The organism is Ichthyobacterium seriolicida (assembly GCF_002369955.1).
GTDB lineage: Bacteria > Bacteroidota > Bacteroidia > Flavobacteriales > Ichthyobacteriaceae > Ichthyobacterium > Ichthyobacterium seriolicida.
This window is the reverse complement of record NZ_AP014564.1, coordinates 1,703,883-1,819,225: the sequence shown is the minus strand read 5'-3', so window position 1 is coordinate 1,819,225 and position 115,343 is coordinate 1,703,883. Positions and strand designations below refer to the sequence as shown.

75 protein-coding genes, 2 tRNA genes, 3 rRNA genes and 2 pseudogenes (2 of these 82 cut by a window edge) are annotated in these 115,343 nt (G+C 33.7%); 38 read left to right on the top strand and 44 right to left on the bottom strand.

Annotation, left to right across the window (positions count from 1 at the left end; all coding sequences use genetic code 11):
- A protein-coding gene (locus JBKA6_RS06980; protein ID WP_096687163.1) for a SusC/RagA family TonB-linked outer membrane protein crosses the window boundary here: on the bottom strand, positions 1-1,999 show its 5' portion. The gene continues 911 nt to the left of window position 1, outside the view; only the first 1,999 of its 2,910 coding nucleotides appear in the window; it begins with the start codon at positions 1,997-1,999; its stop codon lies off the left edge, out of view.
- A gap of 337 nt (positions 2,000-2,336) precedes the next feature.
- Here JBKA6_RS06980 and JBKA6_RS06975 point away from each other — a divergent pair, with 337 nt between their 5' ends.
- From JBKA6_RS06975 to JBKA6_RS06965, 3 genes are all read left to right on the top strand, one after another.
- On the top strand, positions 2,337-2,984 hold the full coding sequence (locus JBKA6_RS06975; RefSeq protein WP_096687161.1) for a YceI family protein: 648 nt from the start codon (positions 2,337-2,339) through the stop codon (positions 2,982-2,984).
- Between the two features lie 28 nt (positions 2,985-3,012).
- Positions 3,013-3,930, top strand: coding sequence for a DUF5655 domain-containing protein (locus tag JBKA6_RS06970; protein ID WP_096687159.1), 918 nt, complete (start codon positions 3,013-3,015; stop codon positions 3,928-3,930).
- 1,064 nt (positions 3,931-4,994) lie between these two features.
- Positions 4,995-5,633 (top strand): hypothetical protein, encoded by a 639-nt coding sequence (locus JBKA6_RS06965; protein WP_096687157.1) that lies wholly within the window; start codon positions 4,995-4,997, stop codon positions 5,631-5,633.
- Positions 5,634-5,929: 296 nt separating this feature from the next.
- Here JBKA6_RS06965 and JBKA6_RS06960 read toward each other — a convergent pair whose 3' ends face one another.
- On the bottom strand, positions 5,930-6,112 hold the full coding sequence (locus tag JBKA6_RS06960; RefSeq protein ID WP_096687155.1) for a hypothetical protein: 183 nt from the start codon (positions 6,110-6,112) through the stop codon (positions 5,930-5,932).
- Between the two features lie 1,617 nt (positions 6,113-7,729).
- Complete coding sequence (locus JBKA6_RS06950; RefSeq protein ID WP_096687151.1) at positions 7,730-8,902, bottom strand: IS1380 family transposase; 1,173 nt, start codon at positions 8,900-8,902, stop codon at positions 7,730-7,732.
- A gap of 2,009 nt (positions 8,903-10,911) precedes the next feature.
- Between JBKA6_RS06950 and JBKA6_RS06925 the strand changes: the two genes are divergently transcribed.
- From JBKA6_RS06925 to tsf, 18 genes are all read left to right on the top strand, one after another.
- Complete coding sequence (locus JBKA6_RS06925) at positions 10,912-13,287, top strand: heavy metal translocating P-type ATPase (RefSeq protein WP_231952050.1); 2,376 nt, start codon at positions 10,912-10,914, stop codon at positions 13,285-13,287.
- Positions 13,288-13,404: 117 nt separating this feature from the next.
- Complete coding sequence (rpsO, locus tag JBKA6_RS06920) at positions 13,405-13,674, top strand: 30S ribosomal protein S15 (RefSeq protein WP_096687141.1); 270 nt, start codon at positions 13,405-13,407, stop codon at positions 13,672-13,674.
- A 172-nt stretch (positions 13,675-13,846) separates the two neighbouring features.
- A complete protein-coding gene (locus JBKA6_RS06915) occupies positions 13,847-15,979 on the top strand; it encodes a polyribonucleotide nucleotidyltransferase (protein WP_096687139.1) in 2,133 nt (710 codons plus the stop codon).
- A 23-nt stretch (positions 15,980-16,002) separates the two neighbouring features.
- Entirely contained in the window at positions 16,003-17,442 is a 1,440-nt protein-coding gene (asnS, locus tag JBKA6_RS06910) for an asparagine--tRNA ligase (protein ID WP_096687137.1), read from the top strand.
- Positions 17,443-17,456: 14 nt separating this feature from the next.
- Complete coding sequence (locus JBKA6_RS06905) at positions 17,457-18,008, top strand: NUDIX hydrolase (RefSeq protein WP_157776995.1); 552 nt, start codon at positions 17,457-17,459, stop codon at positions 18,006-18,008.
- Complete coding sequence (locus JBKA6_RS06900) at positions 18,005-20,845, top strand: PD-(D/E)XK nuclease family protein (protein ID WP_096687133.1); 2,841 nt, start codon at positions 18,005-18,007, stop codon at positions 20,843-20,845. The genes JBKA6_RS06905 and JBKA6_RS06900 overlap by 4 nt, the downstream gene beginning before the upstream one ends.
- A gap of 89 nt (positions 20,846-20,934) precedes the next feature.
- Entirely contained in the window at positions 20,935-21,495 is a 561-nt protein-coding gene (locus JBKA6_RS06895) for a nucleotide exchange factor GrpE (RefSeq protein ID WP_096687131.1), read from the top strand.
- A gap of 6 nt (positions 21,496-21,501) precedes the next feature.
- The gene (dnaJ, locus tag JBKA6_RS06890) at positions 21,502-22,602 is read left to right on the top strand and encodes a molecular chaperone DnaJ (RefSeq protein ID WP_096687129.1); all 1,101 of its coding nucleotides are present in this window, start codon (positions 21,502-21,504) and stop codon (positions 22,600-22,602) included.
- A gap of 302 nt (positions 22,603-22,904) precedes the next feature.
- Positions 22,905-24,433, top strand: a 16S ribosomal RNA gene (locus JBKA6_RS06885).
- 166 nt (positions 24,434-24,599) lie between these two features.
- Positions 24,600-24,673: transfer RNA gene (locus JBKA6_RS06880), tRNA-Ile, on the top strand.
- A 27-nt stretch (positions 24,674-24,700) separates the two neighbouring features.
- Positions 24,701-24,774, top strand: a tRNA-Ala gene (locus tag JBKA6_RS06875).
- 68 nt (positions 24,775-24,842) lie between these two features.
- Positions 24,843-27,742 (top strand): 23S ribosomal RNA (locus JBKA6_RS06870).
- A 99-nt stretch (positions 27,743-27,841) separates the two neighbouring features.
- Positions 27,842-27,951 (top strand): 5S ribosomal RNA (gene rrf, locus JBKA6_RS06865).
- Together the 16S, 23S and 5S rRNA genes with 2 tRNA genes alongside form the textbook arrangement of a ribosomal RNA operon.
- 545 nt (positions 27,952-28,496) lie before the next feature.
- Positions 28,497-29,522 (top strand): hypothetical protein, encoded by a 1,026-nt coding sequence (locus JBKA6_RS06860; RefSeq protein ID WP_096687127.1) that lies wholly within the window; start codon positions 28,497-28,499, stop codon positions 29,520-29,522.
- A gap of 133 nt (positions 29,523-29,655) precedes the next feature.
- Positions 29,656-30,111: a 50S ribosomal protein L13 gene (gene rplM / locus JBKA6_RS06855; RefSeq protein WP_096687125.1), complete on the top strand. Its 456-nt coding sequence runs from the start codon at positions 29,656-29,658 to the stop codon at positions 30,109-30,111.
- A 3-nt stretch (positions 30,112-30,114) separates the two neighbouring features.
- Entirely contained in the window at positions 30,115-30,501 is a 387-nt protein-coding gene (rpsI, locus tag JBKA6_RS06850; protein ID WP_096687123.1) for a 30S ribosomal protein S9, read from the top strand.
- Positions 30,502-30,598: 97 nt separating this feature from the next.
- Positions 30,599-31,468, top strand: coding sequence for a 30S ribosomal protein S2 (rpsB, locus tag JBKA6_RS06845; RefSeq protein ID WP_096687121.1), 870 nt, complete (start codon positions 30,599-30,601; stop codon positions 31,466-31,468).
- A gap of 15 nt (positions 31,469-31,483) precedes the next feature.
- Positions 31,484-32,317: a translation elongation factor Ts gene (gene tsf / locus JBKA6_RS06840; protein ID WP_096687119.1), complete on the top strand. Its 834-nt coding sequence runs from the start codon at positions 31,484-31,486 to the stop codon at positions 32,315-32,317.
- A 119-nt stretch (positions 32,318-32,436) separates the two neighbouring features.
- Here tsf and JBKA6_RS06835 read toward each other — a convergent pair whose 3' ends face one another.
- The 6 genes from JBKA6_RS06835 to JBKA6_RS06810 form a co-directional block, all read right to left on the bottom strand.
- Positions 32,437-33,447, bottom strand: coding sequence for an NAD(P)H-dependent flavin oxidoreductase (locus JBKA6_RS06835; RefSeq protein ID WP_096687117.1), 1,011 nt, complete (start codon positions 33,445-33,447; stop codon positions 32,437-32,439).
- A gap of 100 nt (positions 33,448-33,547) precedes the next feature.
- Positions 33,548-35,377 (bottom strand): 2-oxoacid:acceptor oxidoreductase subunit alpha, encoded by a 1,830-nt coding sequence (locus JBKA6_RS06830; RefSeq protein ID WP_096687115.1) that lies wholly within the window; start codon positions 35,375-35,377, stop codon positions 33,548-33,550.
- On the bottom strand, positions 35,378-35,617 hold the full coding sequence (locus JBKA6_RS06825; RefSeq protein ID WP_096687113.1) for a NifU family protein: 240 nt from the start codon (positions 35,615-35,617) through the stop codon (positions 35,378-35,380).
- Between the two features lie 16 nt (positions 35,618-35,633).
- Complete coding sequence (locus tag JBKA6_RS06820; RefSeq protein WP_096687111.1) at positions 35,634-36,743, bottom strand: Mrp/NBP35 family ATP-binding protein; 1,110 nt, start codon at positions 36,741-36,743, stop codon at positions 35,634-35,636.
- 66 nt (positions 36,744-36,809) lie between these two features.
- On the bottom strand, positions 36,810-37,691 hold the full coding sequence (gene fabD / locus JBKA6_RS06815; RefSeq protein WP_096687109.1) for an ACP S-malonyltransferase: 882 nt from the start codon (positions 37,689-37,691) through the stop codon (positions 36,810-36,812).
- Positions 37,692-37,703: 12 nt separating this feature from the next.
- On the bottom strand, positions 37,704-39,167 hold the full coding sequence (locus tag JBKA6_RS06810; protein WP_096687107.1) for an aminoacyl-histidine dipeptidase: 1,464 nt from the start codon (positions 39,165-39,167) through the stop codon (positions 37,704-37,706).
- Positions 39,168-39,472: 305 nt separating this feature from the next.
- Between JBKA6_RS06810 and JBKA6_RS06805 the strand changes: the two genes are divergently transcribed.
- The gene (locus tag JBKA6_RS06805) at positions 39,473-40,990 is read left to right on the top strand and encodes a cell envelope integrity protein TolA (protein WP_096687105.1); all 1,518 of its coding nucleotides are present in this window, start codon (positions 39,473-39,475) and stop codon (positions 40,988-40,990) included.
- An 18-nt stretch (positions 40,991-41,008) separates the two neighbouring features.
- On the opposite strand, the pseudogene JBKA6_RS06800 reads toward JBKA6_RS06805, so the two are convergent.
- The 7 genes and pseudogenes from JBKA6_RS06800 to JBKA6_RS07650 all read right to left on the bottom strand — a co-directional run.
- Positions 41,009-41,436: pseudogene (locus JBKA6_RS06800) on the bottom strand (transposase); the annotation flags it as partial.
- 320 nt (positions 41,437-41,756) lie between these two features.
- Positions 41,757-42,650 (bottom strand): IS982 family transposase, encoded by an 894-nt coding sequence (locus JBKA6_RS06795; RefSeq protein ID WP_096687103.1) that lies wholly within the window; start codon positions 42,648-42,650, stop codon positions 41,757-41,759.
- 652 nt (positions 42,651-43,302) lie between these two features.
- Positions 43,303-44,955, bottom strand: coding sequence for a BspA family leucine-rich repeat surface protein (locus JBKA6_RS06790; protein WP_096687101.1), 1,653 nt, complete (start codon positions 44,953-44,955; stop codon positions 43,303-43,305).
- A 331-nt stretch (positions 44,956-45,286) separates the two neighbouring features.
- Positions 45,287-47,089 carry a BspA family leucine-rich repeat surface protein gene (locus JBKA6_RS06785; protein ID WP_096687099.1) on the bottom strand — a complete coding sequence of 601 codons (1,803 nt, stop codon included), beginning with the start codon at positions 47,087-47,089 and terminating at the stop codon, positions 45,287-45,289.
- A 512-nt stretch (positions 47,090-47,601) separates the two neighbouring features.
- Positions 47,602-48,375 carry a transposase gene (locus tag JBKA6_RS06780; RefSeq protein ID WP_157776994.1) on the bottom strand — a complete coding sequence of 258 codons (774 nt, stop codon included), beginning with the start codon at positions 48,373-48,375 and terminating at the stop codon, positions 47,602-47,604.
- A complete protein-coding gene (locus JBKA6_RS06775) occupies positions 48,375-48,902 on the bottom strand; it encodes a transposase (protein ID WP_096684921.1) in 528 nt (175 codons plus the stop codon). Before JBKA6_RS06775 ends, JBKA6_RS06780 begins: the two co-directional genes overlap by 1 nt.
- An 81-nt stretch (positions 48,903-48,983) precedes the next feature.
- On the bottom strand, positions 48,984-49,148 hold the full coding sequence (locus tag JBKA6_RS07650) for a hypothetical protein (protein ID WP_157776993.1): 165 nt from the start codon (positions 49,146-49,148) through the stop codon (positions 48,984-48,986).
- A gap of 127 nt (positions 49,149-49,275) precedes the next feature.
- On the opposite strand from JBKA6_RS07650, the gene rseP reads away from it, so the two are divergent.
- From rseP to JBKA6_RS06725, 9 genes and pseudogenes are all read left to right on the top strand, one after another.
- Positions 49,276-50,601, top strand: a complete 1,326-nt coding sequence (rseP, locus tag JBKA6_RS06765) for an RIP metalloprotease RseP (protein ID WP_096687092.1) — start codon at positions 49,276-49,278, stop codon at positions 50,599-50,601.
- A 23-nt stretch (positions 50,602-50,624) separates the two neighbouring features.
- Entirely contained in the window at positions 50,625-51,452 is an 828-nt protein-coding gene (locus JBKA6_RS06760) for a DUF4292 domain-containing protein (protein WP_096687090.1), read from the top strand.
- Positions 51,415-52,632 (top strand): murein hydrolase activator EnvC family protein, encoded by a 1,218-nt coding sequence (locus JBKA6_RS06755; RefSeq protein ID WP_096687088.1) that lies wholly within the window; start codon positions 51,415-51,417, stop codon positions 52,630-52,632. The genes JBKA6_RS06760 and JBKA6_RS06755 overlap by 38 nt, the downstream gene beginning before the upstream one ends.
- A 3-nt stretch (positions 52,633-52,635) precedes the next feature.
- Positions 52,636-53,556 carry a ribosome small subunit-dependent GTPase A gene (gene rsgA, locus JBKA6_RS06750; protein WP_096687086.1) on the top strand — a complete coding sequence of 307 codons (921 nt, stop codon included), beginning with the start codon at positions 52,636-52,638 and terminating at the stop codon, positions 53,554-53,556.
- A gap of 865 nt (positions 53,557-54,421) precedes the next feature.
- A complete protein-coding gene (locus JBKA6_RS06745; RefSeq protein WP_394340178.1) occupies positions 54,422-54,646 on the top strand; it encodes a helix-turn-helix domain-containing protein in 225 nt (74 codons plus the stop codon).
- A 4-nt stretch (positions 54,647-54,650) separates the two neighbouring features.
- On the top strand, positions 54,651-56,366 hold the full coding sequence (locus tag JBKA6_RS06740; protein WP_096687084.1) for a type I restriction-modification system subunit M: 1,716 nt from the start codon (positions 54,651-54,653) through the stop codon (positions 56,364-56,366).
- Between the two features lie 2 nt (positions 56,367-56,368).
- Positions 56,369-57,739: a restriction endonuclease subunit S gene (locus JBKA6_RS06735; protein ID WP_096687081.1), complete on the top strand. Its 1,371-nt coding sequence runs from the start codon at positions 56,369-56,371 to the stop codon at positions 57,737-57,739.
- Positions 57,740-57,780: 41 nt separating this feature from the next.
- Positions 57,781-60,795 (top strand): type I restriction endonuclease subunit R, encoded by a 3,015-nt coding sequence (locus tag JBKA6_RS06730; protein ID WP_096687079.1) that lies wholly within the window; start codon positions 57,781-57,783, stop codon positions 60,793-60,795.
- 362 nt (positions 60,796-61,157) lie between these two features.
- Positions 61,158-61,422: pseudogene (locus JBKA6_RS06725) on the top strand (transposase); the annotation flags it as partial.
- A gap of 66 nt (positions 61,423-61,488) precedes the next feature.
- Here JBKA6_RS06725 and JBKA6_RS06720 read toward each other — a convergent pair.
- From JBKA6_RS06720 to JBKA6_RS06635, 17 genes are all read right to left on the bottom strand, one after another.
- A complete protein-coding gene (locus tag JBKA6_RS06720) occupies positions 61,489-61,932 on the bottom strand; it encodes an SPOR domain-containing protein (protein WP_157776992.1) in 444 nt (147 codons plus the stop codon).
- 13 nt (positions 61,933-61,945) lie between these two features.
- On the bottom strand, positions 61,946-63,211 hold the full coding sequence (locus JBKA6_RS06715) for a hemolysin family protein (RefSeq protein WP_096687075.1): 1,266 nt from the start codon (positions 63,209-63,211) through the stop codon (positions 61,946-61,948).
- A gap of 191 nt (positions 63,212-63,402) precedes the next feature.
- Positions 63,403-63,948, bottom strand: coding sequence for an LPS export ABC transporter periplasmic protein LptC (gene lptC, locus JBKA6_RS06710; RefSeq protein ID WP_096687073.1), 546 nt, complete (start codon positions 63,946-63,948; stop codon positions 63,403-63,405).
- Positions 63,949-65,343, bottom strand: coding sequence for a tetratricopeptide repeat protein (locus JBKA6_RS06705; protein WP_096687071.1), 1,395 nt, complete (start codon positions 65,341-65,343; stop codon positions 63,949-63,951). It abuts the gene before it with no gap.
- Positions 65,344-65,350: 7 nt separating this feature from the next.
- The gene (locus JBKA6_RS06700; RefSeq protein WP_096687068.1) at positions 65,351-66,559 is read right to left on the bottom strand and encodes a hypothetical protein; all 1,209 of its coding nucleotides are present in this window, start codon (positions 66,557-66,559) and stop codon (positions 65,351-65,353) included.
- A 63-nt stretch (positions 66,560-66,622) separates the two neighbouring features.
- Positions 66,623-67,375, bottom strand: coding sequence for a type III pantothenate kinase (locus JBKA6_RS06695; RefSeq protein ID WP_096687066.1), 753 nt, complete (start codon positions 67,373-67,375; stop codon positions 66,623-66,625).
- Positions 67,376-67,404: 29 nt separating this feature from the next.
- Positions 67,405-68,322, bottom strand: a complete 918-nt coding sequence (gene hemC / locus JBKA6_RS06690) for a hydroxymethylbilane synthase (protein WP_096687063.1) — start codon at positions 68,320-68,322, stop codon at positions 67,405-67,407.
- Between the two features lie 655 nt (positions 68,323-68,977).
- Positions 68,978-70,258, bottom strand: a complete 1,281-nt coding sequence (locus JBKA6_RS06685; RefSeq protein ID WP_096687061.1) for a hypothetical protein — start codon at positions 70,256-70,258, stop codon at positions 68,978-68,980.
- 177 nt (positions 70,259-70,435) lie between these two features.
- On the bottom strand, positions 70,436-73,324 hold the full coding sequence (locus JBKA6_RS07645; protein WP_157776991.1) for a hypothetical protein: 2,889 nt from the start codon (positions 73,322-73,324) through the stop codon (positions 70,436-70,438).
- Positions 73,325-73,502: 178 nt separating this feature from the next.
- Entirely contained in the window at positions 73,503-76,451 is a 2,949-nt protein-coding gene (locus JBKA6_RS07640) for a hypothetical protein (RefSeq protein WP_157776990.1), read from the bottom strand.
- Positions 76,452-76,633: 182 nt separating this feature from the next.
- Entirely contained in the window at positions 76,634-79,558 is a 2,925-nt protein-coding gene (locus tag JBKA6_RS07635; RefSeq protein ID WP_157776989.1) for a hypothetical protein, read from the bottom strand.
- Between the two features lie 180 nt (positions 79,559-79,738).
- Entirely contained in the window at positions 79,739-80,836 is a 1,098-nt protein-coding gene (locus tag JBKA6_RS07630) for a hypothetical protein (RefSeq protein WP_157776988.1), read from the bottom strand.
- On the bottom strand, positions 80,833-81,249 hold the full coding sequence (locus JBKA6_RS07625) for a hypothetical protein (protein WP_157776987.1): 417 nt from the start codon (positions 81,247-81,249) through the stop codon (positions 80,833-80,835). Before JBKA6_RS07625 ends, JBKA6_RS07630 begins: the two co-directional genes overlap by 4 nt.
- A 989-nt stretch (positions 81,250-82,238) precedes the next feature.
- On the bottom strand, positions 82,239-82,640 hold the full coding sequence (locus JBKA6_RS06660; protein WP_096687058.1) for a hypothetical protein: 402 nt from the start codon (positions 82,638-82,640) through the stop codon (positions 82,239-82,241).
- Positions 82,641-82,818: 178 nt separating this feature from the next.
- On the bottom strand, positions 82,819-85,740 hold the full coding sequence (locus JBKA6_RS07620; RefSeq protein WP_157776986.1) for a hypothetical protein: 2,922 nt from the start codon (positions 85,738-85,740) through the stop codon (positions 82,819-82,821).
- 180 nt (positions 85,741-85,920) lie between these two features.
- Entirely contained in the window at positions 85,921-89,247 is a 3,327-nt protein-coding gene (locus JBKA6_RS07615) for a hypothetical protein (protein ID WP_157776985.1), read from the bottom strand.
- Positions 89,248-89,426: 179 nt separating this feature from the next.
- Positions 89,427-91,898, bottom strand: a complete 2,472-nt coding sequence (locus tag JBKA6_RS06635; protein WP_096687056.1) for a hypothetical protein — start codon at positions 91,896-91,898, stop codon at positions 89,427-89,429.
- Between the two features lie 165 nt (positions 91,899-92,063).
- Between JBKA6_RS06635 and mutS the strand changes: the two genes are divergently transcribed.
- Positions 92,064-94,661 carry a DNA mismatch repair protein MutS gene (mutS, locus tag JBKA6_RS06630; RefSeq protein ID WP_231952049.1) on the top strand — a complete coding sequence of 866 codons (2,598 nt, stop codon included), beginning with the start codon at positions 92,064-92,066 and terminating at the stop codon, positions 94,659-94,661.
- A gap of 38 nt (positions 94,662-94,699) precedes the next feature.
- Complete coding sequence (locus JBKA6_RS06625; protein ID WP_096687054.1) at positions 94,700-95,242, top strand: DUF1599 domain-containing protein; 543 nt, start codon at positions 94,700-94,702, stop codon at positions 95,240-95,242.
- 49 nt (positions 95,243-95,291) lie between these two features.
- On the opposite strand, the gene gldD is transcribed toward JBKA6_RS06625, so the two are convergent.
- The 4 genes from gldD to JBKA6_RS06605 all read right to left on the bottom strand — a co-directional run bounded on the left by gldD (position 95,292) and on the right by JBKA6_RS06605 (position 99,232).
- Positions 95,292-95,852 (bottom strand): gliding motility lipoprotein GldD, encoded by a 561-nt coding sequence (gene gldD / locus JBKA6_RS06620; RefSeq protein WP_096687051.1) that lies wholly within the window; start codon positions 95,850-95,852, stop codon positions 95,292-95,294.
- Positions 95,849-97,135, bottom strand: a complete 1,287-nt coding sequence (gene gldE, locus JBKA6_RS06615) for a gliding motility-associated protein GldE (protein WP_231952048.1) — start codon at positions 97,133-97,135, stop codon at positions 95,849-95,851. Before gldE ends, gldD begins: the two co-directional genes overlap by 4 nt.
- 122 nt (positions 97,136-97,257) lie before the next feature.
- The gene (locus JBKA6_RS06610) at positions 97,258-98,223 is read right to left on the bottom strand and encodes a DUF4837 family protein (RefSeq protein WP_157776984.1); all 966 of its coding nucleotides are present in this window, start codon (positions 98,221-98,223) and stop codon (positions 97,258-97,260) included.
- Between the two features lie 4 nt (positions 98,224-98,227).
- Positions 98,228-99,232, bottom strand: a complete 1,005-nt coding sequence (locus JBKA6_RS06605; RefSeq protein WP_096687047.1) for a lysylphosphatidylglycerol synthase transmembrane domain-containing protein — start codon at positions 99,230-99,232, stop codon at positions 98,228-98,230.
- Between the two features lie 124 nt (positions 99,233-99,356).
- Here JBKA6_RS06605 and JBKA6_RS06600 point away from each other — a divergent pair, with 124 nt between their 5' ends.
- Positions 99,357-99,914, top strand: a complete 558-nt coding sequence (locus tag JBKA6_RS06600) for a 5-formyltetrahydrofolate cyclo-ligase (protein WP_096687045.1) — start codon at positions 99,357-99,359, stop codon at positions 99,912-99,914.
- Here the strand turns inward: JBKA6_RS06600 and JBKA6_RS06595 are convergent.
- The 5 genes from JBKA6_RS06595 to JBKA6_RS06575 form a co-directional block, all read right to left on the bottom strand.
- Entirely contained in the window at positions 99,911-100,708 is a 798-nt protein-coding gene (locus JBKA6_RS06595; RefSeq protein WP_096687043.1) for a hypothetical protein, read from the bottom strand. The genes JBKA6_RS06600 and JBKA6_RS06595 overlap by 4 nt on opposite strands.
- A 100-nt stretch (positions 100,709-100,808) precedes the next feature.
- Positions 100,809-102,098: an MFS transporter gene (locus JBKA6_RS06590; protein WP_096687041.1), complete on the bottom strand. Its 1,290-nt coding sequence runs from the start codon at positions 102,096-102,098 to the stop codon at positions 100,809-100,811.
- A 35-nt stretch (positions 102,099-102,133) separates the two neighbouring features.
- Complete coding sequence (locus tag JBKA6_RS06585) at positions 102,134-103,873, bottom strand: TonB-dependent receptor (RefSeq protein ID WP_172843116.1); 1,740 nt, start codon at positions 103,871-103,873, stop codon at positions 102,134-102,136.
- Positions 103,860-106,898, bottom strand: a complete 3,039-nt coding sequence (locus JBKA6_RS06580; protein ID WP_096687037.1) for a tetratricopeptide repeat protein — start codon at positions 106,896-106,898, stop codon at positions 103,860-103,862. Before JBKA6_RS06580 ends, JBKA6_RS06585 begins: the two co-directional genes overlap by 14 nt.
- A gap of 239 nt (positions 106,899-107,137) precedes the next feature.
- Entirely contained in the window at positions 107,138-108,586 is a 1,449-nt protein-coding gene (locus JBKA6_RS06575; protein ID WP_157776983.1) for a hypothetical protein, read from the bottom strand.
- Between the two features lie 242 nt (positions 108,587-108,828).
- On the opposite strand from JBKA6_RS06575, the gene JBKA6_RS06570 reads away from it, so the two are divergent.
- From JBKA6_RS06570 to JBKA6_RS06555, 4 genes are all read left to right on the top strand, one after another.
- Positions 108,829-109,251, top strand: coding sequence for a thiol-disulfide oxidoreductase DCC family protein (locus JBKA6_RS06570; protein WP_096687033.1), 423 nt, complete (start codon positions 108,829-108,831; stop codon positions 109,249-109,251).
- 119 nt (positions 109,252-109,370) lie between these two features.
- Positions 109,371-110,402, top strand: a complete 1,032-nt coding sequence (gene gmd, locus JBKA6_RS06565) for a GDP-mannose 4,6-dehydratase (RefSeq protein ID WP_096687404.1) — start codon at positions 109,371-109,373, stop codon at positions 110,400-110,402.
- A gap of 10 nt (positions 110,403-110,412) precedes the next feature.
- The gene (locus tag JBKA6_RS06560; RefSeq protein ID WP_096687031.1) at positions 110,413-111,462 is read left to right on the top strand and encodes a GDP-L-fucose synthase family protein; all 1,050 of its coding nucleotides are present in this window, start codon (positions 110,413-110,415) and stop codon (positions 111,460-111,462) included.
- Positions 111,444-112,799: a flippase gene (locus JBKA6_RS06555; protein WP_096687029.1), complete on the top strand. Its 1,356-nt coding sequence runs from the start codon at positions 111,444-111,446 to the stop codon at positions 112,797-112,799. Before JBKA6_RS06560 ends, JBKA6_RS06555 begins: the two co-directional genes overlap by 19 nt.
- A gap of 22 nt (positions 112,800-112,821) precedes the next feature.
- Here JBKA6_RS06555 and JBKA6_RS06550 read toward each other — a convergent pair whose 3' ends face one another.
- Together JBKA6_RS06550 and JBKA6_RS06545 are read right to left on the bottom strand one after the other, a co-directional pair.
- On the bottom strand, positions 112,822-114,585 hold the full coding sequence (locus JBKA6_RS06550) for an ABC transporter ATP-binding protein (RefSeq protein WP_096687027.1): 1,764 nt from the start codon (positions 114,583-114,585) through the stop codon (positions 112,822-112,824).
- 264 nt (positions 114,586-114,849) lie between these two features.
- Positions 114,850-115,343 carry the end of a hypothetical protein gene (locus tag JBKA6_RS06545; RefSeq protein WP_157776982.1) on the bottom strand. It continues 562 nt past the right edge of the window, so the window shows 494 of its 1,056 coding nt (coding positions 563-1,056); the start codon falls outside the window, past its right edge — the gene reads right to left on this strand; it ends in the stop codon at positions 114,850-114,852.

Sequence of the window (115,343 nt, the reverse complement as noted above, 5' to 3'; positions counted from 1 at the left end):
ATCCTATGTTGTATTCCTGTGTTTTTTCTAATTGTAAGTTAAAGACGAGGAGCTCTTTAAAAACCGATATTGGGGATTTATCTTCATCGTGATAACTAGAGAACAATTTGGTAAATGCATTTTCATAGGGAGAATTTCCAATTATTCCCCAACTAGTTCGCAATTTTAGATTAGATACAACAGAAGACATAGGCTCCATGAATTTTTCTCTAGAAATTATCCATCCAGATGATACCGAAAAAAAGGTGTTATGGTTATAACCGTTATCTAAATAAGAATCGCTATCTCCAGTTAGGCTCATCTTAATGAAATATTTATCACTTAGTATATAGTTCAGTCTTATGAAATAGGACAAATACGAAGAGTTAACAGAATATTTCAGTGCGTCGAATACATTTTTATTATCTGAGATGTTTATATCATCTTTTTTAGCCAAAACTTCTTTACTATTTTCAAGGGAACTGTCTATGTTATTCCTTCTAAAGGAAGTTCCAAACATTAGTTTTATCTTACCCACTACAGGAATTTCCTGTTTTATAGTAATGTAATTATTAGCACTATAACTAAATCTATTGTATTTATGTAAATATTTACTCATAAATGCACCATCTATGGAGTTGTATAAGTTGTATCCCAATTCTGATCTAAGGGTTAATTCAGGAAAAATAAAATAGTTTACAAACGTTTTCCCATATAGATTATAAGAGGTATTTCTATTATTAGGAATTTTGTCTTCTAATAAGAATTTGTTTTTCATATAAGTATTCTTATTAATTTCTCCATTTGTAAGATAGGATGGCGAAACGGGTATTTCCTTTAAAATATCTAGGGATTTGTTTAGATTCTTGTCAGCGCTTAAATAGTCGTAATTGTTATTGAAAGCATTTGATATGATTCCGAAATTAATTTTCTCATTTAGGTTGTATTTCATATTGAAAGAGAAAGTATACTTGGATAATTTATCGCCTACCAAGATGCCTTTTTTGTCATTGTATCCCAGAGACACATAACTCTTAAAAACTTCATTTCCCCCATAAAAAGAAAAATTAGCATCTCTTGTATACCCCATTTGAAAAGCTAAATCTTGCCAGTTGTTATCTATATTTTTCCATTGTCTATCCCCTTGATATAAACTCAAACTGTCGTTCATTATTTTTTCTGCTCCTAACTCGGAATACCCAGCATTTTTTAGTGATTCTAACAGTAGCTCTTTGTACTTAGGGCCATTCAAAAGATTTAATTTTCTAGTGGGAATAGATAACCCTTTATACAGACTGAGGGAAAATTTATTCTTATCACTTCCTCTTTTGGTATTTAAAATGACAACACCATTTGAACCTTTAACCCCATAAATAGCTTTTGAAGAAGCATCCTTTAACACTGTGATAGATTCTATATCATTTTGATTGATAAAGCTAAGAGGATCTACATTGTAATAAGTTGGCATCTCTATTCCATCTATCACATACATTGGTCTTAGAATATTTCTTGTAACAGAAGATAAACCTCTTACAGTTATATTTATATCGGAATCTACTATTTCGTTTTGTTGATTTACTAAGGCTCCTGGTATTTTCCCCATCAGTAGGTTCCCTAATGGGATGGGATATATTTCTTTAAGAGGCATTTTATCGATGGCATCAGATATGAATATTTCATCTTGTGTCCCATAACCTACATCTATTATTTTATCTCTGTCTACCTTATTTATTTCTAGATAAATATCTATTTCCTCTTTGCCTACTACCTTTTTTCTAACAGTTTGTAATCCTAGAAAACTGAATTTTAATACATCTCCAATATGTGCTTCTATGGAGTATTCCCCATCAAAATTTGTAGATGTGTTTTTATCTGTCCCTTCTATAGATATTTCTACCCCTGGTAATGGCAGTTCATCCTCTTTTGAAAGAACCGTTCCCGATAAACTGAACTGAGCAAAACAAAGATTTACGTGTAATGAGAGAAAAACTAATATCGTTTTACCTAAATCAATTCTCATTTTGATGATTTGTAAGATTAAAGTCGCACTTGCAAAAATACCTCTTTGTTCCGACACAACTCAAAACAGCACGAAAATACTTAAACTAAACAAAAGCGAAGGTCTATGATTAGAGTTTGATTAATAACTATTTAAAGCAAATAGCTCGGTAAGATATATACGATTATACAAGATAATTTCTATTGTGATTGTCTTTAAATTTGTTTATCTCAAAGGCTTTCAAGTGTCTTCATTGAGTGATTTATAATAGAATTTAGACTGAAATAATGAGTGTAAATGGAGAGTTGATCATTATAGTTTTTTATTAAATTTGGCCGTTTTTAATTTTAAAAAAAAGATGAAAAAAATATTATTATCACTTGCATTGGTGTCCTTAACAGTTGTTGTTCATGGATTTATATATGAAAGAGAGTTTGCTGACTCTTATGTTTCTACTGAAATTACAGATAGGGATGTAGCCATCCCCGATGGGGTAAAAAATGTTGATGTAGATAAAACTGAGTTGAAATGGCGTTGTGAAAAAATTTTAATACCAAATTATCATAGAGAGGGGCCTATCAAATTAAAATCTGGAGAGATGAATTTTTTAAACGGAAAATTACATTCTTCAGAATTTATAATCGATATGGCTTCGATAGAAGTTAGCAATGTGGAAGACTTAAAGAAAAGGACTAAGCTAGAGAAAAAACTTAGATCAGAAAAAGTTTTCTCAGCAGATGAGTTTCCCATATCTTCTTTTAAGAGTACCAGTGTAGTATTAAAATCTAAAGATTTATATGTGGTTTCAGGTAATTTAACTATAAAAGGTATTACTAAGCCTTATGAATTTGAGCTCAGTATAGTCGATGATAATACTGCAAAAGCTAAGTTAATTATAGATAGAACAGAGTTTTCAATCAATTATCGTGCGGAGAATTTGATTGAAGAGATAGGCGATAAAGTCATTTCAAATAAAATCACTTTAGAGGCAAAGCTTAAGTTTTAATATGCTGCTGTAAAAATAAAAATTCTACATGTCGATCTACATCAATGAGAATGGAATAATAAAACAGATAAAAGAAAAGCCTTTTAAACTGGAAAAGGAAATACATGAGTTATTTGAATCCAATCTAGGTTCTATTATGGGATTAGAGTTAGTGGCATCTGAATTTTCAATTCAAAATAAAAGGATTGACACCTTGGCATTTGATACTCAAACCAATGCTTTTATAATTATTGAGTATAAAAGAGACAAAAATATATCTGTAATAGATCAGGGTTTTGCTTATTTGGCTTTGATGACTCAAAATAAAGCAGATTTCATAGTAGAATACAACGAGTCACTAAAAAAGCATCTAAAAAGGAATGAGGTGGACTGGTCTCAGTCTAGAGTGATTTTTGTGTCCACTGGATTTACAGAAAATCAAAAATTGGCAAGCGATTTTAAAGATAGTGCCATTGAGCTATGGGAAATAAAAAGATTCGAGAATAATACTGTATCTATTACTCCAGTAAAAAAGTCTAGATCAGCAGAAAGTATCAAGCCACTTACACGGCAAAATAAGGAACTAAGGGCCGTACAAGATGAGATAAAAGTTTATACCGAAGAAGAGCATATTGCAAAATCAACAGAGGAAATCAAAGAACTTTATGAATTAGTGAGAAATAGAATCCTCACACTGGCTTATGATATTGAGGTAATGCCGTTAAAAGTATCCATTGCTTTTAGAAAGGACAAAAAGAACTTGTGTTCCCTGAAATTACAAACCGAAAACATTAAGATTTGGATTAATGCCAAATGGGGAGAAATTGATGATCCAAAGGGTGTTTCTCGTGATGTATCTAAAATTGGACACCACGGTTGTGGTGATTACGAAATTTGTATTAAAGACGATAGACAATTAGAATATATTCTCAGTTTGATAAAAGAAAAATTATCAGATAATGACTGAATTCTAATTTAACATACTTACATTCAATCTTTTATAAGAAAAGATCAAGGAGATAAGAGTAAATTTTTTAACCCTTTAGGTTGATTAGTAAATCTTCTTTTTTTTATTTGTTTGTAAAGTTTTAATTGATTAAAAAAATCTCTAAGATTTAACCTAGAATAACTTTACGCATTTTACGCGATAGTGTTCCAAAAATTAAAAAGAAGCTATCTCAAAACCGATGTAGCTTTTTTTTTGTTTTAAAGTGTAGTTTTTGCCTGTTAGTTTATCTCACTAACTGATTGATACTCAAATAGTATGAATACAAATTTCAGGGAGTACAATCAACGACAAAATTGGCTTTTCCCACCTAGTATCTAAGAATTGATTCCTTCAGATCATCCTGTGCGAGTTGTCAATCGTGTGATTGAACAGATAATGCTTAAAGTGATGATGTGCCTACATGGATAACACCTATTCTTTAGGAAAGATTGATAAGGCAATGCGTGAAAACATCATTTATGTGGCTTTCAGCTCAACAGTTAGCAGACAACAATACCATTGCTCGTTTTCGTAGCAAGAAACTCAAGACCATTTTTAAAGAATGTTTTCAAACAAGTGGTCTCTGTTATTGGCAGGTGAAGGCTTGTTAATACTCAAGGAAGTCTTTACAGATGGTACTAAAATTGAATCCCAAATATCTTAGTGCTGATGCTGTTTATGGGAATGGAGGATTACTATATGTCCTATGGGACAAAGAATGGAAAGGGTAGTATAAAAAAAACAGCTTCCTTTTAAAAGGAAAGTAAAATATAGCGTTACATACCAAAAATTAAAAAACTGCCTCATTTCATTAATGAGACGGCTTTATTGACATTAATTGATATTCTTTGTAGGTTTGGAAAAAAAGAATTGGCAACAGACGGGCTAACTCCCCAAGCTTCGGATTATGCGGAACAATTAAAACCAAAATAAAACAAAAAGTAAATACGAAGTACGGATATTGAACAGCGCAAAAAGTAATTAAGAACTTGGAAAAGTCTTAAAAAAAAGAAAAAAGATATTTCTCCTAAAAATTCTAAACTATGAAAAAAGGAATAAACAAATTTGCAAAAGGAATGTTTGCAACCTTTACAATTAAATTATTGTTCTTTAGTATCGTTTTTTTTAATCAATCTTGCCAAAACGATATTGTAACAATTGAAAACGAGCAACAGCAAATTACATTAGATAATTTCGAAGATTTAGCTAAAAAAACGGCTGTTAAATTTAATAATTTGGCATTAAAAAATGATTGCTTTTTAAGCGATAAACAAAAACAAACAGAACAAGAAGCAAAAAACATTATTCAACCATTAATTGATGGATCAAAAGAATTATTTTCTTTTTACGGTGTTAGTGAGTCAGATTTTCTAGAAAAATTAGACTCACAAGACCCGAGAATTGCCGTACTAGGGTTAGCTCTTCTGTCAGCAAAAAGAGAAAACAATAAAGTTGCAATGAATTTTTCCGAATTATCTGTAAGTAACCGACGTGCACAAAATGCTTATAATTGCGCACTTAGGGCACTTGGAATTGATGCAATGATCGAGATATTTATTACTCGTAAGGTCACTAAATTAATGGCAAAAGAAGCGATTAAAAAAATTGCAAAAAAGACTCTAGGTTGGGCAGGTGCAGCATTGGCAGCCTACGAGTTTGGCGACTGTATGGGTTGGTATTGAAAATAAATAAATTATGGAATATTTTAAAATTACAAAGCCTCGGTTTTTGTTGTACTTATTAGTATTTGTTGGATCAATATATTCTCTTTTTAATGGGAGATTTTTTGATATGATCATGCGTCATAAAATAGGTATAATTCTAATCTTACTATTTATTTTATATACGTTAATATCCTATTTTATTGATAATAAAGGCAATTAACATAAAAAACCATTTCTTTTTAAACTGGGTTTATTTATTCGAAAAGAAGCCCGATTTTCTTTGTATCTAGGTTGTAAGGTTGTAACCTTAACTTTTAAACTATTATTTCAATTCCGTTTTTATCTTTAAGATCGAAACTATTTATAAGGTTTCTTATTTCAGGATTTTTCAACTCAGCATGAACTAACTTAGTTGTGATAACATGCTCAAAAGAAACAGCATTAGAATCAACTGGGGTTTTACTTTCTCTTAAATATATCTGGTCTGATTTCCTCATTAATAGAAATTGTAGCCTTTGGGGCTAGAAGTAGTTTTATTTAATTTTGTGTTAAAAGGCACTGTTGCTTTAATAACGCTGTCTCCTTCAATGTTTCCTTTAATTTCTCCTTTTAATTCAACATATTTGTAATCAGGTGTTTTTTTTATAGTGTCTAATTGTGTCGAGTTTTTAACTTGAAAAAAGTTGATTATTCAAGTTACATATACGCGTACAGATGGGAATGAACTTGTTTAATATTTGATATTAATATAGTTTTTTAGGGTGTGCAATTCGTGTAGTTTTAGACATTAGATAATTTACTGATTATCATATAGTTATGTTATTTTTTTTGTATCTCTGATATGCAATAATTTTAATTTATTATTGACTTTGAACAGTTACACAATTTATGGGCATTGATATTGATTGATATTCTTTGTAGGTTTGGGAAAAAAGAATTGCTAACAGATGGGATAACTCACCAAGTTTCGGATCGTGTGAAACAATTGAAACCGAAATAAAACAAAAAGTAAATTCCAAGCGTGGATATCGAGCCGTACAAAAAGTAATTAAAAACTTGGAAAAGTCTTTTAAAAAAAGATATTTCTCCTAAAAACGACAAATTATGAAATATTTAAAAAAAATTACAAATTTTTGGCCTTTGTTTTGCTTATTAATATTTGTTGGATCAATATATTCTCTTTTTAGTGGTGGATTTTTTGATATGACTATTTATCAAAAATTATGTTCAATTCTAGTCCCACTAATCATGTTACTTGAATTAACATTATATTTTTTTTATGACTATGATGAAGATGATTAATATAAAAAACCATTTCTTTTTAAATCGGGTTTCTTTAGTCAAAAAGAAACCCGATTTTCTCTGTGTCTAGGTTGTAAGGTTATAATCTCAACTTTTAAACTATCATTTCGATTCCGTTTTTATCTTTAAGATTAAAAGTATTTATAGGGCTTCTTATATCAGGATTTTTCAACTCAGCATGAACTAATTTAGTTGTGATAACATGTTCAAAAGAAACAGGATTAGAATCAACTGAGGTTTTTACTTTCTCCTAAGTATATCTGGTCTGATTTTCTCATTAATAGAAATTGTAGTCTTTAGGGCTAAAGGAGTAGTTTTATTTAATTTTGTGTTAAAAGGCACTGTTGCTTTAATAATTCTATCTCCTTCAATGTTTCCTCTAATTTCTCCGTCTAATTCAACATATTTGTAATCAGGTGTCTTTTTTATAGTGTCAAATTGTGTTGAGTTTTTAACTTGAAAAAACTTGATTATTTAACCCGCATTATTCATAGTCATACTAAAATAGATTAGACGTGATATTTTTTCCTTAACTTTTTTACTAATCGAAGAGAACTCATCTTCTTTGTCGTTTTTTTGCACCTTTTTTTAGGATGACAATGCTCTTTTTTAGTGTTTTTACATGGTTTTTTAACGACAAGGCGTAACTATCCCAAGGTTGTTCATTTCACAAATAAACAACCGTTACTGGGTAATAATTTCCCGAAATAAACCCTTGTAAACAAAAGATTTAGATAGCTGATAATAGATTCGCCTTTTGGTAATTTTAATCGTTGCTCCTACCTTGAGAAGATAGGTTCTAATCGAACTGATTAACCCATTTTTTTTGCTACTTCAAATCTTGTTTTCTTTATCTTCTGTTTCAGTAATAAAAACATTTCATAGGCAAGACTACTCATCATAAGTCGAAAAAAATTAGCAAGAAAACTATGATTTGACAAACGATCAGAAAAACACATATTTTTAACTTCTTTTATTCTATTTTCACTTGAATCACCTCTTTTCACATAAAAGTCAAAGTAAATTTCTCTAGCATCCTTTTGGGGAAGATTACTAGAAAAATGCCTTATGTTCATCCCTAATCCTGTACTCTCAACTTTAGAATAGCACTGTTGAGGCTTGTGCCAACTCTTGGCTTTGTACGTAAAACTCATAAAATGTTGGTGCTTCTCTCCCTGATCTAAATACATTTTTTTTACAGCATTTTTTGACCAAGATACCTTTCTTTTTAAAACTTCATTGCTCGCTATGCCTGTCACATATAGTAAATCAAAATCATCTACTAATTGGTAAAAAGGAGCGCAACTAAAGCCGCTATCACTTCTAATAATTATTTCCATCTCTGGGTGTCTCTCACGTATTTTGATAATTATTCGCTTTAAAATACTCACATACCATTTATTAGAATGACTATTTCCTGGGCGGAGTACAGGAAGGATAATCTGTTCTGTATTTCCATCATGAAAAAATAGTTCATTGTACATGAATTGACCATAATAACCGTTAAACATTGACAATTGTTGACTGCCATGAGTTGGATCATCAGTTGAATCTACGTCAATAACTATTCTCTTGCGATCAGATAAACTTGAAACATATTTGTATAACCACGCATCACAAAACTTAAAGACAGCCTGTTTATCCAAGCTATTCTCAAATCTTGATATAGTGGGTTGAGAGGCCAAATTACCTTGAAGAACATCTTTGAATAAAGGATCATTCTGTAAATGATTAACATCATTGGCGTCTTGATAGCCTAACATGATCATATAAACCCTTTGCTTTAACTGATACCTTCTGCTATAAGTAATAAATCTAGAGTCTCGAGTATCAAGTAAAAACTTACTGTAATAATGAATCAATCTATGATCTGGTTCTAGTTTTTCAAGCATGATTAAAGATCCATCAGAACTAATTTCTGATGATGAAAAAGTTAATTCAACAGAAGTCTTCCCTCTATAAAATAATGTGTTTTTATTCCTCATTTTTGGGCCTTATATAAAGTCGTTGTTTTTTAGTTAACCCTACTAAAATTAACACTTTATACCCAATATTGAAATATAACCATGAATAATCCAGGTTAAGTTACATATACGCGTACAGATGAGAATGAACTTTTTTAATATTTGATATTAATATAGCTTTTTAGGGTGTGCAATTCGTGCAGTTTTAGGCGTTAAATAATTTACTGATTATCATATAGTTACGTTGTTTTTTTTGTATCTCTGATATGCAATAATTTTAATTTATTATTGACTTTGAACAGTTATACCATTTATGGGTATTGACATTAATTGATATTCTTTGTAGGTTTGGAAAAAAAGGAATTGGTAACAGACGGGCTAACCTCCCAAGCTTCGGATTATGTGAAACAATTGAAACCGAAATAAAACAAAAAGTAAATTCGAAGTGCGGATATCGAACCACACAAAAAATAATTAAAAACTTGGAAAAATCTTTAAAAAAGAAAAAAGATATTTCTCCTAAAAACCGCAAATTATGAAATATTTAAAAATAATAAAAACAAATCCTTGGTCTTTGGTATTATTAGTAATATTTGTTTATTCAATATATTCTCTTTTTAATAGGGGATTTTTTGGGACTATTGATCAAAAATTTTTTTCAATTCTAGCTCCACTAGCTATTTTGGTTGCACTTATATTATCTTTTTTTACCAAAAAAAGATAATTAATATAAAAACCATTTCTTTCTAAATCTGGTTTCTTTAGTCAAAAAGAAGCGCTATTTTTTGTGTCTAGGTTGTAGTCTCAACTTTAAACTATCATTTTGATTCCGTTTTTATCTTTAAGATCAAAAGTATTTATAAGGCTTCTTATTTCAGGATTTTTCAACTCGGCATGAATTAATTTTGTTGTGATAACATGCTCAAAAGAAACAGCATTAGAATCAATTGGGGTTTTTACTTTCTCCTAAATATATCTGGTCCTATTTTCTCATTAAGAGGAATTGTAGCCCTTAGGGCTAAAGGAGTAGTTTTACTTAACTTTGTGTTAAAAGGAACTGTTACTTTAATAACGCTGTCTCCTTCAATGTTTCCTCTAATTTCTCCTTTTAATTCAACATATTTGTAATCAGGTGTCTTTTTTATAGTGTCTAATTGTGTCGAGTTTTTAACTTGAAAAAACTTGATTATTCAAGTTACATATACGCGTACAGATGGGAATGAACTTTTTTAATATTTGATATTAATATAGTTTTTTAGGGTGTGCAATTCGTGCAGTTTTAGGTATTAAATAATTTACTGATTATCATATAGTTATGTTATTTTTTTTGTATCTCTGATATGCAATAATTTTAATTTATTATTGACTTTGAACAGTTACACCATTTATGGGCATTGATATTGATTGATATTCTTTGTAGGTTTGGAAAAAAAAGAATTGGTAACAGACGGGCTAATCACCCAATTTTCGGATTATCTGAAACAATTAAAACCGAAATAAAACAAAAAGTAAATTCGAATTGCGGATATCGAACTGCACAAAAAGATAATTAAGAACTTGGAAAAGACTTAAAAAAAAGATATTTCCCCTAAAAATTACAAATTATGAAATATTTAAAAATAATAATTAAAGATCCTTGGTCTTTGTTACACTTGGTAGTATTTATTTTGGCAATAAATTATTTTTTTATTAAAGGGGTTTTTTTTGATATGACTATCAATGGTAAAATATGTACAATTATTACCTTAGTAGTTATTTTACTTCAATTAAAATCTTTTATTTTTAAAAATAAAGATAATTAATATAAAAAACCATTTCTTTCTAAATCTGGTTTCTTTAGTCAAAAAGAAGCGCGATTTTTTGTGTCTAGGTTGTAATCTCAACTTTTAAACTATTATTTCAATTCTGTTTTTATCTTTAATTCCAATGAGTGATTCATTGATCAAACTCAGGTTTAGAGATATTTTTTTGTTTTTTTGTTTCCTTCTTAAAATGAGTAAGGCCCATAGAATAAAAAAAATAACTCTCTGATGAATTTTATAAGTAGAACATACACTTTAAATGGCATGTCTTGCAATGGTTGTAAGCTGAAAGTAGAGAATGCTTTGGGCTCTATAAGCCAGATAAAAAAAATAAATGTAGATGTAGCTAAAAACTCTGTTTATGTCGAGATGATTTCAGAGGTTACTCTAAAAAGCTTACAAGATGCTTTAATTGCAAATGGCTTGCATTACACTTTTGAGGGTGCTCAAATAAAAAATCACAGTTCGCATAAAATGCCTAAAGAGGATGTTAAGGGAGCTCTTTATTATTGTCCTATGCTATGTGAGGGCTCTAAAGAGTACAAAACAAGGGGTGCGTGTCCTGTGTGTGGAATGGATCTATTGCCTAAAAATATAAGGGGCCATAGTTCTTATGATTTAGTCTATGAGGAATTATTATTCAAGCTAAAAATATCTGTATTATTTGCAGTTTTCACTGTGATGATATCCATGGCTAATACAATGCCTAATAGTTTTCTTCATCAGATATTACAAGAACAAATATGGAACTGGATTCAGTTGACTCTTACGCTTCCAATAGTTTTTTATTCGTGTTGGATGTTTTTCGAGCGCGCTTGGGTATCGGTAAAAACTTTGAACTTTAATATGTTTACTCTCATAGGGATGGGGACGGGCGTTGCCTTTATATTCAGTGTTGTATGTCTTATAAATCCTAATTTTTTACCTGAGGAGTTTAAGGCTTCTTCTAATAGTGCTTATTTATATTTTGAATCTGTAAGTGTCATTTTAACTTTTGTGTTATTAGGTCAATTTTTAGAGGCTAAGGCACATAGGGTTACTGGTCTGGCTATAAGGGAATTATTTGAGTTGACACCTGAAGATGCCATATTGGTAAATGGGGATGTAGATAGTCATATCTCTATAGATGATGTTGAACTAGGTAATGTGTTAAAGGTGTTGCCAGGAGCTAAGATTCCTGTAGATGGTAAGATTATAGAGGGAAGCAGTTATATAGATGAATCTATGATTACAGGAGAGTCTGTGTCTTGTTTTAAAAAATTGGGTGATTTGGTATGTGCTGGAACTATAAACAAGAGCAATCTCTTTTTGATGAGAGCAGAAAAGTTGGGAAAGGACACTTTATTATCTCATATAATAAGTTCTGTACAGAGAGCTATGGATTCTAAAATTCCCATGCAGAGATTGGTCGATAGTATTTCAAAGTACTTTGTGCCATGTGTTATAGTCATTTCAGTTATAACATTTTTATGTTGGTTAGGATTTTACGATTCTTATAAATATGCCATTGCAAACGCTATAGGTGTTTTGATTATATCTTGTCCTTGTGTATTGGGTTTGGCTACGCCCATGTCTGTAATGGTGGGTATGGGTGTGGCAGCCAAGTCAGGTGTTTTGGTTAAAGATTCAGCTACTTTGGAGTTGTTTGATAAAGTAGATGTATTGATTGTAGATAAAACAGGTACAATTACTAAGGGGGATTCCTCTGTAGAGTATATTTATACAGATTCAGGTGATACAGAAAAGATATTTAGAATTATAGCGTCTTTGACTAAAAACAGTAATCATCCCATATCTAAGTCTATAGTGAAGCATTTGGATATGGAAAAATATGGAGTTTCAACCGTTGAAAATTTTGAGGAAATCCCTGGAATAGGTATAAGAGCAACGATAGAGAGGCAAAAAGTATTTTTAGGTAATGATAAGCTCATCAAAGGCATGATAATTCCTGAAGTGTTTTTAGATAAGGTTGAAAGAGAACAGGTTTTAGGTAAGACTATTTCTTACTTAGCCGTAGAGGGAAAAATAGAAGCTTTTGTATGTGTTTCTGATCCTATAAAGGAGACCAGTTTTCAGGCCATAGAATCGTTTAATAGTACAGGAATAGATTTGATTATGATGACTGGTGACAATATTAATGTTGCAAAATATATTTCTAATGAATTAGGAATAAAAAAGTTCAAAGCTGGTTGTCTTCCCCAAGATAAATTAAATGAAGTTGAGAAGATGCAAAGTAAAGGTAGAGTGGTAGCTGTAGTGGGCGATGGTATTAATGACGCTCCTGCTCTAGCTAAAGCCCATGTGGGTATAGCCATGGCAGATGGAACTAGTATAGCTATAGAGAGTTCAGATGTCACAATAATCAATGGTGATTTGCGATCTATTTTTAGATTCAAGAAAATAAGTAGGAATGTGATTAAAAATATTAAGGAGAATTTACTGTTTGCATTTGGATATAATGCTTTGGCTATTCCTATAGCTGCAGGTATTTTGTATCCTAGTTTAGGAATAGTCATATCTCCTGTTATAGCTTCTATGGCAATGAGTTTGAGTTCTGTATCTGTAATTATAAATTCTCTGAGGCTTAGAAAGATGTCATTTTAGGGCTCAAAGCATTAATAAATTCAAATTAATTCAATTTTATATTTTATATGTCGTACATTTGCTACACCAAAATATTTTTTATTGAGATTTTAAATTAACGATTCGAAGAATTTTAATATGTACTTAACAAAAGAAAATAAGCAATCTATCTTTTCTGAATACGGCAAATCTAAAGAGGATACTGGTTCTACAGAAGGACAGGTGGCCTTGTTTACGACTAGGATAAAGCATTTAACAGAGCATCTAAAGAAGAACAAAAAGGATTATAACACACAGTATTCCTTGATATCAATGGTTGGAAAGAGAAAGAAAATGCTTAAGTATCTTCAAAATAAAGATATAGAGAGGTATCGTAGTGTTATCAAGAAATTAGGTTTGAGGAAATAATCTCACATTTAATTGATTAGAAAAAAATAAAAGAGGTGATGGTTTATATTACCTCTTTTATTTTGCTCTATTTTTTCTTTTTTTATCCATCAATGTACATGGGAGTTGCAGTTCTTCTTTGAGATTTTTTGTCAAAAAAAAATGGTATAACTGTTTAACTAAAATTCATTTTATGAAAATTCCGCAAATAACTAAAGAGACTATTAATTTAGTCGATGGAAGAACTATTTCTTTGGAGACAGGCAAATTAGCTAGACAAGCTGATGGAGCCGTTGTTGTGAGTATGGGAGGAACCATGCTACTAGCTACAGTTGTAGCTTCTAAAACAGCTAAGGAGGGGGCTGATTTTTTCCCTCTAACAGTAGATTATAGAGAGAAGTTTTTTGCATCTGGAAAAATACCTAAGGGTTACGTAAAGCGTGAGGCTAGACCTAGTGATGATGAGGTTTTGACCATGCGTTTGGTCGACAGGGTTTTAAGGCCTTTGTTTCCTAAAGATTATTACTGTGAGGTTCAGGTGATGATTCAGTTAATATCATACGAAGAGGGGGTACTGCCTGATGCTTTGGTAGGATTAGCTGCATCTGCTGCCATATCTGTTTCGGATATACCTTTTGAAGGACCTATTTCCGAAGTGCGTGTGGCGCGAATAGATGGGGAATTTGTTATAAATCCTACAAAGGAGCAGTTGAAAAGTTCTGATATGGATATGATCATCGGAGCTTCTCAAGATTCTATAGTCATGTTAGAAGGAGAGATGGGTGAGGTATCTGAGAGGGATATGATCGAAGGTATGAAGGTAGCTCATGAGGCTATTAAAGAACAAATTAAAGCTCAGCTAAACTTGGTTTCCAAACTTGGATTGAGCGATAAAAAAAGAGAGTATTCTCGTGTAATATTAGACAAAGATCTATACGATATAGTAAATGAACGCTCTTATGATAAGTGTGTAGAAATATTGAAATCTAAGTTTGAAAAGCGTGTTAGAAATGAGAAATTCGAAAGTCTCTTACAAGATATAATATTAGATTTTGATCGTAGAGACGAAGGTTTTGATCTTGATTTAGTCAAGGGGTATTTCAATGATGTCAAAAAAAAGGCTGTTAGAAATATGACTTTAAACGAAGGGATACGCATAGATGGTAGGAGTCATACTGATATTCGTGATATATGGTGTGAGGTAGATTATTTGCCATTTAGTCATGGTTCAGCTATTTTCACAAGAGGAGAGACACAATCATTAACATCTGTTACTCTAGGTAATAATTTAGATGCTAATAGAAAGGATGGTGTAACTAATAAAAGTGAAGAGAAGTTTTTCTTACACTATAATTTCCCTCCTTTTTCTACGGGAGAGGTCAAACCTATAAGGGGTGTTTCTCGTAGAGAGATAGGTCATGGTAATTTGGCCGAGAGGGCTTTAAAAGGAATGATTCCTCATGATTGTCCTTATACGGTTAGAGTGGTTTCTGACATATTAGAATCTAATGGATCTTCTTCTATGGCTACTGTATGTGCTGGAACTATGGCTCTTATGGATGCTGGTGTTAAAATGAAAAAACACGTTTCGGGCATAGCTATGGGCTTGATTATAGATGAAAACAACAGTGAGAACTTTGCTGTTTTATCTGATATATTGGGTGATGAAGATCACTTAGGAGATATGGATTTTAAAGTTACAGGCACCAAGGACGGATTGACTTCTTGTCAGATGGATATGAAGGTGAAAGGGTTGTCTTATGAGATTTTGGAGAAGGCTTTGACTCAAGCCAAAGAGGGGCGTATGCATATTTTGAACAAATTGATTGAAGCTATACCTCATGAGAGAGAGGCTTTAAAACCTCATTGTCCTAAAATAGTTGTGATTGAAATATCTAAAGAATTCATAGGAGCTGTCATAGGTCCTGGAGGTAAGGTGATACAAGAGATGCAGCTCAATACGGGAGTAACTATTTCTATAGAAGAAAAAAATGAAAAAGGTATAATCGAAATAATAGGTGTGAATCAGGAGGGGATAGACAAAGCGGTTAAGGAGATAGAAGCTATTACTTTTGTTCCTGAGATAGGTGAAGTATACAATGGTATAGTAAAATCTGTGGTTTCTTTTGGTGCATTTATAGAGATAGCTAAAGGTCATCAGGCTCTACTTCACATATCTGAAATAGCTTGGTCCATGGTAGAAAAGGTTGAGGATCATTTAACTGAAGGGCAACAATTAGAGGTCAAGTTAGTTGGTAAAGATCCAAAGACAGGTAAGTTTCGCCTATCTAGAAAAGTACTTATAGAAAAGCCCGTTCAACAATAGTTTTTTTTTTAAAAAAATAGAACATGAATCGTTTAAGAATTTCGGAGATTTTAGAATCTAAGGCGGACTTATTGAATAAAGAGGTTCTTGTAAGAGCATGGGTCAGGACATTTAGAAATGACAAGTTTATAACACTAAATGACGGGTCGACCATAGACAATATACAAGTAGTAGTAGATGGCGAGGCAGATTATAAAGAAATTTTAAAAAAGATTAGCCCTGGCGCTTCCATTGAAGTAAAGGGGCTTTTGATACCTAGTCAAGGTAAGGGGCAGGATGTGGAAATGAAGGCTGATAGCGTAGTTGTGTTAGGAGAGTCTAATGCCAATGAGTATCTTTTACAGTCCAAGAGACATTCTCTAGATTTTTTGAGATCCAATTTGCATTTGCGAATGAAGACAAACACCTTTGGTGCTGTCATGAGAGTTAGACACACTCTTTCTTATGCCGTACATAAGTACTTTCACACCAAGGGATTTTATTATTTACACACTCCTATAATCACATCTTCTGACTGTGAGGGAGCTGGTGAGATGTTTAATGTTTCTACTTTTTCTCCTAACAAAGCGCCTGTAGATGAGCAGGGTGAGGTGGATTATAAAAAGGATTTTTTCGGTAAAAAGACCAGTTTGACTGTGTCGGGTCAGTTACAAGCTGAAATTGGAGCTATGGCTTTGGGGCAGGTATATACTTTTGGTCCTACGTTTAGGTCTGAAAATTCTAATACTTCTCGTCATTTATCGGAGTTTTGGATGATAGAGCCCGAAGTGGCTTTTAACGATTTGACTGATAATATGGATTTGGCAGAGGATTTTATAAAGTATGTTATAAGATATACTGTAGAGAATTGTCAAAAAGATATAGAGTTTTTAGATAAGAGACATAGCGATGAACAGAAATCTCTCTCCAAAGAGAGGCGGGGTAAATTAGGGTTGATAGAATCTTTGAATTACGTTTTAGATAAAAAATTCATCAGGGTTAGTTATACTGAGGCCATTGATATTTTATTGAAATCTTCTCCTAATAAGAAGAAAAAGTTCAATTACTTAATTGACAAATGGGGTGTAGATTTACAGAGTGAGCACGAGCGTTTTCTAGTTGAACAACATTTTGATTCGCCCGTGGCAGTATACGATTATCCAAAGGATATAAAGGCTTTTTATATGCGTCTAAACGATGATAAAAAAACTGTTAGAGCCATGGATATTTTATTTCCAGGTATTGGGGAGATGGTTGGAGGCTCTCAACGAGAAGAGAGATTAGATCTATTGATAGATGCTATGAAATCTTTTGGTATAAGCCAAAAAGAGTTGTGGTGGTATTTAGATACTAGAAAATTTGGCACTGTCGTTCACAGTGGTTTTGGTTTGGGTTTTGACAGATTGGTTTCTTTTGTGACGGGCATGTCTAATATAAGGGATGTCATACCATTTCCAAGAACACCGAAAAACGCTGATTTTTAATTAAAAATAGATACGTGAAAGAGCAAGAGTATGTAGAAGTCTCAGATGAAAATGGGGTATATACAGGTCAAAAAGTTCTAAAGAGTGAGGCGCATAGACTGGGTTTGTGGCATACTTGTGTGCACGTGTGGTTGTATAATTCCAATGGAGGTGTGCTCTTTCAGAAGAGGTCGTCTACTAAGGATACTTCTCCTAATCTATGGGATGCGTCTGTTTCGGGGCATATATCTTATGGAGAGACTCCTATTCAGGCTGCTCTTAGAGAGCTATATGAAGAGATAGGAGTGAGGTCTAAGGAAAGTGACATCGTTTTATTTTTTACAGGAAAAAAACAAAAACATAATATTGAAAAAAATATTATAGATAATGAATTATATTACGTGTTTGGATTAGAGACATCTCTAGGGGAGGAGAGTTTTAAGTTACAAGAGGAAGAGGTAGTAGGTGTGAGATATATAAACATCAATGAAATAAGTTCATTGTTAAAAAAAGAAAAAAATACATTTGTAGGTGGAGAGCAGTATTACGATAAGGTAATATCTGCTATTTCGAATAAATTATCATGACTTTCCTACAGAGGGTATGCAAAGACCTCATATACAATAAGAAGTTTGATTTTTCAAATACTGAAATTGTAGTTCCTAATGACAGGGCTATCGTATTTTTAAACAAAATTTTCAAAGAAGAGTTTAGAGGTAAAGAGAGTTGGTTACCCAAGATAATCTCTATGAAGAATTTCATAATGGGATTTTCAGATTGCTCTATTTACAATCGAAATCAGTTGCTTATGGAACTCTTTAAGAGTTGCAGAGAGACGGGTTTACAAAACCATAGTATCACAGATTTTTTCACTTGGGGAGATATAGCCCTTCGAGATTTCAATGATATAGATCTCAGTATGTCAAATGCTCAAGAGGTCTTAGAAAGCGCAAAAAATATAGTAGATGTAGAGCAGAGCGATTTAGAGGAAAAAGCTAAAAAGAGTATAAGTGAATACTGCGCTTTTATCGAAAATATGAAGTTCTATTACAATCAATTCAATAAAAATCTAGATTCTAAAAAAGCATCATATAATGGCAAGTGTTTTCGTTTTGTCGCAGAAAATATAGAGGCGATAGTAGAGAATATAAAGCTAAAAACGCCTGATAGACATTTTGTCTTTGTTGGATTAAACGCCTTGAACAAGGCTGAGAGAAAGATTGTAAAAGTTTTTTGTGAGAATAAAATGTCGGAGATGTATTGGCATTGTGATTCTTATTACATCTCAGATAAAAATCAAGAGGCGGGTAAAGGGATAAGAGATTTACAGCATTTTGGGACTTGGTTTGACTATAAAAGTGAAAATTTCAATTGGTTGGACAAAGGTAATTTTGAGGATAAGAAAATTAGAGTTATTTCATCTCAGAAAAATGTGTCTCAATGCGTGGTAGCTGCGGATATTTTATCTAAAATGACATATGATGAAATTTCTGACACAGCTGTTGTCTTGGCAGATCAATCCTTGCTATTTCCTTTATTACAAGTATTGCCACAGGAGATAAAAAAAATAAATATAAGTCTAGGAATACCTTTAAGGAGCACTCCTCTAGCTTGTTTTTTCGAGCAGTTATTCGACTTAATTGTAAATTACAACAAGTTTTGCAAGCGTTTTTACCACAGTGATTTAAATAAATTATGGTTAAATCCCATGTCTAAAATAATTTGGAAAGATTGTTTTAAGTGGAGTTTAGAGATAAGGAAATCTAATAGAGTTTATTTGGGTAAGGATGATTATTCTCTTTTTGAAGATTTTATAAATCACATAGATATAGAGAATAAAAAGGGAGCTATTTCTTGGATATTGTATTTCAAGGAGTTGATAGAAATTTTAAGAGATAAGTATTTGTCATCTTCAAATCAAGTGGTAGGAAGGGCTAGGGAAGATAAAATCACTTTAGAATATCTATTTCATTTTCATAAACTGATGGTTCAGTTAGAGAATAACTTAAATACTTATTCTGATATTTTATGCACTCAAAAACAGATCGACAGTATAGAGTTAATGAGAGATCTGTATAATAATCAACTGTATAAAGAGTCTGTGTCTATAAAAGGAGAGTCTTTGGAAGGTCTTCAAATAATGGGGATATTCGAAACTAGCACTCTTTGTTTTAAAAATCTTATAATGTTGTCTGTCAACGACGATGTATTGCCCAATACCGATAAGCAAAATTCTTTTATTCCATTATATATAAGGAGAGAGTTGGGTATTCCGACTTATTTAGATGAGGATGCCAAGTACGCTTATCATTTTTATAGATTGTTACAAGGTTGTGAAAATGCCACATTAATTTACAATTCTCTCACTGATGATTATTCTTCTGGACAAGAGAGTAGATTTATCATGCAATTAGAAAATGAGAGTGCTTTAAATATAATAAGGGAGCATTATTCTCCTGAAAATCATAAGAAGGCTACTCGAGTAAGGATAAATAAAACTCAAGAAGATATTATTCGCATAAGGGAAATATTTAGTGGAAAGGCAAAGTATCCTGATTCTGAAAAAAGTATTAAGCTTTCACCTTCTGTGATAAATACTTATAGGATATGTCCTGTGAAGTTTTATTATAATTACGTATTAAATATTAGAGACTACGATGAGGTAGAGGCAAATATAAAGCCCAATGTATTTGGTTGTTTTTTACACGAAATTTTAGAGGGGCTTTATAGACCTTATTTAAACTGTAATATAACTCCCGATATCATAGATTTATTTAAGAGAAAGATAGATGATAAAGTAGAGTATTATTTTTCCCAAGAGAATGCGAATAACAAGACAAATTCTGAAGTTGGGTATAATTATTTATCCAAGCAAGTGGCCAAAGCTCTATTGTTAAAATTTCTAGAAAAAGAAAAGAAGATGATAGGGGAGGGGTTGATATTAAGGGATGTTGAAAAGCCCATAAGTCGTAATTTGAAGCTGAGCGATGGCACGGAGGTATTAATCAGTGGGACTATAGATAGAATAGATGAGCAAGATGGATTTACTCGTATCATAGATTATAAAACTGGTGTTTTCAACAAGTTGGAATTAAAATTCACTGATTTTTCTGATTTTATAGATTCGCCCCAAAAGACTGATAAGTTATTTCAGTTACTGTCTTATGCGTATATGTATTCTTCCAATTCTTCCAAGGTAGAAGAAAAATCGAATCTTCTAAGGTCTGGAATAATAGGCTTTAACAATATTAATGAATGGTTTAAAGGGGTGCAATTTAATTCTGATGAAACTATATCTACAGAGTTGATGAGTGATTTTGAGGAGGAATTATGTAGAATTTTACAAGAGATGTTAGATATAAATATTCCTTTTGAACACTTAGAAAACGCTGATAATTGTTTTTTCTGTAAACAGTTTTTATAAGTTGATTGTGTCATCGAGTTATTTGGCAGGATATTTGCTGGTTATCTCTGTAATTTTGTGATTTAAATTTAAAAAACGAGTATCTAAAAATGGAAAATGTTAAAAAAAATAGTGAGGTTAATAGTGAGAAAAATCATGATGAGAAAGTATTGCAAAGTGAAGAACTAGAAAATGTCGATCCAGACGATGTAATCGAAGATGAGCAAGAACAGGAGATAGATGAATTATCTGTTGAAAAGGATAGGTATTTGCGATTATATGCAGAATTTGAAAATTATAAAAGGCGAACTACAAAAGAGCGTATCGAGTTGTATAAGACAGCAGGGGAGGATGTTATAGTTAGCATGTTGCCTGTATTGGATGATTTCGATAGAGCTATTAAGGAGTTAGAAAAGACAGATTCTGATAGTGATTCTTTAAAAGGGATCAGTCTTATTTATAATAAGTTTAAGGGCATTTTATCTCAAAGAGGATTATCTGCTATAAAGATTGAGAAGGGCGATGATTTCAATACTGATTTTCACGAAGCTGTAACTTATGTAAAATCTGATTCAGAGGATTTAAATGGCAAGGTTTTGGATGTATTGGAAATGGGTTATGAATTAAATGAGAAAATAATTCGTTACGCTAAAGTTGTTATAGGAAAGTAAGATATTATGAGTAAAAGAGATTATTACGAAGTATTAGATGTAGGCAAAGGTGCTACGGCTAGTGAGATAAAAAAGGCTTACAGAAAGATAGCTTTGAAATATCACCCTGATAAAAATCCCGATGACACTCAAGCTGAGCAGAAGTTCAAGGAGGCTGCCGAGGCGTATGATATTTTGAGTAATCCTCAAAAGAGAGAGAGTTACGATAGATTTGGTCATTCTGCATCTAGAGGTGGAGCTTCTGGATTTTCTCAAATGGATGTCGAAGATATATTTAGCAATTTTGGTGATATATTCGGCGGTCATTTTAGTGGATTTAGTAATGGTGGCAGTCGCTCACGCGTGAGAGGCTCTGATATGAGAATCAGGCTAAAACTAAACTTAGAGGAAATAGTAGACGGGGTAAAGAAGAAAGTTAAAGTCGTGCGTTTAAAGCAGGCCAAAGGGGTGACATACAAGAGTTGTTTGTCTTGTGGAGGTGCGGGTCATGTCACTAGAGTTATGAATACTATGTTGGGTCAGATGAAAACGAGTGTCACTTGTGATTCTTGTAGAGGGATAGGGAAGGTTATTGATAATAGACCCAAGGAGGCTAATGCAGATGGTCTCATAGAGGAGATTGATATGGTATCTATAGATATACCTAAAGGGGTTAGTGATGGTGTTCAGTTGAAGATTACAGGAAAGGGAAATGAAGCTCCTATGGGAGGTATTCCAGGTGATTTGTTAGTTCTCATAGAAGAAGAAGAGCACGAGACGTTAAAGAGAGAAGGGGATAATTTGCATTTTGATTTGTACATTAGTTTTTCTGAGGCGGCATTAGGATGTAAGAAAGAGATTCCGACTGTTAGTGGAGGTAGGGTTAGTATAAATATAGAGAGTGGTGTTCAGTCTGGTAAGATATTGCGTTTAAAGGGAAAGGGAATTCCTAGTTTAGATAGGGTTGGAATTGGTGATTTATTAGTTCATGTGAGTGTTTGGACTCCTAGGGTACTTAGTAAAGAGCAGAAGAAATTCTTTGAAAAGATGTTAGAGGATGCAAATTTTATGCCTTCACCAGATCAAGAGAAGTCATTTTTCCAGAGGATACGGGAGATGTTTAGTTGAAAAAAAACTTTTAAAAAAAACTTTTTAGTATTTAAAAAAAAGGCATTAGTTTTGTCGTCTGCTTTTAAGGTATTGAACGCAGGGCACATGAGATGTTTGGCTGAAAAAACTTTTTAAAAAAAACTTTTCAGTATTTGAAAAAAAAGGTATTAGTTTTGCGGTCTGCTTTTGAGGGATTGATGATGTGGTTTGAGAGGGCAGATTTAAGAAAGCACATTGATATATTAGATAGCTTAGAGAGAGGCGGACATTAGAATAATGGGGTTAATTTTTATTTTTATTTAAAAACAAGAATAAAATTTACAACGAAGAGTTTGATCCTGGCTCAGGATGAACGCTAGCGACAGGCTTAACACATGCAAGTCGAGGGGTAACATGAGAGCTTGCTTTCGATGACGACCGGCGAACGGGTGCGTAACGCGTATGGAACCTGCCCTTTACAGGAGGATAGCCTTAAGAAATTGGGATTAATACTCCATAGTATTATTTAGTGGCATCATTAGATAATTAAAGATTCATTTCGGTAAAGGATGGTCATGCGTTCTATTAGCTAGTTGGTTAGGTAACGGCTGACCAAGGCTACGATAGATAGGGGGTCTGAGAGGATTATCCCCCACACTGGTACTGAGACACGGACCAGACTCCTACGGGAGGCAGCAGTGAGGAATATTGGGCAATGGGCGCAAGCCTGACCCAGCCATGTCGCGTGCAGGATGACGGCCTTATGGGTTGTAAACTGCTTTTATATGGGAAGAAAAGCACTTATGTATAGGTGTATGCCGGTACCATATGAATAAGCCCCGGCTAACTCCGTGCCAGCAGCCGCGGTAATACGGAGGGTGCAAGCGTTATTCGGATTTATTGGGTTTAAAGGGTCCGCAGGCGGTTTGGTAAGTCAGTGGTGAAATCCTACAGCTCAACTGTAGAACTGCCATTGATACTGCTAGACTAGAGTAAAGGTGAAGTTGGCGGAATGTGTAGTGTAGCGGTGAAATGCATAGATATTACACAGAACACCGATTGCGAAGGCAGCTGACTAACCTTTTACTGACGCTCAGGGACGAAAGTTTGGGTAGCGAACGGGATTAGATACCCCGGTAGTCCAGACCGTAAACGATGATTACTATATGTTTGGCGTTTTATACGCTGAGTGTACAAGCGAAAGCGATAAGTAATCCACCTGGGGAGTACGTTCGCAAGAATGAAACTCAAAGGAATTGACGGGGGTCCGCACAAGCGGTGGAGCATGTGGTTTAATTCGATGATACGCGAGGAACCTTACCTAGGCTTAAATGTATCCTGACAGGTTTAGAGATAGACTTTTCTTCGGACAGGATACAAGGTGCTGCATGGTTGTCGTCAGCTCGTGCTGTGAGGTGTCAGGTTAAGTCCTATAACGAGCGCAACCCCTATCCATAGTTGCCAACAGTTCGGCTGGGGACTCTATGGAGACAGCCCGTGCAAACGGAGAGGAAGGTGGGGATGACGTCAAATCATCACGGCCCTTACGTCTAGGGCTACACACGTGCTACAATGGTCGGTACAGAGGGTCGCTACCTTGCGAGAGGATGCAAATCTCTAAATCCGATCTCAGTTCGGATCGCAGTCTGCAACTCGACTGCGTGAAGTTGGAATCGCTAGTAATCGCAAATCAGCCATGTTGCGGTGAATATGTTCCCGGACCTTGTACACACCGCCCGTCAAGCCATGGAAGTTGGGGGTGCCTGAAGTCGTTGAATGTTAGAGTTTAACGCCTAGGGTAAAACTAGTAACTAGGGCTAAGTCGTAACAAGGTAGCCGTACCGGAAGGTGCGGCTGGAACACCTCATTTATAGAGAATAAAAGTTATAAAATTGCTTTATTATTTTTCTTTCTGTTTCTCTCGAGAACTATCTATATAATTATTATGATATACTATACTGTTTTGCTATTTATTAGTAAAGAGAGTAATAATAGGTACAACTTACAGCATCCCGTTAGGGTTAAGGGACGTGTATAGTCTCATAGCTCAGCTGGTTAGAGCGCTACACTGATAATGTAGAGGTCAGCAGTTCAAATCTGCTTGAGACTACAATTATATTAGGTATATGTTTTATCAGGGGGATTAGCTCAGTTGGCTAGAGCGCCTGCTTTGCACGCAGGAGGTCATCGGTTCGACTCCGTTATCCTCCACAAGTTATTAAGATATAATAATAGTACATTGACATATTAGGAAACGAGAGAGAGGTAATCGAACTCGAGTGAAAAATAAGTTAAGGGCAAACGGTGGATGCCTAGGCTTTCAGAGGCGACGAAGGACGTGATAAGCTGCGAAAATTTACGGGGATTGGCAAATACGAATAGATCCGTAAGTATCCGAATGGGGAAACCCGCTATATTGAAGATATAGCACCTTTTAAAGGAGCAAACCTAGGGAACTGAAACATCTAAGTACCTAGAGGAGAAGAAAACAAAATGTGATTTCGTTAGTAGTGGCGAGCGAAAGCGAAAAAGCCCAAACCAGTTAATTCTAGGATTAACTGGGGTTGTAGGACTGCAAATATCTATGTGCGACGAACTAGAATTATCTGGAAAGATAGACTGTAAAAGGTGATAGTCCTGTATAGGCAAGTTAGCATAATAGTAAGCAGTATCCTGAGTAGTGCGGGACACGAGAAATCTTGTACGAATTAGGCGGGACCACCCGCTAAGGCTAAATACTCCTGAAAGACCGATAGTGAACTAGTACCGTGAGGGAAAGGTGAAAAGTACCCTGAATAAGGGGGTGAAATAGAACCTGAAACCGTTTGCCTACAAGCGGTCGGAGCAATTTTAATTGTGACGGCGTGCCTTTTGCATAATGAGCCTACGAGTTAATTTCTTTGGCAAGGTTAATAATTTAAGATTAGTAGCCGTAGCGAAAGCGAGTCTTAATAGGGCGTATAGAGTCAGAGGGATTAGACGCGAAACCGAGTGATCTACCCATGGGCAGGTTGAAGTACTGGTAACACAGTATGGAGGACCGAACCGGTAGGCGTTGAAAAGCCTTCGGATGACCTGTGGGTAGGGGTGAAAGGCCAATCAAACTCGGAAATATCTCGTACTCCCCGAAATGCATTTAGGTGCAGCGTTGACAAAAGTGTTATAGGGGTAGAGCTACTGATTGGATGCGGGGGTTTCATCACCTACCAATTCCAGACAAACTCCGAATACTATAACATGATTTACAGCAGTGAGGGCATGGGTGCTAAGGTCCGTGTCCGAAAGGGAAACAACCCAGACCATCAGCTAAGGTCCCCAAATATGTGTTAAGTTGAAAAAACGCGGTTTTATTGCAGAGACATCCAGGATGTTGGCTTGGAAGCAGCCATTCATTTAAAGAGTGCGTAACAGCTCACTGGTCGAGCGATAGAGCATGGATAATAATCGGGCATAAACACATTACCGAAGCTATGGACTAATTTATAATTAGTGGTAGGGGAGCATTCTATATGCGCTGAAGCATTTTTGTGAAGAGATGTGGAGCGTATAGAAAAGAAAATGTAGGCATAAGTAACGATAATGTGGGTGAGAAACCCACACGCCGCAAGACCAAGGTTTCCTGGGCTATGCTAATCAGCTCAGGGTTAGTCGGGGCCTAAGGCGCATCCGAAAGGAAAAGTCGATGGACAACTGGTTAATATTCCAGTACTTGTTATAATTGCGATAGGGTGACGGACTAGTGAAACCTCTGCGTACTGACGGAATAGTACGTTGAATGACAAAGGTATTATTTTTATAGGCAAATCCGTAGAAATAGCTGAAGTCAGATAGTACACTGAAGCTTCGGTGGAAGTGATAATGAGGGTAATGGGTTCCAAGAAAAACCTTTAAGCATCAGATTATAACAACCCGTACCCCAAACCGACACAGGTGGTCGAGGAGAGTATCCTAAGGCGCTCGAGAGATTCACGGTTAAGGAACTAGGCAAAATTGTCTCGTAACTTCGGGAGAAGAGACGCTTCCTTCGCTTAATTTATTAGGTGGAGAAGCCGCAGTGAAGAGGCCCAGGCGACTGTTTATCAAAAACACAGGACTCTGCTAAATCGTAAGATGATGTATAGGGTCTGACACCTGCCCGGTGCTGGAAGGTTAAGAGGGGATGTCATCTATTTATAGAGAAGCATTGAATTGAAGCCCCAGTAAACGGCGGCCGTAACTATAACGGTCCTAAGGTAGCGAAATTCCTTGTCGGGTAAGTTCCGACCTGCACGAATGGTGCAACGATCTGGGCACTGTCTCAACCGTGAGCTCGGTGAAATTGTAGTATCGGTGAAGATGCCGATTACCCTCTACGGGACGAAAAGACCCCGTGCACCTTCACTACAACTTAGTATTGACTTCGGATAATTAATGTGTAGGATAGGTGGGAGACTACGAAGCGGTATCGCTAGGTACAGTGGAGTCGTCCTTGAAATACCACCCTTTAATTATTTGGAGCCTAACTCGAGAGATCGAGGACATTTCTTGGTGGGTAGTTTGACTGGGGTGGTCGCCTCCTAAAGAGTAACGGAGGCTTCTCAAGGTATCCTCAGCACGCTTGGTAACCGTGCGTAGAGTGCAATGGCATAAGGATGCTTGACTGTGAGACCAACAAGTCGAACAGGTAGGAAACTAGAGCATAGTGATCCGGTGGTTCCGTGTGGAAGGGCCATCGCTCAAAGGATAAAAGGTACGCCGGGGATAACAGGCTTATCTCCCCCAAGAGCTCATATCGACGGGGAGGTTTGGCACCTCGATGTCGGCTCGTCACATCCTGGGGCTGGAGAAGGTCCCAAGGGTTGGGCTGTTCGCCCATTAAAGTGGCACGCGAGCTGGGTTCAGAACGTCGCGAGACAGTTCGGTCTCTATCTGTAGAGGGCGTTAGAAATTTGAGTGGATCTGACTCTAGTACGAGAGGACCGAGTTGGACAGACCTCTGGTGTATGAGTTGTGGTGCCAACTGCATCGCTCAGTAGCTATGTCTGGATAAGATAAGTTCTGAAAGCATATAAGAACGAAACTGACCACGAGATGATATTTCTTTTTAAGGGCCATTCGAGAACAGGATGTAGATAGGCTGTATGTGTACAGGCAGAAATGTCAAAGCAGAGCAGTACTAATAGCCCGTAGTTTTTCATTTGAATGATAATCTCTCTCTTGGACACCCTAATTTATGTTATATAAAGTTAGATGAGATGTATAAATAATAGATTTTGTTATTTTTCTCATTTAGAGATTAAATAGTGATGTTAGCATTGGTTCTCACCTCTTCCCATTCCGAACAGAGAAGTTAAACCCAATAGCGCAGATGGTACTGATATTTTTCGGGAGAGTATGTCGTCGCTATTTTTTAATAGAGGTTCGTGTTCCTTTTGTGGAATACGAACCTTTTTTTGTTTATATGGATACTTAATTATTAGTCATTTTTATATTGTATAAAAACATTTTAGAATATAGAAATCTCTCAATTAAATAAGAATCACAATGGCAGGACTATTATTGTAATAGAAAATGTACTGGTATTTCGTTTGTAACCTGAGTTCGATTAATAATTTGTTTGCTAAAAACGCTTTAAAGTCTTGAATTAACTAGGATTAAAGAGACTCATATTTGTGATAAATTGAATGTTTTTGTGCAAAAAGTGTCAAAATGCCATTAAATCGTCTCATAAGTATACAAAAGGGTTCCAATAACTGCGTTAGCAACCTCTTAAACCCCAATAAATTTAAAGGATTCAAGTGATTTTATTAATCGAACTCAGGTTTGTAGATTCTAAAATTATCACTTCAAATAAAAAATATACTGTAGAGAAAATAATCTCAAAATGGATAATTACTATTATTTTAGCCAAAGGATTCAGATTTTTATCTATTGATGATCAGGTTACTTAAACCATGAAAACAAAGAGAAATTTAAAAAATATTTTATCATCAATAACGCTTGTTTTAGTAGTTATTTCATGTATTAAAAGACGTAAAACAGAAGATACACCTGAAACAGATACAAAAGAAAAACTAGCCATTAGTATTAAAAGTTTTGTATTTACAAAAGAGGGAAATAGCATCCCAGCAAATCCCACTGCTGCCACTGAGGTCTATAAAGCTCTTTTTATCAAAAAGACTCCTGCTGATACATATGCTACATTGGGCACAGAGTTTAATGCAATTATTCAAAGAGATAGCCTTATCAAAGTGGTTGTTCCATTTAATACTAGGTTAAATATGAGTAATGCAACACTTAAATCTAAGGTTACATTTAAGCAAAAACCTGGTCTGAGTATCTATATAGGAGAAAATACAGCTCCACTTGCCCCTGATGCTACTTCTTTAGATTATTTCATCACGCTTAAGCTACTCCATAGTGATTTAAAAAAAAAACAAGGAATTACTCATATTTTAAAACTCAGTAGAAAAGATAAATATTCTAATGTTATAGCTGAGAAATTATATAAGATAGTTCTCATTCATAGTATTCCTTCAGATGATTGTAGTATAACTAAGTTTGCTATTAGAAAAGCTGATATCAATGCTAAAAATGCTAATAATAATGTTAATAGTAAAATTAGGAGTGATGCTTCTGGTTTTACCGACGGAGCATTGCTTTTAAATCCTGAACAAAATACTATTGACAAGGGAAGGACCAATGTTGAGCCTATAGAATACAAGTTTACAAAAACTACTCATGTTGATACGGGTTTTACTATCACAGATGGTAATGTTCTTAAAGTTGATGCTATGGTTCTTCCCAATGGAGCTACTATATTGACCGAGGGGGTACACAGCAGCAAAACAGGAGCTAATCCAATAACTACTGGTATTAGGATTGTAAATGCAAATGCTGATCAAAGTATAGATTTTAAGGTAGTAGCTCAGGATGGAAAAACAGAGAAGTTCTATAGATTTACATATAAAGCTACTTAATAAGAAAGAATAATTATCGGTATTTAATTATTTTTTTTAATTGAAATATTACTAAAAAATAATACCTTTGTGCGGTTGCATATGGTCATAGTGCTGTTGCGACATTTCAGTTTTTTATAAAATTTATTTGCAGGTGAACACTTTAAGTTACAAAACTATTTCGGTCAACAAAAAGACAGCTACAAAGGATTGGGTCTTAGTAGATGTAGAGGGGGAACCTTTGGGGCGTTTAGCTTCAAAAGTATCTAAGTTAATACGTGGAAAATATAAGCCAAACTATACTCCTCATGTGGATTGTGGAGATAATGTAGTTGTAATAAATGCAAGCAAGGTTAAATTGACAGGAAATAAATGGGCTGATAAGACTTATATAAGACATACAGGTCATCCTGGAGGTCAGAAAAAGATTACGGCTAATGAAGTATTCAAAAAGAATCCTGCCATACTAATTGAAAAAGCTGTGAAAGGAATGTTGCCTAAAAACAGATTAGGCAGTGCTCTATTCAAGAATTTGTACGTTTATGCAGATGGCTCTCACGATAAGGAATCTCAAAAACCTAAAAAGATAAATTTAGACGAAATAAAATAGTATATGGAAACAATACATAAAATAGGAAGGAGAAAAACTTCTGTAGCTCGTGTGTTCCTATCGGAAGGGAAAGGAGATATAACTATAAATAAAAGAGAGTTAAGCTCTTATTTCCCAACGGCAATTTTAAATCACAAAGTTCAACAACCGTTGATAATAACAGATAATCAGGGCAAATACAATGTAAATGTAACTGTAGTAGGAGGTGGGTTTACAGGTCAAGCCGAAGCAATTCGTTTGGCTATTTCTAGGGCTTTAGTCGAGCTAGACGATCAGAATAAGCCTTCTTTAAAAGCAAAGGGTTTGATGACTAGAGACTCTAGGATGGTTGAAAGAAAGAAACCAGGTCAGAAGAAAGCGCGTAAGAGATTCCAGTTTAGTAAGCGTTAATTTGTTAAATACAGTTTTTATTTTACTAGAAAGATATTATGTGAGATATAGAATTCTACACATTTTATTTTTTTGAAAAAAAATAAGCAAAAAAAATATGTCAGATAAAGTAGAAATTAAAGAATTATTGGATTCGGGAGTCCACTTTGGACACTTGACTAGAAGATGGAACCCTAATATGAAACCATATATCCTAATGGAAAAGGATGATATTCATATAATAAATCTTCGAAAAACTGCAGCTAAACTAGAAGAAGCTAGAGAAGCCTTAAAAAAGATAGTGTCTAATGGGAGAAAAGTTCTATTTGTATCTACAAAAATACAGGCTAAAAATATTCTAAAAGAAAGTATAAAGGATATTGATATGCCTTTCATATCTGAAAGATGGCCAGGTGGTTTATTGACAAATTTTTCTACTATAAGAAAAACTGTCAAGAAGATGCAGTTGATAGACAAGATGAAAAACGATGGCACCTTCGGAACTTTTTCTAAACGTGAAAAACTACAAATAGACAGAAAGAGGGAAAAGTTAGATAAGATATTTGGATCTATATCTGATATGATGAGGTTACCTGGAGCGTTATTTGTGATAGATGTAAAAAAAGAACACATAGCAGTTAAAGAAGCTAGAAAATTAGGCATACCAGTATTCGGTATGGTAGATACAAACTCTAATCCTATTAATATAGATTTTCCAATTCCTTCAAATGATGACTCTTCTACTTCTATAAAGAAAATTTTAGAATATGTGGTTTCCTCCATAGAGGAAGGAATAAAGCAAAGAGTCTCTGATAAAGAAAAAGAGGGATTGCCTAAAAAAGATACAGCTGCCGAAGATGCTAAGTTAACAAAGAAAGCCAGAATTACTAAGAAGGCTGATAACAAGCAAGAAGAATTATCAAAAAAGATTGAAAAGTCTGATGATGATACAAAAAATGATAGTGTTGAACAAGAAGTAAACAAATAATAAAGTATACTAACAATGTCAAAAGTAACGGCAACAGAAGTTAATAACTTAAGAAAGATTACAGGTTCTGGAATGATGGATTGCAAAAGAGCCTTGGTGAAAGCTGATGGAGATTTTGATAAAGCAATAGAAATTCTAAGAAAAGAAGGCCAGAAAATTGCAGCTAAGAGGTCCGACAGAAATTCATCTGAAGGGGTTGTTTTAGCAAAAGTCAATGATGATGGAAATATTGGAGTCTTGATATCCCTTAATTGTGAAACGGACTTTGTAGCGAAAAATGAGAATTTTATAAAGCTAGCAGATAGCTTTGTAGATTTGGCTCTAAAATCTGATGTAAGTTCAAAAGAGGAATTTTTGAAAGCTTCTTATGAAGGTATATCTGTAGAGGAAGAAATATCCAAACAAATTGGGGTGATAGGTGAGAAAATAGAAATAGGCACCTTTGATAAAATTACATCTCCATTTGTGGGTCACTATATACACACTGGCAACAAGATAGCATCTCTTGTTTCTTTTTCTGAGAAAACACAAGGCATAGAGTCTGTTGGGAAAGACGTAGCAATGCAGATAGCTGCCATGAATCCATTGGCTCTAGATGAAGGAGATATCTCAAAAGAGACAATTGAAAAAGAATTAGAAATAATAAAGGAGCAATTGAGAGGAGAAGGTAAACCTGAAGATATTTTAGAGGGTATCTCTAAAGGTAAACTCAATAAGTTCTTCAAGGATAATACTTTGGTAAATCAAATATTTATAAAGGACAAAGATCTAACAGTTGGTGATTATGTAAAAAAACACAATCCTAACCTAAAGCTAACTTCTTTTAAAAGATCTGCTATAGGAGAATAGAAGAGAGTTCTATATTTAATTCGGTTAAAGCGGGATCTACAATTTTAAATTTGTTTGGTCCCGCTTTTTTTTATTGCAAGGGCAAATAGTTTTTTATTTCATCTCTTGCCCCATATGTGTTAAGATATGGTTTTATTTAAAGAATCTATAGCTATTTTCATCTCATTACGTAAATCTTCAACTATAGTTTCAATGGATTTAACCTTGTCTATTAATTCTACAGATTGACCAGCACACCACAAGGTCTTATAACTGCCAGGTTTTACAGATTCGTTTAATTTTTTCATTCCTCTGAGTTGCACTAGCATTTTAAAGTATTTTTTTATTGTCTTATTACGTTGAATCAAACGTTCAAACCAATTTTGCTTATAACCTATTTTTTTTGCATACTCCGTATTTATTATAGTACAAGGAGTGCCTGAAATTTTTTCAGTTAAAACAATATCTTTCATTTTAGCATCTAATATGGCGTCTTTATATTCTTGGCTAACAGTAGCTTCTTTGGAAGCTATGAATAAAGTGCCAATAGAGACTCCCTCAGAACCTAATGCGAGCATGGAAGCAATGCCACTACCATTTGCTATGCCCCCTGCTGAAATAACTATTTTATCTGGAAATTTTCTATTGAGTGAAGGAACCAATAACTGCAGAGAAAAATTTCCTGCATGACCTCCAGCCCCTTGGCCTACAGCTATGAAACCATCGCATCCCATATCATAACATTTCTGGGCGTGATCCATGTTGGTAACATCGCAAAATACTTTAGCTCCATAATTATGTGCTTCCCTTATAACTTCTCTTGGATTTCCTAGAGAAGTTATATAAAAAGGAACTTTTCTTTCAACACATATAGACAAGTGTTTTTTGTACAAAGGATTAGATTTCTGTACTATTAGATTTACTCCAAAAGTCCCTTTTTTAAAACTATTATCATTGTTATGAACAATCAGATTGTCTATAACTTGTTTTAATTCTCCATCTTTACGGAAATTTAGACTAGGAAAACAACCTGCAATACCATTGTCAATAGCTGACTTTACCATAGCTTCATTAGACACTAAGAACATAGGAGCCATAATTACAGGTAACTCTATGTTTAGCATTTTTGTGAGACGATTGTCTATTTTCATATCATTATATTATTGTTCATTATGTATAGCGAGACTGAGCAAATATAATGTAAGTAATTTTAAAATATGTTTTTAAATAAAACATAGAAGACACTATCTATTATAGATGCCTTTTTATCTCATCTTTCAGTTCTTCTATCTCTATTGGAATCCCTTTTATTCTATTGAAAGCGATAGTGTCTATTAGATAATTATCTCTTATCAATTTAGAGAGTTGTCCGTTATTTATCTCTGGTACTATAATTTTTTCGTAGTTTTTTAATAACTCTCCTAAGTTTGGGGGAAATGGAAAAATATATCTTATATGAATATGAGCTATTTGATCTATACCCTCCTCTTCTAATTGTGTTATAGTGGTTTTTATAGTTCCGTAAGTGGATCCCCAACCCAAAAGTAAAATTTTTGCAGTTACTTTATTATTATCAATATCCTGTAATGGAATGTATTTTGCTATGTTGTTTATCTTCGCCTCTCTTATCTTTATCATGGAGTGATGATTATCAGAATCATAACTCACATTTCCAGTTTCTATATCTTTTTCTAGACTTCCTATTCTGTGCTCCCCTCCAGGGGTTCCAGGAACTAACCAGTCTCGAACTAAATTTTCATCTCTAGAATAAGGAGAAAATTTTTTACTGGGATCGTGTTGTTTAATACTAGAATTTATAACTTTTAATTTTTCTTGATCAGGACATAGCCAAGGTTCTGAAGCATTTGCTATATATCCATCGGATAGAAGTAGTACAGGAGTCATAAATTCTACAGCTATTTTTACAGCTTCATAAGTGGCATCGAAACAATCCGACGGAGACTTGGCAGCTATTATAGGTATGGGCGCCTCTCCATTTCTCCCATACATGGCTTGTAATAAATCTGATTGCTCTATCTTAGTAGGTAAACCTGTGGATGGTCCTGCTCTTTGTACATTTATTACCAAAATAGGCAGCTCTAACATCACAGCCAAACCCATAGCCTCTATCTTCAGAGATATGCCTGGACCTGATGAAGCAGTAGCTCCAAAGGCTCCTCCAAAAGAAGCTCCTATGATTGCACAAATAGCAGCTAACTCATCTTCAGCTTGAAAAGTCTTTACATTAAAATTTTTTCTCTTGGATAAAAAATGTAGAATCTCAGAAGCTGGTGTTATAGGATAACTACTGTAAAATAGATCTAATCCAGATTTATAAGTCGCAGCTATGAGACCTATAGAAATAGCTTCATTACCAGTTATATTTCTGTATAGTCCTCTCTCTCTAGAAGCCTGATCTACCTGGAATCTGTATTCTACTACTTCAACGGTATTACCGTAGTTATATCCCGCCTCCAAAGCTCTTATATTCGCTTTTAAGATATCTGGTTGTCCTTTAAACTTAGAGTTAAAAAAATCTATAGTGTGATCGATCTGTTTTCCATACATCCAATATACAAAGCCCAAGACAAACATATTTTTAATCTTGAAAGAATCTTTTTTGCTAAGACTTGTTTCTTCTAAGATCTTTTGAGTGATCTTATCAATATCTATTTTGTATATTTTATAATCTAATTTATCGTCATCCAAAGGGTTTTCATCATCTTCATAACCGCATAATCTGAGATTTTTTTTATTAAAACCAGATGTATTAGCTATTATCAGCCCTCTATTTTTAAGTCTGAAAATATTGCTTTTGTAAGCTGCGACATTCATCAAAACTAATACGTCGAACTTTCCTTCTACCGAATATACAGAAGAACTTCCAAAAGTTAGTTGAAAACCAGAAACTCCATCAACAGTTCCAGCAGGGGCTCTTATTTCAGCAGGGAAATTCTGTAATGTAGATAAATCATTACCCGAGGCAGCTACAGTATCAGCAAATTCTTTGCCTATAAACTGCATCCCATCCCCAGAATCTCCAGCAAATAATATAGTGACTTTCTTTTTTTTAATTAACATTTAGTCATCTATACTTCTAATTTCTTTAATATTTGGTAAATATTTTTTTACAGTATTTTCTATACCTACTTTTAAGGTCATAGTATTTACAGTGCAATGGGTACAATTTCCTTCCAATCTAACTGTTACAATATCATTTTCCAATGAAACAAAAGAAACATCTCCTCCGTCATATTTTAAAAAAGGACGTATCTCATCCAAAGCTTTATCTATTAACTCTAATTCTTTTTCTCTTTTCATTTTTCAAAATAAATATCTATTTGGAACATCCAGACATGCCAGTTATTTTAACTTTTTCTGTCTTTTTTATGTTCTTATTTCTGAAGTCTAATTTTTCTAAAAATCTATCAGTAATATCAGAAAATATTTCAGTATTGGGATTATTTTCTTGTAAAACTATAGGCATTCCAACATCAGCACACTCTCTAATGCTCTGAACTAATGGTATCTGTCCTAAAAAAGGAATATTTAAATCTTCAGATATGTCTTTGACTCCATTTTTGCCAAAAATGTAATACTTATTCTCTGGCAGCTCTTGTGGAGTGAAATACGACATGTTTTCTACTACACCCAAAATTGGAACGTTTATCTCATCAGATTGAAACATTTCTACTCCCCTTTTAACATCGGATATAGCTATATGCTGAGGAGTACTAACTATAATAGCCCCAGTTACACATACCTGCTGCACCAGTGATAAATGTATATCACTCGTTCCAGGAGGGAGGTCTACTAGCAAAAAATCTAATTCTCCCCAGTGTGCTTTGTGTATCATTTGCGTCAGGGCCTTAGTGGCCATAGGACCTCTCCATACAATAGCTTTGCCCTCTTCTGTAAAGAAACCTAGAGATAAGAGCTTTACGCCGTGACTATCTATAGGTTTTATCATATTCTCTCCCTTTATATTAACAGAATAGGGCTTTTCAAAAGGCACACCAAACATAATATGCATAGAAGGCCCATAGACATCAGCATCTATAAGACCTACTTTAAATCCTTTTTTTGACAGAGATACAGCCAAATTAGAAGACACAGTAGATTTACCTACTCCTCCTTTGCCCGAGGCTATACATACGACGTTTTTTATATTATTAATATTAGAGTCGCTAGAGTATTTGTGAGATACATTTACTTTTATATCAACTCCTTCATTCAAGGAATTTGACAAGACTTTAAGTATATCATTCTTTAACTTTTCCTTTATATGCATAACCGGAATGGCTGAAGCAACATTTATCTCAACTAGACTTGAATTGGGAGAGATGACAACATCTTTGATCATCCCCACATCAACTATATTTCTATGGGAATTATGCGGATATACTAATCTGAGCTTTTCTATGATATAAGATCTGGTTATATCCATAAAAGCATTTCTAATTTAGATTAAACAAGCGCAAATATAATTATTCAACACAATTCAATTAAAAAATCACATGATAGAGGATACTTGCATATTTGGATTTATCTTCTTTACTATAGTCTGTAACACTTTCCCAGGACCTACTTCTATGAACTCTGTAGCTCCATCTACCATCATTTGTTTAACCGATTGAGACCACATAACTGGAGCTGTTAACTGAGCTATTAAATTTCTCTTTATATCTTCCTTATCCCTCATCCCCTTAGCTGTAATATTCTGATATATAGGACATATAGAATCCTTAAACTCGGTATTAGATATAGCTATAGACAGTTTTTCTTTGGCTGGTTCCATAATAGGAGAGTGAAAAGCTCCTCCAACGGCTAATATAACAGCTTTTTTGGCTCCATTTTTTTTAAGAATTTCACAGGTTTTTTCTACCGTGTTAGAATCTCCAGAAATAACTAATTGACCATCGTAATTGTAATTGGCAGGAACTACAATTCCTTCGGTCATCTCACTACATATTCGCTCTACTGTTTCATTGTCTAAACCTATTACTGCTGCCATTGTAGAAGATTTATACTCACAAGCCTCTTGCATTGCTTGGGCTCTTTGATAAACTAATTTTAATCCATCTTCAAAAGATAAAACTCCCACTGCAGTAAGAGCAGAGAACTCTCCTAGAGAATGACCAGCTACCATATTGGGTTGAAAGCTATCTTCTTTAATTTTTGCTGAAATGACAGAGTGTAAAAAAATGGAGGGTTGAGTTACTCTAGTCTGTTTTAAATCCTCTGCAGTGCCATTGAACATGATATCTAATATATCAAATCCTAATATATCACATGCCTTTTCAAATAGTTCCTTAGCTAGAGGGTGTTTTTCGTAGAGATCTTTTCCCATTCCTGCAAATTGAGATCCCTGTCCTGGAAATATGTATGCTTTCATCTATATTAAAATTTATACTGCGCTAGGAACTTTACTCAAGATTTCTAATAAGAAAGAAAAGAATCGGTCTACTGATTTTATATTTACTTTTTCATCTGGAGAATGAGGGTTTTTTATGGTAGGACCGAAAGATATCATATCTATGTCGGGGTATGTCTCACCTAATATTCCACATTCTAAACCGCCATGAGTACAACTCACCTTTGGATGTTTATCATATCTCTCGTAATAGATATTTTTCATAACATTTAATATCTCAGAATCTAATTTTGGCATCCAGCCTGGATAGTCTCCATCATACGAAACGTAACAGCCAATTAATTCAAAACAAGTCCCCACTCTAGAGGCCATGTCTTTTTTTGCTTCATCTATGGATGAACGTTGTAAGCTCTTTGTAGTGAACCTTCCATCTCTTAAAATTACTCTCGCTAAATTAGAAGAAGTCTCAGGAATATTATCCATATTGGGGTTCATTCTACCAACACCATTTGGACATATATGTAAGGCTTTTATAATATTACTTTGTAATACTTTCCCCATACATTTAAAACTCTCTGTTTTTCCATTAAAAACGAGTTTAATTTCTAAATTACTCTCAACGCTTTGGTATTCTTTAACTATAGCTTCCACTATTCTTTGTAACTCTATCTTAAAGAACGGCTCATACTTTTCAAGTACAAATACCTTAGCAAAAGCCTCTCTTGGAATAGCATTCCTCAAAGAACCTCCATCGATCTCATTGAGATGAAATTCAGTTTTTATCTCGAATAGTACACGTGCTAAAATTTTATTTGCATTAGCTCTTCCCAAATGTATTTCCATACCTGAGTGCCCCCCTTTTAAACCCCTTACTAGAATATCTACATCTAATACTTGCTCTTCAAAAACATTTTCTTCGTACTCCAACAGAGTATTAGTATCTATACCACCTGCACATCCGATGGAAAACTCATCGTCATCTTCTGTATCTAGATTTAACAGTATCTGACCTTTGAGAATATCTTTTTTAAAATTTCTAACACCAGTCATTCCAGCTTCTTCATCAACTGTGAAAAGACATTCTATATTTGGATGTTGTATTTCTTGAGACTCTAAAATACTCATCATAGTTGCCACTCCTATTCCATTGTCTGCGCCTAGAGTTGTGCCTTTGGCCTTAACCCATTCCCCATCTATAAAAGAGCGGATGCCTTCACTGTCAAAGTCAAAATCAGTGTCTTTATTTTTCTGATGAACCATATCTAAATGACTCTGTAAAATGACGGTTTTTCTCCCTTCCATACCCTTTGTAGCTGGCTTTCTAACTAAAACATTACCAATATCATCTACAGTAGTTTCTAATCCTAATTTTTCTGAAAAATCTCTTATAAAAGCTACTGCCATAGCTTCTTTTTTGGAAGGACGTGGAATCTGATTTAAATCTTCAAAATTATTCCACAGTCTATTTGGTGATAAATCTCTAATTGATGTACTCATATATGTTGATGTTTTTTATATTACTAATATCTCCCTAAAGAAATGAGGATAAACAAACCAATTGAACAGGTCGACAAAGGTATAATATTATGACCCAATTGAAAAATGCAGATATTTTATTAAATCTGTATTCTGTACTGATTCTACTTAAGTCACTACGTAAATTCTTTAAACTAGAAATATTTAACAATTTCCCCGTAAACTACAACTATAGTTTGTAATTTATTTTGTAAACTTGTACTCTATATTTAGAATTATTTTTAGAATAGTGTGATAGGTATAAAAACTAGTTATTTTATTGAGTTATGAAAATATTTAATTTAAAAAAGATATTAGTATTTACGTCAGTATTTTTTATTGCATTATCATGTAAAAAGGCAGAAGTAGTTGCTGAAGGTGAAATACCCAAGAGTAAAATCCTTAAAGAGATAATTAGTTTTAAATTAGAGGCATTCAAAAATGAAGGTAAAATAGGTGAAAAAGATATAGAAGCTAAGTCTTTAGATTTTAAAGGGCAAAAAATATATTTTCTAATATTACCTAATGGTGTAGGTCCTAATTATAAAAAATTTATTCCTACTATTACTATATCAGATAATACTACTGTAGAACCTAAAAGTGATATACCTACATCTTTAGGAAATATATCTATTACCGAGGAAACTATTGATCTCTTAAAATCTGGTGTAGAATACACGGTTACTTCTGATAAAGATAATTCTGTCAGTAAGTATAGAGTCATTGCTATTAGAACGCCACAAGGCATAGAGAGTATTGATTTCAAAGGTGAGGATGATATAAAACCTCATGTAGGTAAAGTCATTGATAACCTAAATGAGGAAATTTCATTAATCTCTTCAGTTTCGAGTTTTAGTGCATATGAGGATAATGCTATTTTGTCTATATCAGACATGGAAATAAAATTAAATTCACTAGAAAATGATATACCTTCGTTTATTTCTTTTGAGGGAGAAAAGAGGTCTATCGATACTTCTGTAAGTGTTAAAACAGAAACTTCTTTTACAAAGAAAAATAGAGAGAACACAGATATATACGAAGCTGAAATACCTGTTTTGATTAAAATAGGAGATTTGGAATTTATAAGAAACTATGCGGTTGTTATTAATCCTAAAACTACTGAATTGCCTGCTGCTAATGTATTGGCTCCTGAAGTAAAGCCCCGAACTCAAGCAACTGGGCAAGATGATCAACAAGGAACTGAAATTAAAATACTTCCTAGTAGCGCTAAATCTACAGGCACATCTTCTATTCCTACTAAACCGACTGTAATTTCAGCTCCAACTAGTTTTCAGTCAGAAGAACAAAAGGAGGCTAAAGAAGAGGCTACTAGGAAAGCTAAAGAAGAGGCTACTAGGAAAGCTAAAGAAGAGGCTACTAGGAAAGCTAAAGAAGAGGCTACTAGGAAAGCTAAAGAATTTGCTGCTAAAGCTGAAGAACTTGCTGTTAAGGCTGAAGAACTTGCTACTAAGGCTGAGGCTGAGGTTAATAAGGCTAAAGATGCTAGGCGGGCTCAAGATACTGCTAGGGATACTACTACTAGGGATAGAGCTCAACGGAATGCTAGGAGAGCTAAAGATGCTGCTGCTAATCATGCAGATAGTGCTGCCACTACTGCTAGTGAGGCTGTTAGGGCTGCTTTTGATTCTGATAAGGAGGCTAAAAAAGCCCAAAATACTGAGTCTGAGGAATATGCTAAGCTAGCTCAAGCTGCTGCCGCTAGGGCTAATGTTGCTGCTGAAATTGCTAAGAAAGCTAAAAGAGATACTAATTTGGCATATATGGCACCCTCTAAAAAGGATTAATAGAATAGACACTATCCCTTTTGTAGTAGCCTCCCTAAGAGCTAAAAAAGTAGATTTTATAACAGAATCATCAGTTGGAAATGACAATTTGTTTTTAGTGTATTTCCTGATTTTTCCATTGAGGTTTTCAATCGAGTTGATAGTGTAAATAATTTTCCTGATTTCTATGGGAATTTCATAAAATGCAGATAATTCCTCCCAGTTATCTCACCAGCTTTTAACAGCGTATGAATACTTAGATTCACATGTTTTTGCAAAATCATTTAGAGCTGGCCTCAGATGATTGTTTCGTAGGGGAATTGCGTATTGATTTCATGTCATTAGAAAACATCTTTTTATCCTTACATACTACGTTATCTGCTGGAATTCCTGATTTGATGGACTAAACATATTTGTGTTGTGGATTCAGGAAATCCATTTTTTATAGTTTGTGTAAATCCATTTAATCCAGATTATTCATAACCTGAGTTTGATTAATAATTTGTTTAGTAAAAAACGCTTGAAAGTCTTGAATTAACTAGGATTAAAGAGACTCATATTTGTTATAAATTGACTGTTTTTGTGCAAGAATTGTTAAAACTTGAGTTAGATTGCCCCAGATTATTCATAGTCATATTAACCTGGATTATTCATAGTCATCTTAAAATAGATTAGACGTGATATTTTTTCCTTAATTTTTTTGTTAATCGAAAATAATCCTTCTTCTCTGTCGTTTTTCTTGCACCATTTTTTAGCACGACAATGATCTTTTTTAACCTGAGTTCGATTAATAAACCGAATTAATACGGGCGTTACCGACGACTGGGTATTTGATAGAGGGTTTTTTAGGCGAAAAGCTGTAAGCGATAAGTCCAGAAATAATATTGGTTAAAAAATTAGCAAAACTTCTATGTCTAGAATGTTCTATCTGACAAATATTTTTAAGCTGATCATTGATGGTTTCTATGATTGATCTCTTTCTGAGTAATAGTTTATCAATCATTGGCATGAGGGTATTTTTCATGTTATTTTTAACTGAGGTAATCAATTCTACGCCTTTTTCAAAGAGATTTTTTCTTAAATCTTTGCTTATGTACCCTTTGTCACCAAAGAGTTTTCCAAATATTTTAGTCAAAAAACGCTCGTTTTTTAATGGCGTTCTATCATCTTCATTAGCTCTTGTGATGCAAAAATTTAGTATTTCTCCTCGGTCGTTTGTGACTATATGAAGTTTAAATCCATAAAACCAGCCCGTTGATTTTCCTACATTAGCAATGCCTTTGAATACCTTATTTCTACTTATTCTTTTATATTTACAAACACGAATCGGAGTAGAATCTACAAATGAAATTCCAGTACATTTTCCTAAACAGAATGTCTTTAAAAACAAGGTAAGAGGTAATAAATTTTGTTGCATTAATTCCACAAATATGTTGTATGATACGGTTTTAGGAAATTCTTTAGTCATGTATTTTTGTAAATAATTCAAATAAAAATGCTTGAAATTTCTCATGCTACTGTGTTGAAAAATAATCATTATGGTTATTATTTCGCTAGAACTCATTCTGCATGGGCGTTTTGATTTATTCCCCAAAAGGGCTTTATCAATAACTTGAGAATATTTTTTACAAAATTCATCAACTAAACAAAATATTTCTGTGATTTTCGAGCAAGTTATCATGCCTGTTTTTTTTTAGAATTAAAACGTTGAATTTTAGAGCGTTAAATTAATCTAATTCCATTGTTTTTATTGACTATTTTACACCTAATTATTAATCGAACTCAGGTTAAAAAAGATCATTACCGTGCTAAAAAATGGTGCAAAAAAAACGACAAAGAAGAAGGATTCTTTTCTATTGACAAAAAAGTTAATTAAAAAATATCACGTCTAATCTATTTTAATATGACTATGAATAATCCAGGTTAAATCAAGGCTTTCAAGTGCTTTAATTAAGTAAATTATTAATCGAACTCAGGTTAAAAAAGATCATTACCGTGCTAAAAAATGGTGCAAAAAAACGACAAAGAAGAAGGATTCTTTTCTATTGACAAAAAAGTTAATTAAAAAATATCACGTCTAATCTATTTTAATATGACTATGAATAATCCAGGTTAAATCAAGGCTTTCAAGTGCTTTAATTAAGTAAATTATTAATCGAACTCTAGTTAGTAAGGTAGTTTAACAGTTTTATTTTTTTATAATGAACTGTAAAGTTAAGAATAGTAATACATACCTATTGCAAACAAAAAAGCCGCTTAAGCTTTTTATCTCAAGCGACTATTAAATAATAACGATAATTATACTACTCAGACGTTTTACATGTCTTGCACTTTTATATTAATCCTTTATATAATTTTGTATTGCTCGAAAACATCCATTGCATATCAGTAACATTAGAAACATTCCAGTTACTTATATCGCTGTTGAAAGATTTGGCTCCATAAAACATCCATCGCATATTAGTAACATTAGAAACATTCCAGTTACTTATATCGCTGTTGAAAGATGTAGCAAAATAAAACATATCAGACATATCAGTAACATTATCCACTTTCCATTTGCTTAAGTCTTGATTAAAAGCTGTGGCATCTTTAAACATCATTGCCATATCCCTAACATTATCCACTTTCCAAGTGCCTATATTTTGATTAAAAGCTGTGGCGTTAGAAAACATCCAAGACATATTAGTAACCTTAGAAACATTCCAACTACCTATATTTTGATTAAAAGCTGTAGCATCATCAAACATCCCTTGCATATTAGTAACCTTAGAAACATCCCATTTGCTTATATCACCGTTGAAAGCTGTAGCCTTTCTAAACATAGAATTCATATTAGTAACCTTAGAAACATCCCATTTGCTTATATCACCGTTGAAAGCTGTAGCTCCATAAAACATCGATTGCATATTAGTAACCCCATCTAAATTAGGTGTTTCCATAGGTAACGAAGTTAATTTTTCGCAGCGCATAAAATACCATCCATAATTACCGAATTTCATATCACCCCAATCTGATATATCTAATATTTTATCTTTGCTATTTGGAATCTTTAAGAAATTAAACCCTTCTATTTTTCCTGTAATAGTTATAGTTTTTTCACCTGGTGTTGCATATCTGTGACTTTTAGTATAGTCATCATAAGAAGTAATTTTTTGTTCTGCTGTACCATCTCCCCAGTCTACTCTAAAGTCATAGCTTCCTCCAGTGTAAATAGGTAATTGTATTTGTTCGTTGGATGAAGTAGTTTTCCACTTAGAAATAAATTTTTTTAACTCATGGGTAATATTCACAGTGTAATCTTTACTTGTTCCGCTTTCCGCTGTTACTGTGTATTTCACAGCTCCTGTAGGAATAATTGAAAGGTCTATACTTTTAGAGTTTTCGGATATAGAAGCAAATTCTGAAATTCGTATTGACGGCACTATGTTTTTTATTTTTTCTAAATCATAGTAAGATAAATCTGTTAGTGATATAGATATACTTGAACTATCTTCGTTTATAGTTGTCAATATTTGTGCTTTCACATCATTAGGTTTCGTAATACTAAATGATAATATTTTATTTTCAGATATTGGTTTTGACACAGAAACAGTTACTGTATAGGTTTTAGATTCTCCTTTTTCAGAAGTAATTGTAAAAGCTACAGGGCTAGAAAAATCTTTAATTTTACTAGGATGAGGTTCTATTTTTTTACCTATAAACTTTATTGTAGGAACTAACTTGGTTATTAATTCTCTTTTTTTGTAAGGTAAAACAAAAGATATCCTAGTAGAATCTGTAGATTCTATAACTCCTTCTATATCTTTACTCAGACCTTTATTCTTAGCAGAATCAAAATTCAAACTGAAAGAAAGTAAAGAATCAATATCTGAAGTATTTTTTACTTCATCTAAAGTATCTTCTACTTTTTTTTCTTTTGTACAAGAAGTAAAAGAGATAATTTGAAAAATAAGTATATAAAACAGTAAAATTTTTGATTTCATAATATTAAAATAATAAATTAAAAGCCTATTTTAGAGATAAATACGCAAAATATTCAAGCTTTCCAGTCTGAGCCAATAAAGATGCTAAGTTAGTAGTTTTATTTTAAAGATTAAAGAGATATTACTCCTTGTAATTTAACTCGGATTTAAGGAAATACCCCTTTAGTTTTGGGCTCTTTTTGTATGCTTATGAGGCTGATTTAGTCGGAATTTAACAATTCTTGCACTAAAACATTCTAGTTATCACAAACACTAATATCTTTAATAGCAGTTAATTCAAGCCTTTCAAGTATTTTTGCTAAACAAGTTATTAATCCAACTCAGGTTTATACTATTCAGATGTGCCGCCTATTTTTGTAGGACACTTGCCCTTATTAGTGCAGGAACTAGAACTAGAAGACATTGGTGAATTTCTAAACATATCTGTCATTCTTGTAATATTTTGCACTTGCCAAGAACTTAAATCTTGGCAGAATTGGGTAGCGCCATCAAACATCCATCTCATATCCGTAACATTAGTTGGCCTCCAATTACTTATATTGCCGTTGAAAACTATAGCACCATCAAACATCGATCTCATATCCGTAACATTAGAAACAGTCCAACTGCCTATATTTTGATTGAAAGCTTTGGCACGATAAAACATCGATTGCATATTCGTAACATTAGAAACAGTCCATTTGCTTAAGTCTCGATTAAAAGCTGTAGCGCCATTAAACATCGATTGCATATTCGTAACCTCAGATGGCCTCCAATTACTTATATTACCGTTGAAAGCTGTAGCTCCATTAAACATAGATTGCATATTCGTAACCTTAGAAACATCCCAATTCGTTAAATCTTGATTGAATTTTGCTGCTCCATCAAACATCCATTCCATATTCGTAACATTAGATGGCCTCCAATTACTTATATCACCATTGAAGACTCTAGCTCCATAAAACATCTGTGACATATTAGTAACACTAGAAACATTCCAGTTACCTATATCACCGTTGAAAACTGTAGCGCCATTAAACATCGATTGCATATTAGTAACCCCTTCTAAATTAGGTGCTTCTTGAGGTAATGTTTTTAACTTGGCACATCCTTCAAAACATCCAGAGTAAGATGTAGAAGTTTGATGTTTTTGAATACTATTCTCTAATTTCAGATCACCCCAAGATGAAATACCTACTATTTTATCCTTGCTAACTTTAACCTTTCCGAAGTTAAACCCTTCTATTTTTCCTGTAATAGTTATAGTTTTCTCACTTGCTGTTGTATAAGTATATAAAGCCTCACTTATATTATTATTTTTGATTTGCTTAGGTCCTGAGCCGTCACCCCAGTCTACAGTAAAATCATAGTCTCCTCCCTCATATATAGGTAATACTATTTTTTTATCTCCAGCAACATTCCATTTTGAGATAAATTGCTTTAATATAGACACCGTTATCGTATATGTTTTTTCTTCTCCTTTTTCAGAAGTAATTGTAAAAGTTACAGGGTTAGAAAAATCTCTAATTGTACTAGGGTCAGGTTCTATTTTTTCACCTACAAACTCTATTGTAGGAATTAAACTTCCTTTATCAACAGGTAAAACAACAGATATCTTAGTAGAATCTTCAGAATTGATAACTCCTTTTATATCTTCACTCAGACCATTATTCTTAGCAGCCTCAAATTTGAGAGATAATATTTTATTCTCAGAGCTTGGTTCTGACACAGAACCAATTACTGTATATATTTTAGCTTCTCCTTTTTCAGGAGTAATTGTAAAAGCTACAGATCTAGAAAAATCTGTAATTGTACTAGGGTCAGGTTCTATTTTTTCACCTACAAACTCTATTGTAGGGACTAACTTGGTTATTAATTCTCTTTTTTTGTAAGGTAAAACAAAAGACATCTTAGTGGAGTCTGCAGAATCGATAACTCCTATTATATCTTCACTCAAACCATTATTCTTAGCAGCCTCAAATTTGAGAGATAATATTTTATTCTCAGAAGAGAATATTTTACTCTCAGAGTTTGGTTCTGGCACAGAAACAGGTTCTGTATCTGAAGTATTTTCTGCTTTTTCTTCTTTTATACAAGAAGTAAAGGAGATAATTTGAAAAACAAATAAATAAAACAGTACAATTTTTGACTTCAAAATATTTAAAATAATAAACTAAAAGCCTATTTTATAAAAAAATCACTTACAGTCTTTAAACTTTCTAACCTCAATTAATAAAATTGCTAAGCTAGTAGTTTTTTTTAATATTTAAAAGAAAATATTACTCCTTGTAATTTAATAATTCTTGTACTAAAACATTTTATTTATCATAAACACAAATCTCTTTAATACCAGTTAATTCAAAGTTTTCAAGTACTTTAATTAATTTATTAATCGAACTCAGGCAAATAAATAGTTTGTACGGCAGTAAAACGGAAAAAGTCGCTTAGGATTTTACCTTAACCCGCATTATTCATAGTCATATTAAAATAGATTAGACGTGATATTTTTTCCTTAACTTTTTTACTAATCGAAGAGAACTCATCTTCTTTGTCGTTTTTTTGCACCTTTTTTTAGGATGACAATGCTCTTTTTTAGTGTTTTTACATGGTTTTTTAACGACAAGGCGTAACTATCCCAAGCTTGTTCATTTCACAAATAAACAACCGTTACTGGGTAATAATTTCCCGAAATAAACCCTTGTAAACAAAAGATTTAGATAGCTGGTAATAGATTCGCCTTTTGGTAATTTTAATCGTTGCTCCTACCTTGAGAAGATAGGTTCTAATCGAACTGATTAACCATTTTTTTGCTACTTCAAATCTTGTTTTCTTTATCTTCTGTTTCAGTAATAAAAACATTTCATAGGCAAGACTACTCATCATAAGTCGAAAAAAATTAGCAAGAAAACTATGATTTGACAAACGATCAGAAAAACACATATTTTTAACTTCTTTAATTCTATTTTCACTCGAATCACCTCTTTTAACATAAAAGTCAAAGTAAATTTCTCTAGCATCCTTTTGGGGAATATTACTAGAAAAATGCCTTATGTTCATCCCTAATCCTGTACTCTCAACTTTAGAATAGCACTGTTGAGGCTTGTGCCAACTCTTGGCTTTGTACGTAAAACTCATAAAATGTTGGTGCTTCTCTCCCTGATCTAAATACATTTTTTTTACAGCATTTTTTGACCGAGACACCTTTCTTTTTAAAACTTTATTGCTCGCTATGCCTGTAACATATAGTAAATCAAAATCATCTACTAATTGGTAAAAAGCGGCGCAGCTAAAGCCACTATCACTTCTAATAATTATTTCCATCTCTGGGTAACTCTCACGTATTTTGATAATTATTCGCTTTAAAATACTCACATACCATTTATTGGAATGACTGTTTCCTGGGCGGAGTACAGGAAGAATAATCTGTCGTGGTGTCTCCATCATGAAAAAAATAGTTCATTGTACATGAATTGACCATAATAACCATTAAACATTGACAATTGTTGACTGCCATGAGTTGGATCATCGGTTGAATCTACGTCAATAACTATTTTCTTGCGATCAGATAAACTTGAAACATATTTGTATAACCACGCATAACAAAACTTAAAAACAGCCTGTTTGTCAAAGCTATTCTCAAATCTTGATATAGTAGGTTGAGAGGCCAAATCACCTTGAAGAACATCTTTGAATAAAGGATCGTTCTGTAAATGATTAACATCATTGGCGTCTTCATAGCCCAACATGATCATATAAACCCTCTGCTTTAACTGATGCTCTCTGGTATAAATAATAAATCTAGAGTCTCGAGTATCAGGCAAAAGTTTACTGTAATAATGAATCAATCTATGATCTCGTTCTAGTTTTTCAAGCATGATTAAAGATCCATCAGAGCTAATTTCTGATGATGAAAAATTTAACTCAACAGATTTTCTCCCTCTATAAAATAATGTGTTTTTATTCCTCATTTTTGGGCTATATCTAAAGTGGTGAATTTTTGGTTAAAACCTTCTAAAATTAACACTTTATGCCTAATATTAACAATATATCTATGAATAATCTGGGTTAACTGTTAAAGTGTACTCTTTAGATTTTCCATTCTTGTCTGTTATTGTATATTTTACAGGAGTTCTAAAATCTTGTACTTCAGTTACTGGAGGTTCTATTCTGATGCCTTCAGGAATAGGCATTGTGGGTATTAATTCATATGACACATTTTCTATTGATACTGAAATAGTACTGGTTATGTCAATACTTTTATACTTATAAGGAGGTTTAAGTGATCTGCTTTTATATCTTATATTTGCACCCTTTAATGTGTAAAGGTAAACTATAGTTACAATGGAGGAAGTTTTAATAAAGGGATTGCAATTTTTTTTGAGCATTTCTATACTAGTCATATTTCACGAATTAGGACATTTTATACCAGCTAAATTATTCGGCACTAAGGTGGAAAAATTTTACTTGTTTTTCGATCCTTGGTTTTCTCTGTTTAAAAAGAAGATAGGCGGCACAGAATATGGAATAGGATGGTTACCTATGGGGGGATATGTCAAAATAGCTGGAATGGTCGACGAGAGTATGGATCTAGAACAACTAAAACAGGAACCTAGACAATGGGAATTTCGTTCCAAACCAGCTTGGCAGAGACTTATAATAATGGTTGGTGGAGTAACGGTGAATCTAATTCTAGCTGGGGTAATATACTCTGGAATAGCTTATACTTGGGGAGATGAATACTTGCCAGTAAAAAATATAGAACACGGATTTTTAGTAGACAGTTTAGGCAGAGAGATAGGATTTGAAAACGGAGACAAAGTAATAAGTATAGACGGCGTCGAGCCAATTTCTTATATGGAGATGTCTGAAAAAATAGTCCTCGGTGCAAAAGAGGTTACAGTGTTGAGGAATGACAATGAAATCAAAACTATAAACATAAAGCCTTCCCATATCAAACACATTATTAAAAATCCTCTTTTCTTAAAACCCGATACTCCCGCTGTAATAGATAAGGTCATGGAAAACTCTCCTGCTGAAAAAGCAGGGATTCAACGAGGAGATAAAATTTTAACTATCAATGGAGAATCAACTGTTTTATTTAGCGATATTATCGAGGAATTAAGAAAAAAATCTACAGAAAATGATCTTGTAAATATATCTGTGTTAAGGGATAATAACACTTTAGATTTTAATGTAAATCCCGATAATGGCGTTATCGGAATTAAATTTATTCAGGATTTAACGACCTTAAAAACAGAGACTAAGAAATATAGCTTAATAGAATCTATTCCTGCTGGAATGAGAAAAGGATATGAGAGGTTGAATTCTTATATAAGTCAATTTAAAATTATATTCTCTACTGAGACAGAAGCTTATAAATCTGTAGGCGGATTCTTATCTATAGCTAAGCAGTTCCCCTCCACTTGGAATTGGCATCATTTTTGGTCTTTCACAGCATTTTTTTCTTTGATGCTGGCATTTTTAAACATTTTACCTATACCCGTCTTAGACGGAGGTCATGTAGTGTTTGTACTATATGAAATGATAACTAGAAGGCCTCCTAATCAAAAAGTTTTGGAATATGCTCAAATAGCAGGATTTGCTATTGTTTTATTTCTATTCATATTTGCTAATATAAATGATGTGATAAAAATCTTCTTTAGCTAATACCATCCATAAATAAATTTTGAATGAACTTTTTGTTAAAATTACTGTTGGCTGTCATATTATTTTATGCTTGTGGCAGTAATAAAAAAGAGAGCTCTAAAAAAATAAAATCAGATAAATCTACAATAGCTCTCAGCAGATCAGCTGAAAATACTGAAGAAATAGATGATCTAAATAAATCGATGATAACTTTTGATGAGTTATTATTTAATACCGGTAAAGTAATCACACCCAAAACTCTGGAATCTTCAGTCAGTGTAAGTATTAAAAGTAAAGATACTGACATGTCTCTTTCACTCGATATGAGACTAGAAAAAGATAGTATAATCTGGCTGAATTACTCCTTATTAGGATTTCCTGTCTTTAGGGCAAAAATAACCCCTGATAAAATTTCGGTAATGGACAGAATAAATCAAGTTCATTATGAAACTGATTTCTCTTATGTGGAAAAAATTCTAGGCATAGAGTTAAAATTTAACCAATTGCAATCTATTGTTTTTGGTGAACCTATCTTCCCATTTGAAAGAGAAAAAACCTCTTTGAGTGCAGATTCCAATGCCTATAAAGTTATTGATAAATCTTCTTTAAACAAAACAGTGTGGTTTAATTCTAAAACGCTTAAGGTGATTAAACAACACGTACAAGATAAAAACAATAGAGCTATATACCTTAAAAATGATGAGTTTTCTGACTATAATTCCATCGTTTTGCCCACCAGCGTTTCGCTCACTCTAAAGGAAGATCTAATAAATAATACTCTTGTCAAACTAAATTTTTCTACCTCTGGTATAAATAAAAAGTTTTCATTCCCTTATGAAGTGCCTAAAACATATAAGCGTATCGTTCAATAAGTATAATTCTAAGGTATTTCTAGTTTTATTATTATCCTTAAGTACAACTCTTGTATTCTCACAGGTAAATAAACAAAACCTCGAAAGGGATAGTAAACAACTCAAAAAAGAGATAAATATTTTAAATAATGTCTTAAAAAATAACATAAAAACTTCTGAAAAATCTGTTTTTGAAGTACAAGCCATAAGTAAAAAGATAGAAATACGAAAAGACATTATAAGTAATATAGATGTAGAGATAAATAATATAGTTAAGGATATATACTCGTATGAGGCTCACATATCACAACTAAAAAAAGATCTGAAAAAACTCAAAGAAAACTACATCCAAACAATCAGGCAATCTTATAGAAGTATATCTTCCTACAACAGGATAATGTTTTTATTGTCATCTGAAGATTTATTTCAGGCATACAAGCGCCTTAGATATATGAGAGAATACGCTAATTACAGAAAAACAGAAGGTGAGAGAATATTAAAAAAGAATAAGGAAATATCTATTTCAATACAGAAATCAAATAGAATAAAAAAGGCAAAAATAAAATTATTAGAAAAAAAGAAAGAAGAATTAGGTATTCTAAAAGATGATAGAACCACTAAAAATGACATCATTAAAAACCTGCGCAAAAAAAATAAGAAAATACTAGCTCAAATAGATAAAAAAAGAAAGTACGACAGAATATTACAAAAGGAGATAGAGAGAATCATAGCCTTAGAGATGGAAGAAAAAGCAAAAGCTTTTAGGCTTACAGAAGAAGCGAAAAAACTCTCTGATAATTTCAAAAAGAATAAAGGCAAATTGCCATGGCCAGTCAAAAGAGGAGTGGTAATATCTTCTTATGGAAAACAACCACACCCTAGCATACCCAATATCTTCTTGTATAACAACGGGGTACACATACTTACAGAGAGTAAAAATGCTCGTTCGGTATTCTCTGGAGTAGTGACTTCAGTTCAGTTAATAGGAGAGAGTTTAGCCATAATAATAAAACACGGAGAATACTTAACTGTATACTCAAACATATTGAAGTCTTATGTCAAAAAAGGCGATGTAGTATCTACAAAACAAAAAATAGGAGATATATATAAAGATATCATCGACGAGAAAACGGTTCTACACTTTCAAATTTGGAAAAATAACAAAAAAGAAGATCCCTCAAAATGGATTTATAAAATGTGATCTATGAAAGGCATTATAGTCAAATCTACTGGAACTTGGTATAAGGCTCGCTTAGATTCTGGGAATATTATAGAATGTAGAATAAGGGGCAAGTTCAAGATAAAAAACATAAAAAGCACCAATCCAGTAGCCGTTGGAGATAAAGTTGAAATAAAAATCGATCAAGACCAAAGCGCTGTTATAACCTCTATAGAAGACAGAAAGAACTACATAATCAGAAAATCTGTAAACCTCTCTAAGAGAACACACATTATAGCATCTAATATCGATACTATATTCTTGGTCATAACCATGATAGAACCCAAAACGCTAATAACTTTCATAGATAGGGTATTGGTAAACGCACAAGCATATGGAATAGATGTAATCTTATTATTTAATAAGATCGATCTATACGATGAAAATATAAAGATGGAGATGAAAAAATATATAGATATGTATTCCAATATTGGCTATCAATGCTTATATATCTCTTGTAAAGATGGAACAAATATCGAATCCCTAAAAGATATGATGAAAGATAAGACGAATATTTTCGTAGGAAATTCTGGAGTGGGAAAATCTACTATTGTAAATGCTATAGATAACAATATCAATTTAAAGACAGATAATATCTCAAAATCCCATAAACTAGGAAAACACACAACTACTTTTGCAGAGATGTTTGAATTGAATTTTGGAGGTTTTATAATAGATACTCCTGGCATAAAGAGTTTCAGCTCTGTGGATATAGAAAAAAATGAGTTAGGACATTATTTTCCAGAGATATTTAAAATAAGTAAATCTTGTAAATTCTACAACTGTCTTCATATAAAAGAGCCTGGATGCGCTGTTTTATCAGCTCTTGATAAAGAGGAAATACATTTTAGTCGATACAAAAGCTATCTAAATATTCTAAATGAAGACGACCATAACTACCGTTAATACCCCTTTTTTAGTTTGAACTGATAATAAGAACTGACATTATCCTGAAAAATGTATAAAATTTATACTTAGTATAAAAAACCTTAGATATTTAAAAAAAACCAATTAAAACTTCATACAAATGAAAAAAAGAAGATTCATTAAAAGATGAGTTTTTAAAACAATTCAAAACAGGAGAAGATCTGATATCATTTCTAAAAGATATTTAGAGATGTGGTATTTAAAAGATTCTAGAAGGGAAAGTAATTATATTTCTTTTGTTTTCTAACTGCTTGTTTTTATTGACTTTATAGGTTTTTAGTGTCTCTTCTTTGTTGCCCAATTACTCTTTATTTCTTATATTTTGTTGCCTATTTGTTGCCCTAATAGCTTATCTGTTGCCCAAATCAAAAAGCAACAAATCAAAATGATGCACCATATAGCACCTCTTAAGCAACATTGAGCTAGAAGTAGCACCAAATGAGCAGTACAATTAAAATACCGAAATTCTGTCAATTCTATGAAATGGCTTTTGTCGCACAAAAGACCACTACTAAGTATTGCGGTCATACGTGTGCAAGTAGAGCCCATAGATAAACAATAACAAGCCTACATCTTTTGGAATTTACAAGGTTACAAACTATATAAACCTTACCTATACAATCAGGAAATCATTATCAATATAAGGACACTATCCCATAAAGTGTGTAAATAGGGATTCTGGTCGTTATTTTTTCTATCGAAAAATCCACCACCTAAGTATTTCTTTTTCTAAACGGGTTCTTTAGGAAAATGCGAATTTATAGGCATTAAAAGTTAATAATAATATTCTAGTAAAATACACTTGTTTTTTTTCATCCCATAATTTAGGGTGTTATTCCTACATTTGACATCTGATATTTTTCATGTTATCAACAGAATCAAGGAAGTATTAGATGAGAAAAGGATTAAGCAAACATGGTTGGCTACAAAGCTAGGGAAAAGCTACAATGTGGTTAATGGTTATGTAAATAATGCTAGACAACCAAACGTTGAGGTATTATATAAGATTGCCGAATTACTTGATGTAAGTGTGAAAGAGTTATTAATTGAGAATAAAGAAACGAAATAAATATATGATTAACGTTAAAGAATCAGCTAATTTTATTTGGTCAATAGCTGACTTACTTAGAGGTGATTACAAGCAGAGTGATTACGGTAAGGTGGTATTGCCATTAACTGTCTTAAGAAGACTAGATTGTGTTTTAGAAAGTTCAAAGGATAAGGTGCTAAAGAAATTTGAACAGGTCAAGACCATGAACATCCAAAACCTAGACTCAATTCTTAATAAGGAAGCTGGGTATAAATTCCACAACAGGAGTCAATTTGATTTTAACAGACTAATAGAAGACCCCGAAAATATTGCAGCTAACCTTAGAAACTACATCAACGGGTTCTCTGAGGATGCAAGAGAAATTATAGAACAATTTGAGTTTGATAATCAAATCACTAAGCTGGATGATAATAATTTATTATTCATGGTTTTGAAGCGATTCCAAGAAGTTGACTTTCACCAGGATAAGATTTCATCTATGGAGATGGGCTACATTTTTGAGGAATTGATTAGAAAGTTTGCAGAGATATCTAATGAGACTGCTGGGGAGCACTTTACTCCTAGAGAGGTCATCAAGCTAATGGTGAATCTTCTTTTCATCGATGATAGAGAAACACTAACTCAAAAAGGAATTATTAAGACTATTTATGATTGCTGTGCGGGAACAGGTGGTATGCTATCAGTAGCTGAGGAATACCTAAAAGAATTAAACCCTGATGCTAGATTAGAAGTATTTGGTCAAGAGTTGAACCCAGAATCTTACGCCATTTGTAAGTCAGATATGCTTATCAAAGGACAAAATGCTAGCAATATTAAGAAAGGTAATAGTATCTCTGATGACCAGTTAGGAGGCAAAAAGTTTGACTATTTAATCACTAACCCACCTTTCGGTGTGAAGTGGAATAAGATTGAAAAGAAAGTAAAAGAAGAGTATGAAGAATTAGGTCATGGTGGCAGGTTCGGTGCTGGCCTTCCATCCGTTAGTGATGGGTCATTCTTATTTCTAATGCACTTGATGAGCAAGATGAAACCAGAAGGTTCTAGGTTAGCTATAGTATTCAATGGGTCACCATTGTTTTCTGGGTCACCAAGCAGTAAGAAGAACGAATCAAGCATTCGTAAATGGATAATTGAGAATGATATGCTCGAAGCGGTAATAGCCCTTCCAAATCAGTTGTTTTATAATACAGGAATTAGCACCTACATATGGCTGATAACGAATAACAAGCCAGAAGAACGAAAAGGAAAAGTTCAGTTGATTAATGCAGTTGATTTCTTTGATAAGATGAGAAAGGCATTAGGCGATAAACGTAATGAACTAAGTGATGAGCATATTACTGAAATCACTAAAATATACGGTGATTTTATGGAGTCGGAAAACTGCAAAATATTTGATAATAAAGATTTTGGGTATTCCAAGGTTACGGTAGAAAGACCTTTGATGGAGAACGGTAAAATAGTGACTGACAAAAATGGTAATCCAAAACCTGATTCAAGTTTAAGAGACACCGAAAATATTCCATTGAAAGAAGATATTCAAGACTATATGGAGCGGGAAGTTTTACCACATGTTCCTGATGCTTGGATTGATGAGAAGAGAACCTTGATAGGCTATGAGATTAATTTCACTAAATATTTCTATAAATACAAACCACTAAGGTCATTAGAAGAAATTCGTGCAGATATTTTGGCTCTTGAAAATGAAACAGATGGGCTTATTAAAGAGGTGATTGCTTAGTTATGAAAAGGTATGATTCATATAAAGATTCTGGCGTAGAGTGGTTGGGGGAGATTCCTGAGCATTGGGAAATTAAAAAATTAAATAATCAATTCGAGGTAAATACAGGTTTTACACCTTCTACCAATAATTCTGATTACTATGAGAATGGTACTCACGATTGGCTTACAATTACAGATTTAGATAGTAAGTATGTTTCCACATCAAAAACTAAACTTACAGACTTAGCAGTCGAAGGAAGAAATAAAGTTCCCAAGGGTTCACTATTATACAGTTTTAAATTAAGTGTTGGTAAAATGGCTTTTGTTGAAAAAGATGTTTATACAAATGAAGCGATTTTCGCAATATATCCTGATGTAAATATAAATCTTAATTATTACTATTATTTATTCGGAGTTATATTGGCTCATAACTCGAATAAAAACATATATGGAGCTAATATTCTTAATCAAGAATTAATAAAAGCAAGTAAGTTAGTGGTTCCTGAATCAGAAGAACAAACCCAAATCGCCAACTTCCTTGACCTTAAGACCGCTCAAATAGATGACCTTATTAGTAAAAAAGAAAAGCTGATTGAGTTATTAAAAGAAGAGCGTACTGCCAACATTAACCAAGCAGTCACCAAAGGTCTTGACCCCAATGTTCCTATGAAGGATTCGGGGATAGAATGGTTGGGGGACATTCCTGAGCATTGGGAATCCTGGAAGATAAGTCATGCATTCGAAAAAATTGGTAGTGGTACGACCCCTAAGTCTGGAAATACAAAGTATCACGAAGAAGGTACGATTAACTGGTTAAATACAGGAGACCTTAATAATGGTGTTTTGTATAACTGCCAAAAAAAAATCACTTCAGCAGCACTTGAGGATTATTCATCCTTAAAGTTGTATCCGAAAGGTTCTTTGGTTATTGCAATGTATGGAGCAACAATTGGCAAAACGAGTTTATTAGAATTTGAGACAACTACTAATCAAGCGTGTTGCGTCTTCTCAGAGTCAGAAAAGATAGACCTCAGGTTTCTTCAACATTGGTTTAATGGGAATAAAGAGCACATCATTAATCTTGCTGTAGGTGGAGGACAACCTAATATTAGTCAAGATATATTAAAAGGAATCAGAATTTTTTGTCCTTCTAAAATAGAACAAACCCAAATCACTAACTACCTTGACTGCAAGACCGCTCAAATAGATGACCTTGTTAGTAAAAAAGAAAAAGAAATAGTATTATTAAACGAATACAAAACAGCATTAATCAGTGAGGTTGTTACAGGTAAGGTTGATGTGAGAGACGAAGATGTTGACATTTTTAAAGAAGCATCAGTATCAAGTTATCAAGCTGATAAAAAACAAACTCCAGAACATCACGAAGAGTAATTTCCCAAAACAGTATTATTTTGAATTAAGACATACATTAAATGGCACAAGGAATACATACAGAAATAACATTTGAAGCGGCAATTGAAGCTTCGTTACTTGAACACGGAGGCTATGTTAAAGGTCACTCAAAAGACTTTGACGCTCAAAAAGGAATATTCCCGAAATATGTTACCGAATTCTTAAAAAATTCCCAACCAAAAGAATGGGAAAAAATATCCATCTTTCATAAAGATAATATTGAAACAAAGGTTATAAATCGTCTTCTGAAGGAAATGGATTTAAGAGGAACCCTTGATGTTCTTCGAAAAGGTTTTACAGATTACGGTGTTAGATTTAAAATGGCTTATTTTAAACCTGAGAACGTACTTAATTCCGAAACACTTGCCCTATATCAGAAGAATCATCTATCTGTTACTAGACAGCTTTATTATGAGCGAAAAGGAACTAATTCTTTGGATATGGTATTATCACTAAACGGATTGCCGATTGCAACAATAGAATTAAAGAATCAGTTTTCAGGTCAAAACGTTAATAATGCTACAAAGCAATATGTTTACGACCGAGAACCAACTGAGCCAATCTTCCATTTCAAGAAGCGTTCATTAGTTCACTTCGCAGTTGATACTGATCAAGCCTTTATGACCACCCGTTTAGATGGTGAGAAGACTCGTTACCTTCCTTTTAATCTTGGCCATAACAATGGTGCGGGTAATCCAATTAACAAGGATGGTTATAGAACAGCCTACCTCTGGGAGTATGTATGGACAAAAGATAGTTTACTTGATATTGTTTCTAAGTTCCTTCACTTGGATGTGGAAGAGTATGAATTAAATGGAGTTAAGAAGAGGAAAGAGACCATGATATTCCCTAGGTTTCATCAGATGGAAGTAGTTAGAAAACTTACCGCCAATGCTCGAATTAATGGTGCTGGTTCTAACTATTTAATTCAACATTCCGCTGGCTCTGGAAAGAGTAATTCTATTGCGTGGTTATCTTACAGATTATCTAGTCTTCACGATGACAATAACAACAGAGTGTTCGATTCTGTTATTGTCATTACCGACCGTAGAGTACTCGATAATCAGCTACAGAATACTATTTATCAATTCGAACATAAAGATGGCGTAGTTCAAAAGATTGATAAGGATTCTCAGCAGTTGGCTAATGCTATAATAGCTGGTTCTAACATCATCATCACAACTCTACAGAAGTTTCCTTTTATTCTAGATAAAATTGGAGAAATACCTAACAGAAAGTATGCTGTAATAATAGATGAGGCTCATTCATCCCAAGGTGGGGAAGCTACTAAAAAGATGAAGGAAGTACTTTCAGCTAAATCATTAGAAGAAGCTGAGAAAGAAGAGGTATACTCTGGACTGGAAGAAGATGCAGAAGATGAAATAAGAAAGTCTATGGAAGCCAGAGGTAAACAGGATAACCTTAGCTTCTTCGCTTTTACCGCTACACCTAAATCAAAAACGATTGAGGTATTCGGTACAAAAGATTCATCTGGTAAACCAAAGCCTTTTCACCTGTATTCCATGAAGCAAGCAATAGAGGAAGGATTTATTCTGGATGTTCTTAAGAATTATATAACCTACAATACCTACTTCAAACTATCTAAAGAAATAGAAGAAGACCCTAACTTAAATAAGAAACAGGCTGCTAGGGCAATTTGTAGATTCTTATCTCTCCACCCATATAACCTTGCACAAAAAACAGAAGTAATTGTAGAGCACTTTAGACAAGTCGTATCTAAGAAGATTGGTGGTAAAGCTAAAGCAATGGTTGTGACGAGTTCAAGACTTCATGCGGTTCGGTATAAAGAAGAGTTTGATAAGTACATAACAGAGAAAGGATATACAAATGTTAAAACGGTGGTGGCATTTTCTGGTAAAGTAGTTTATGACACCTACCCCGAAGGAGTAACCGAAGTAGAACTCAATGGTTTTAAAGAGAAGGAACTACCTAAAAAGTTTGGGTCTGATGAATATCAGCTGTTGCTGGTAGCCGATAAGTATCAAACTGGATTTGACCAACCCTTACTTCATACCATGTATGTAGATAAAAGATTATCTGGAGTAAAATGTGTTCAAACCTTATCCAGACTCAATAGGATGTATGCTGGTAAAGAAGATACATTCGTATTAGACTTTGCTAACGAAACTGATGATATACTTAATTCATTCCAACCCTATTATGAGTTGACTACAGTAGAAGAAACTACTGACCCTAATCACCTTTATGATTTAAAAGGTGAGATTGATAAGGCTCATATCATTTGGAATACGGAAGTTGATGAATTTTGCAACGTATTCTTTAAACCATCAAAAACCCTTTCGGTTAATGAACAAAGGAAGTTAAATGCGTATATAGACCCTGCTGTGGAACGATATAAGCAGTTGCCAGAGGAAAACTCTAAAGATGATGTAGTGGGTACTGAAATTACCCAAGAGAACTTTAAGCATGCACTACAATCCTTCACCCGATTGTATTCATTCCTTACTCAGATTATGCCATTTAGTGATGTGGAACTAGAGAAGCTAGTTACTTATGGCAGATTCTTATTGAAGAAGCTTCCTCGAAAAAATCAATCAGATAGATTTAATTTGGGTGATGAGGTTTCTCTTGAATATTATCGATTACAAAAGGTTGGTGAACACACCATTGCCTTAGAGAACCAAGAAGAGTATGGTTTAGATGGCAAATCGGAAGCTGGTATCCGTATGGGTAATAAAGATGAAGAAGCAGCATTATCAGAAATAATAGAAGTTCTTAATAAGCGTTTCTCAACTGAGTTTAATGATGCTGACAAGCTTTTCTTAGACCAGATAGAAGCTGAGTTGGTGTCGAATGAAAAACTCGCAGAACAAGCTAAGAATAACTCTATGGATAACTTCAAGTTTGGTTTCGAGGATGTTTTTATGGATAAGCTGATTAGTCGAATGGACCAGAACCAAGATATCTTTTCTAAGATTATGGATGATAAAGAATTCGGTGATCTAGTTAAGAATTATCTATTAAAGAAAGTTCATAACAGATTGAATAAATAGTATGTTATTTAGAGATAATTTAGATTCCATAAGAGTTCATTTAGAACCAGAGTTCGAAAATTTATTCTAACAAGCACTTGAGAATCAGAGTCATCCTTTTGATCTTCTCTTAGTGGTCATCAACTGAGATTTTGATAACCCGAATTATTCATAATCGTATGAATTTTCAGGTTAAATATATCGTTTTTATTAAGTTATTAATAAGTAATTGCCAATCTAACTCAGGTTATAAAATAATGTGTTTTTATTCCTCATTTTTGCACTTTATCTAAAGTGGCTGATTTTTGGGTAAAGCCCTTTAAAAATAACGCTTTATATTCAAATTGAAATATAAACCATGAATAATCTGGATTAAAAGCTGACAAAATAACTGGGAAGAGCTATCTGCATTTTATGAATTTCCCGTAGAAATCAGGAAAATTATTTACACGGCCAAATTGATTGAAACCCTCAATGAAAAAATCAGGAAGTATACCAAAAACAAATTGTAATTCCCAACAGATGATGCTGTTATGAAATCTACTTTTTTAGCTCTGAGGAAGGCTACAAAAAAAATGGTCCAAACCGATACTGAATTGGAGAATAATTTTGAATCAATTTTTAACTATTTTTTACAAAAGAGCTTGACTATGAATAAAAACAAAAAAATATGTCCTTTTTTATCTACACACTTTAAGGGATAGTGTGTCATTTTTATTGAGATAGCTTTTGATTTTTTTTATTGCTACTTTCTATTTCATCTATAGTGTCTATTAGTATTTTTGATACGGTGACAAATGAATTACTAAAAGCGCGTTTTATGTTTTTGTGATATTTTTCAGCCTCTAGACGGGTTTTGAAAATTCCTATCAAGATTTTAAACTCTGGGGATTCGAATATTATATCTACGTGTTTTTCTTGTGGAAATAGAGATAAAAAATTACTCTTCATAGATAATGCATTCTTTCTATCACCATTAAAAAGCTGTATTCTATATACTTTTATCTTTTTTTCTTTTTTAAAGTTTTTGTTGTATTCGTATATGTGTTTTGATATACTGTCGTGTTGTATTACGGTCACTTTACCTTTTATTTTTTTTTCTTGACAAAAGGCTAGTGTCCCAATGACACACATTATACATATATATATATATTTCATTAAAATAACTGCTTTATAGTATTTTGAGTTCTAATTGTTCTATTCTAGTATCAGAAACTTTCGTTATCAAAAAGGAGAAATCGTCTTCTATTGTTATCTTGTGGTCTTTCTTGGGAATATCTTTTGTGTAGAAAACTATTAATCCTCCCAAGGTGCTATACTCTTCAGATTCTGGTAGATTCAATTGATATTTTTTATTTACATAGCTAACTCCTAGTTTAGCCGAAAAAATAAATTCAGAATCGTTTTTTTTTACTTCTACTAAGAGATTTTTATCGTGTTCATCTTCTATTTCTCCAAATAGCTCTTCGACTATATTTTCCATGGTAATTAATCCTGAAGTGGCTCCGTATTCATCTACTACCATGGCTATATTTCTCTTGCTTTCTATCAACATGTTTAAGAGTTCTTTTACCAATAGACTTTCAGGAATGATGCTTATAGGCAATATGACGTCTTTGATGTGTTCGGGTTGCTTAAACATTTCAAATGAGTGTACGTAACCGATTATATTATCTATATCTCCTCGGTAGATAGGTATTCTAGAGAATCCCGTTTTTATGAATTTCTCTTTGAGTTTTTCTATAGGGGTATCTATGCTCAACGCAACGATTTCTATACGAGAAACCATTGAAGATCTAATTTTAATATCAGAAAATTTTAAGGCTTTTTTTAGAATTTCCCCTACGCTTAGATCTCTTTTATTAGATACGGTTTCTATCTCTTGAGACACGTATTCTCCTAGATCTTCCATTTTGAGGACATCGTTGTTTTTGTTTGGATTAATTTTAAAAAACACTTTGAGAAAAGTATTTGAACACAAAATGACGAAATCTGTTATCTTGGTGATGGATAAAATCTGATAAAATAAATAACTTGGAATTGTAAAAAAGTTCAACAGTTTATTTGGATATAACATAAAAACCACTTTTGGTAAAAACTCCGCAGTTACTAATATTATACTTGTAGATAATACTGTTTGTATTAATAAAATCCACCATGGAACATTTTCAGGATCTATTCCTGGGAAAATGTTTTTACTTATAAGGCTCCCCATACATATACCGTATACGACCACAGATATATTGTTACCTATAAGGGTAGTTACTATGAATTTGTTTGGATTTTTAGATATTGTAGCCAACATGGAAGATATTCTATTCCCCTTAGTGCTATCTATTTTCATCCTCATACGGCTAGATGCTACAAAGGCTATTTCCATTCCTGAAAAAAAAGCAGAGCACAGTATGCTTACAAAAATAATTATAGAATCCGTCATTTATACCATTTATTCTTTATTATTCGCGTGCTGTCTTTTTCGAATAAAAAACATTAGTACAGATGAGATAAAAAATACTAAAAATATATAAGATCTACTTCTGTTTGAAGACCAACAACAGATTATTTCAAATAGTGATACAGCAGCTATTACTAACCATGTGTATTGAATTAATACAATTATTTTTTTCATCATTCCATATTTATATCTCCACTGATTCCCTTGAGGTTATATGTAGACATATCATCGGGAGCTTCAAATCCGTTTTTTCCTATCAATGTTTCGTTTTTACTCGATATTTTAACTAAATCTTCGGAATATATTTTTTTAGTCACTCTGTCCCAAAACAACTCTTCTGTGTATATAGTATCTCCTTTGGAATTTATAATTATAACATTGCTTTTCAATTCTAAAAAACCCTTAGTTGTATATTCTTTGGCGTAATTCGATTTGATAAAATTAGCCGCTCCTTCTACTTCATCGTTGAATACACTAACTTCAATTCCTTTTGGAAATTCTCTATACGGTTCTTCTTTTTTATCAAAGGCTATAACTTCAGGAGTCTTAAACCTGACTTTTACCCTGCCAGAGTCGGTATAAACCAAATTTAATGATTTAGCATAATTAGTCCTCATCTCACTGATATCGATGATTTTGTCTATTTCTTCAATATTATTTTCACAAGACAAAAGGAATATTGACAATAGTGAGACTAACAAACTTTTTTTTGATATCATTTATTGACTTACAATTACTTCCTTATTAATCCAACATTTTATTTTGATGCGATCTCCATTGGAATGCCCAAATTTAAAGATTAATGTTTTATCAGGAGCTAATTTCATATATGTCTTTGCCATTTTTTTAGCCTCATTCGCCATAGATGGATCTACCGAAGCAGCCTTGTTGAAAGTAGATATAGCCAACCAGTATACGCATCTCTTCTCGAATTCATTAGCTCCACATTCGTTGGCGCTGTTGGCATATAAATTTCCAAGAATCATATATGGTTTTCCATAATCTTTTTTACTCTCTATGGCTTTGTATATAAACTCTCTAGCTGTGTGTTTGTCTTTCTGACTCATATATGACTTGGCAATGCTAATATAGTTGTCAGCTTTCTTTTTATTGTCGTCTTCCTCATTGGCAGATATTTCGTAATATTTTATGGCATTTTTATAATCTTTCATAGAAAAATACTTATTACCTATTATTCTAGCTATACCTGGAGTTGGATTTAGTTCGTAACTGAGTTTTATTAAATCTAGAAAAATAGGAGTATCTGTACATTTCTTTGTCATCAACATTTTAATGGCAGATTTAATCCACTCTTCTTTTTTATTTGTTTTTATATTGTTTGAATAAAATTTTTCTAATTTTTCACAAGAGGCCAGGGGAGCTATTACTTTGTTAATATTTATTTTGACAGCATTGATAATCTTTAGATTACTTTTGGTTTTCCTCAGGAGTTTTTTATCCTTAGCAGATAATTTTTCTTTAGAAGATAATTCATCTTTTATTTTGTCTAGTTTTTCTTTAGATCCTTGTAAGCACTCTGATGTGTAAGAGTATATATCAAATATTTTCTCGGTAGAGAATACCTTGTTATTGAACAATTTTACAGAGCACAAAAAATAATTATACAGTGTAGACCCCGATGATTCATCTTTTTCTAATTCACAAGATTCATTTAATATGTTAAAGACTTCCTCTAAGTCACCTATTTTGTGTTTCATCATATTAGACCCTTTCAGACCTAATACATATCCCCTTTTATCGGGAAAGTTTTTTAACCTGTTGTCAAATACAGAGACCAAGAGCTCTTTATATTTTTCTTTTTCTTCTTTTGTCTTAGCATTTTTTAATTTAAACTCTACTAATTTAGGTCCGTGTATGTACACATTAATATGTGATTTTGGACAGTTGTCAAAACAATATTTCCAAGCGTTATAAGAATCATTGTAATTCCCAGATTTGAAATATTCATAATAGATAGATAGTTTTTCTTTACACTTATTTTCATTGGTATAATCATTAATTCCTTCTTGTGCAATAGTGTAGTTTGAAAAAATCAGGAATATGGCAACAATTATTTTTAGACTGAATGTCTTTTCCGCTCTTTTTATTTTCATCTTCTTTCTAGTAATATTTTTTTTCTATAAACCATTTGTCATTTAGTGAGATGCCTATTTTTACGTTGTAGTGAGTTTCACGGATGAGTACATCACTTTGATTACCTATTACATTAACCTCAAATCCTAGATCTAATCTAGAGATAGAAGATTTTCCAAAAGGTATTCCAAAGCCTATGAAGGCTCCTATATCGTTTATAGTTTGATCATTTAAGATTAAAGGTGTTACAGTGTAATGAGCACCAGCTTTATATGTCACTTTTTCAAAAAAATTAGTCAGAGATGTTATATCAGGAATATAATGCCCGCCTATAGATAATTTGTGATAATCGCCATATGACACGTTCTTTTCCTTATCCCTGTCGAAGAAACTCATATTGACACTGTTATATTTCTCATAGTTAAATCCTATAAGCCATTTCATATCACTAGATAGGGAAAATCCCAATCCCATATTTGTAGGTATATGAGTAGTTATATCTTTTTCTTCTTTGAGTGCGTATTTCTTATCCGTTTCCAGATTGATTGAGGCGCCCTTAGTATAAGTATATATCATATTAGATTCTTTACCTTTTAAAGGGGTTTTAAAAGTATATGTGCTTCCTAAGTTTAAATTGATATTTTCATTTAATCTAAATGTGTATTGAGCACCTATATCAAATTGAACTCCAGTTAGATTATTTATGAAAACCTCTTTAGTATACAAGCTGAATTTATCTGTTGCATATATCTTATTATTAGTGTATTTGCCGAATAAATAAGAAGTATTTACTCCTATTCTAAAATCCATTATTTCGTATCCCAAACCTATATAAGCTTTATTTATCCCTCCATAACCTTCAAATGAATCTGATCTCTTAGAATCATCTTTTAGTTTAGTTTTTCTAGTGATATCGTATCCAACAGAAAACTTTGGAAGAAAGCCTATGCTCAATCCAAAATTACCCATTGGGAAGGCTATAGCTACGTGGTCGAATCTAAAATTAGGGCTAGAGCTCTCTTTATCATTGGATTTCATATTTACAAAAGAATTGGTCATAGCCATGGAAAATGCAGTTAGCTTAATGGATGCATAACTAGCTGGATTAGCCATATTTATATCTGTAGGGCTGCTATAAGTGGCGTCTAATCCAATTTGATTCGACGCGGTTGCACTATTTCTAATCTCTCCTAATCCATAACTAGAATAAGGAGAGACAGAATTTTTCTGGCCCATTGAAAATAATGGGAAAATAAATGTTATGCACAGGCATATCTTTTTTGATAAGATCATGTGTTACTACTGGGTATTTTCTATGTTATTATTCAAAACAAAATTAAGTCCTTTTTGCAAAAGCAGGGGGGGGGCAAATGTAAAACATTGTATTTTTCTAAACAAATTATAAGAATCTCCTCCAGTTGTTATTATTATTAATTCCTTAAATATTTCTTTATACTTCGAAATAAAACCTTCTATCTCATATATGGTTCCCTTATAAACGCCTGTGTTTATACAAGAAATAGTATCGTATCCTATTGTGGATACTTTTTTATCCAATTCCACTAAGGGTAATTTTCCAGTCAGCATATTTAATGATTTGAACCTCATTTGTAATCCAGGAGATATGGCTCCTCCCATATATTCTCTATTGTCATTTATGAGGTCGTATGTTATGCAGCTTCCAGCATCTATTACTAGGACATTTTTATTTGGAAATATCTGTGTAGCTGCTGTTACTAGGGCGAGCCTATCACTACCTAATGTTTCAGGGCTCTTGTATTTATTTATAAAGGGAAACTTTAAATCTTTGGACATGATTAAAACCTCACACTTTTTCTCAATAATAGAGTATACAGAATCTGTGTTATCTTTTACATTAGATATGATAGCTGCTCTTATATTGTATTTATTAAAAAGATCTTTTAAAACATTTTCAACTTTTGAAATATCTATTCTCTCAAACAAGAGATGTCTCTCATTTTCGAATACGGATATCTTAGTCGATGTATTACCTATATCTACGACTAGGTTTAAACGGCTTTTTTCATCCATGTGAAATTTAGAGTCTATTATTTTTTATTCTAGAGTAGTTTATTTAATTCACTCATGATTTTATCCCCACCTCTTTCTAAGCATTCTGTAGCTAATTTAAATCCCATATTTGAGGAATCTCTTATCGAGAAAACCCTTTCTATATATATTTTTTTATTCCCATCTCTATCTAATAGAGCTCCTTTAAAGTGTATACTCTCATCTTTTAATTCAGCTATTGCTCCAATAGGAGCTGTGCATCCTCCCTCTAGGCCACTCAAGAAATCTCGTTCTATACCTACACAAAGATTAGTTTTTTCGCAGTTTATCTCTTTAATTATATCTAAGATCTGAGTTTCACCTTTTCTACATGTTATCATTATTGCTCCTTGGGCAGGAGCTGGGATCATCCAATCTAAGATTATGTGTTTTTCAGGTAAAATATTTATCCTCTTTAGTCCGACTTCTGCAAAGATAGCAGCGTCTATATTAGGTTTTTGAATCTCTTTGAGGCGATTGTTTACATTACCTCTCAAATCGTGTATTATGTGATTTGGGTATTTGTTTTTCCAAAAAGCTTTTCTTCTGAGACTTCCAGTTGCTATATTGATTTTTTTGTCAAAATTATTTAGTATATCATCGTCGGCATAAACTAAGGCATCTCGAGTGTTTCCACGTTTTAATACAGCGCCTTGCACTATGCCTTGGGGTAATGAAGTTGGAACGTCTTTCATAGAATGAACGGCGATATCTATATCGTTATTCAGAAGGGCTATATCCAAAGATTTGGTAAATACGCCTACTATATTCAAGTCGTATATGGGAGTGTCTAATATTAAATCTCCTGTGGATTTTATAGGCACTATTTCAATTTCACATCCAAATTCTCTTATTTTTTGTTCTACTAGCCTTGCTTGATACATAGCTAATTGACTACTTCTGGTTCCTAATCTTATTTTTTTTCCCATAAAAAACTACGACAAGGTCAAAATAATAATCGTCACAACGACAAATATATTTTCCTTTTTTAGTTATACTATTAAACTATAATGGTTTTAAAATTCTTGCAAAGTTATTTTTTATACTTAATAATTTTAGTTAATGAAATTATTAACCTGAATTAGATTAATCCAGATTAATCATAGTTATATTAAAATAGATTAGACATGATCTTTTTCCCTTAACTTTTTTACTAATCAAACAAAACTCGTCTTCTTTGTTTTTTGCACCATTTTTTAGGATTAAACTTTTTTGCCAATCTATCTACCTATTTTTAGGATTAAACTTTTTTGCCAATCTATCTACCTACTAAAAAAAAATATATTGCGAAAAAATAATATATTGTGTGTCACACAAAACAGAAATGTTTTAGTTATGTACTCAAAAGTTTTATACCGAAACAAATTTCTCCCAAGTTTTTAAAAAGATAAAAAGATAAAAAGATAAAAAGAGAAAAGATAAGCTTATTTTTTTTGGAGCCTTTTTATTTTTCATTTCTTTTTATCTAAAAAAATACATTTGCTTTTATTAACCGAGTTTAAGCTAGCGGTCATATAAAAAAACCACTACAGCAAATAACTATAGTGGTTAATTCTTTTAAGATTTAACTAGCCCTTGGTAGATTCAGAGATTAAGAGCTTCATTAGCCTCTTCAATAGCTTTCTTAGCTTCATCAGCAGCTATACAAGTCATGCCAAGTTCACGAGAAGCCTCAACAGTAAATTTAGCAGGTTCAATAGCAGCAGCAGTGATAATAGCTTCTTTAGCTTTTTCAGTGGACTCTTTAACTTTTTCAGCAGCAGTCTTAGCTTTATCAATAGCGGATTTAACAGCCTCATCAATTTCATCTAAGTCTAAGGTAGTAACGGCAGATATAACGTCATAAGCTTTAGCAACAGCAGCATCAGCAGCAGTCTTAACAGCTTCAACCTGAGTATTCTGAATATATCCTATAATAATAGAAGTTTTAGCAGCACTAACTTCATTATTAAAGATATTAGCAACAGTTACTAAAGCTTCAATCTTTTTTTTAATGGGTGCAATAGCAGTATCAATTAGTTTCTCTTGTTCAACCTGAGTATCAGATTTTTTATATATGATAGCTTTATATTGATTTACAAAGGCTATATCCTCTATTTTATAAGTGATTGGAATAATGGCTTCATAAGTATTTTCATCTTCTTCTTTCTTATTGAAGGTAGCTCTAGCTGGAGTAGTTGGGGGAGGGATTTTCTCATAATTATCTTTACCCCCATGTGGAATTCCCCTATTAAATTCTACAGTTATACCTAATTCAATACTCTCATCGGCAACTTCATTTTTTAGATTAGGATTTTCTGCAGAACCAAATGTTATAGTTTGGTTTAGATCATCAACAGATGTAGCAGTAATATCAGAATTTGTTAAAAGCTTATCATTAGCCTTAATTGCAGTTTCAGCAGCATTAATAGCATCGGGAGCTCTAAAAGCTATAACTTTATATTTTTTAGTTGAGTTGTCTTGAGTAGCTGTAACAGTATATTCTACACCTGATTGGTATAAATCAAAAACATTTTCAGTAAAAACAATCTTTCCCAATTCTTGAGCTAAACCACTCTCAGGGATTATAGTAGTATTTTCGGATATCTCAATCGTAGGTTTAAACTCTTTAATTTCAGCATCTACATCATTAGGCAATAATAAAACATAGATTTTTTGCCCGTTTGATTCAATAACTTTAGCGGTTATATCAACACCCCCTATTTGAGGATTTTGAGATTCCTTTAACTTTACACTGATTATCTCTTTAGGAATTGTGCTTTGAGAATCTTCATTTTCAGGAAATACTTTGTTCTTATCACACGAAAACGTAAAAAGAACTGACAATATGAGCAATGATGCTTTTCTTAGATTAAATATTTTCATAATTTCAATACTATTAAGATAGATTAATTTTAAGTCTACCAAGGTAGTTTATATTTAAAAAATGTAAAGAAAGAAATATTAATTAAATTTTTCAGATAAACCTGATTTAATGGAATTAAAAAAGGGGCATAAAAACACCCCTTTTTTTGTTAACTGAAACCGTTTTTAAATCTATTTTTAGGATTGAGGAATCGTAATAGCTTCAATGGCTGTCTTAGCAGCATCAATAGCATTCTTAGCATCAGTAGCTTTATTCAAAGCTTCCTCAGCAGCGTTCTTAGCGGTCCCAGCGTTAGTAGCAGCTTGTTCGGCAGCAGTCTTAGCTTCAGTAGCTTTTTCGGCAGCAGTTTTAGCAACAGTAGGGTCAATAGCATCAGCAGTAGCAGTTTTAGCAGTCTCTATAGTTTGTTTAACTTCTTCTGCCTTGGTAGCAGCTTCAGTAGCTTTTTGAACAGCAGTATCAGCAGCTTCCTTAGCAGCTGTAGCCTTTACCAAGGCAGAATCAGCAGCATTCTGGGCCTCAGTAGCTTTTTGAAGAGCATCATTAGCAGCATCTCTAGTTAAAGCAGCAACTAAAGCCTCAACGGCAGTTTTAACTTTTGCAACTTCAGCAACAGTAGTTTGGGCAGCAGTCTGTGATAATCCAGCCTTAGTAGCAGCATCAGCAGCAGTAGTTTTAGCTTCTTCAGCCTTAGTAGCAGCATCATCAGCAGCGTTTTTGGCTGCAGTGGCGTCTGCAGTACCTGTACTTAGAGCAGTAACTAAAGCATCAACAGCGTCCTTAGCAGTATTAGCCTTAGTAGAGGCAGTATCAGCAGCATCTTTAGCGTTTCCAGCTTGAGTAGAAGCAGTATCAGCAGCAGTTTTAGCTTTTTCAGCTTCATCAGAAGCTTTGGTAGCAAGAGCCTTAGCAGCCTCAATTTGAGTTTTTTTAGCAGCAGCAATGGCAGTATCTCTAGCAGCTTCAGCAGTACCCTTAGCGGTTTCAGCTTTTTTCTTAGCTTCTTCAGCTTTTTGAGCTTCAGAAGCAGCAGAATCAGCAGCATTTTTAGCGGCAGTAACAGTAGTATTAGAAGCTTCAGCTACATTCTTAGCATTTTTAGCATCATTTTTAGCTTGTTCAGCCTCCTGAGCAGCAGTCTTAGCAGTTGTAGCAGCAGTCTTAGCAGCTTGAGCCTGAGTAGCAGCTTCCTGAGCAGCTTGCTTAGCTTGTTCAGCAGCAGTCTTAACATCTCCATTTTCAGAAAGTAAACTATTAACGGAATTAAAAGCAGTTTCAGCATCATTCTGAGCTTGTTCAGCAGCAGTCTGAGCTTGTTCAGCTGTAGTCTTAGCATTTTCAGCAACTGTAGCAGCTTGTTGAGCTTCTCCAGCCTTAGTAGTAGCATCAGCAGCAAGAGCTTTAATAGCCTCAGTCTGAGCTTTTTTAGCAGCAGCAATGGCAGCGTCTCTAGCATTTTCAGCAGCTTGCTGAGCTTGTTCAGCCTCAGTCTTAGCATTTTCAGCTTTTGTAGCTTCAGTAGCAGCATTTTCAGCAGCTTGCTTAGCTTGTTCAACATTAGTATTAGAAGCTTCAGCTGCATTCTTAGCATTTTCAGTGGCATCTTTAGCTTCTCTAGCCTTATCAGCAGCAGTCTGTGCTTCTGTAGCCTTGGTAGCAGCTTGAGTAGCAGCAGTTTGAGCATCTTGCTTAGCTTGTTCAGCAGCGTTTTTAGCAGCTTGAACTTCAGAAGAAGTTAAACTTTGAACAGCACCAGCAGCAGTTTGAGCTTGAGTAGACGCAGCATCAGCAGCATCTTTAGCAGTTTCAGCAGCTTCCTTAGCAGTATTAGCAGCTGTAGCAGCAGTTTTAGCTTTTTCAGCTTCAGTAGTAGCCTTTTGAATAGCAGCAGTTAAAGAATTAGCTTGAGCTTGTATAGCAGCAGCATCAGCAGCACTCTTAGCGGTATCAGCCTTAGTCTTAGCAGCATTAGCTGCAGCGGTAGCTTCATTAGCTTTAATTTTAGCTTGAGTTAAAGCATCAGGAGTAGTAGCGGCACTGGCAGCTGTAGTGGCAGCCTCAATAGCCGTAGTAGCAGTAGTAACTGCTGCTTTAGCAGTATCAAGGGCATTCTGAGCGGCAGTCTTATCAGTTAAAGTTTTAACAAGCTCAGAGGCTGTAGTAGCAGTAGTAGAAGCACTATCAGCAATAGTTTTAGCAGCAGAGATAGAAGCCTTAAGTTCCTCTTTAACTTTATCATTAGATTTTTTATATATAGTAGCTTTATAATTTTTTATAAATGTTTTGTCCTCTATTGTATAAGTTATTGGAATAATAGCTTCATAAGTATTTTCATCATCTTCTTTCTTATTGAAAGAAATTGTAGTTGGAGTAGTTGGAGAAAGGATATTTTTGTAAGTATCCTCACCGCCATCTGGAATTACTCTATTAAATTCTACAGTTATACCTAATTCAATACTCTTATCAGCAACTTCATTTTTTAGATTCGGATTTTCTGCAGAACCAAATGTTATTGTTTGATTTAAATTATCGATGTTTGGAGCAGTAACATCAGAATTAACTAAAAATTTAACATTATCATCCTTAATTGCAGTTTCAGAAGCCTTAATACCATCGGGAGCTCTGAGTGCTATAACTCTGTATTTTTTAACTGAACTGTCTTGATCAGCTGTAACAGTATATTCTACACCTGATTGTGATAAGTCAAAAACATTTTCATTAATGGTGATTTTTCCAAGCTCTTGAGGGGAACTATTTTCGGGGTTTATAGTAGTATTTTCGGATATTGTAATTGTAGGAATAAAACTTTCAGAATCAGTGTTTACACCGTTAGGCAATAATAAAATATAGATTTTTTGTCCATTTGATTCAATAACTTCAGCGTTTATATCAACACTACCTATTCCAGTATTTTGAGACGCTTCTAATTTTAGACTTATTATTTCTTTAGGAATTGTGCTTTGAGAATTTTCTTCATCGGGAATGACATTTTTCTTATCACACGAGAACGTAAAAAGAATAGACAATATGAATAAAAATACTTTTTTTAATTTAAAAATCTTCATAATTCAACATTATTTGAGTTAGTTTCAAGCTACTAAGATAGCTTATATTTATATAAACGTTGAGAAAGAAATATTAATAGAATTCAGTTTTTCAGAAAAACCTGATTTAATGGCATTAAAAAAGGGGCATAAAAACACCCCTTTTTTTGAAAATTAAAATATTTTAAATCTATCCATGTTATGGAATAGTAATAGCTTCAATGGCTGTCTTAGCAGCATCAATAGCCGCCTTAGCTTGTTCAATAGCTGTCTTGGCTAAATTAGCTTTTTGAGCAGCAGTATCAGCGGCATCCTTAGCTAACCCTGCCTTAGTAGCAGCAGTATCAGCAGCTTGCTTAGCTAAATTAGCTTTTTCAGAAGCTTCAGAATCAGTAGGGGTAATAGCATCAACAGCATCTTTAGCTAGATTAGCTTTTTCAGCAGCAGTATCAGCAGCAGATTTAGCGTCTTTAGCTTTAGTAACAAGATCAGTAGCAGTAGACTTAGCAGCGTTAGCCTTTTCCAAGGCAGAATCAGCAGCAGTCTTAGCGTTAGTAGCTTTTTGGAGAGCATCATTAACATCATCGCTAGTTAAAGCAGCAACCAAAGCCTCAACAGCAGTTTTAACTTTCTCAGCCTCAGCAATAGTAGTTTGAACAGCTTGCTGGGCTAATCCAGCTTGAGTATTAGCTTGAGTAGCAGCAGTTTGAGCGGCAGTAGCTTTAGCAGCAGCAGCAGCAGCAGCAGCAGCAGACTGAGCTTCTTTAGCCTTAGCTGTAGCATCTGAAGAAGTATCAGTTATAGCGGTAACTAAAGCATTAGCAGCTTCTTTAGCAGCAGTAGCTTTAGTAGAAGTGTCAGTAGCCTTAGTAGAGGCATCATCAGCATTAGATTTAGCAGTATCACCAGCAGTGTTAGCTTTTCCAGCCTCTGAAGAAGCTTTAGTAGCAAGAGCCTTAGCAGCTTCAAGCTGAGCTTGTCTAGCAGCAGTAACAGTAGCAGCCCTAGCAGTTTCAGCAGCTTGCTGAGCATTCTTAGCATTTTGAGCAGCAGCTTCAGCTGCATTCTTAGCATTTTCAGCTTTTTTAGCTTCACTAGCAGCATTTTCAGCAGTTTGAGTGGCGGCAGTGAGAGTAGCAGCAGTATTAGTAGCTTCTTGAGCAGCAGTCTTAGCTTTTTCAGCCTCAGTCTTAGCATTTTCAGCAGCTGTAGCAGCTTGCTTAGCTTCTGAGGCCTTATTAGCAGCAGTTTGAGCCTCATTCTGAGCTTGCGTAGCAGCAGTTTGAGCAGCTTGAACTTCAGAAGAAGTTAAACTTTGAACAGAATTAAAAGCAGCTTGAGCCTCATTATTAGCTTTGGTCGCGGCATCTTTAGCTTCATTAGCTTTTGTAGAAGCTTCACTTGCAGTGTCAGAAGCAGTATTAGCTTTTCTGGCATCATCAGTAGCCTTAGCAGCAAGAGCTTTAATAGCTTCAGTCTGAGCTTGTTTAGCAGTAGCTTCAGCAGCTTTTTGAGCATTTATAGCCGCATCCCTAGCAGCTTCAGCCTCAGTCTGAGCTTCCTTAGCTTTTGTAGCTTCAGTAGCAGCATTTTCAGCAGCTTGAGTGGCGGCATTAACAGTATCAGCAGCTTCAGCTGTATTCTGAGCTTGTGCAGCAACTTGCTTAGCAGCTAAAGCCTTGCCGTAAGCAGTCTGGGCTTCTGTAGCTTTATTAGTAGCGATTTGAGATTGAGCAACTGCAGTATCAGCAGCATTTTTAGCTTGTGCAGCAGCAGTTTGAGCAGCTTGAACTTCAGAAGAAGTTAAATTTTGAACAGCATCAGCAGCATTTTTAGCTTGAGTATACGCAGTAGTGGCAGTTTCTTTAGCTTGTTCAGCGGTATTTTTAGCATTTTCAGCATCAGTAGCAGCTTGCTTAGCTTTCCCAGCTTCAGTAGCAGCCTTAGCAGCAAGAGCTTTAATAGCTTCAGTTTGAGCTTTAGCTTGAGCTTGTTTGGATTTGTTTAAAGCATCTGTAGCAACAGTTTGAGCTTGTTTAGCATAATTAGTAGCAGCTTCAACTTTAGTCTTAGTTTGAGTTAAAGCTTCAGGAGTAGTAGCTTCAGAAACAGCCTTAGTAGCATCAGTTACAGCTTGAGTAGCAGTCTGAAGAGCAGCATTAGCATCAGAAACAGATTGAGTGGCACTAGTAAAAGTAGCGGCAGTCTTATCAGTTAAGGGTTGAATAATATTACTAGCTTGGGTAACAGTAGCGGAAGCGTTATCGACAACACTCTTAGCAGCAGAGATAGAAGCCTTAAGTTCTTCTTTAACTTTATCATTAGATTTTTTATATATAATTGCTTTATAATTTTTTACAAAAGTTTTGTCCTCTATTGTATAAGTGACTGGAATAGTAGCCTCATAAGTATTTTCATCATCTTCATTTTTTTTGAAAGAAACTGTAGTTGGAACAGTTGGGGTAGGGATATTTTTGTAAGTATCCTCATCGTCATCTGGAATTACTCTATTAAATTCTACAGTTATACCTAATTCAATACTCTCATCAGCAACTTCATTTTTTAGATTCGGATTTTCTGCAGAGCCAAATATTATTGTTTGACTTAAATTATTGACAGTTTGAGCAGTAACATCAGAATTAACTAAAAATTTAACATTATCAGCCTTAATTGCAGTTTCAGAAGCCTTAATACCATCGGGAGCTCTGAGAGCTATAACTCTGTATTTTTTAATTGAACTGTCTTGATCAGCTGTAACAGTATATTCTACACCTGATTGTGATAAGTCAAAAACATTTTCATTAATGGTGATTTTTCTAAGCTCTTGAGGGGAACTATTTTCGGGGTTTATAGTAGTATTTTCGGATATCTCAATAGTAGGTTTAAATTCTTTAGTGTCAACACTTACACCATGAGGCAATAATAAAACATAGATTTTTTGCCCATTCGATTCAATAACTTCGGCATTTATATCAACACTACCTATTCTGGGATTTTGAGATACGTCTAATTTTAGACTGATTATCTCTTTAGGAATTGTGCTTTGAGAATTTTCTTCATCGGGAATGACTTTGTTCTTATCACATGAAAATGTAAAAAGAATAGACAATATGAATAGAAATACTTTTTTTAATTTAAAAATCTTCATAATTCAACATTATTTGAGTTAGTTTCAAGCTACTAAGATAGCTTATATTTATATAAACGTTGAGAAAGAAATATTAATAGAATTCAGTTTTTCAGAAAAACCTGATTTAATGGCATTAAAAAAGGGGCATAAAAACACCCCTTTTTTTGAAAATTAAAATATTTTGAATCTATCCCATATGGTTATGAAATCGTAATAGCATCAATGGCTGTCTTAGCAGCATCAATAGCTGTCTTAGCAACATCAATAGCCGCCTTAGCTTCTTTAGCTTTATTCAAAGCTTCCTCAGCAGCTTGTTTAGCAGTCCTTGCTTGAGTAGCAGCTTGTTCGGCAGAAGTCTTAGCTTCATTAGCCTTATTAGCAGCATCAGCATCAGTAGGTGTAATAGTATCAACAGCAGTTTTAGCTAAATTAGCTTTTTCAGTAGCAGTATCCGTAGCAGATTTAGAAGCTTTAGCTTTAGTAACAAGATCAGTAGCAGCAGTTTGAGCTGCTGTAGCCTTTTCCAAGGCAGTCTGAGCAGCACTCTGAGCTGCGGTAGCTGTAGACTTAGCAGTATCAAGGGAAGTGCTAGTTAAAGCAGCAACCAAAGCATTAACAGCAGTTTTAACTTTTGCAGCCTCCTGAGCAGCAACCTGAGCAGCATCCTTAGCTTCTCCAGCCTTAGTATCAGCATCAGTAGCAGCATCCTTAGCTTCTCCAGCCTTAGTGTCAGCATCAGTAGCTGCGTCCTTAGCAGCAGTAGCGTCTGCAGTACCTGTACTTAGGGCAGTAACTAAAGCATCAGCAGCTTCTTTAGCGGCAGTAGCTTTAGTAGAGGCATTATCAGCATTAGATTTAGCAGTATCAGTAGCAGTTTGAGCAGCTGTAGCAGCAGTGCTGGCTTTTTGAGCTTCATCAGAAGCTTTGGCAGCAAGAGCCTTAGCAGCTTCAAGATGAGCTTGTCTAGCAGCAGATCTAGCCGCATCCCTAGCAGTTTCAGCAGCTTGCTGAGCTTGTTCAGCCTCAGTCTTAGCATTTTCAGCTTTTGTAGCTTCAGCGGCAGCAGTTTGAGCAGCTTGAGTGGCGGCAGTAACAGTATCAGCAGTAACAGCTGTATTCTTGGCAGCTTCAGCAGCATTCTTAGCATTTTCAGCAGTTTGTTTAGCTTGTTCAGCCTTAGCAGCAGCAGCTTTAGCAGCTTGAGCCTGAGTAGAAGCAATGCCAGCTTGAGTAGTAGCAGTATCAGCAGAATTTTTAGCAGCTTGAACATCAGAAGAAGTTAAACTTTGAACAGCACCAGCAGCAGTTTGAGCTTGAGTAGACGCAGTAGTGGCAGCGTTTTTAGCTTGTTCAGCAGCATCTTTAGCAGTATTAGCAGCTGTAGCAGCAGTTTGAGCTTTCCCAGCTTCAGCAGTGGCTTTAGCAGCAAGAGCTTTATTGGCAGCAGTTTGAGCTTTTTGAGCTTCAGCAACAGCTGTATCCCTAGCAGCTTCAGCAGCTTGTTGAGCAGTCTGAGCAGCAGACTTAGCTTGTTCAGCTTTTGTAGCTTCAGCGGTAGCAGTATCAGCAGCTTGAGTAGCGGCAGTGAGAGTAGCAGCATCAGCAGCAGCTTGAGCTTGAGTAGACGCAGCCTCAGCAGCATCTTTAGCTTCTCTAGCCTTATCAGCAGCAGTCTGAGCTTCTGTAGCAGCTTGCTGAGCTTCCCCAGCCTTAGTAGCAGCAGTTTGAGCATCTTGCTTAGCTTGTACAGCAGCAGTTTGAGCAGCTTGAATTTCAGAAGAAGTTAAACTTTTAACAGCATCAGCAGCGGCTTGAGCTTGAGTAGACGCAGTAGTGGCAGTATTTTTAGCTTGTTCAGCCGTATTTTTAGCATTTTCAGCTGCTGTAGCAGCAGTTTGAGCTTTTACAGATTCTTCAGTAGCCTTTTGAACAGCAGAAGCTATAGCATCAGTCTGAGCTTTAGTGTCAGCAGCAAGCTTAGCGGCATCAGCAGCACTCTTAGCAGTATCAGCCTTAGTTTTAGCGGCATTAGCTGCGGCAGTAGCATTATTAATTTTAGTCTTAGCTTCAACCAAAGTTTCAGGAGTAGTAGCTTCAGTCACGGCCGTAGTAGCATCCGAGACAGCAGTAGTAGCATCAGCGATAGCTTTAGTAGCAGTAGCAAGGGCAGTCTGAGCGGCATTTTTTTCAGTTAAGGGTTGAATAATATTACTAGCTTCATTAGCGACAGCACTAGCTTCTCCAATTTTAGCTTTAGTAGTAGCTATAGAAGCCTTAAGTTCCTCTTTAACTTTATCATTAGATTTTTTATATATAATTGCTTTATAATTTTTTACAAAAGTTTTGTCCTCTATTGTATAAGTTATTGGAATAATAGCTTCATAAGTATTTTCATCATCTTCTTTCTTATTGAAAGAAATTGTAGTTGGAGTAGTTGGAGAAAGGATATTTTTGTAAGTATCCTCACCGCCATCTGGAATTACTCTATTAAATTCTACAGTTATACCTAATTCAATACTCTTATCAGCAACTTCATTTTTTAGATTCGGATTTTCTGCAGAACCAAATGTTATTGTTTGACTTAAATTATCGATGTTTGGAGCAGTAACATCATAATTAACTAAAAATTTAACATTATCAGCCTTAATTGCAGTTTTAGAAGCCTTAATACCATCGGGAGCTCTGAGTGCTATAACTCTGTATTTTTTAACTGAACTGTCTTGATCAGCTGTAACAGTATATTCTACACCTGATTGTGATAAGTCAAAAACATTTTCATTAATGGTGATTTTTCCAAGCTCTTGAGGGGAACTGTTTTCAGGGTTTATAGTAGTATTTTCGGATATCTCAATAGTAGGTTTAAATTCTTTAGTGTCAACACTTACACCATGAGGCAATAATAAAACATAGATTTTTTGCCCATTCGATTCAATAACTTCGGCATTTATATCAATACTACCTATTCTGGGATTTTGAGATGCGTCTAATTTTAGACTTATTATTTCTTTAGGAATTGTGCTTTGAGAATCTTCATTTTCAGGAATGACTTTGTTCTTATCACATGAAAATGTAAAAAGAATAGACAATATGAATAAAAATACTTTTTTTAATTTAAAAATCTTCATAATTCAACATTATTTGAGTTAGTTTCAAGCTACTAAGATAGCTTATATTTATATAAACGTTGAGAAAGAAATATTAATAGAATTCAGTTTTTCAGAAAAGCCTGATTTAATGGCATTAAAAAAGGGGCATAAAAACACCCCTTTTTTGAAAATTAAAATATTTTGAATCTATCCCATATGTTATGAAATCGTAATAGCATCAATAGCTGTCTTAGCAACATCAATAGCCGCCTTAGCTTGTTCAATAGCATTTTTAGCTTCAGTAGCTTTATTTAAAGTCTCAGTAGCAGTACTCTTAGCAGTGCTAGCGTCAGTAGCAGCTTGTTCAGCTGCATTCTTAGCTTCATTAGCCTTATTAGCAGCATTAGCATCAGTAGGGTTAATGGCATCAACAGCAGATTTAGCTAAATTAGCTTTTTCAGCAGCAGCATCAGCAGCAGATTTAGCGTCTTCAGCTTTAGCAACAAGATCAGTAGCAGCAGACTTAGCAGCTGTAGCCTTTTCCAAGGCAGTTTGAGCAGCAGTCTGAGCTGTGGTAGCTTTTTGGAGAGCATCATTAGCAGCATCGCTAGTTAAAGCAGTAACCAAAGCCTCAACAGCAGTTTTAACTTTTTCAGCTTCAGTACCAGCAGCTGTAGCAGCAGTCTGGGATAATTCAGCTTGAGTAGCAGCAGTATCAGCAGCAGATTTAGCGTCTTCGGCTTTAGTAACAAGATCAGCAGCAGCAGACTGAGCTTCTTTGGCCTTAGCTGCAGCATCTGGAGAAGTATCAGTTATAGCGGTAACTAAAGCATCAGCAGCTTCTTTAGCAGCAGTAGCTTTAGTAGAAGTGTCAGTAGCCTTAGTAGAGGCATCATCAGCATTAGATTTAGCAGTATCAGCAGCAGTTTTAGCTTTTTGAGCTTCATCAGAAGCTTTGGCAGCAAGAGCTTTAGCAGCTTCAAGCTGAGCTTTTTTAGCAGCAACTTCAGTAGCTTGTTGAGCAGTCTTAGCAGCGTTCTTAGCGGTCTCAGCCTCAGTCTTAGCATTCATAGCTTTTGTAGCTTCAGTAGCAGCAGTATCAGCAGCTTGCTTAGCTTGTTCAATATTAATATTAGAAGCTTCAGCTGCACTCTTAGCATTTTCAGCAGCATCTTTAGCTTCTCTAGCCTTATCAGCAGCAGTCTGAGCTTCTATAGCAGCTTGCTGAGCTTCTCCAGCCTTAGTAGCAGCAGTTTGAGCATCTTGCTTAGCTTGTTCAGCAGCGTTTTTAGCAGCTTGAACTTCAGAAGAAGTCAAACTTTGAACAGAATTAAAAGCAGTTTGAGCCTCATTATTGGCTTTGGTAGCAGCATTTTTAGCAGTTTGAGCTTGAGTAGACGCATTTTCAGCAGCTGTAGCAGCAGTCTTAGCTTTTCCAGCATCATCAGCAGCCTTAGCAGCAAGAGCCTTAGCAGCTTCAAGCTGAGCTTTTTTAGCAGCAGCAATGGCAGTATCTCTAGCAGATTCAGCAGCTTGTTGAGCAGACTGAGCAGTAGTCTTAGCATTTTCAGCTTTTGTAGCTTCCTCAGCAGCAGTCTTAGCGGCCTTCTGAGCTTGTTCAACATTAGTATTAGAAGCTTCAGCTGCATTCTTAGCATTTTCAGCAGCATCTTTAGCTTTTTCAGCTTCAGATGCAGCAGCCTCAGCAGCTTGAGCCTGAGTAGCAGCAATGCCAGCTTGAGTAGACGCAGTAGTGGCAGCAGTTTGAGCAGCTTGAACTTCAGAAGAAGTTAAACTTTGAACAGCATCAGCAGCAGCTTGAGCTTGATTATACGCAGCTACAGCAGCTTCCTTAGCAGTATTAGCATTAGTAGCAGCTTGCTGAGCCTTCTCAGCTTCTTCAGTAGCCTTTTGAACAGCAGCAGCTAAAGCTGCAGTTTGTGCTTGTCTAGCAGCAGCATCAGCAGCACTCTTAGCGGTCTCAGCCTTAGTCTTAGCAGCATTAGCTTCAGCGTTAGCAGTATCAACTTTAGTCTTAGCTTGAGTTAAAGCTTCAGAAGTAGTAGCATCCTCAACAGCTTTAGTAGCTGCCTCAATAGCCGTAGTAGCAGTCTGAAGAGCAACCTTAGCGTCAGCAATAGCTTGAGTAGCAGTAGCAAGGGCAGTCTGAGCGGCAGACTTATCAGTTAAGGGTTGAATAATATTACTAGCTTGTGTAACAGTAGCGGAAGCGTTATCGACAACACTCTTAGCAGCAGAGATAGAAGAATTAAGTTCCTCTTTAACTTTATCATTAGATTTTTTATATATAGTAGCTTTATAATTTTTTATAAAGGTTTTGTCCTCTATTGTATAAGTTATTGGAATAATAGCTTCATAAGTATTTTCATCATCTTCTTTCTTATTGAAAGAAATTGTAGTTGGAGTAGTTGGAGAAAGGATATTTTTGTAAGTATCCTCACCGCCATCTGGAATTACTCTATTAAATTCTACAGTTATACCTAATTCAATACTCTTATCAGCAACTTCATTTTTTAGATTCGGATTTTCTGCAGAACCAAATGTTATTGTTTGATTTAAATTATCGATGTTTGGAGCAGTAACATCAGAATTAACTAAAAATTTAACATTATCATCCTTAATTGCAGTTTCAGAAGCCTTAATACCATCGGGAGCTCTGAGTGCTATAACTCTGTATTTTTTAACTGAACTGTCTTGATCAGCTGTAACTAGTATATTCTACACCTGATTGTGATAAGTCAAAAACATTTTCATTAATGGTGATTTTTCCAAGCTCTTGAGGGGAACTATTTTCGGGGTTTATAGTAGTATTTTCGGATATTGTAATTGTAGGAATAAAACTTTCAGAATCAGTGTTTACACCGTTAGGCAATAATAAAATATAGATTTTTTGTCCATTTGATTCAATAACTTCAGCGTTTATATCAACACTACCTATTCCAGTATTTTGAGACGCTTCTAATTTTAGACTTATTATTTCTTTAGGAATTGTGCTTTGAGAATTTTCTTCATCGGGAATGACTTTGTTCTTATCACATGAAAATGTAAAAAGAACAGACAATATGAATAAAAATACTTTTTTTAATTTAAAAATCTTCATAATTCAACATTATTTGAGTTAGTTTCAAACTACTAAGATAGTTTATATTTAGCTAAGCGTTGAGAAAAAAATATTAATTGATTTTAGTTTTTCAGAAAAACCTGATTTTATGGCATTAAAAAAGGGGCGTTTTTGTGCCCCTTCTTTTTGTTAACTGAAACCGTTTTTAAATCTATTTTTAGGATTGAGGAATCGTAATAGCTTCAATGGCTGTCTTAGCAGCATCAATAGCCACCTTAGCTTGTTCAATAGCATTCTTAGCATCAGTAGCTTTTTGAGCAGCTTGTTCAGCAGTGCTCTTAGCAGTCCCAGCGTCAGTAGCAGCTTGTTCAGCAGCATCCTTAGCTAACCCAGCCTTAGTAGCAGCAGCATCAGCATCAGCAGGGTTAATAGCGTCAACAGCAGTTTTAGCAGTATCAATAGCTTGTTTAGCTTCTCCAGCCTTAGTAGCAGCATCAGCAGCTTTTTGAGCAGCAGTATCAGCAGCTTCCTTAGCAGCTGTAGCCTTTCCCAAGGCAGTCTGAGCAGCAGTTTGAGCTGTAGTAGCTGCAGACTTAGCATTATCAAGAGAAGTGCTAGTTAAAGCAGCAACTAAAGTATTAACAGCATTTTTAACTTTCTCAGCTTCATTAATAGTAGTTTGAACAGCTTGTTGGGCTTCTATAGCTTTAGCATTAGTATCAGAAGCAGCGTTTTTGGCTTCTCCAGCCTTAGTAGCAGCATCAGTAGCAGTGGTTTGAGCGGCAGTAGCCTTAGTAGCAGCATCTGAAGAAGTATCAGTTATAGCGGTAACTAGAGCATCAGCAGCGTCCTTAGCAGCAGTAGCTTTAGTAGAAGTATCAGTAGCCTTAGTAGAGGCATCATCAGCATTAGATTTAGCAGTGTCAGCAGCAGTTTTAGCTTTTTGAGCTTCATCAGAAGCTTTGGCAGCAAGAGCCTTAGCAGCTTCAAGCTGAGCTTTCTTAGCCTCAGCTTCAGCTTCAGTCTGAGCATTTTTAGCCGCATCCCTAGCAGCTTCAGCCTCAGTCTTAGCTTCTTCAGCTTTTGTAGCTTCAGTAGCAGCAGAATTAGAAGCATTTTTAGCGGCAGTAACACTAGCATTAGAGGCTTCAGCTGCATTCTTAGCATTTTCAGCAGCAGCCTTAGCATTTTTAGCTTCAGCGGCAGCATTTTTAGCAGCTTGAGCCTGAGTAGAAGCAATCTGAGCTTGTTTAGTAGCATTTTCAGCAGCTTGCTTAGCTTGTTCAACAGCGGTCTTAACATCTCTAGTTTCAGTTTCAGAAACTAAACTATTAACAGAATTAAAAGCAGTCTCAGCAGCAGTCTTAGCTGCTTCAGAAGCAGTCTGAGCTTCTGCAGCTGTATTCTTAGCAGTTTCAGCAGCATCTGAAGCAATATTAGCTTTTTGAGCTTCAGCGGTGGCCTTAGCAGCAAGAGCTTTAATAGCTTCAGTCTGAGCTTGTTTAGCAGCATCAATGGCAGAATCTCTAGCAGTTTCAGCCTCAGTCTTAGCTTCTTCAGCTTTTGTAGCTTCAGCGGTAGCATTTTCCGCAGCTTGCTTAGCTTGTTCAACATTAGTATTAGAAGCTTCAGCAGCAGTATTAGAAGCTTCAGCAGCAGTATTAGCAGCATTTTGAGCCTGAGTAGCAGCTTCTTGAGCAGCAGTCTTAGTTTTTTCAGCAGCTGTAGCTGCTTGCTGAGCTTCTCCAGCCTTGGTAGCAGCTTGTGCAGCAGCGTTTTTAGCATCTTGAATTTCAGAAGAAAGTAAATCTTTAACAGCTTCAGCAGCAGCTTGAGCTTGAGTAGAGGCAGTATCAGCAGCTTCCTTAGCAGCATTAGCTGCTGTAGCAGCAGCTTGAGCCTTCCCAGCTTCAGTAGTAGCCTTTTGAATAGCAGCAGCTATAGCATCAGTCTGAGCTTTAGTGTCAGCAGCTTGCTTAGCGGCATCAGCAGCACTCTTAGCGGCATCAGCCTTAGTCTTAGCAGTATTAGCTGCAGCGGTAGCACTATCAACTTTAGTCTTAGCTTGAGTTAAAGCATCAGGAGTAGTAGCATCAGTCACAGCTTTAGTAGCATCAGCGATAGCAGTAGTAGCAGTAACAACTGCTGCTTTAGCTGATTCAATAGCCTGATTAGCAGTAGTAACTTCAGCAGTAGACTTATCAGTTAAGGAATTAACAAGCTCAGAGGCTGCAGTAGCAGTAGTAGAAGCACTATCAGTAATAGTTTTAGTAGCATCTATAGAAGCCTTAAGTTCCTCTTTAACTTTAGAAATAGACTTTTTGTAAAAAATTGCTTTATAATTTTTTATAAAAGTTTTTTTCTCTATTGTATAAGTGATTGGAATAGTAGCTTCATAAGTATTTTCATCATCTTCGTTTTTTTTGAAAGAAACTGTAGTTGGAGTAGTTGGAGAAGGGATGTTTTTGTAAGTATCCTCATCGCCATCTGGAATTACTCTATTAAATCCTACAGTTATATCTAGGTCAATACTCTCATCAGCAACTTCATTTTTTAGATTCGGATTTTCTGCAGAGCCAAATGTTATTGTTTGGCTTAAATTATTGACAGTTTGAGCAGTAACATCAGAATTAACTAAAAATTTAACATTATCATCCTTAATTGCAGTTTCAGAAGCCTTAATACCATCGGGAGCTCTGAGTGCTATAACTCTGTATTTTTTAACTGAACTGTCTTGATCAGCTGTAACAGTATATTCTACACCTGATTGTGATAAGTCAAAAACATTTTCATTAATGGTGATTTTTCCAAGCTCTTGAGGGGAACTGTTTTCAGGGTTTATAGTAGTATTTTCGGATATCTCAATAGTAGGTTTAAATTCTTTAGTGTCAACACTTACACCATGAGGCAATAATAAAACATAGATTTTTTGCCCATTCGATTCAATAACTTCGGCATTTATATCAATACTACCTATTCCGGGATTTTGAGATGCGTCTAATTTTAGACTTATTATTTCTTTAGGAATTGTGCTTTGAGAATCTTCATTTTCAGGAATGACTTTGTTCTTATCACATGAAAATGTAAAAAGAATAGACAATATGAATAAAAATACTTTTTTTAATTTAAAAATCTTCATAATTCAACATTATTTGAGTTAGTTTCAAGCTACTAAGATAGCTTATATTTATATAAACGTTGAGAAAGAAATATTAATAGAATTCAGTTTTTCAGAAAAACCTGATTTAATGGCATTAAAAAAGGGGCATAAAAACACCCCTTTTTTGGAAATTAAAATATTTTGAATCTATCCCATATGTTATGAAATCGTAATAGCATCAATGGCTGTCTTAGCAGCATCAATAGCTGTCTTAGCAACATCAATAGCCGCCTTAGCTTGTTCAATAGCATTCTTAACTTCAGTAGCTTTATTTAAAGCCTCAGTAGCAGCGTTCTTAGCAGTCCCAGCGTCAGTAGCAGCTTGTTCAGCAGCAGTTTTAGCAGCAGCATCCTTAGCACTAGGGTCGACGATAGCATCAACAGCAGTTTTAGCAGTCTCTATAGCTTGTTTAGCTTGTTCAGACTTTTGGACAGCATCAGTAGCTTTTTGAACAGTAGTATCAGCAGCATCCTTAGCTAATCCAGCCTTAGTAGCAGCTTGGGTAGCAGCAGTCTTAGCTTCAGTAGCTTTTTGGAGAGCATCATTAGCAGCATGGCTAGTTAAAGTAGCAACCAAATCCTCAACGGCAGTTTTAACTTTTGCAGCCTCAGCAACAGTAGTTTGAACAGCTTGCTGAGCTTCTTCAGCCTTAGTAGCAGCATCAGCAGCAGTAGTTTTAGCAGCTTCAGCCTTAGTAGCAGCATCAGCAGCAGCGTTTTTGGCAGCAGTGGCGTCTGCAGTATCTGTACTTAGAGCAGTAACTAAAGCATCAACAGTATCCTTAGCAGTATTAGCCTTAGTAGCAGCATCATCAGAAGTAGATTTAGCGTTTCCAGCTTGAGTATAAGCAGTCTCAGTAGCAGTTTTAGCTTTTTCAGCTTCATCAGAAGCTTTGGCAGCAAGAGCCTTAGCAGCTTCAAGCTGAGCTTTTTTAGCAGCAGCTTCAGCAGCTTGTTGAGCAGTCTTAGCAGCGTCCTTAGCGGTCTCAGCTTCAGTCTTAGCATTTACAGCTTTTGTAGCTTCAGTAGCAGCAGTATCAGCAGCTTGTTTAGCTTGTTCAACATTAGTATTAGAAGCTTCAGCTGCATTCTTAGCATTTTCAGCAGTATCTTTAGCTTGTTTAGCCTTATCAGCAGCAGCTTTAGCAGCTTGAGCCTGAGTAGAAGCAATCTGAGCTTGTTTAGTAGCATTTTCAGCAGCTTGCTGAGCTTGTTCAGCAGCAGTCTTAACATCAGCAGTTGTAGAAGAAACTAAACTATTAACGGAATTAAAAGCAGTCTCAGCAGCAGTCTTAGCTTTTTCAGAATCAGTCTGAGCTTGTGCAGCTGTATTCTTAGCATTTTCAGCAGCATCTGAAGCAGTATTAGCTTTTTGAGCTTCATCGGTGGCCTTATCAGCAAGGGCTTTAATAGCTTCAGTCTGAGCTTTTTTAGCAGCAGCTTCAGCTTCAGTCTTAGCGGTCTCAGCCTCAGTCTTAGCATTTTCAGCTGCGTTCTTAGCATTTTCAGCTTTTTGAGCTTCAGAAGTAGCAGTATCAGTCGCAGCCTTAGCAGTGGCAACATTAGTAGCACTAGTAGCTGTATTTTTAGCATTTTCAGCAGCATTTTTAGCTTCTCTAGCCTTATCAGCAGCAGTCTTAGCAGCTTGAGCCTTATTAGTAGCAGTTTGAGATTGAGCAACTGCAGTATCAGCAGCATTTTTAGCTTGAGTAGCAGCAGTCTTAACAGTTTGAACATCATAAGAAAGTAAATCTTTAACAGCTTCAGCAGCAGCTTGAGCTTGAGTAGACGCAGTAGTGGCAGCATCTTTAGCTGCCTGAGCAGCAGTTTCAGCAGTTTGAGCAGCATTAGCAGCAGTTTGAGCCTTCCCAGCTTCAGTAGTAGCCTTTTGAACGGTAGTAGTTAAAGCATCAGCTTGAGCTTGCCTAGCAGCAGCTTCAGCATTTTTTTGAGCAGCAACAGCAGTATCCTTAGCGGTCTCAGCCTGTTTCTTAGCTTCTTCAGCTTTTTGAGCTTCTTCAGCAGCTTGCTTAGCTTGTTCAACATTAGTATTAGAAGCTTCAGCTGCATCCTTAGCCTTATCAGCAGCAGTCTGAGCTTCTGTAGCCTTGGTAGCAGCTTCAGTAGCAGCTTGCTGAGCTTGTACAGCAGCGTTTTTAGCAGCTTGAACATCAGAAGAAAGTAAATCTTTAATAGCTTCAGCAGTAGCTTGAGCTTGAGTAGACGCAGCTTCAGCAGCTTCCTTAGCAGCGTTAGCAGCTGTAGCAGCAGTTTGAGCCTTCTCAGCTTCAGCAGTGGCCTTTTGAACGGCAGCAGTTAAAGCATCAGCCTGAGCTTTTTTAGCAGCTTCCTCTGCAGCTCTCTTAGCTGCATCAGCTTTGGTGTTAGCATTGTCGGCAGCCTGTTCAGTTTCATTAACTTTAGTTTTAGCTTGAGCTAAAGCTTCATGAGTAGCAGCATCAGAAACAGCCGTAGTAGCAGTAGTAACTGCTGCTTTAGCAGCTTCAACAGCTTTAGTAGCTTCAGTAACAGCAGCCTCAGCAGTAGACTTATCAGTTAAGGAATTAACAAGCTCAGAGGCTGCAGTAGCAGTAGTAGAAGCACTATCAGTAATAGTTTTAGCAGCATCTATAGAAGCCTTAAGTTCCTCTTTAACTTTAGAAATAGACTTTTTGTAAAAAATTGCTTTATAATTTTTTATAAAAGTTTTTTTCTCTATTGTATAAGTGATTGGAATAGTAGCTTCATAAGTATTTTCATCATTTTCGTTTTTTTTGAAAGAAACTGTAGTTGGAGTAGTTGGAGAAGGGATGTTTTTGTAAGTATCCTCATCGCCATCTGGAATTACTCTATTAAATCCTACAGTTATATCTAGGTCAATACTCTCATCAGCAACTTCATTTTTTAGATTTGGACTTTCTGCAGAACCAAATGTTATGGTTTGGTTTAGATCATCAACAGATGGATTAGTAAGATCAGAATTTGCTAAAAGCTTATCATTAGCCTTAATTGCAGTTTCAGAAGCCTTAATACCATCGGGAGCTCTAAAGGCTATAACTCTATACTTTTTAACTGATTTGTCATCATCAGCTGTAACAGTATATTCTACACCTGATTGTGATAAATCAAAAACATTTTCAGTAATAATGATTTTTCCAAGCTCTTGAGCTGAACTACTCTCAGGATTTATAGTCGTATTTTCGGATATTTCAATAGTAGGAGTAAAGCTTTCAGAATCAGTGTTTACACCATGAGGCAATAATAAAACATAGATTTTTTGTCCATTTGATTCAATAACTTCAGCTTCTATACCAGCATTTCCTATTTGAGGATTTTGAGATGCATCTAATTTTAGATTTATAATTTCTTTAGGAATTGTGCTTTCAGAATTTTCTTCATCTGGAATGACATTTTTCTTATCACATGAAAATGTAAAAAGAATTGATAATATGAGCAATGATGCTTTTTTTAGATTAAATATTTTCATAATTCAACATTATTTATGTTAGTTTCATAACTACGAAGATAGTTTAGATTTAGATAAGCATGAAGAAAAAAATATTAATTGAGTTTAGTTTTTCAGACAAATCTGATTTAATGGCATTAAAAAAGGGGCATAAAAACACCCCTTTTTTTGAAAATTAAAATATTTCGAATCTATCCATGTTATGTAACAGTAATAGCTTCAATGGCTGTCTTAGCAACATCAATAGCCGCCTTAGCTTGTTCAATAGCTGTTTTGGCTAAATTAGCTTTTTCAGCAGCAGTATCAGCAGCAGTCTTAGCTAACCCAGCCTTAGTAGCAGCAGCTTCAGCAGCAGTCTGAGCTTCAGTAGCCTTAGTAGTAGCATTAGCATCAGTAGGGTTAATAGCATCAACAGTAGTTTTGGCAATTTCTATAGCTTGTTTAGCTTGTTCAGCTTTATTAGCAGCTTCAGTAGCATTTTGAAGAGCAGTATCAGCAGCTTCCTTAGCTTCTTTGGCCTTTTCCAAGGCAGAATCAGTAGCAGTCTTAGCGTCAGTAGCTTTTTGGATAGCATCATTAACATCATCGCTAGTTAAAGCAGCAACCAAAGCCTGAACAGCAGTTTTAACTTTTGTAGCCTCATCAACAGTAGTTTGAACAGCTTGCTGAGCTTCTCTAGCCTTCGTATCAGTATCATCAGCAGCAGATTTAGTGGTTCCAGCTTTAGTAACAAGATCAGCAGCAGTAGCTTGGGCAGCAGTAGCCTTAGTAGCAGCATCTGAAGAAGTATCAGTTATAGCCGCAACTAGAGCATCAATAGTGTCCTTAGCAGTATTAGCTTTAGTAGAAGCGTCAGTAGCAGCTTGCTGAGCTTCAGTAGATTTAGACTTAGCAGCCTCAGCAGCAGTTTTAGCTTTTCCAGCTTCATTAGAAGCCTTGGCAGCAAGAGCCTTAGCAGCTTCAAGCTGAGCTTTTTTAGCAGCAGCTTCAGCTTTAGTCTGAGCATTTTTAGCCGCATCCCTAGCAGTTTCAGCTGCATTCTTAGCATCTTCAGCTTTTTGAGCTTCAGCGGCAGCAGTTTCAGCAGCTTGCTTAGCTTGTTCAACATTAGTATTAGAAGTTTCAGCTGCATTCTTGGCAGCTTCAGCAGTAGCTTGAGCTTGAGTAGACGCAGATTCAGCAGCTTGCTTAGCTTGTTCAGCCTTAGCAGCAGCTCTAGCCTTAGTAGCAGCATCAGCAGCTCTAGCAGCCTGAGCAGTAAAGTTAGCAGCTCTAGCAGCTCTATCAGTATCTCTATCAGTATCTCTATCAGCATCTCTTACAGCTCTATCAGCATTTCTTGCAGCTCTATCAGCATCTCTGGCAGCTCTATCAGCATCTCTTTCAGCTTCACCAGCAGCTCTAGAAGCTTCAAAAGCTATATTAACAGCTCTACCAGCAGCTTTGCCAGCAGATATAGCAGTATTAGCAATAGTTTTAACTTTTTCTTCATCAGCAGCCTTAGCAGCTTCAAGCTGAGCTTTTTTAGCAGCATCATCAGCAGCAACCTTAGCGGTATTAGCGGCTTCTTTAGCTTTTTCAACGGCTTTCTTAGCTTCTTCAACTTTAGTCTTGGCATCAGCTAAAGCTTCAAGAGTAGTAGCAGCCTCAACAGCTTGAGTAGCATCCAAGACAGCCTTAGCAGCAGTAGCAATTGCTGCTTTAGCAGTAGCTACAGTAGCCTCAGCAGTAGACTTATCAGTTAAAGTTTTAACAAGCTCAGAGGCTGCAGTAGCAGTAGTAGAAGCTTCTCCAATTTTAGTTTTAGCAGCATCTATAGATGCCTTTAGTTCTTCTTTAATTTTAGAATTAGATTTTTTATATATAGTAACTTCATAATTTTTTACAAAAGCTTTGTCTTCTATTGAATAAGTGATTGGAACAATGGCTTCATAAGTATTTTCATCACCTTCTTTCTTTTTGAAAGTAGCTTTAGTTGGAGTAGTTGGAGGAGGGATATTTTTGTAAGTATCTTCACTCCCATCTGGGATTACTCTATTAAATTCTACAGTTATACCTAATTCAATACTCTTATCAGCAACTTCATTTTTTAGATTGGGGTTTTCTAAAGAACCAAATGTTATGGTTTGGTTTAGATCATCAACAGATGGATTAGTAACATCAGAATTTGCTAAAAGCTTATCATTAGCCTTAATTGCAGTTTCAGAAGCCTTAATGCCATGGGGAGCTCTAAGTGCTATAACTCTGTATTTTTTAACTGAGTTATCTCCATTGGCTGCAACAGTATATTCTACACCCGATTGAGATAAATCAAAAACATTTTCAGTAATAACGATTTTTCCAAGCTCTTGAGCTGAACTATTCTCAGGGTTTATAGTAGTGTTATCAGATATTTCAATCGTAGGTTTAAACTCTTTACTTTCAGCACTTACACCATGAGGTAATAACAAAACATATATTTTTTGTCCATTAGATTCAATAACTTCAGCATTTATATCAACACTACCTATTCCAGGATTTTGAGATGCGTCTAATTTTATACTGATTATCTCTTTAGGAATTGTGCTTTTAGAATCTTCATTTTCAGGAATGACTTTGTTCTTATCACACGAGAACGCAAAAAGGAGTGACAATACAAATAACAATACTTTATTTAATTTAAATATCTTCATAAATTTCAACATCATTTATGTTAGTTTTTAAACTACAAAGGTAGTTTGTGTTTATATAAGCATGGAGAAAAAAAATATTAATTGAATTCAGGTTTTTAGTTTTAATCAATTATTATTCTGTTTTTTTAATTGGTCTTATTTACTTTTGCACCTTTAACTTTAGAAATGCAGACTAAAAAAGTTACTCCTTTAATGAGGCAGTACTCTAGTATAAAGGCCAAGCATCCCGATGCTATGCTCTTGTTTAGAGTAGGAGATTTTTATGAAACTTTTGGAGCTGATGCTGTAGAGTGCTCTCGCATATTGGGCATAGTCCTTACTAGCAGATCGAATGGCTCTGCCTCTGAAGTAGAATTAGCTGGTTTTCCTCATCACTCTCTGGATAATTATTTGCCAAAATTGGTAAAAGCGGGCAAAAGGGTTGCTGTATGTGATCAATTGGAGGATCCTAAAATGGCTAAAACCATAGTAAAAAGAGGAGTCACCGAATTGGTAACCCCAGGTGTTACATTTAACGATCAAGTATTACAGAGCAAGACTAATAATTTTTTGGCTTCTGTTTTTTTTGATAAGGATAAAATAGGAATATCGCTTTTAGATATTTCTACTGGAGAATTTTTAATATCCGAGGGAAATGCCGATTATATAGATAAGATCCTTAAAAACTTTAATCCCAGTGAAGTACTTTTCATCAAGGCTAAGGAATCTTTTTTCAAGGAAAATTTTGGAGACAAATACTATCATTTTGCTCTTGAAGATTGGGTTTATCAATTTGAATATGCTCATGAAAAACTATTAGATCATTTTAATGTAGCTTCCTTAAAAGGATTTGGGATAGATAAACTCAACTCAGGTATAATAGCCTCTGGAGCTATATTGCATTATCTCTCCGAAACGCAACACAATAGATTAAAACATATCACATCTATAAAGCGCATAAAGCAAGACAAATACATGTGGGTCGATAGTTCTACTATAAAAAATTTAGAATTAGTCAATCCTATCAATAGAGATGGTCATACACTGTTGGAAATTATAGATAAAACTATATCTCCCATGGGCGCTAGGCTCATGAATAGATGGATTATGTTGCCTTTGAAAGACATAGCTGAGATAAAAAAGAGACAATATATAGTCAGTTTTTTTGTTCAAAATCAATCAGAGATAGACAGATTTAGTTGTGAAATAAAACTAATAGGCGATGTAGAACGTTTAGTGTCAAAGATATCTACTGAGAAGATTTCTCCTAGAGAAGCAGTTCAATTAAAAAGATCTGCTGTGGCCATTATGGCTATAAAAGAGATGTCTTCTAAAATTGAAAATGAGATTATAAAACACATAAGTCTTCGATTCACTGATTGTTCTTTGTTGATAGATAAGATAACATCGACTTTGAACGATGATGCTCCAGTAAATACAACTAAGGGGGGAGCTATAAAATCAGGGATTTCAAAGGAGTTAGACGAATTGAGATATATAGCTTTTTCTGGAAAAGAGTATTTGAGAGAGATGACCGAAAGGGAGATTAAAGCAACTGGCATATCTTCTTTAAAGATTTCTTTTAACAATGTATTCGGCTATTATATAGAGGTTAGAAATACTCATAAAGACAAGGTTCCTGAAGATTGGATAAGAAAGCAAACTCTAGTTAGTTCAGAGAGATATATCACCAAAGAGTTGAAAGAATATGAAGAAAAAATATTAAATGCTGAAAGTGAAATCATTCGTTTAGAACAGAGTATTTTCAGTGAATTGATAAACTTTTTGAGCGATTATATAGATCATTTTCAGAATAATGCAAAATTGATATCCCTCTTAGACTGTTGTATTTCAATGGCAAAGGTCAGTTTGGATAATGATTATGTGCTTCCAGAGATAGATGACAGTCTTGTATTAGATATAAAGCAGGGGAGGCATCCAGTCATAGAAAAGCAACTTCCATTGGAACAAAAATACGTCGCTAACGATCTCTATTTAGACAATACCGATCAACAGATAATTATGATTACAGGTCCTAATATGTCTGGTAAATCTGCTATTTTAAGACAGACGGCATTGATAGTTTTATTAGCTCAAATAGGTTGTTATGTGCCGGCTAAAAGTGCTAGAATAGGAATAGTAGATAAGTTGTTTACTAGGGTAGGGGCCTCCGATAATATATCATCTGGCGAATCTACTTTTATGGTAGAGATGAATGAAAGTGCCAATATCTTAAATAATATTTCCCAGAGAAGTCTTATTCTTTTAGATGAGATAGGTAGGGGAACTAGTACTTATGATGGTATATCTATAGCCTGGGCCATATCTGAGTATTTACACGATCATAAAGACAGGCCTAAAACCTTATTTGCCACTCATTATCACGAGCTAAATAAGATGACCGAAAAGTTCGAACGCATAAAAAACTATACTGTTTCTATAAAGGAATTAGAAGATAGAGTGTTGTTTATGAGGAAATTAATACCAGGAGGAAGTCAACACAGTTTTGGAATACATGTAGCCAAAATGGCTGGAATGCCTAGTTCTGTCATAGATATAGCTAATGATATATTAGAACAGTTAGAAAGATCTAGATCTAAAGATGATATCAAAATAAGTAGAGACAGTAGTGCTAAAGAGCCTGCTATTGCTGCTCTTAATCGTAGTAATAAGCAATTAGATGCTATTAAAGGTGAATTGCAAGATATTGATATAAATGCACTAACCCCAATAGAATCTATGTTGAAATTGATAGAAATAAGAAAAAAAGTATTAGAGAATTAATCTGTAGATTCTCGTAAATTGATATAAAAATAATTGTAATGCATAAAACATCAGAGGAATACGATTTGGTTATCAGACGTTCTAGGGATATCTTCTCGGCAAAGATGTTAGATTACTGTAGTACTTGGCGTACTTTGAGTCTTCCTTCATTAACAGACCAAATTTTTATAAAGATACGACGTATAAAGACTATTCAAAATAAGGGGGAGCAAAAAATAGATGATAGCATCTATTCAGAGTTTATAGCTATGTTAAATTATTGTGTGATGGCTTTAATAAATTTAGAAAAAGGTGTGGTAGAATCTCCAGATATGAATTTGGAAGAGACAATGGAGAAATACGACAATCACATTTTAATGACAAAGGAGTTAATGTTAGATAAAAATCACGATTATGACGATGCTTGGAGATCCATGCGTGTCAGCTCTATTACAGATTTGATATTTCAAAAAGTTCTGAGGATAAAGAATATAGAAGATAACGATGGAAAAACTACAATCTCAGAAAATGTAGATTCTAATTATCAAGACATTATAAATTATTCTGTTTTTGCAATGATACGACTAGGATATCCAGTATAGTACTATCAAAGACAAAAAAATATTTACACACTTTACGTTATAGTGTTGTTTATTTTTTCCACTTGAGCGATTCCATTATTTCTTTTATATCTTTTTTTATGTACTCAACTGCTGGGGCTATGGAATCTTCATTTGGTTTACTGTAGAAATATAGAGAACCATTCAATATATTCGAAACGCTGTCGGTCAACAAGAATTGTATTGGAGAGGCTACCTCTCCTCTTACTTCATAGAGTGTGCCGTATTTGTTATTTTTTCTGTCTTCAAAAGGATTGTCCTTAATGCCTGATGCCTTTACTATATGGTGATACGTCAGTTTTTCAATTTCCTTTAGCACTACTTCAGTATTGTTTTTTAAGCTTTTATAGGTCATATAAATAGTAGCTTCCATATTTGGATAGTAAATATCTATACAGTTATTATCTTTTGTAATTAAAACACTTTGGTTAGATAAATTAAAGGAATAAGGAATAATAGGATTACTATACATTTTGTAGGTTGCTTTGTCATATGTAAGTCTAGGCCATCCACTTTTTTTAGGGGTGACAAATTCTTCTTCACAAGACAATAGTGCAAATATTGATATGATAACAATAATGTAGTTTTTCATGTTATAATACTGACCTTTATGCTTTTTATCCTTTTCTCATCTAGATTTTCTATCTTAAATATGAAATTTTCGAAGTTCACTGTTTGATTTTTTTCAGGGATGCTCCCAGATATTTCTAGTATAAAACCTCCTAATGTTTTTGCATCTCCTTTTGACTCTTCCATTTTAGAGTTATTATCTATACCTAAAATTTTATAAAAATCTATAAGAGAGGTCTTGGCATCGAAGATATAGTTGTCCTTATCTATTTTACAGTATTTTATTTCATCATCGTCAAATTCATCACTTATATCGCCCACTATTTCTTCTATGATATCCTCTAGAGTTATTATTCCATTTGTGCCGCCGTATTCATCTACTACTATTGCCAAGTGATTTTTTTTCTCTTTAAAGTCTAATAATAATTGATATATCTTTTTATTTTTCGTTGTAAAAAATGCAGGTCTAATTAAAAAATCCCACTTAAAATCTTCCTTTTCATCTATGTATGGCAATAGATCTTTTACGTAAAGCACACCCTTTATATCGTCCAAATCGTTGCCATATACGGGTATTCGTGAGTACCCTTCATCTAATAGAAGCTCTGTGATCTCTGAATATTTCATCTTTATGGACAGGGCGAATATATCCAATCGATGTTTCATAATTTGTTTAGCCTCTTTCTCTCCAAAGGAAATTATATCTCTCAAAATTTTTTGTTCTTCTTTGGAAGATTCCTCTTTGGATGTGAGTGCTAATGCTCTAGAAAAATCACTGTTATGAACAGATTTATTTTTAATCTTAATTCTGTTTTCTATTAGGTCGGATGATTTTAGTAGTACCTTACTGATAGGAGAGAGTATTTTTATCATAACCTTGACGTATTTGGCCATGAACATTGAAAAGTTAACAGCGTTTTTGTTAGCATAAACTTTAGGAATTACCTCTCCAAATAATAGTATTAAAAATGTTACTGATATTACCTCTATAAAAAATACTGCAACTGAATTGGTTATATTGCTAAATAATTTTTGACATATATATGTAGATGTCATTATAATAGCTATGTTGAAAAAATTATTCGCAATTAATATTATAGATAGTAATTCTTCTGGTTTTTTTAATAACTGTTTTACAGTTTCCATCTCTTTATTTCCTTCTAAATCATTACGAGATAATGAAAAAAAAGCTACTTCTGTTCCAGATATAAATGCAGAACAAGTCAACAATATCATTGTTATCAAAAATGATAGCAGTATATAAAATTGATCTGCAGTTATGAAAGATAAATTAGTGTAATCCAAAATTTAAAAAATTGTTTTAGTTTTTTAAAAACGCTTTGTAGCCCTTACCATTTATAAAAATGGTATAACATATTTGTGCAATAAGTGTAAGGTCACAAGATTGTTTTTTTTCATGTTCAAAGTTATTTTATTTCTACTGTTTTTAGAATGGCTTCTAATTCTAACATCATATTTTTTTTAGGAGTAGAAGGAGAATATATAAATCCATCTAGACATATCACTCTGTTATTTTTTATGTCTTTTATGAGATAATTTACAAATGGACCTCCCATAAAATCTTGTTTCATTTCCCAGACTCCTCTCATCTCCACAGCGGTTTTGTGGTTTATATCTACAGTATCTACGTAGGGAATATAGGCTTTATCTATTTGCATATAGGCTCCAACTATATCACTCTTCACATTTTTTTTTGTGACGCTATCTCTTAGATATACAGGGTTCACATATTGAAAATTAACTTTGTCGGTTATAGGGATTATATACAACATGATACTAAAAGTAGATTTTCTTGTCTCTTTTCTATACCAAAAAAAATTATCTGTGCTATCTGCTCTAAAATAAGAATTAGGGATTTTGATATCTATATTTTTTCTATTTAGTTCAGGAACTAGATATAGTTTAGACTCGTCGATATTTTTTTGTAGATATTTTATGTCGTGATCCATGTAATTATATACAATATTCTCTGCGTTTTTTTCTATTAGTTCCATTAAACTCTCTATATCATTTCCATTTAATTTTTGAACAATTTGAGGTTTGGCATATAAGTCTATATGTTTTTCATAAACGACTTTTTCATTAGATGTATTACCTACAAATAAAATGTTTTTGTGTTTACTGAATATATCATTATTTTCAGATGTTTTTAATATTCTAAATATAGGCTCATTTTGAGGTAATCCCTTTTTATTTTTTGCTAATATTTTTCTCAGTGTTTTTCCAATGGAAAAATTCCACAGATCATCGTCTATCACTATGACTAATTCTCCAGTAGAGCCTACCGATTCAGGTAGGAATATATCTTTTTTAGAATTATCATCAAAACAACTAATTAAACTCAGTAGAGTTAATATTATAAAGTATTTCATCATGTTATATAGTAGAGTCACTTTGTTTTTTCTTTGAAACAAGCAATGTAATTATTGCAAAAGTTCCAGATATTATTGCTAACAGAGTATGTGTAGAGTGTGTTATAGTTGCAAATAATAGGCCAGTGTTATATTCTATTTTTAATGAATATAAGGCTATGGTAACTATATAATGAAATGATCCTATGCCTCCTGGAACTGGAATTATCATTCCCAATGATCCCACTAATAATATAAATAGACCATCTCCCATACCTAGGTGAGATGTGCTAGGAATAGAAAAAAACATCAAAAAGGTCATTAAATAATACATCAACCATATGAAAACGGTATGAAATACAAATGACCATTTTTGGTCTAAGTGTAGAATAACATTAAAGCCTTCTTTTATTCCAGAGATAAACGTTTTTATTTTTAGGAAAAAAGATGTTTGTAATATCAATTTTCTAAAAGAGAATAATACAGATGATATTACAGTAATTATAACGATAGAGTAGGGGATTATGTAGTAATACTTTTCAGGATTAAATTCAGTTTTGGAAATAAAGTGATATATCAGATCATATTTAAATATCAATGATATAACCGCTAGGATTACTATCATTATCAAATCTATGGTTCGTTCTAAAAATATTGTTCCTAGGGTTTTATTTACTGGGACGCCATCGGTATAATTTATATATGTACATCTGAATATTTCACCTGCTCTTGGCAGGATTAAGTTTGTGATATAAGTAATAGATATAGCATTGGTGCTTGTCATGAGTGAAATGTCATATCCCATATGTTTTGATAGATAACACCAGCGCTTAGCCCTACTTATATAGGCTAAATAACCCATTATAAAAGATGATAATACAATTAACAAATTGGCCTTTTTGAGTTCAGAGATCATATCTGAAAAATTCACATCTGAGAACACCAAATAAAACATGAAAAAGCCTATAGATATAGATAATAAATACTTTATTATATCTATTGTACTTTTATCTCCATTGAGAATTGTCATTTACTCATAAGTTTTTACAACTTCAAAATTAATGTTTAATTCTTTAAGATCTTACATCTGAGTATCCCATTTTAATGGGATTGGTTCTATATTTTTAAAAGGTTTAATCATTAGTTTTGCATCGATGTATAGTAAGTCAGATATAAGAAATATTTTCAAAGAAAAACGCAAAGGTCTATCTACTTTAGAATTGATAAATTTAAGTCGATGTATCAGCGATAAAGTATTTGATTTGCCTGTACATTCTAAGGAGGTTTTTCATATTTTTTTGTCCATTTTGTCTAAAAGAGAAGTGTTGACAGATGAAATTATACAGAGATTAAGAGATAAGACAATAGTCGTTCCTAAGATTAATCTTAAAGACTCCTCTCTTAGTAATTATATACTTGAGTCGAGTACTAAAATTGAAAATAATTCCTACGGAATACCCGAGCCTACAAATGCAGTATCAATATCCGAAAAAGATATAGATGTGGTATTTGTTCCTCTGTTATCTTTTGATAAGTACGGTAATAGAGTCGGTTATGGAAAGGGGTTCTACGACAGATTTTTAATAAAATGCAGAGAGGATGTGATAAAAATAGGATTATCATTTTTCCCTCCTGTAGAAAAATTGTCATGTGATAATCATGATGTGTCTTTAGATTATTGTGTTACTCCGTATGAGATTTACAAATTCTAATTTTTTTCTGCTATACTATTTTCAATCTGTTTTGCCTCTTCTATAGTTATGTCTTTGCCTTTACTCTTGGCCACTGGGAAGCAGTCTATTCCACCTGTTTGTAATTGCCTCATAAAGTTGAGCATTTCATCATAAGTTTTAAATATCCCCAAAGAGTATTTAATGATATTATCATCACCGTAAGTCAACATATTGACATAGGAATCAGATATGAATTTTAATTCATTTTTTTTATAACTAGCTATTTGAAGACTGTATATGAGATCCATCTTAGAAAAATCATATTGCATTTTTCTAATACTATCTATTTGTTCTTTTTCCTTTAATAATTCGTTATAATTATTAAGTAATTCAGTATTGGAAAGTGTTAATGAATCTAACTTTTGTGTAAGAGGATTATTTTCCCCCGTATTAAGAACCAACTTTTCTATAAACACCAAATATCCTATTCCAGAAAATAGTATTATGAATATAATGTTGGTTATTCTAGATAAGATTAATTTATTTCTTTGTTTTTTCACTTTTTTTGATAGATCTATTTCTTCTTGATTTAAGGATTCAATTTTTTGTTCAACTTTTTCTCTTATTTTATCTTCTTTTATCTCTGCTGCTTTATCTTTAGTTATAGATTCATTAGCAGGTTTTGTATTTGCACTGGAAGGATCAGTGCCTAAGTTAGCCTTTCTATCCCTATCCCTATCCCTATTAGCATTTAACCTTTCTAGTATACTACTTCTATTTTGATTTAATCTCTCTATTCTACTTCTTCTATTTTCTAAATTCTCCCTTTCCATATTTTAAGCTGGGTGTTTAATTATAAAAATTATCTACTGTAATTTTTCTCTAAAAAAATGAAATGCATTCAAGTGTGCTAAATTATGTTTATTTTTTTATTTATAATTTTTCTTTTATCCTCAAGTTTATGATGAATCCTATTACAAAGAATACACATAAAATGACAGCTGATAATCTCATAGATTGTGTAATACTCAGTATAAATCCGTAGCTGAAGGTTCCAATTATAATAGATATTTTTTCGGTAACATCATAAAAACTAAAATAAACAGCATTATCTTTTGTATTTATAGGCACTAGTTTTGAATATGTGGAACGAGATAGAGACTGTATTCCTCCCATGGCCAAGCCTATACAAGATGCTATTGCAAAGAAATGTAATGTTATATCAGGATGATTTTTATCTAGTACTGATACACTTACACATACTACAGTCCAAATTACTATTAAGAGCTGTAAGGTTTTGATATTTCCTATTTTTCTGGATACTATAGCAAAAACATATGATCCTGCCATAGCTATAAACTGTATCAATAAAATTATACCTATTAAGTTTGCTGTGTCTAGTCCTAATTCATCGCTGCCGTAAAGACTCGCCAATAGAATAACAGTCTGTACACTAGTGTTAAAAAACAAAAAAGCTAATAAATATCTTTTTAAGGTATCGTATTTTTTAATCTCTTTATATATTTTTATCAGTTCTCTATAACCGTTTGTAAATAGAAAATTATGATTTTGTTTTCTCTTTATTTTCTTTTCAGTTATACTCATAAATGAAAATTGAGCAAGTCCTATCCACCATATCCCTACTGTCAAAAAGGAAATTTGAGTTGCAGTAGTTGCGTTTTTAATGCCGAACCATTCAGGTTTCATTATCATGGCTAGGTTGAACATAAGCAACATAGATGATCCTAGATATCCCATAGAATATCCTTTAGCACTTACTATGTCTCTATATCTCATAGGGACTAATTCAGATAAAAAGGCATTGTAAAAGACTATGCTTCCCCAAAAACCTATATTAGCAAGCATACTCAAAATAATACTAGGCCATATAGTGTTATTATCTAAGAAATACATAGACGAACAAGAAATGGCTCCTAGGTAACAGAAAAATTTCATAAATATTTTTTTATTTCCTATATAATCTGCTATGCCAGATAATATTGGAGATATTATTACCACTATGAGAAAAGATAGCGATAATGAGTATATATAAAGAGTTTTAGGCATAAAGTTAAACCCCAAAAAGTATATTGATTCTATATCTTTTGTGATATAATCATTGTAATATATTGGAAATATCGTAGTTGCTATTACCAAAGAGTACACAGAGTTAGCACAGTCGTAAAATATCCATCCCTTTATGGATCTTTTGTTGTAATTCATATGATATAATGGAGTTTGTTTTTGTCAAAAAAAAATTAAAATTTATATTTCAATCCACCTAAAACTTGAAAACCATAAGATTTATAGTCTTCCCATAGGTCATACTGTTTATTTAGAACGTTATAAAAATCACAGAATACACTTAGTTTATCTGTAATGTCGTATCTAGTAATTATATTGATATCAGTGTAGTTATCTAATATGTCTCTTCCAACGCTTGTGAATAATTCGGTTCTAATTAGTATAGATTTATAGTTGAATTTTATGTAAAAATTATTACCTAGGATAGGTATGTATCTATTGATGAGTTTATTGTAGTGTAATTCAGATTTATCTTCTGTTGTTATCAAATTTATTTGAGAATTATTTCCCAATGCAAAATATTCCATGAAATTGTAATCTAGACATAGATTTATATTGTATTTCATAGTATTAGTTAACCATATTGGTTTAAACATAGTAGTTTTTTGGTGCAAAGGTGATGTTAATGGCTCATTACTTTGAGTTTTTGTTAACAATTTAAAATTTTTAATTCTAGAAAAAGACGTTCTAGCGTCGTAGTGTAAATCAGGCAGTAAAAAACCTTTTAATCCCAAACTTACGTCTACGGTATTTTCTGTAGGTTTTATATCTATACTATTTTCTATAAAGGGGTTTTCATTTACTATCTGATTCATACTGTTTAATTTTATTCCCCCTCCAATATTTGCATATGCAATCATTATGTTATTTACAATACTGTATGTCCCTCTAGCTATTGGGTAAACCTTATATATATTTTTATTATTTGTGAAATCTACTACTGCATGTGCTTTTACACCGATATCAAATGATAATTTTTCATGTCTTATTTTGAAATTAGACATAATATCAATATTTAGGTAATCGTATTTTTTCAGTTTAGAATTTTGATTTTCATCCATTGAATCTAGTGAGGAATCTCTTGTGGAAGTAGAAATATTATGAACGTTCATCCAAATGCTCAAGACTTCATCCAAGAAAACAAAATTCAGCTTATTATTCAATTTAAATTGAACTTCATAAGCTCTATCTCTTTCTCGCATTTTTATATAGCTAGAACTAAATTTTATATTTTCCAAAAATGGATATGTACTCTGATTATTTTCGAGTTGAGTGCTCGCCGAAAAAGTAAAGTATTTTTGTTTTACATCTGTTTCATCTGTGAAATTTAACTTTTCACTTTCATTGTCTAATCCGTAATAATTATAGGATTTATAACCCAAATCTAAAGTGTTGAACAACACGTAATTAGTGAATCTGTGATCGTATAAAAGTTTTAGGTTAGATTCTAAAAAGTCATTTTGTAAAGCTCTTTTTGTATTTCCCTCCATAGAAGAGGAATATTTAAAATGCCCTGCCACCAAGCCTTTTTTTAATTCTCTATTTAGAAAAAAATCGAATAAAGGAGTAAAGTAATTTCCGTATCCTACTTTTATATAATTCTCTGGAATCTTAATTTTTTCTACAGATGAAGAATATCGCACGGGTTTTATCTTTTCAAAAATTATCTCAGCTGGGGTTTTATAATCGTGAAAATTATAATCTACTTTGAGTTTTTTTTGTTTTTCGTGTTTTATCTGAGGACTTATTTTTATTTTGTCTGGATGTGAAATATTGGGAATATACTTTTTTCTCACATCTATAATTTCTTCCTTTAGATTGTCTTTATTTTGAGAGAGAGTTACAAAACTAATATTGTAAAGACACAGAAATAAAAATACCTTTTCTCTCATAAGAAAATTACAACTCCTCATTTTGCTCTATCTTATTTTCTTTTTCTTGATTATTATTTTGTGATAGTTTTATCTCTTTCAGAAGATTTTTAGCTTCTTTTACAAGATCTTCAAATTTAGAGTTTTTCAAAATACTTTCACATGTATAAGTGGCTTGATATATATCTTTGAGAGCGTAATAATTTTTTGCCATTATTAGCAGGGCCTTAGCTCCTAAGTGTTTATATCCAGAATATTTAGATGCTATTTGGAATATTATATCATTAGAGTCCTCATAGTTGCTTTCTAAGTGCAGAAAATAGGATTTGTGATATAGGATTTCAGCCAAATATTCTTCTTTTATATTTGTCATTTTATACAGTTTCTCATATTCCTGTTTAGCCAAATCATATTCCTTTGAATCCATAAAGTGACGACCTATCAATATTGTAGCTTCTGCCTTTGTATTCGAATCTAACTTAGATTGTCCCTGTACTTTTTTTGCGTATTCCACCGAATTGTTAAATTCTTGTTTTTTGAGGTATATTCTCATGAGAACTAGCTGAGCGTAGTTTATATTCTTTTTAGATTCTCCATCTCTTTCTAATTGAACTAATACATTCAACAGAGAATCGTCATCGTTTTTTTCTATATAGTGTTCGGCTAGCCTTACTAAAGATTGTTCTGTATAATCGTTTTTACTATTGCTGATTATTCTATTGTAGAATTCTATGGCTTTATTTTTATCTCCTTTTTTATGTAGAGATTCGCCTAGTTTAAAAATGACTTCTGATTCGTATTCTCCTTTTGGGAATCTATTTAAATACAGAGTCAAGCCATCTATAGCTTTGTCTATATTTCCTTTTAAAAATTGATTATTGGCAGATAAATAAGTGCTTTTTTCTAATTCTTCATCTGTCTCTTCAGAAAAGGATAATTTGTTTATCCAATCTATATAGGTCTGAATATTGCCTTGTGCCATATATATCTTTTTTGCATTTTTTATGGCTGACTTACTCTCCGAATGTTCTGGATATTTTCGAACTATGTCTTTATAAGTTTCTAGAGCTTTATCGTATTGGTCTTTGTTGAAATAGACCAATCCTTTTTTTAACATAGCCTTTATGAGGTATTTGCTGTTTTTTGAGTCAGCAATTATTTTTTCGAAATAAAAAAGGGCTTTGGTATAATTGTTTTCCTCTAAATAGGCATTTGCCAAATCATAGGTGGCATCATTTAGATATTTTGATTTTTTATAGGTTGCTAAAAATAATTCCAAAGCAGATATATATTTTTTCTGTTGGCCTATTAAGCCATAACAGATAGTCTTTCTATAAGAGGCATAATCTATATCTAGATTAGTTTTTTCTTCTATTTTTTTGTACCAAATTATCGCCGAATCATATTTTTTTAGGGCAAAATAACTGTCTGCTAATCTGGTCATAGCGTCATTTATATATTCGCTTATTTTATTGTTTTCTATGAATTTTTTAAAGTGAACCATCGCATTTTCGTAGTTCTGTATAGTGAAAAACGAATATCCTAAGTTGTAATCTACAAGGTCATTTTCATAAGATTTTTCATTGTTATTCATCGCTTTGAAAGAGTTCCAAGATTGTATGCTCTCTTTTACTTTCTTTTGCTGATATTGAGCTTCTCCCAACCAAAAGGTACTTATTAACCTAGTTTTGGCATCGAACATATTTTCCATAGATTCATTTAAATGTTTTTCTGCCTCTTGATATTTATTCTCCAATAGAAGTTGTTTTGCCTTGTTTAGAATTATTTTCTGATAGGCAATTTTCATTGAATAAGAATTTTCTTTAAATTTTTCTAAAACCTTTAAAGCTTCATCATAGTCGTTAGAATCCAAATAATAAGTTATTAAAAACTTTATCAATTGATTTGTCTCTGGGTCATTTGGATACTTACTTAAATAAGAGTTTATGACTAGTTCTATGCTTTGGTGAGGATTTCCTATTTCGTAACTCAGCTTCACATAGTATAGATTAGCTTCTTTTTGTATGGATTTATCATAATCCATTTCATAAACGGTCTTGAAGACATTTAAGGCTTCTTTTTTCTTGTTATCTTTTATATAACATAAACCTAATTGATAATATGTTATTTGGGATAATTTGCTTTTAGGGGCTACTATTTTGTTAAAACTCTCTATGGCGTTTTTGTAGTCTTCTTTCTGATAATAAGAATAACCTAAGTAGTAAAAGTCTTGGAGAGATTTTTTCTTGTATAGAGATAGGTATTCTATGGCTTTATCGTATTCTTTTAAGCTGTAAAAGCTATTTCCTAAAATTTGGTATGTCTCCTGTATATCTTTTTGATCTTTCTTATCATTTAGCACATTTAAGAATTTAATTCCCTCTTTTTTAGCATCTTCGTATCGCTCTAATTGAAAATATATTCTCAATTTCAGTTTTATAGCTGTTTTTAATAGTTTTTCATCTTTTTTTATTTCACTAAGTCGTTTGAGAGCAATAGTGTGTTGGTTTTCTTCTAGGGAGATATATGCGTAGTAGTAACTAGATTTTTCTTTGTACTCTGAGTTTTTATCTATTTGAGAAAAATAATTTTTGGCACTCTCGTAATTTTTTAGACTAAAATTGGCATATCCAGTTGAAAAATAATATTCTTGGAGTTTTTCTTCACTTAGCATTTCTTGATTTATCTGTTCATACCATATCAATGCTTCTTTGTGTTTTCCTTTTTGAAAGAGAAGATTTGCCAAGGTATTTATTATTTCATTTCTCCTGTGATAGGTTGGGTAATCGGTTATAAAATCTGTGAGTAGTTTTTCTGCTTGATTATCAAATCTCTTTATGGCGCAAAGAGCTATGTAATACTTACTGTCGATATGAATGCGAGAATTCCAGTTTGTGTGTTCTGTTAAGATTTTTTCGAATGTTTTTTTAGATAGTAAATAATTACTTTGATTGTATAAGTCTACAGCGATATCATATTTTGTTTTATCATTTGTGTATATATCTGTTTTTTGGGCTAATACTATTTGGGAACAAAATAATAAACACGCAACAATTTTTTTAAACATCGTTATTTGCAATCTAAAGCATTTATTGTTTCACTTAAACAGTGAGTGATTCGATAACTGGCAAAGGTAATTTAAAACTCTCTTAAGTTATCTTGAACCGAGAAAAAAAAATAAACAAAAAAAAGCTGCCTCAAAACCGAGGCAGCTTCACTAAAATGAAGTGCTATATACCAAAAATTAAAAAACCGACTCGTTTAACTACTTGTAGATGTAGATTGAGGACTACTACTACTACTAGTCTATCCTGATTGACCTGATTGATCAGTTCCTTGTGTACTTGTAGAAGTAGACGCTGTTTGAGTATTATCAGTCTGAACTTGAGTGTTTGAAGTAGTTCCAGTCTGAACTGTAGGAGTAGACGTTCCAGTCTGTCCTGATTGACCTGATTGATCAGTTACTTGTGTATTTGTAGACGCAGATGCTTCTGTAGTAGAAGTATTATCAGTCTGTTGTGTTTGCTCCTGAGTTGCTTGACTAGTTCCAGTCTGTCCTGATTGACCTGATTGATCAGTTCCAGTCTGTTCTGTAGGAGTAGACGTTCCAGTCTGTCCTGATTGACCTGATTGATCAGTTCCTTGTGTACTTGTAGAAGTAGACGCTGTTTGAGTATTATCAGTCTGAACTGTAGGAGTAGACGTTCCAGTCTGTCCTGATTGACCTGATTGAGTAGTTACTTCTGTAGTAGAAGTATTATCAGTCTGTTGTGTTTGCCCCTGAGTAGTCTGTCCTGATTGACCTGATTGATCAGTTCCAGTCTGTTCTGTAGGAGTAGACGTTCCAGTCTGTCCTGATTGATCAGTTCCAGTCTGTCCTGTAGGAGTAGACGTTACTGCAGTAGTTGTTTTAGGGCGAATAACAATCGTATAACTCTTTATAAATTCCAAATCTCCTATTTTAATTAAAACAGGTATTTCAGCTTCATATATATCTTCTGTATCTTTTTTTATGAAAGAGGTTTCTTCAACACTTGCAGAAATACTAATAGACTTCTTTTGTCCGTCGATAGAAATAAATGAAGGAGGTGGTAGATTCTCATCTACTAAACCTAATTTTATTTCCATGCCTAATGTAGTTCTTGTTGCATCGGTAGCTACACTAAGGCCTGATACTGAGAGTGAAATTTTCTCATTTAGGTTATCAATTCCAGTTTTTTGATCAGTAGACCTTTTGTTTCTACTATTTTCAGTAGAATTATCTTCATCAAGTTTTATATTAGTATCCTTAAAGGTAATACTTTCTATGCCCTGCGGCGCTCTAATAGCAACAACCCTGTATTTGCTAACAGAATTATCTTCTTTAGAAGTAACAGAATATTCCACACCAGAGTTTAAAGGATCTATAGTTTGTTCTGTTATAGATATATCACCTAAATTCGCAATTACATCAGTATTTGGTTCTATAGTAGTATTGTCTGATATGGTAATTGTAGGGGTAAACTCTTTGGTACTAGAATCTACACCGCTAGGCAATATTAGAAAATAGATTTTTTGCCCTTTAAACTCTAAAAATTTAGCTTCTATATCCTTATTACCTATTTTGCCTTCGTTTTTAGATGCTTCTAATTTAAAACTGATTATTTCTTTAGGATTTTTACTTTCAGGAATTTCTCCGTGATGCTTATCACATGAGAATGTGAACATGATTAATGATGCAAATAATAGTATCTTTTTTAGTTTAAGTGTTTTCATTTTTTTAGTTATTATTTATGATTAGTATTAAACAATAGAGAAGCAATACGCTTCAACAAACACATAAAAAAGGTTGAAACCAACCCTTTAAAGTCTACTAAGGTAGTATAAAATTATTTAACTGGGAAGTTTTTTTTAATTTCACGATTCTTTAAAATATTTTGTTTAGTTGATAAATTCTCTAAATAAGAGACTTTAGAATATATTGTGCCGATATATAGATTTCAGATTAGAGAATTTAATTGCCAGATCAAACATTGAATAAAACACAGCAAATAATTATACTTTTTGATGGAGCCTGTTTATTATGTAATAGTTTTATCAAAATACCAATGAGATATTCCAGAGGTAATTTTTTATACGTATCTAGTCATTCTAAAAAAGGCATTGATATTTGTGATGATTTAAATATTTCCTCCAATTCTAAAATGGATAGCGTTTATCTAATCTACGATGACAATCTCAATTTTAAAAAAAAGTCAGACGCTGTGATTGAAATTCTCAGAAGTTGCGGTTTTATATTTGGTCTTATAGCTAAGATAATAGCTGTATTTCCCAAATTTATCAGAGATTATTTTTACGATTTGATATCCAAAAACAGAAGTTTAAAAAATAGTCGCTGTAAAATCCCCAAAAATCTCGATCCATCTAAGGTTTATCTTTAAAAAGTAGGGTTAAATAATCTTCTATATGGGTCAATACAATTTCTGTATTGTTATCGTATTTCATGCCCTTAAATTATTCTCTAAAGATTTATCTTAGCGCAGATATTTTTAATCCATTTATGAAGAAGGCTTTTATAACAGGAGTTACTGGACAAGACGGTTCCTATTTAGCAGAATTATTATTAGAAAAAGGTTATGAAGTACATGCTATTTTAAGGAGATCATCAGTTTTTACTACTGATAGGATCGATCACATATTTTCACATCCCAGATTATTTACTTACCATGGAGACTTGACCGACTCGAGTAATCTACACAGGCTGTTGGCCAAAATACAACCTGATGAGATTTACAATTTAGGGGCTCAATCGCATGTGGGAGTATCTTTTGAGGTGCCAGAGTACACGGCTGAAGTAGATTCTATAGGAACCCTCAGGCTTCTAGATGCTATACGTGATTCTAAGATAAAGACAAGGTTTTATCAAGCCTCTACTTCGGAAATGTTTGGAGGCATACCCGGGACTGAACCACAAAATGAGAAGACTCCCTTTTATCCTAAATCTCCATATGGGGTAGCAAAATTGTATTCGTATTGGATAACAGTAAACTACAGAGAATCGTATAATATGTTTGCTTGCAATGGCATATTATTCAATCACGAATCGCCTAGAAGGGGAGAGACCTTTGTGACTAAAAAGATAACTCGAGGGGTAGCAAAAATATATAAGGGACAACAAGACACCTTGGTATTGGGTAATTTAGATGCTAAGAGGGATTGGGGGCACGCTAAGGATTTCGTATACGCTCAGTGGTTGATGTTGCAGCAAGATAAGCCTCGAGATTATGTAATAGCCACTGGAGAGACTCACTCTGTCAGGGAGTTTGTAGAATTATCTTTTAAAGAAGTTGGAATAGATATAGAGTGGGTAGGAGAGGGGGTCGATGAAAAGGGGATAGACATCAAGACTGGAAGAGAATTAGTTTTAGTCGATGAGAAATACTTCAGGCCCTCTGAAGTAGAGATCCTTTTGGGGGATTCTTCAAAGGCTGAAAGAGAATTGGGCTGGAAGAGAAAAATATCCTTCGAACAATTGGTATCTTCCATGGTTAAGTACGATTTAGAAAATGATGATTACGGTGCGAAAGAATAAAGGTTTTTTTATGGAAAAAGACAGTAAAATATACGTAGCTGGCCATAGGGGATTAGCTGGTTCTGCTATAGTTGATAAATTGAAATCACGCGGATATAAAAATATATTAACTAGAACATCCAAAGAATTAGATCTGAGAAATCAAAAAGCTACTGAAGATTTTTTTCATTTAGAAAAACCTGATTATGTCTTTTTAACAGCTGCCAAAGTGGGTGGAGTTATGGCTAATAATAAATTGAGGGCCTCATTTATCTACGATAATATTATGATACAGACTAATGTCATTCATAATAGTTATTTAAACCAAGTAAAAAAGCTAATGTTTTTAGGAAGCACTTGTGTATATCCTAAAGAGTCTTCTCAACCTATGAAAGAGAATTATTTACTCACTTCAGATCTGGAATATACAAATGAACCATATGCGATAGCAAAAATAGCAGGTATTAAGATGTGTGAAAGTTATAATATTCAGCATAATACTAATTATATCTGCGTTATGCCAACTAATTTATATGGAAAAAATGATAATTTCGATTTAGACGGTTCACATGTATTATCTGCTCTATTGCGTAAGTTTCACTTGGCAAAGTTATTATCTGAGAATAAATATCAAGAAATAATAGATGACATAAAAACAGGGCTCAATAATAAGGAGATAAGAGATTATCTATCAAAATTTGGCATTAATAAAGAAAGTGTTCAAGTATGGGGAACGGGAAAACCTAAAAGGGATTTTTTATCTTCTCAAGATATGGCTGATGCTTGTATATTTATTATGGAAAACAAAAATTTTTCAGATTTATTCGACCCCGAGGATAAACAAATAAAGAATACTCATATAAATATAGGAACTGGTAAAGAGGTAAGCATATATGAATTATCTGTACTTATAAAGAGAATTGTGGGGTTTGAGGGATCTGTAGTCTTTGATGATAAAAAACCTGATGGCACGTTGAGGAAGTTAACAGATACTAGTAGATTAGATGAATGGGGCTGGAAATATAAAACCAGTTTGGAAGATGGAATAAAAGAGATGTACAAGTGGTATTTAGACAGATAAGGCTAAAAATAGATGAGCTTAAATCTCACATAAGTTTTATAAAGTATTTTAAAAATATCTCTTGGCTCCTTTTAGGAAAAGCATTGCGTATATTTTCAATAGGTGTGTTTAATATTTTTTTGGCGAGGAGTTTAGGTCCCGAAAAGATGGGTTTGTTGAGTTACGCCAGTGGTTTTACAGCTTTTATAACTTCCTTTACATACTTGGGGCTAGACAGAATAGTTGTCAAAGAATTAGTAAAACAAAAAAATAAAAGAGACGTTTTATTAGGCACTGCATTCTTTTTAAAGTTAGCCTGTGCTATTTTAGTTATTACTGTAGTCTACTCTATAATTAATTCCTTGGAGGGTGATAAATACGATGAAAACATACTCGTATTTGTAATGTCTTTAATTACTATTTTTCAGAGTTTTGGGGTTATAAGATTTTATTTTCAGAGCAAGATTAGCGATAAACTCGTAGTATGTGTAGATCTCCTGGGCTTATTGACTACTTTAATTTTACAGACTTTATTTATACTTGGCAATGTATCTCTTATATTCTTTGCTTGGGCTCTTGTATTTGAAAATATCATACTAGCACTTGGTTTAGTTTTTATATATGGATATAGTAAGCTATCTATTCTCAAGTGGTTTTTCAATTTTAAACAAGCCATATATCTCCTCAAGGAGAGTTGGCCTCTTATTATATCTTCCATAGCTACTATAATATATATGAGGATAGATCAGGTTATGATCAAGATAATGTTAGGCAACAGTGAAGCTGGGTATTACTCTGTATCAGTGATGTTTGCCGAAGCGTGGAACTTCATTCCTATATTCATATCTTATTCTGTTTTTCCTGCTATTGTAAAATCTAAAAAATTAGGAGAAAAAATCTATTATAGCAGATTGCAAAAATTCTATGATTTAATGATTTGGATATCTTTGATCATTATCATACCCATGTTTTTCATTAGCAGTTGGATCATAGAATTTATGTTTGGAATGCAATACAGCCAAGCATCGGAGGCTTTAAATATATATATATGGTCTATAGTATTCTTATTTTTAGGCGTAGCCAATAGTGGATATATAGTAAATGAGGGATTACAAATTATAGATATGATTAAAATAATTATATCATCTATTTTCAACATTATTTTGAATTACTTATTGATACCCAGAATTGGAATAGAAGGGGCTGCTTGGAGCACATTGATTTCTTATTTCACATCTAATTATTTATTGTTATTACTATTTAAGGATACGAGGAAAAGTTTTTTTCTATTATCTAAAAGTCTGTTGTTCAACAGTACATTTATCTATGTTAAAAAGTATATCCAGTCTATTAGGTAATACTATTTTTTTAAGATTTGTGTTAAGATTTAGTTTTTTCTCTTTCACGGTCTTTAAACTGAGTTTGATATAGTCGTTTGTAGTATCCGTTTTCTATTTTTAAGAGTTGTGAATGATCCCCTTGCTCGACTAACTTTCCTTTTTCCACTACCAGTATTTTATCTGCTTTTTGTATTGTGGCTAATCTATGAGCTATTACTATAGAAGTTCTCCCCTCTATTATTTTATTTATAGCTTTTTGTATTAACATCTCCGAATAACTGTCTACAGAAGAAGTAGCTTCATCTAAAATTAATATAGATGGATTAGTCACATATACCCTTAAGAAAGAAATCAATTGCCTTTGGCCTACAGATAAAACACCTCCTCTCTCTTTTATGTTATAGTCGTAATTTCCTGGCAAGGTCATTATAAAATCGTGAATACCTATTTCCTTAGCTCCTTCTATTACACATTCTCTACTAATAGACTTTTGATTTAGAGTTACATTGTATAAAATACTCTCTGAAAATAGAAATACATCTTGTGAAACTAGACCTATGTGATTGCGTAAATTTCTTATTTTCTTTATTGAGATTCCATCTATTGTTATACTTCCTCTAGATATATCGTAAAAGCGATTTACCAAATTGATAATAGTAGATTTTCCAGCGCCAGTAGTTCCTACTATAGCAACTGTTTGGCCGGCCTTAACCCCAAAAGAAATTCCCTTTAATACAGGGTTATTGTCTGAATATGAAAAGTGTACATCATCAAAAATTATATTTCCATCTATTCTTTTTAAAGAGATAGAATCTTTATCTGTAATTTCTCTATCATCGTTATTTAATAAGACAAATACTCTTTCGGCTGCTATAATGCCCATTTGAAGTGTATTGAATTTATCTGCCATCTGACGCAATGGTCTAAATAACATATTTATGAGTACTATAAAGGCAAATATATCTCCCAAGGTCATATCTTCATAAAAGACAATTTGATAACCTCCGTACCAAACTACTAATAAAAGAGCTAAAGAGGACAGAATCTCGACCACGGGGAAAAATATAGAGAAATATAATATTGTCCTTATGTTGGCTTGTTTATAGTTATTATTTATCTCTTTAAATTTTTCATACTCGTAATTTTCCCTATTAAACAGTTGAACTATCTTCATGCCTACTATTCGTTCTTGTATGAATATATTGAGTTTTGTCAGCTCATCTCTAACATCGTTAAACGCAGTTTTTATAGAAGATTGAAAAATTTTAGTAGCCCACAACATTATGGGGAAAACCATAAAAACTAATAATGCTAATTTGTAGTTTACGTATAACATTATTATGGTTATCACTGATAATTTAAAGACATCTCCAAATATCAACAACAAGCCTTGTTCAAAGATATTGGCAATAGTATTTATATCTGATACGACTCTTGTTATTAAAGTGCCTATTTTCGTCTTATTGAAATAAACCACTCTCATATAAAGGATGTGTTTAAAAACCATATCCCTTAAATCTTTAACTATGGTATTAGCTAGCCAACCAGCTAAATAGACAAAACAAAACTGAAATATTACCTCTATGAGTAAAACGAATAATATGATGCAAATAAAAAATACAAATCCTTCAAATTGTTTGGGTACTATATAATTGTCTACTGAGATCTTTATTAGAACAGGTCTTATAGTTCCAACAATGGAGAGTAAAATAGCTATAAAGATAGCTGAGTAATAATATTTCTTATACTTTTTTGCAAATTTTATAAGCTTAAATAAGGTCTTTATATTTCTTTTTTTCTTCATGTTTGTTTACAAAAAAGCCACGGCTAAAATAAATATTATTTACATGAGTTTTTTTTCTTTCAAACCTTGAATTAGATTAATATTATTTTCTAATTGATTATTGGAGTAATATTTTTCTAAGCACTTATTAAAAAATATTCTATTAAAATGGTATAACAAAAAAAGCTGTCTCAAAACCGAGACAGCTCTTGTTTTTAGATTAAAAGATTTTTTAAATAAAAGAATGACAAATAATTAGGAATATAAAATAATTCAACTATTTAATTAGTTTTTTTTATATATAATTGCTTTATAAGTTCTTGTGAACTTTTTTGAACTTATAGTATAAGTAATTCGAAGATCTGCCTCATAAGTGCGAACTTCATCTCCACTACTTCCTTTCTTTTTGAAAGTAGCACTAGTTGGAAATTTACTAATTGTTACACCTGGAAAAGATATAGTACTCATAGTAGCTATACTTATACCATTTAAAGTCACAGATTGGCCAACACTATTTTTTAAAACAGCTTCTTCCAAAGAACCAAACTTTATAGTTTCGCTAAGATTATCTACTTCTTTTGAAATAACATGTCCATTTACAATAGTAGTTGTAGGAAGACTTTGAGGAGTACTTGTAAGAGTGCTTGAAGAACTACTTGAAGAAGTAGTTGAAGGAATACTTGGAGTAGTGTTATCAATAGTAGTACTGTTAGCAGAAACAGAAATTTTAGTTTCAAAAGGCTTAACAATATTAAAAGCAGGTAGAGCAATAACTCTAA

Bases quoted from the DNA above. Each gene is read 5' to 3' on its own strand.
- JBKA6_RS06975 (WP_096687161.1), top strand. From the start codon at position 2,337: ATGAAAAAAATATTATTATCACTTGCATTGGTGTCCTTAACAGTTGTT.
- JBKA6_RS06970 (WP_096687159.1), top strand. From the start codon at position 3,013: ATGTCGATCTACATCAATGAGAATGGAATAATAAAACAGATAAAAGAA.
- JBKA6_RS06965 (WP_096687157.1), top strand. From the start codon at position 4,995: ATGAAAAAAGGAATAAACAAATTTGCAAAAGGAATGTTTGCAACCTTT.
- JBKA6_RS06960 (WP_096687155.1), bottom strand. From the start codon at position 6,112: ATGAGGAAATCAGACCAGATATATTTAAGAGAAAGTAAAACCCCAGTT.
- JBKA6_RS06950 (WP_096687151.1), bottom strand. From the start codon at position 8,902: ATGAGGAATAAAAACACATTATTTTATAGAGGGAAGACTTCTGTTGAA.
- JBKA6_RS06925 (WP_231952050.1), top strand. From the start codon at position 10,912: ATGAATTTTATAAGTAGAACATACACTTTAAATGGCATGTCTTGCAAT.
- rpsO (WP_096687141.1), top strand. From the start codon at position 13,405: ATGTACTTAACAAAAGAAAATAAGCAATCTATCTTTTCTGAATACGGC.
- JBKA6_RS06915 (WP_096687139.1), top strand. From the start codon at position 13,847: ATGAAAATTCCGCAAATAACTAAAGAGACTATTAATTTAGTCGATGGA.
- asnS (WP_096687137.1), top strand. From the start codon at position 16,003: ATGAATCGTTTAAGAATTTCGGAGATTTTAGAATCTAAGGCGGACTTA.
- JBKA6_RS06900 (WP_096687133.1), top strand. From the start codon at position 18,005: ATGACTTTCCTACAGAGGGTATGCAAAGACCTCATATACAATAAGAAG.
- JBKA6_RS06895 (WP_096687131.1), top strand. From the start codon at position 20,935: ATGGAAAATGTTAAAAAAAATAGTGAGGTTAATAGTGAGAAAAATCAT.
- dnaJ (WP_096687129.1), top strand. From the start codon at position 21,502: ATGAGTAAAAGAGATTATTACGAAGTATTAGATGTAGGCAAAGGTGCT.
- JBKA6_RS06860 (WP_096687127.1), top strand. From the start codon at position 28,497: ATGAAAACAAAGAGAAATTTAAAAAATATTTTATCATCAATAACGCTT.
- rpsI (WP_096687123.1), top strand. From the start codon at position 30,115: ATGGAAACAATACATAAAATAGGAAGGAGAAAAACTTCTGTAGCTCGT.
- rpsB (WP_096687121.1), top strand. From the start codon at position 30,599: ATGTCAGATAAAGTAGAAATTAAAGAATTATTGGATTCGGGAGTCCAC.
- tsf (WP_096687119.1), top strand. From the start codon at position 31,484: ATGTCAAAAGTAACGGCAACAGAAGTTAATAACTTAAGAAAGATTACA.
- JBKA6_RS06835 (WP_096687117.1), bottom strand. From the start codon at position 33,447: ATGAAAATAGACAATCGTCTCACAAAAATGCTAAACATAGAGTTACCT.
- JBKA6_RS06830 (WP_096687115.1), bottom strand. From the start codon at position 35,377: ATGTTAATTAAAAAAAAGAAAGTCACTATATTATTTGCTGGAGATTCT.
- JBKA6_RS06825 (WP_096687113.1), bottom strand. From the start codon at position 35,617: ATGAAAAGAGAAAAAGAATTAGAGTTAATAGATAAAGCTTTGGATGAG.
- JBKA6_RS06820 (WP_096687111.1), bottom strand. From the start codon at position 36,743: ATGGATATAACCAGATCTTATATCATAGAAAAGCTCAGATTAGTATAT.
- fabD (WP_096687109.1), bottom strand. From the start codon at position 37,691: ATGAAAGCATACATATTTCCAGGACAGGGATCTCAATTTGCAGGAATG.
- JBKA6_RS06810 (WP_096687107.1), bottom strand. From the start codon at position 39,167: ATGAGTACATCAATTAGAGATTTATCACCAAATAGACTGTGGAATAAT.
- JBKA6_RS06805 (WP_096687105.1), top strand. From the start codon at position 39,473: ATGAAAATATTTAATTTAAAAAAGATATTAGTATTTACGTCAGTATTT.
- JBKA6_RS06795 (WP_096687103.1), bottom strand. From the start codon at position 42,650: ATGATAACTTGCTCGAAAATCACAGAAATATTTTGTTTAGTTGATGAA.
- JBKA6_RS06790 (WP_096687101.1), bottom strand. From the start codon at position 44,955: ATGAAATCAAAAATTTTACTGTTTTATATACTTATTTTTCAAATTATC.
- JBKA6_RS06780 (WP_157776994.1), bottom strand. From the start codon at position 48,375: ATGGAGACACCACGACAGATTATTCTTCCTGTACTCCGCCCAGGAAAC.
- JBKA6_RS06775 (WP_096684921.1), bottom strand. From the start codon at position 48,902: ATGAGGAATAAAAACACATTATTTTATAGAGGGAGAAAATCTGTTGAG.
- rseP (WP_096687092.1), top strand. From the start codon at position 49,276: ATGGAGGAAGTTTTAATAAAGGGATTGCAATTTTTTTTGAGCATTTCT.
- JBKA6_RS06760 (WP_096687090.1), top strand. From the start codon at position 50,625: ATGAACTTTTTGTTAAAATTACTGTTGGCTGTCATATTATTTTATGCT.
- JBKA6_RS06755 (WP_096687088.1), top strand. From the start codon at position 51,415: ATGAAGTGCCTAAAACATATAAGCGTATCGTTCAATAAGTATAATTCT.
- rsgA (WP_096687086.1), top strand. From the start codon at position 52,636: ATGAAAGGCATTATAGTCAAATCTACTGGAACTTGGTATAAGGCTCGC.
- JBKA6_RS06740 (WP_096687084.1), top strand. From the start codon at position 54,651: ATGATTAACGTTAAAGAATCAGCTAATTTTATTTGGTCAATAGCTGAC.
- JBKA6_RS06735 (WP_096687081.1), top strand. From the start codon at position 56,369: ATGAAAAGGTATGATTCATATAAAGATTCTGGCGTAGAGTGGTTGGGG.
- JBKA6_RS06730 (WP_096687079.1), top strand. From the start codon at position 57,781: ATGGCACAAGGAATACATACAGAAATAACATTTGAAGCGGCAATTGAA.
- JBKA6_RS06720 (WP_157776992.1), bottom strand. From the start codon at position 61,932: ATGAAATATATATATATATGTATAATGTGTGTCATTGGGACACTAGCC.
- JBKA6_RS06715 (WP_096687075.1), bottom strand. From the start codon at position 63,211: ATGACGGATTCTATAATTATTTTTGTAAGCATACTGTGCTCTGCTTTT.
- lptC (WP_096687073.1), bottom strand. From the start codon at position 63,948: ATGATATCAAAAAAAAGTTTGTTAGTCTCACTATTGTCAATATTCCTT.
- JBKA6_RS06705 (WP_096687071.1), bottom strand. From the start codon at position 65,343: ATGAAAATAAAAAGAGCGGAAAAGACATTCAGTCTAAAAATAATTGTT.
- JBKA6_RS06700 (WP_096687068.1), bottom strand. From the start codon at position 66,559: ATGGGCCAGAAAAATTCTGTCTCTCCTTATTCTAGTTATGGATTAGGA.
- JBKA6_RS06695 (WP_096687066.1), bottom strand. From the start codon at position 67,375: ATGGATGAAAAAAGCCGTTTAAACCTAGTCGTAGATATAGGTAATACA.
- hemC (WP_096687063.1), bottom strand. From the start codon at position 68,322: ATGGGAAAAAAAATAAGATTAGGAACCAGAAGTAGTCAATTAGCTATG.
- JBKA6_RS06685 (WP_096687061.1), bottom strand. From the start codon at position 70,258: ATGAAAATATTTAATCTAAGAAAAGCATCATTGCTCATATTGTCAGTT.
- JBKA6_RS07645 (WP_157776991.1), bottom strand. From the start codon at position 73,324: ATGAAGATTTTTAAATTAAAAAAAGTATTTTTATTCATATTGTCTATT.
- JBKA6_RS07640 (WP_157776990.1), bottom strand. From the start codon at position 76,451: ATGAAGATTTTTAAATTAAAAAAAGTATTTCTATTCATATTGTCTATT.
- JBKA6_RS07635 (WP_157776989.1), bottom strand. From the start codon at position 79,558: ATGAAGATTTTTAAATTAAAAAAAGTATTTTTATTCATATTGTCTATT.
- JBKA6_RS06660 (WP_096687058.1), bottom strand. From the start codon at position 82,640: ATGAAGATTTTTAAATTAAAAAAAGTATTTTTATTCATATTGTCTGTT.
- JBKA6_RS07620 (WP_157776986.1), bottom strand. From the start codon at position 85,740: ATGAAGATTTTTAAATTAAAAAAAGTATTTTTATTCATATTGTCTATT.
- JBKA6_RS07615 (WP_157776985.1), bottom strand. From the start codon at position 89,247: ATGAAAATATTTAATCTAAAAAAAGCATCATTGCTCATATTATCAATT.
- JBKA6_RS06635 (WP_096687056.1), bottom strand. From the start codon at position 91,898: ATGAAGATATTTAAATTAAATAAAGTATTGTTATTTGTATTGTCACTC.
- mutS (WP_231952049.1), top strand. From the start codon at position 92,064: ATGCAGACTAAAAAAGTTACTCCTTTAATGAGGCAGTACTCTAGTATA.
- JBKA6_RS06625 (WP_096687054.1), top strand. From the start codon at position 94,700: ATGCATAAAACATCAGAGGAATACGATTTGGTTATCAGACGTTCTAGG.
- gldD (WP_096687051.1), bottom strand. From the start codon at position 95,852: ATGAAAAACTACATTATTGTTATCATATCAATATTTGCACTATTGTCT.
- JBKA6_RS06610 (WP_157776984.1), bottom strand. From the start codon at position 98,223: ATGAAATACTTTATAATATTAACTCTACTGAGTTTAATTAGTTGTTTT.
- JBKA6_RS06605 (WP_096687047.1), bottom strand. From the start codon at position 99,232: ATGACAATTCTCAATGGAGATAAAAGTACAATAGATATAATAAAGTAT.
- JBKA6_RS06600 (WP_096687045.1), top strand. From the start codon at position 99,357: ATGTATAGTAAGTCAGATATAAGAAATATTTTCAAAGAAAAACGCAAA.
- JBKA6_RS06595 (WP_096687043.1), bottom strand. From the start codon at position 100,708: ATGGAAAGGGAGAATTTAGAAAATAGAAGAAGTAGAATAGAGAGATTA.
- JBKA6_RS06590 (WP_096687041.1), bottom strand. From the start codon at position 102,098: ATGAATTACAACAAAAGATCCATAAAGGGATGGATATTTTACGACTGT.
- JBKA6_RS06585 (WP_172843116.1), bottom strand. From the start codon at position 103,873: ATGAGGAGTTGTAATTTTCTTATGAGAGAAAAGGTATTTTTATTTCTG.
- JBKA6_RS06580 (WP_096687037.1), bottom strand. From the start codon at position 106,898: ATGTTTAAAAAAATTGTTGCGTGTTTATTATTTTGTTCCCAAATAGTA.
- JBKA6_RS06575 (WP_157776983.1), bottom strand. From the start codon at position 108,586: ATGAAAACACTTAAACTAAAAAAGATACTATTATTTGCATCATTAATC.
- gmd (WP_096687404.1), top strand. From the start codon at position 109,371: ATGAAGAAGGCTTTTATAACAGGAGTTACTGGACAAGACGGTTCCTAT.
- JBKA6_RS06560 (WP_096687031.1), top strand. From the start codon at position 110,413: ATGGAAAAAGACAGTAAAATATACGTAGCTGGCCATAGGGGATTAGCT.
- JBKA6_RS06550 (WP_096687027.1), bottom strand. From the start codon at position 114,585: ATGAAGAAAAAAAGAAATATAAAGACCTTATTTAAGCTTATAAAATTT.